The 94,574-nt window shown below is 68.2% G+C and carries 62 protein-coding genes, 4 tRNA genes and 2 pseudogenes (1 of these 68 running past the window's edge); 19 read left to right on the top strand and 49 right to left on the bottom strand.

Annotated features, from left to right (window positions below):
- Nucleotides 1–84 precede the first annotated feature (84 nt).
- Both AC3ERS_RS27495 and AC3ERS_RS27490 read left to right on the top strand, forming a co-directional pair.
- Nucleotides 85–1,464, top strand: coding sequence for an FAD-binding oxidoreductase (locus AC3ERS_RS27495; RefSeq protein WP_431970984.1), 1,380 nt, complete (start codon nt 85–87; stop codon nt 1,462–1,464).
- Nucleotides 1,461–2,639 (top strand): acyl-CoA dehydrogenase family protein, encoded by a 1,179-nt coding sequence (locus AC3ERS_RS27490; protein WP_431970983.1) that lies wholly within the window; start codon nt 1,461–1,463, stop codon nt 2,637–2,639. The genes AC3ERS_RS27495 and AC3ERS_RS27490 overlap by 4 nt, the downstream gene beginning before the upstream one ends.
- A gap of 25 nt (nt 2,640–2,664) precedes the next feature.
- On the opposite strand, the gene AC3ERS_RS27485 is transcribed toward AC3ERS_RS27490, so the two are convergent.
- The 4 genes from AC3ERS_RS27485 to AC3ERS_RS27470 form a co-directional block, all read right to left on the bottom strand.
- The gene (locus AC3ERS_RS27485; protein ID WP_431970982.1) at nt 2,665–3,456 is read right to left on the bottom strand and encodes a class I SAM-dependent methyltransferase; all 792 of its coding nucleotides are present in this window, start codon (nt 3,454–3,456) and stop codon (nt 2,665–2,667) included.
- Between the two features lie 108 nt (nt 3,457–3,564).
- Complete coding sequence (locus AC3ERS_RS27480) at nt 3,565–3,801, bottom strand: excalibur calcium-binding domain-containing protein (RefSeq protein ID WP_488186864.1); 237 nt, start codon at nt 3,799–3,801, stop codon at nt 3,565–3,567.
- Between the two features lie 105 nt (nt 3,802–3,906).
- Nucleotides 3,907–5,526, bottom strand: coding sequence for an ABC-F family ATP-binding cassette domain-containing protein (locus tag AC3ERS_RS27475; protein WP_431970980.1), 1,620 nt, complete (start codon nt 5,524–5,526; stop codon nt 3,907–3,909).
- Nucleotides 5,527–5,727: 201 nt separating this feature from the next.
- Nucleotides 5,728–6,228 carry a winged helix-turn-helix transcriptional regulator gene (locus AC3ERS_RS27470; protein ID WP_431970979.1) on the bottom strand — a complete coding sequence of 167 codons (501 nt, stop codon included), beginning with the start codon at nt 6,226–6,228 and terminating at the stop codon, nt 5,728–5,730.
- Between the two features lie 81 nt (nt 6,229–6,309).
- Here AC3ERS_RS27470 and AC3ERS_RS27465 point away from each other — a divergent pair, with 81 nt between their 5' ends.
- Entirely contained in the window at nt 6,310–6,750 is a 441-nt protein-coding gene (locus tag AC3ERS_RS27465) for a nuclear transport factor 2 family protein (protein ID WP_431970978.1), read from the top strand.
- A 170-nt stretch (nt 6,751–6,920) separates the two neighbouring features.
- On the opposite strand, the gene AC3ERS_RS27460 is transcribed toward AC3ERS_RS27465, so the two are convergent.
- The 7 genes from AC3ERS_RS27460 to AC3ERS_RS27430 all read right to left on the bottom strand — a co-directional run bounded on the left by AC3ERS_RS27460 (nt 6,921) and on the right by AC3ERS_RS27430 (nt 16,614).
- Entirely contained in the window at nt 6,921–8,885 is a 1,965-nt protein-coding gene (locus AC3ERS_RS27460; RefSeq protein WP_431970994.1) for a CocE/NonD family hydrolase, read from the bottom strand.
- Nucleotides 8,886–9,118: 233 nt separating this feature from the next.
- Nucleotides 9,119–9,691 (bottom strand): adenine phosphoribosyltransferase, encoded by a 573-nt coding sequence (locus tag AC3ERS_RS27455; protein WP_431970977.1) that lies wholly within the window; start codon nt 9,689–9,691, stop codon nt 9,119–9,121.
- A 37-nt stretch (nt 9,692–9,728) separates the two neighbouring features.
- Entirely contained in the window at nt 9,729–11,417 is a 1,689-nt protein-coding gene (locus AC3ERS_RS27450) for an ABC transporter substrate-binding protein (protein WP_431970976.1), read from the bottom strand.
- Between the two features lie 59 nt (nt 11,418–11,476).
- Nucleotides 11,477–12,709 (bottom strand): protein translocase subunit SecF, encoded by a 1,233-nt coding sequence (gene secF / locus AC3ERS_RS27445; protein WP_431970975.1) that lies wholly within the window; start codon nt 12,707–12,709, stop codon nt 11,477–11,479.
- Nucleotides 12,706–14,427 carry a protein translocase subunit SecD gene (gene secD / locus AC3ERS_RS27440; protein WP_431970974.1) on the bottom strand — a complete coding sequence of 574 codons (1,722 nt, stop codon included), beginning with the start codon at nt 14,425–14,427 and terminating at the stop codon, nt 12,706–12,708. Before secD ends, secF begins: the two co-directional genes overlap by 4 nt.
- A gap of 103 nt (nt 14,428–14,530) precedes the next feature.
- Nucleotides 14,531–14,881, bottom strand: a complete 351-nt coding sequence (gene yajC / locus AC3ERS_RS27435) for a preprotein translocase subunit YajC (protein WP_431970973.1) — start codon at nt 14,879–14,881, stop codon at nt 14,531–14,533.
- A gap of 242 nt (nt 14,882–15,123) precedes the next feature.
- The gene (locus AC3ERS_RS27430) at nt 15,124–16,614 is read right to left on the bottom strand and encodes a flavin-containing monooxygenase (RefSeq protein WP_431970972.1); all 1,491 of its coding nucleotides are present in this window, start codon (nt 16,612–16,614) and stop codon (nt 15,124–15,126) included.
- A 77-nt stretch (nt 16,615–16,691) separates the two neighbouring features.
- Between AC3ERS_RS27430 and AC3ERS_RS27425 the strand changes: the two genes are divergently transcribed.
- Both AC3ERS_RS27425 and AC3ERS_RS27420 read left to right on the top strand, forming a co-directional pair.
- The gene (locus tag AC3ERS_RS27425) at nt 16,692–17,342 is read left to right on the top strand and encodes a TetR/AcrR family transcriptional regulator (protein WP_431970971.1); all 651 of its coding nucleotides are present in this window, start codon (nt 16,692–16,694) and stop codon (nt 17,340–17,342) included.
- A gap of 169 nt (nt 17,343–17,511) precedes the next feature.
- A complete protein-coding gene (locus AC3ERS_RS27420; RefSeq protein ID WP_431970970.1) occupies nt 17,512–18,078 on the top strand; it encodes a DivIVA domain-containing protein in 567 nt (188 codons plus the stop codon).
- 18 nt (nt 18,079–18,096) lie between these two features.
- On the opposite strand, the gene AC3ERS_RS27415 is transcribed toward AC3ERS_RS27420, so the two are convergent.
- The 5 genes from AC3ERS_RS27415 to AC3ERS_RS27395 form a co-directional block, all read right to left on the bottom strand.
- On the bottom strand, nt 18,097–18,612 hold the full coding sequence (locus AC3ERS_RS27415) for a GtrA family protein (protein ID WP_431970969.1): 516 nt from the start codon (nt 18,610–18,612) through the stop codon (nt 18,097–18,099).
- Between the two features lie 94 nt (nt 18,613–18,706).
- Nucleotides 18,707–19,792, bottom strand: a complete 1,086-nt coding sequence (gene ruvB / locus AC3ERS_RS27410; RefSeq protein ID WP_431970968.1) for a Holliday junction branch migration DNA helicase RuvB — start codon at nt 19,790–19,792, stop codon at nt 18,707–18,709.
- Nucleotides 19,793–19,798: 6 nt separating this feature from the next.
- Complete coding sequence (gene ruvA / locus AC3ERS_RS27405; protein ID WP_431970967.1) at nt 19,799–20,404, bottom strand: Holliday junction branch migration protein RuvA; 606 nt, start codon at nt 20,402–20,404, stop codon at nt 19,799–19,801.
- Nucleotides 20,401–20,970, bottom strand: coding sequence for a crossover junction endodeoxyribonuclease RuvC (gene ruvC, locus AC3ERS_RS27400; protein ID WP_431970993.1), 570 nt, complete (start codon nt 20,968–20,970; stop codon nt 20,401–20,403). The genes ruvA and ruvC overlap by 4 nt, the downstream gene beginning before the upstream one ends.
- A gap of 278 nt (nt 20,971–21,248) precedes the next feature.
- Complete coding sequence (locus tag AC3ERS_RS27395) at nt 21,249–21,755, bottom strand: O-acetyl-ADP-ribose deacetylase (protein WP_431970966.1); 507 nt, start codon at nt 21,753–21,755, stop codon at nt 21,249–21,251.
- A gap of 74 nt (nt 21,756–21,829) precedes the next feature.
- Here AC3ERS_RS27395 and AC3ERS_RS27390 point away from each other — a divergent pair, with 74 nt between their 5' ends.
- A complete protein-coding gene (locus tag AC3ERS_RS27390; protein ID WP_068066866.1) occupies nt 21,830–22,036 on the top strand; it encodes a DUF5988 family protein in 207 nt (68 codons plus the stop codon).
- Nucleotides 22,037–22,260: 224 nt separating this feature from the next.
- Here the strand turns inward: AC3ERS_RS27390 and AC3ERS_RS27385 are convergent, their stop codons facing one another.
- From AC3ERS_RS27385 to AC3ERS_RS27370, 4 genes are all read right to left on the bottom strand, one after another.
- Nucleotides 22,261–23,013, bottom strand: a complete 753-nt coding sequence (locus AC3ERS_RS27385; protein WP_431970965.1) for a YebC/PmpR family DNA-binding transcriptional regulator — start codon at nt 23,011–23,013, stop codon at nt 22,261–22,263.
- A gap of 130 nt (nt 23,014–23,143) precedes the next feature.
- Nucleotides 23,144–23,977 (bottom strand): C1 family peptidase, encoded by an 834-nt coding sequence (locus tag AC3ERS_RS27380; protein WP_431970964.1) that lies wholly within the window; start codon nt 23,975–23,977, stop codon nt 23,144–23,146.
- Between the two features lie 140 nt (nt 23,978–24,117).
- Complete coding sequence (gene pdxT / locus AC3ERS_RS27375) at nt 24,118–24,768, bottom strand: pyridoxal 5'-phosphate synthase glutaminase subunit PdxT (RefSeq protein WP_431970963.1); 651 nt, start codon at nt 24,766–24,768, stop codon at nt 24,118–24,120.
- Nucleotides 24,769–24,827: 59 nt separating this feature from the next.
- Entirely contained in the window at nt 24,828–25,646 is an 819-nt protein-coding gene (locus tag AC3ERS_RS27370) for an acyl-CoA thioesterase (RefSeq protein WP_431970962.1), read from the bottom strand.
- Nucleotides 25,647–25,854: 208 nt separating this feature from the next.
- Here AC3ERS_RS27370 and AC3ERS_RS27365 point away from each other — a divergent pair, with 208 nt between their 5' ends.
- A complete protein-coding gene (locus tag AC3ERS_RS27365) occupies nt 25,855–26,466 on the top strand; it encodes a nucleoside/nucleotide kinase family protein (protein ID WP_431970961.1) in 612 nt (203 codons plus the stop codon).
- A gap of 246 nt (nt 26,467–26,712) precedes the next feature.
- Here the strand turns inward: AC3ERS_RS27365 and AC3ERS_RS27360 are convergent, their stop codons facing one another.
- From AC3ERS_RS27360 to AC3ERS_RS27275, 18 genes are all read right to left on the bottom strand, one after another.
- Nucleotides 26,713–27,210, bottom strand: coding sequence for a WKL family lipoprotein (locus AC3ERS_RS27360; RefSeq protein WP_431970960.1), 498 nt, complete (start codon nt 27,208–27,210; stop codon nt 26,713–26,715).
- Nucleotides 27,211–27,490: 280 nt separating this feature from the next.
- On the bottom strand, nt 27,491–28,411 hold the full coding sequence (pdxS, locus tag AC3ERS_RS27355) for a pyridoxal 5'-phosphate synthase lyase subunit PdxS (RefSeq protein ID WP_431970959.1): 921 nt from the start codon (nt 28,409–28,411) through the stop codon (nt 27,491–27,493).
- 457 nt (nt 28,412–28,868) lie between these two features.
- Entirely contained in the window at nt 28,869–29,912 is a 1,044-nt protein-coding gene (locus AC3ERS_RS27350; protein ID WP_431970992.1) for an NUDIX hydrolase, read from the bottom strand.
- Nucleotides 29,912–31,036: a glycosyltransferase family 4 protein gene (locus AC3ERS_RS27345; RefSeq protein ID WP_431970958.1), complete on the bottom strand. Its 1,125-nt coding sequence runs from the start codon at nt 31,034–31,036 to the stop codon at nt 29,912–29,914. Before AC3ERS_RS27345 ends, AC3ERS_RS27350 begins: the two co-directional genes overlap by 1 nt.
- Nucleotides 31,033–31,992, bottom strand: a complete 960-nt coding sequence (locus AC3ERS_RS27340; protein WP_431970957.1) for a phosphatidylinositol mannoside acyltransferase — start codon at nt 31,990–31,992, stop codon at nt 31,033–31,035. The genes AC3ERS_RS27345 and AC3ERS_RS27340 overlap by 4 nt, the downstream gene beginning before the upstream one ends.
- Nucleotides 31,993–32,062: 70 nt before the next feature.
- Nucleotides 32,063–32,725 (bottom strand): phosphatidylinositol phosphate synthase, encoded by a 663-nt coding sequence (gene pgsA / locus AC3ERS_RS27335; protein ID WP_431970956.1) that lies wholly within the window; start codon nt 32,723–32,725, stop codon nt 32,063–32,065.
- A 53-nt stretch (nt 32,726–32,778) separates the two neighbouring features.
- Nucleotides 32,779–33,360 (bottom strand): ATP adenylyltransferase, encoded by a 582-nt coding sequence (locus AC3ERS_RS27330; RefSeq protein ID WP_431970955.1) that lies wholly within the window; start codon nt 33,358–33,360, stop codon nt 32,779–32,781.
- Nucleotides 33,357–35,417: a threonine--tRNA ligase gene (gene thrS / locus AC3ERS_RS27325; protein WP_431970954.1), complete on the bottom strand. Its 2,061-nt coding sequence runs from the start codon at nt 35,415–35,417 to the stop codon at nt 33,357–33,359. The genes AC3ERS_RS27330 and thrS overlap by 4 nt, the downstream gene beginning before the upstream one ends.
- Before the next feature lie 314 nt (nt 35,418–35,731).
- Nucleotides 35,732–36,346: a (2Fe-2S)-binding protein gene (locus tag AC3ERS_RS27320; protein WP_431970953.1), complete on the bottom strand. Its 615-nt coding sequence runs from the start codon at nt 36,344–36,346 to the stop codon at nt 35,732–35,734.
- On the bottom strand, nt 36,343–36,774 hold the full coding sequence (locus tag AC3ERS_RS27315; protein WP_431970952.1) for a TIGR02611 family protein: 432 nt from the start codon (nt 36,772–36,774) through the stop codon (nt 36,343–36,345). Before AC3ERS_RS27315 ends, AC3ERS_RS27320 begins: the two co-directional genes overlap by 4 nt.
- Before the next feature lie 112 nt (nt 36,775–36,886).
- On the bottom strand, nt 36,887–39,121 hold the full coding sequence (locus AC3ERS_RS27310; protein ID WP_431970951.1) for a SulP family inorganic anion transporter: 2,235 nt from the start codon (nt 39,119–39,121) through the stop codon (nt 36,887–36,889).
- 287 nt (nt 39,122–39,408) lie between these two features.
- On the bottom strand, nt 39,409–41,616 hold the full coding sequence (locus AC3ERS_RS27305) for a SulP family inorganic anion transporter (RefSeq protein ID WP_431970950.1): 2,208 nt from the start codon (nt 41,614–41,616) through the stop codon (nt 39,409–39,411).
- Between the two features lie 490 nt (nt 41,617–42,106).
- Nucleotides 42,107–43,579 (bottom strand): glyceraldehyde-3-phosphate dehydrogenase, encoded by a 1,473-nt coding sequence (locus AC3ERS_RS27300; RefSeq protein ID WP_431970949.1) that lies wholly within the window; start codon nt 43,577–43,579, stop codon nt 42,107–42,109.
- 405 nt (nt 43,580–43,984) lie between these two features.
- Nucleotides 43,985–68,452 (bottom strand): non-ribosomal peptide synthetase, encoded by a 24,468-nt coding sequence (locus AC3ERS_RS27295; RefSeq protein WP_431970948.1) that lies wholly within the window; start codon nt 68,450–68,452, stop codon nt 43,985–43,987.
- 811 nt (nt 68,453–69,263) lie between these two features.
- Nucleotides 69,264–70,001 (bottom strand): IPT/TIG domain-containing protein, encoded by a 738-nt coding sequence (locus AC3ERS_RS27290; protein WP_431970947.1) that lies wholly within the window; start codon nt 69,999–70,001, stop codon nt 69,264–69,266.
- A gap of 630 nt (nt 70,002–70,631) precedes the next feature.
- Entirely contained in the window at nt 70,632–71,393 is a 762-nt protein-coding gene (istB, locus tag AC3ERS_RS27285; RefSeq protein ID WP_431970991.1) for an IS21-like element helper ATPase IstB, read from the bottom strand.
- 358 nt (nt 71,394–71,751) lie between these two features.
- The gene (locus AC3ERS_RS27280; RefSeq protein WP_431970946.1) at nt 71,752–72,105 is read right to left on the bottom strand and encodes a hypothetical protein; all 354 of its coding nucleotides are present in this window, start codon (nt 72,103–72,105) and stop codon (nt 71,752–71,754) included.
- Nucleotides 72,098–73,342 (bottom strand): saccharopine dehydrogenase family protein, encoded by a 1,245-nt coding sequence (locus AC3ERS_RS27275; protein ID WP_431970945.1) that lies wholly within the window; start codon nt 73,340–73,342, stop codon nt 72,098–72,100. Before AC3ERS_RS27275 ends, AC3ERS_RS27280 begins: the two co-directional genes overlap by 8 nt.
- A gap of 52 nt (nt 73,343–73,394) precedes the next feature.
- On the opposite strand from AC3ERS_RS27275, the gene AC3ERS_RS27270 reads away from it, so the two are divergent.
- The gene (locus tag AC3ERS_RS27270; protein ID WP_431970944.1) at nt 73,395–73,940 is read left to right on the top strand and encodes a hypothetical protein; all 546 of its coding nucleotides are present in this window, start codon (nt 73,395–73,397) and stop codon (nt 73,938–73,940) included.
- Here AC3ERS_RS27270 and AC3ERS_RS27265 read toward each other — a convergent pair.
- On the bottom strand, nt 73,885–74,781 hold the full coding sequence (locus AC3ERS_RS27265) for a PaaX family transcriptional regulator C-terminal domain-containing protein (protein ID WP_431970943.1): 897 nt from the start codon (nt 74,779–74,781) through the stop codon (nt 73,885–73,887). The two genes, AC3ERS_RS27270 and AC3ERS_RS27265, sit on opposite strands and share 56 nt — an antisense overlap.
- A gap of 114 nt (nt 74,782–74,895) precedes the next feature.
- Between AC3ERS_RS27265 and AC3ERS_RS27260 the strand changes: the two genes are divergently transcribed.
- On the top strand, nt 74,896–76,011 hold the full coding sequence (locus AC3ERS_RS27260; protein ID WP_431970990.1) for an alpha/beta hydrolase family protein: 1,116 nt from the start codon (nt 74,896–74,898) through the stop codon (nt 76,009–76,011).
- Between the two features lie 693 nt (nt 76,012–76,704).
- Here the strand turns inward: AC3ERS_RS27260 and AC3ERS_RS27255 are convergent.
- Nucleotides 76,705–76,776 (bottom strand) — tRNA-Val (locus AC3ERS_RS27255).
- Between the two features lie 501 nt (nt 76,777–77,277).
- Here AC3ERS_RS27255 and AC3ERS_RS27250 point away from each other — a divergent pair.
- The 4 genes from AC3ERS_RS27250 to AC3ERS_RS27235 all read left to right on the top strand — a co-directional run bounded on the left by AC3ERS_RS27250 (nt 77,278) and on the right by AC3ERS_RS27235 (nt 79,713).
- A tRNA-Gly gene (locus tag AC3ERS_RS27250) sits at nt 77,278–77,350 on the top strand.
- A 45-nt stretch (nt 77,351–77,395) separates the two neighbouring features.
- Nucleotides 77,396–77,466 (top strand) — tRNA-Cys (locus AC3ERS_RS27245).
- 1 nt (nt 77,467) lies between these two features.
- Nucleotides 77,468–77,542, top strand: a tRNA-Val gene (locus AC3ERS_RS27240).
- A 530-nt stretch (nt 77,543–78,072) separates the two neighbouring features.
- Complete coding sequence (locus tag AC3ERS_RS27235; RefSeq protein ID WP_431970942.1) at nt 78,073–79,713, top strand: pentapeptide repeat-containing protein; 1,641 nt, start codon at nt 78,073–78,075, stop codon at nt 79,711–79,713.
- A gap of 108 nt (nt 79,714–79,821) precedes the next feature.
- On the opposite strand, the gene AC3ERS_RS27230 is transcribed toward AC3ERS_RS27235, so the two are convergent.
- The 4 genes from AC3ERS_RS27230 to AC3ERS_RS27215 form a co-directional block, all read right to left on the bottom strand.
- On the bottom strand, nt 79,822–80,148 hold the full coding sequence (locus tag AC3ERS_RS27230; RefSeq protein ID WP_431970941.1) for a TniB family NTP-binding protein: 327 nt from the start codon (nt 80,146–80,148) through the stop codon (nt 79,822–79,824).
- A gap of 137 nt (nt 80,149–80,285) precedes the next feature.
- A complete protein-coding gene (locus tag AC3ERS_RS27225; RefSeq protein ID WP_431970940.1) occupies nt 80,286–80,627 on the bottom strand; it encodes an AAA family ATPase in 342 nt (113 codons plus the stop codon).
- 2 nt (nt 80,628–80,629) lie between these two features.
- On the bottom strand, nt 80,630–82,645 hold the full coding sequence (locus tag AC3ERS_RS27220; RefSeq protein WP_431970939.1) for a recombinase family protein: 2,016 nt from the start codon (nt 82,643–82,645) through the stop codon (nt 80,630–80,632).
- 283 nt (nt 82,646–82,928) lie between these two features.
- Complete coding sequence (locus AC3ERS_RS27215; RefSeq protein WP_431970938.1) at nt 82,929–83,516, bottom strand: TetR/AcrR family transcriptional regulator; 588 nt, start codon at nt 83,514–83,516, stop codon at nt 82,929–82,931.
- Between the two features lie 150 nt (nt 83,517–83,666).
- On the opposite strand from AC3ERS_RS27215, the gene AC3ERS_RS27210 reads away from it, so the two are divergent.
- From AC3ERS_RS27210 to AC3ERS_RS27195, 4 genes and pseudogenes are all read left to right on the top strand, one after another.
- Nucleotides 83,667–84,584, top strand: a complete 918-nt coding sequence (locus AC3ERS_RS27210) for an aldo/keto reductase (RefSeq protein ID WP_431970989.1) — start codon at nt 83,667–83,669, stop codon at nt 84,582–84,584.
- The gene (locus AC3ERS_RS27205; RefSeq protein WP_431970937.1) at nt 84,581–85,594 is read left to right on the top strand and encodes an NADPH:quinone reductase; all 1,014 of its coding nucleotides are present in this window, start codon (nt 84,581–84,583) and stop codon (nt 85,592–85,594) included. The genes AC3ERS_RS27210 and AC3ERS_RS27205 overlap by 4 nt, the downstream gene beginning before the upstream one ends.
- A gap of 162 nt (nt 85,595–85,756) precedes the next feature.
- Nucleotides 85,757–86,419, top strand: a complete 663-nt coding sequence (locus AC3ERS_RS27200; RefSeq protein WP_431970936.1) for a recombinase family protein — start codon at nt 85,757–85,759, stop codon at nt 86,417–86,419.
- A gap of 39 nt (nt 86,420–86,458) precedes the next feature.
- Nucleotides 86,459–86,761, top strand: a pseudogene (locus tag AC3ERS_RS27195) (ArsR/SmtB family transcription factor); the annotation flags it as partial.
- Between the two features lie 148 nt (nt 86,762–86,909).
- Here AC3ERS_RS27195 and AC3ERS_RS27190 read toward each other — a convergent pair.
- The 4 genes and pseudogenes from AC3ERS_RS27190 to AC3ERS_RS27175 form a co-directional block, all read right to left on the bottom strand.
- Entirely contained in the window at nt 86,910–88,346 is a 1,437-nt protein-coding gene (locus AC3ERS_RS27190) for a CYTH and CHAD domain-containing protein (RefSeq protein WP_431970935.1), read from the bottom strand.
- Nucleotides 88,347–88,382: 36 nt separating this feature from the next.
- Nucleotides 88,383–88,553 (bottom strand): hypothetical protein, encoded by a 171-nt coding sequence (locus tag AC3ERS_RS27185; protein ID WP_431970934.1) that lies wholly within the window; start codon nt 88,551–88,553, stop codon nt 88,383–88,385.
- A 1,393-nt stretch (nt 88,554–89,946) separates the two neighbouring features.
- Entirely contained in the window at nt 89,947–91,401 is a 1,455-nt protein-coding gene (locus AC3ERS_RS27180) for an ArnT family glycosyltransferase (protein WP_431970988.1), read from the bottom strand.
- A 198-nt stretch (nt 91,402–91,599) separates the two neighbouring features.
- Nucleotides 91,600–92,014 (bottom strand): annotated as a pseudogene (locus AC3ERS_RS27175) (Tn3 family transposase); the annotation flags it as partial.
- Between the two features lie 568 nt (nt 92,015–92,582).
- Between AC3ERS_RS27175 and AC3ERS_RS27170 the strand changes: the two are divergent.
- Nucleotides 92,583–93,491: a CPBP family intramembrane glutamic endopeptidase gene (locus tag AC3ERS_RS27170; protein WP_431970933.1), complete on the top strand. Its 909-nt coding sequence runs from the start codon at nt 92,583–92,585 to the stop codon at nt 93,489–93,491.
- Between the two features lie 38 nt (nt 93,492–93,529).
- Here the strand turns inward: AC3ERS_RS27170 and AC3ERS_RS27165 are convergent, their stop codons facing one another.
- Nucleotides 93,530–94,102 carry a TetR/AcrR family transcriptional regulator gene (locus AC3ERS_RS27165; protein WP_431970932.1) on the bottom strand — a complete coding sequence of 191 codons (573 nt, stop codon included), beginning with the start codon at nt 94,100–94,102 and terminating at the stop codon, nt 93,530–93,532.
- Between the two features lie 86 nt (nt 94,103–94,188).
- Here AC3ERS_RS27165 and AC3ERS_RS27160 point away from each other — a divergent pair, with 86 nt between their 5' ends.
- Nucleotides 94,189–94,574: the start of an SDR family oxidoreductase gene (locus AC3ERS_RS27160; protein WP_431970931.1), read on the top strand. 496 nt of this gene lie beyond the right edge of the window; only the first 386 of its 882 coding nucleotides appear in the window; it begins with the start codon at nt 94,189–94,191; the stop codon falls past the right edge of the window.

Raw genomic sequence — 94,574 nt, 5'->3', positions numbered from 1 at the left:
CCCGGCCCCGCCCCCCCCCCCCGGTACGGCGGACTTCGTCTCCGGGGACGGCTACGGCCGCACAACCTCGTCGGAGGCGAGCCGATGACCGACTTCACGAGTCTCGACCGCTTGGACGCGGGAACGGTGCGCTACCCCGGCGACGACGGCTTCGCGGCGGCGAGCGTCCCGTTCAACAAGCGGTACGCCGACATTCGGCCGCGCGCGGTGCTGTCGGTGCGCGACGCCGCCGACGTCGCGCGGGCCATCCGGTGGGCGCGCGACGCCGAGGTGCCGCTGGTGGCCCGCGGCGGCGGGCACAGCTACGCCGGGCATTCGGTCGGCACCGGGCTGGTGCTCGACCTGCGCGGCCTCGGCGGTGTGCGGGTCGACGCGGCGAACGGGCTGGTGACCGTCGGCGGCGGCGCCACCAACGGCGCGGTGTACGCCGCGCTACAGGAGCACGATCTAGCTGTGCCGCTGGGCAATTCGAATCAGGTCGGGATCGGCGGGCTGGTGCTCGGCGGCGGCGTGGCCGCGGTGTCGCGCGCGTTCGGGCTCACCGCGGACGCGCTGGTGCAGACCGAGATCGTGCTGGCCGACGGCAGCACGCTGCGCTGCGACGCGCGCGAGAACGCCGACCTGTTCTGGGCCTGCCGCGGTGGCGGCGGCGGAAACCTCGGGGTGAACACGTCGTTCACATTCCAGGCTCGGCCCACCGTGTCCAGCTCGACCTGCCTGCTGCTGTGGGAATGGCGCGACGCGCGGCGCGTGCTGGCGGTCATGCAGGAGATCATGGCGGCCGCGCCCGACGAGTTCGCGGCGCGTATCGGCGCGAGCCGTTCGGGCGACAACCCGGGCGTGGTCTCGGTGATCGGCCAACACCTCGGTCCCGCGTCGGAATTGCGCGAACTGCTGGAACCGGCGCTCGCTGCCGCCACGCCGCGGCGAGTCGACATCGCCGATCGCGACTACTGGCAGGCCAAGGATTTCCTGCACCACGAGACCTCGGGCGACCCCTTCGCGGTGCGCACCCGGTGCACGCCGAAACCGCTGACCGAGGCGGGGATCGACGTCGTGATCGACGCCATCGATCGCTGGCCCGGCAGCGCCAACCCGGACGGCGCGGGCGTCGCGCTGTTCACCTGGGGCGGCGCGATCAACCGAATCCCCGTCGGCGACACCGCCTTCCCGCACCGCGACACGCTGTTCCTGGTCTCCATGGACACCTCGTGGAGCGAGACCGACTCGGCGCAGACGGTGTGGTGCAACCTCGAATGGCTCGACGGGCTCTACGAGGAGATGGGCGGCTACGCCACCGACGCCGCCTACGTGAACTTCACCGACCCCGCCCTCACCGACTTGTCCGCCTACTACGGACCCAACCACCACCGCCTGGCGCGGCTCGAGCACCGGTACGACCCGGACGGCTTCTTCCGTTTCCCCCAGGCGATCACCCCGCTCAGCAAGGAGATCCGCGGATGACACTCGTCGATGAACCCCGCACCACCCCGCTCGGCTCCGGCGCCGAGATCCTGGCCCGCGCCCAGGCGCTGGCGCCGCAGCTGCGCGAGCGCGCCGAGGAGATCGAGGCCGCGCGCAGGCTGCCCGCCGACATCGTCGAGCTGCTGCGCGACGCGGGCGTCTTCCGCATGGCGTTCGCGCGCGGCTGGGGCGGCCCCGAACTGACCTCGATCGAGCAGACCGAGGTGGTCGAGGCGCTGGCCTACGGCGACGCCTCGGTCGGCTGGTGCGCCATGATCGGCTCCGACACCGGCCTGTACGCCCGGTTCCTCGATGAGCCGGTCGCCAAAGAGATGTTCCCGAGCCTGGACATGGTGACCGCGGGCCTGCTGTTCCCGACCGGCCGCGCCGAGCGCGTCCCCGGCGGCTTCCGGCTCAGCGGCCGCTGGCAGTTCGGCAGCGGCATCACCCACGCCGACTGGGTGGTGTCGGGCGCGTTCGTCGTTCGCGACGGCGAGCCCGAACGCGACGCCTCGGGCGCACCGGATTCGCGACTGTTCATGGTGCCGCGCGCGCAGGTGGAGGTCATCGACACCTGGCACACCACGGGCCTGGCGGGCAGCGGCAGCTGCGATTACCGCATCGCCGAGGTGTTCGTCCCGGAGGAGCACACGCTCGAGTTCGCTTCCGTGCGACACGGTTTCGGCCCGCTCGGCCAGCCCGAGGTGCACATGCGCAACATGCCCGCGGTCCCGTTGGGCGTCGCGCGCGCCGCGCTGGACTACGCGCGCGCCGAATCCGCCGCCAAGGCAGACGATTACCGCGTCCAGGTGACCATCGCCGAATGCGAGGCCGACCTGCACGCCGCCCGCTCCGGCGTCTACACGGCGCTGCGGCGCCAGTGGGAAATCCTCGGCGCGGGAGGCACGCTCGACGAGCTGACTCCGACCGAGCGCGCCGCGCTGCCCCTCTCCCGACTGCACGCCTTCCGCACCGCCCGCACCATCGTCGGCCGCCTCTACGACCTGCGCCAGACGGCCGCCATTTACCGGCCCTCGCCGCTGGACCGCTGGCTGCGCGACACCAACACCATGTGCCAGCACATCGTCGCTCAGGACCGCATTCTCCAGTCCGCGGGCGCGTACCTGATGGGCGGCACGCCGTCGTTCAAGCTCTGCCTCGGGCTGGTCGGCTGAACGCCGTCCGCCCCGGGTGCGAGCGTCAGTCCGTCGGGCGTCGCACGAGGATGTCGAGACGAACGAAGGTCTGGTCGTAGGTGCCATCCGGGCGGAGGAGCTCGTCGGTGGCCCCGACAAGCTCCTCGACCAGCCGGTGGGCGTCGGACGGATCGGCCTGCCGGGTGAGCACGGCGGACGCCGTCGTGCGCAGCATGTCGGCGAGCTGGGCGCGGGTGAACGGGCGCAGCTGGGCGACCGTGCGCACGCCGTCGCCGGGGATGTCGAATCCGGTGGCTCGCAGTATGTCGAACACGGTGCCCGCGTCCGGGTACGGCTCGGGCGGGCGCAGTCCGTTGGCGGCGGCGATCCGCTCGAACACCGCCGCCAGACCCGCCAGGTTCCCGGCGCCGCCGGATTCCGAGTGATACCAGCCGCCGGGACGCAGCGTGCGATATACCGCGCCGAACACCGCCGGATAGTCGGCGACCGGGAGCCAGTGCAGCATCGATCGACTGACCACCAGATCGGCCACGCCCGCCTCCAGGCACCGATCGAACTCGGTGGCCGGGGCACGCACGAACTCCAGATTCGGCGCCGAGTACCGGTCCGCGGCCGAGAGCATGGACGGATCCTGATCGACCCCGATCACCCGGCCGCGCGGCGCCAGCTCCGCGAGCGCGGCCGTGAACTCACCGCTGCCGCAGCCGAGGTCGACCACGGTGTCCGCGTCCTCGGGCCGGACCCGCGCCAGGAACCAGTCGTCCACCGCGCGATGGTGCGCGGCGGCCTCCGCGTACTCCAGGCCGGGGAAGCGCGGCCGTCGATCGTCCGCCATCCACCGATCCTACGACCGGAGGCTCGGCGAGACCCCTCCCTCGCGGCCGTTCGCGCGGTCCGCGAGCCCGCGGTGACCTCGAGCTCCCGGCCCGCCGGGGCGCGGAGATCAACGCTGCGGTTCGCAGGCGATGCCGTCGCCGTCGCGGTCCAGGTGCTCGGCGTAACCCGGGTCGCCCTTGTGGAGAGGAGCCTTGCCCGCCGCGCGGACCTCGGTGCAGTTCTTGTAGTACGGCTCCGATTGGGCCGTTCCCGCGGCGGCGGAGCCCAGCGCGACCAGAGCGGCGGCGGCGAAGATCGTGGTGGCGAGGCGTCGGGCGAACTGCACCGGGTCGACCCCCTTCATCCCAGGGCGGACCGCGGAAGCGTCTGCCCGACAGTACTTTTCGTCTCCAATCGGACGACCCGCACATTTTGCCAGCCGAAAGCCGGCGCGCGCAAGACGCCCACGTCAGACCGCCGGGCCGACGTCCGGCGCGTCCTCGTCGGCGATCCGGTCGGCGTCGGCCAACCCGTCCTCGGTGAGTTCGAGCCGCCGGGTCACCCCGATGTCGTCGAGGAAACGCGGGTCGTGGCTCACCACGATCAGCGCGCCCTCGAATCCGGCCAGCGCCTGGGTCAGATGGTGCAGGCTGGGCAGATCGAGGTTGTTGGTCGGCTCGTCGAGGAGCAACAGTCTCGGCGCGGGATCGGCCAGCAGCAGCATGGCGAGCGCGGCGCGCAATCGCTCACCACCCGACAGCGCCCCCGCCGCGACGTCGGCGTCGCCGCCGCGAAACAGGAAGCGCGCCAAGCGGGAACGGACCTGCAACGGCGTCGCGTGCGGCGCGGCGGCGGACACGTTCTCGAACACCGAGCGACTCTCGTCGAACAGGTCGAGCCGTTGCGGCAGCATCCGCCACGTCACCGAAGGCGGTGCCGCCGCGATCCGGCGCAGCAGCGTCGATTTCCCGATCCCGTTGCGTCCGGTCAGCGCGATCCGCTCCGGCCCCGAGATTCGCAGCGTCACCGTCGGCCCGCAGGCCAGCGTCACCTCGTCCAGCGCGAGCACCTCCTGCCCCGGGTAGAGCCGGGTGCCGGGCAGGTCGATGCGGATCTCCTTGTCGTCGCGGACGAGTTCCGCCGCCTGCTGGAGCTGTTCCTTGGCGGTGTCCAACCGTTCGATGTGGGTGTTGCGCAGCTTGCCCGCCGACACCTGCGCCGCGCGCTTGCGCGCTCCGGCCAGGATCTTCGGCATGTTGTCGGCCTGTTTCTTGCCGTAGCGCTGCCTGCGGTCGAGTTTGATCCGCGTCTCGGCCAGTTCCTGTGTCTGCCTTCGCACGTCGTTGCGCGCCTCCCGCACCGCCGACCGCGCCGCCTGTTGTTCGGCCTCGACGATGCGCTCGTACTCGCCGAAGTTCCCGCCGAAAAGCCGCAGCTCGCCCGCGCGCAGCTCCGCGATCGCAGTCATCCGTTCGAGCAGTTCACGATCATGGCTGACCGTGATCACCGTCCCGGAGAACTGCCCGATCACCTCGTAGAGGCGTTCGCGCGCCACGTGATCCAGGTTGTTGGTCGGCTCGTCGAGCAACAGCACGTCGGGTTCGGCGAGCAACTCGGCCACCAGCCCGAGCAGCACGGTCTCGCCGCCGGACAGGGTGTCCAGACGACGGTCGAGCCCCTCGACCGAATCCGCGACGTAGTGCAGACCCAGCCGGCCGAGCAGTGCGACGGCTCGCTCCTCGACATCCCAAGCGGCGCCGACGGTCTCGAAGTCGCGCTCGTCGCCGTCACCGGATTCGATGCGGTGCAGGGCCTTTCGCACTCGGTCGATGCCGAGCACGGCGTCGACCCGCTGACCGTCCGCCAGCCCGAGATCCTGGCGGAGGTAGCCGAGATGTCCGGTCACCGCCACCGATCCGCGGGCGGGCGCGAGCTCCCCCGCGATCAGGCGCAGCAGGGTGGATTTCCCGGCGCCGTTGACGCCGACCACGCCGATGTGCGCGGCCGGGAACACCGCGCCGAGTCCTTCGAACACCGGAGTGCCGTCCGGCCAGGAGAACGTGAGATCGGAAAGAGAAAGAAAGGTCATGCGGAACCCCTGAGGTTGCGACGGAACGCGGCGCGCGTACGCGGGCCGCCCGGAAGCGAAACCTCAAGAAATCAACACATGCTCCGATCGACGGGGACAAGACCGTTCCAGGTTAGACACAGACCGGGCGATCGTGCCAGTGCAATTTCGCTCACACCCGCGACGCCGGGCGCCCCGCGGGCCACCCGCCCGATCGGCGAATCACTCGGCGGCCCCGATGAAATCACCCACCAGCATCGTCCCCTGGCCCCGCCGCGCACCGGGGCCCGGCTGCCAGCTCACCGTCTCGGCCGTGAGCGGTTCGCCGCATTCCTCGCACACCACCACACCCGAGGCATGCTGCCCGCACGGGCGGTGAACAGAGATCACCGGCGGCCCTTCCGGTCCCGCGCTCCACTTGTCCCCCCAGGCGATCAGCGTGGCCAGCACGGGATAGAGATCGCGCCCCTTGTCGGTGAGCAGATACTCCCGCCGCACCGGATTCGTCTGGTAGACCCGCGATTCGACGATGCCGTGCGCCCGCAGCGTCTCCAGGCGGGCGGCGAGCACGTTCGAGGCGATGCCGAGATCGCGCCGGAGGTCCTCGAAGCGCGTCATCCCGACGAACAGGTCGCGCAGGATCAGCGGGGTCCACCGCTCCCCCACCGCGTCGAGCGTGCGGGCGATCGAGCAGACGATCTCGGATAGGTCAGCCTTGGCCACCCCGTCATTCTAGTCCGTTGCAAAAAACAAGTGACTTGATTACGTTGGCTACCGGACAACCGAACGGAAGGGTGCGTGGACATGCCGGATGTGGTGGATCAGTTCTGTGCGGCGACCGAGACCGCCGATATCGACGCGCTGATGGAGACGCTCGCCCCGGACGCCGAGCTGCACTCGCCGATCTCGGGCGCCCTAGTCTTCCGCGGACACGACGACCTGCGCGTCCTGCTCACGGTGGTCTACCGCGGCATATCCGGACTGCGCTGGACCGCGCGGCTCGGCGACGGCGCGCACCGGGTGCTGCTGGCCGAGGCGAAGGTCGGACCGTTCCGGATGACCGAGGCCATGGTCCTCGAACTCGCCGAGGACGGCCGCATCCGCAGGCTCGATCCGCACCTGCGCCCCTGGCTCGCACTGAGCTTCCTGGCAGCGAAGCTCGGCCCCGGCCTGCTTTGCCACCCCGGATTGATGCGCCGGGCGCGGGCCGCCCAGCCGCCCGCCGCGGTCGGCGCGACAGCCTGAGGCGCGCCGCCGGAGCGCGGGCAGGAGGTTCGCCGAACAGGCGCAGCCGGACACAGTCCGTCCTCAGCCCGCGCATAGCCGGAGCGACGGCCGAAGGTACGCACGATCGACACCGCCGGACGGAATCCGTCGACAGACCGCGCATGGCCGGAGCGAAGGCGGAGGTACGCCTAGAGCGGCCGATCGGTGGGCAGGTTGACGAAGCTGGGCGCGTTCGGATCGATGCTCAGATACTGGGGCTTGAGCTCGGTGTTGTTGAGCATCGGCCGGAACGGGAGTCCTTTCGGCGAGTTGCCCGCGAAGACGGCGACCCGCAGCCGGTGGCCCGGCTGCAGGACCGCCTGGGTGGGAATGACGGCGATATCGAGCGCGACCGGTTCACCGGGCACCACCTGGAGCATGCTGTCCAGGGTGATCGGGTTGAACGGCGCGGTGTAGTCGCCGGAGGGCGAGCGGGTGCTCTTGGCCTCGTCGACGGCCCGCATCGAGGCGGTCAACTGGCCGGTGGACAGGACCACCGAGGTACCGTCGGGCGCGACGTCGTTGACGGTGACGCTCCAGTAGCCGTCGGTGGCGTCGTGCACCGTGTTGAGGTGCACGTTGATCGGCCCAGAGATCACGGTCGGCTCGGCGACGGCCGCGCTGGTGAAGGTGAGGGCGTTGCGTTCGGCGATCCTGGCGTCCTTGGTGCACATGTCCAGGAACGACGTGAGGCCCGCCGAGGCCTGGGCGGTGTCGCGAGAGCAGATCGTGGTGAGACCCGGCGCGACGGTGAGCACGTCCGCCCCGGCGGGGCTGGTCGACGTCAGTGAGCCGTCGTGCACCACGTCCTCGGCGGCGCCGCTGGCCTGCGCCGACAGGTAGACGCGGCGATGCACGATACCCGGCTGCGGAAAGCCTCCCAAGGTGATCCAGCCGCCGCCCTGCTCCCACATCACGATCGGGCCGTATCCGTCGATGCCGTTGTCGATGTCCTTGAGCCACCTGTCGAACCACGCGCGCTGCAAGACGTCCAGCCGGGCCGGGGCGCCGGGCACACCGGTTCCCGCGCCGGGATTGGCGTGATAAGTGTTGCCGACGACGAGCTTCTTCTGGTTGTCGGGCAGTGGCATCGCGTTGAACAGGTTGGTGGCGCTGTTGGCGAAGATGTCGTGCCAGCCGCCGTAGACGAAGGCCGGGACGTTCACCCGCTCCGGATGGCCGAGGATGCCCTGCCGGAACGGGCTGTCGGCGTCGAGCGCGTCGGCCAGCGCCGGTGGGACGCGATCCAGCGACGGCGTCAGCAGTGCCTGGGCGAGCAGATCGAAGTTGGTGGTCGGGTCCGACATTCGCTCGTGGAACCACGCCCAGTCGAACGTGCCCTCGAGCATCGAGGACACGTCGGGGATCAGCTTGAGCTGATTGACGTTGCTGAGCCACAGCGGCAGGAAGGTGGTGCCGATGCCGCCGCCCGGCGCGACCACGTCGCGCATCAGATCGCTGCCCGGTTCCACCGGGAAGATCGCCTTCAGCGGCGCAGGCGCGTCCTCGGCGGCCCGCAACTGGTTGATGCCCGCGTAGGACCCGCCGCTCATCGCGACCTTGCCGTCGGACCAGGGTTGGGTGGCGGCCCAGTCGATCACCTCGCGGGTGTCGAGCTGTTCGCGGGCGCCGAGGGTGTCCCAGGCGCCCTGCGAGAAACCGGTGCCGCGGACGTCGACCACGACGAGGTTGTAGCCGCTGCGGATGAGATTGCGATCGATGCCGAGCACGGTCTGCACCGTCCCGCCGTCGAACGCGTGCAGCAGATCGGCGAATCCGGTGATCGGCGTGCCCGAGACGTTGACCCGCCGCGCCAGGTCCACCGTGAGCTGCTGCATGCGAGGCACTGCCAGCGCCGAATCGATCAGGTTCGTCATGAGCTTGGTGTAGGGGGTCAGGTTCACGATCGTCGGCAGTGGCCGCGTCTCCACCGGGCCGCCGGTCTGCGCGGGACGGTAGACGTTGGCCTTGAGGACGACGCCGTCGCTCATCTGAATGGGAACGTCCCACTGGATGTTCACGTCGGAGTACGGCTGCGGGCCGTCGTGTAGTGCGGTCCACTGCTCGGTGAGAGCGGTCAGATCCGGCGGCTGCTCGCGGGACGGGTGGTACATCCCGATGACGGTCACCGCTAGCACGACCGCGACCGCGCCCACCAAAGACCTGATCATCGAACCCGACAGCGCACTCGGCTGCAGTGTCCTGGCCACCCTGCCCTCTCCATCATCACCGGTCACTCGACAACGACCGAGACGATAGCAATTCGCTACCGGAGAATGTGGGACCTACGGGCCGCTCGGCACGTCGAAACATGCCACGTCAACGACCGGAAGCGGCCGCCGGACAATCAGATACGGACGATGGAGGCCAGCGGGTACTCCCCCTGACGGCTCCGGCCTTCCAGGAAGCTCAGCTCGAGCACGACCGCGGCCGAGACGATCTCCGCGCCCGCCGACAGGAAGAGGTCCGCGGCGGCGGCCAGCGTGCCGCCGGTGGCGAGCACGTCGTCGAGCAGCAGCACCCGGCGACCCCTCAGGTCGACGCCGTCGGCCGGGATCTCCAGGGCGGCGGTGCCGTACTCGAGGCTGTACTCGCGCTTCAGCACGGGCGGCGGCAGCTTGCCCGCCTTGCGGACGGCGAGCACGCCGGTGCCGAGGGTGGCGGCGACGCCCGCGCCGAGCAGGAAGCCCCTGGCGTCCACCCCGGCGACCAGGTCGGCGTCCGGCGCGCAGGCGGCGAGGCAGTCGATCACCGCGCGGAAGCCCTCGGGATCGGCGAAGACAGGCGTGAGGTCGGCGAAGCGGACACCGGGGGTCGGGAAATCGTCGCGCCAGCGGGTCAGGCGTTCGACCAGCTCGGCCGCCATGGCCGTCCGCTCGGCGACAATCTCGTCGGACTCGATCGCCGCGTGCTTACTCATCGACACCTCTCCATGATCACTCACCCACATACACCTGTCACCGCCGCAACACCCAGCGGTCCATGTTCCAGCCGGTACCGCCCTGGGTGGGACCGGCCACACCGTTGTGCAGACCGTTGCCGAAGGCGATCGTGCGCGGAGTGGCGAACAATGGAATGCTCGGCATCTCCGACCACAACAGGTTCTCGGCCTCGGTCAGCAGACCCAGCTGCGCGGCCGAGTTGTCGTCGGCCGCAAGCTGATCGGTGATCGCATCGTAGCGGCCGTTTCCGAATCGCCCGAAATCGAGACCGTTGCCGGTGCGCAATGCACTGGTCGCCGCCACTCCGGTCAGCGAACCGGACGGGCCGGGCGCCGCCGCCGTGCTCGCCAGGACGGCGTCGACGCGCCCCTCGCCGAGCTGGGTGGGGCGGAAGTCGGGCGCGCCCGCGTCCACCACGGTGATGCCGGCCGACCGGCACGCCTCGGCGATCATCTGCACGGTCTTCGCGCGCCGCTCGTCGGGCGCGAGGTAACCGATACGGATCGTCGGATTCGCCGCGCGCGCGCCGGCGAGCGTGGCGGTGGCCGCGGGAATGTCGGTGCCGCGATACCGTTCGGCAGCGCCGGTCGTCGCGGCGTAGTACAGCGAATCCTGCTGCGTGATACGGGAGTTCAGCGGCCCGGCGCCGAGGCCGGTGCCCGGCACGTCGGCGGCCTTGCCCAGCGTGTCGAACAGCGCCTGGCGCGGCACGCACAGCGCGAAGGCGCGGCGCGCGTCCACCGAACCGAACACGCCCGCGGTGGCGAGCACCAGTTGCTCGGCGCCGCGGCCTGGCACCGTCTTCGACGAGAAGCCGCCCAGATCGAGGTCTTTCACCGAGTTCGCGCCGACGTCGACCACGCTCACGGCGTTGTCGGAGACCTTGGCCTTGAGATCGGCGGTCTTGTCGAACACCACGATGCGTCCGGTCTCGGCCTTGTTGCCCCACCAGCGTTCGTTGGCGATCAACACCAGACCGTCCTTCTGGCTGAAGGATTCGATCCGGTACGGGCCCGAGGACGGGAACCGCGAGAGGTCGAGGCTGTCGGAACCGATGGTCCAGCCGGTGTTCCAGAAATCGGCCAGCCGCTGCACGGCGCCGGGATCACCGGATTGCAAGGCCGACACCACATTCGGCACGTTGGCCGCCCGCGCGGCGACGTGCGCGGGCATCACCTCGCCCGCGGTGAACAGGTCGCGCCACGAGAGGAACCGCCGGTCCGGACGGAACACCACGGTGGCGTCCTTGGATCCCGGCTGGCAGTCGACCCGCTCGATATCCGAATAGCCCGCGGTGTCGGCGGCGTCGAAGAGCGGAACGACGCCGCCCGGACCGGGTTTGGTGAATCGCCCGCTGTGCGCGGCCCAGGTCAGCACCAGATCGTCGCAGGAGGTGGGCACCCCGTCGGAGTACACGCCGTCGGGGTTCAGCCGGTACTGGATGGTCTGGGACTCGCCCGGCACCTCCTTGGCGGTGCCGAAATCGGTGTCGGCGACCTGCTGCCCGTCGGGTCCGGTGTAGAAGAACCCGGTGAGCACCCGCTGGAACACCGCCGCCGAGCCGCTGCTCGCGCCGAGCGTGCTGCCGCCGTTGTAGCTGGCGATCACGGCATCGACGGCGTAGCCGATGGAGGGCACCTGGTTCTGCCCGGAGCACCCGGCCACCGATCCGGCGGCCAGGGCGCCCACGGCGACCGCTCCCATCAGACGCACCGCAACGCTGCGTGGCTGTCGCATGGAACGAAACCCCCTACCGTCGGTTGTCAGTGCCTCTTCTTGTTCCGCTTTCCGGACGGCCGGGCTCCCGGCCGCGGGGACTGGTCGCTCTCCCGGTAGCGCCGCGCCGGGGCGTCGGCCAGTTCCTGCCGACCGCTCGCGGCGACCGCGCGCTGCTCGGCCGCCGCGCCTGCCCGCGCCGCGGCGATGCCGGAGCGCTTGGACTGCACCTTCTTGGTGTGCGCCGCCACCGGGCCCCAGCGCTCCTTGATCGAGACCAGCAGCGGGGTGGCGAAGAAGATCGACGAGTAGGTGCCGACCAGCAGGCCGACCAGCTGCACCAGCGCCAGGTCCTTCAGCGTGCCGACGCCGAGCATCCACACCGCGATCACCATCAGGCCCACGATGGGCAGGATGCCGATGAGCGCGGTGTTGATCGACCGCATCAGCGTCTGGTTGATCGCGAGGTTGGCCTGTTCGCCGTAGGTGCGGCGGCTCAGATGCAGGATGCCCCTGGTGTTCTCCTCGACCTTGTCGAACACCACGACCGAGTCGTAGAGCGAGAAGCCCAGAATCGTCAGGATGCCGATGACGGTCGCCGGGGTGACCTCGAAACCGATCAGCGAGTACACGCCCGCGGTGACCAGGACGTCGAAGACCAGCGCGGCCAGCGCGGCGATCGCCATGTCGCGTTCGAAGCGGACGGCGATGTAGATCGAGACGATCACCAGGAACACCGCGAGCGCCCGCAGAGCCTTCTCGGTGATCTGGCTGCCCCAGGTCTCGCTGACGTCCGAGGTGCTGATCGCGGCGCGGCTCGGGTTGCCGTCCTTGTCCTTGGGCTTGAACTCGGCGAACAAGGCGGAGTTGAGCGTGTCGATCTGCCGGGCGTCCAGCGCCTCGGAGCGGATCAGCATCGTCGCGCTCGCCCCGGTGCCGACGGTCTGCACGGAGACCGGGTCCGTGCCGATCGCGTCGCGGTACACCTGCTCCACCTGGGAGGTGCTGGCGTCGCCCGCCGGGAACTGGACGCGCGAGCCGCCCTCGAAGTCGATGCCGAAGTTGAACCCGCGGAACAGGATGCTGGCCAGCGCGATCAGCACGATGACGGCGGTGATGCCGTACCACATCCGCCTGCGGCCGATGACGTCGATCGCGCCGGTTCCGGTGTAGAGCCGGTTGAAGAAGCCGTGCTTGGGCACGTTCGGTCCGGGGACGAAAGAGTCGAACGGCCGCTCGGCGTCCTTGCGCAGCGAGGGGCTGGTCTGGCTGTTGGTCATCGCGTCCTCACGCCTTCTGCGACTGCGGCTTCAGCGGCCCGGCGCTCGCGCGCGACCTCTTGGATCGCGCCGAGCCCGTTGACCGACGGTTTCGACCAGAACGCGCTCCGCGAGGCCAGCAGCACCAGCGGCGCGGTGACCAGGAACACGACCACCACGTCGAGGACGGTGGTCAGGCCGAGCGTGAACGCGAAGCCCTTGACCTGTCCGGCCGCGAGCCAGTAGAGCACCGCGGCGGCGATGAAGCTCACCGCGTTACCGGACAGAATCGTGCGGCGGGCCCGCTGCCAGCCGCGCGGCACGGCCGAACGGAAGCTGCGGCCCTCGCGTATCTCGTCCTTGATGCGTTCGAAGAACACGACGAACGAGTCGGCGGTCATGCCGATACCGATGATCAGACCGGCGATGCCCGCCAAGTCGAGGGTGAAGCCGATCCACCGCCCGAGCAGCACCATGATCCCGTACACGGCGAAACCGGACGCGATCAGCGACAGACCCGTCAGGAAGCCGAGCATGCGGTAGTAGGCGAGGCAGTACAGCAGCACCACGACCAGGCCCACCGCGCCCGCGAGCAGGCCCGCGCGCAGCGAGGAGAGGCCGAGGGTCGCCGAGACGGTCTCGGCCTCGGAGGTCTGGAACGACAGCGGCAGCGAACCGTACTTCAGCGTGTTCGCCAGTTCCTTGGCGGACTTGGCGGTGAAGGAGCCGGAGATCTGGGTGGTGCCGCCGAGCTGCGGACCCGCCTGCACCTGCGGCGCGCTGAACACCTTGGAGTCGAGGGTGAATGCGACGCGCTTGTACAGGTACTCGCGGGTCAGGTCGGCCCACGCGTCGCTACCGGTCGACTTGAACTTCAGGTCGACCACCCAGCGCGACTGCTGCTGATCGAGATTGGCGATCGCGTTGTCGATCTCCTGGCCGTCGATGCGGCTCTTGTCCAGCAGGAAGACCTCGGTGCCGTCCTGCGAGCAGGCGACCAGCGGCAGGCTCGGGTCGTCGTTGCCCGCGAGCGGGTCCGGCTTGGTGCAGTCCAGCGCGAGCATCGCGGCCTGCTGAGTGGCCGGGTCGGTGCTCTGCCTGGTCGCCTTGGCCGCCGCGATCTCGCCCTGCGCCTCTTCCTGCGGAGTCTGATTCGGGTCCGCGGGCTGGGTCGGCGCCTGCGCGGGGAAGACCCGCTGCTGCGGCGCGGGCGCCTCTTCGACGGGCGCTTCCAGTGCGGGAGCTGCCGGTGCGGGCGCTTCCGGCACGGGAGCCTCGGCCGGAGCAGGCGCGGGGGCGGGCTGTCCGGCATCCGGCGCGGGCAGCTGCGCGGGCGGCGCCTGCGGCGTGGTCGCGCCCTTGGGCACGGCCTGCAGGACCGGACGGATGTAGAGCTTGGCGGTGGTGGCGAGCGCACGCGCCTGCTGGCCGTCGTCGCCCGGCACCGTGATCACGATGTTGTCGCCCTCGATGGCCACCTCGGAGCCGGAGACGCCGAGACCGTTGACGCGGTTCTCGATGATCTCCTGCGCCTTGTGCAGGCTGTCCTGGCTCGGCTTGCTGCCGTCCGGCGTGCGAGCGGTCAGCGTGACCCGTGTGCCGCCCTGCAGATCGATGCCGAGCTTGGGGGTCGGGGCCTTGTCACCGGTGAAGAACACCAACGCATAGATCACGGCAAGCAGCGCGGCGTATACGCCGAGCAACCTGAGCGGATGCGCCGATCCCTGGGAAGGTGGCACAGTTCGTATCTCCTAGGCGGGAAGTCGAGGGTGGATCAGGCGCGCACACGCGTGTGCTGCCGAACGCACGGGCGTCCGGCGCGCGGGCGTGGCGCAGCCGACGTCAGTCCTTGGTCAGCCGGGTCTCGGTCTGCTCGGGCGATTCCTCGGCGGGTACCGCCGGGGTCTCGTCGGTACCGGTCTCGTCGGCGGTCGCCTCGTCGACGGTACGGACCTCACGAATCGCCTGCCGCAACCAGGTGGTCACGACATCCTCCGCGATCTCGAGGTCGACGGTGTCGTCGTCGAGGTCGACAACGGTGCCCCACAGACCCGACGTGGTGACTACCGCGTCGCCGATCTTCAGGTCCTCCTGCATGGCCGTGACCTTCTCGGCCTCCCGCTTCTGGCGGCGGATACCGAGGAACATCGGCACGAGCAGGGCTACCAGTAGCAGCGGAAACAGAAAATCCATCGTCGAAGTCAGTCCCTGTCTTGTGGGTGGGATGGACAAGTACCACCACAGTCTGCCAGCTGTTGTCGGCACTGCCACACCCGCACACCCTTGACGTGCGCCACTCGCGCCGACTCGTGCGGCGTACGGCACGTCCGCGGGCGTCCCGAACCGCGGTTCGCGCGGCGGGCCGAGGGCGCCATCCGGCCGAAAAAAAGGCCCCGCGACCAGGTTGTTCCCGGTCACGGGGCGGTGGGATCGGATCAGGCGGACGCGCCGTAGACGTAGTCGTCGAGCGGGAAGCTCACCGCCTTGCGATGCGTGCTGACGGTGCTGTTCGGACGCAGCAGCGCGGCCTCGCCGTGCTGATTGAAGTAGTAGCTGCGGGCCGTCGAGCAATCACCGCCGTAGAACACCGAGGCCCCGAGCTTGTCGGTGACGGTGTCGAGGAAGCGGGCGTTGGCCGCCTCGGTCACCTCGAAGGTGGTCTCACCACGGCGGAACAGCTCGCCGAACAGCCTGCCCATGTGCTTCATCTGCGCCTCGATGGTGGTGAAGTAGGACAGACCGCTGTAGGAGTACGGGCTGTTGAGGCTCACGAAGTTCGGGAACTTCGGCACCGTGATGCCCTCGTAGGCCTGGAAACGGTTGTCCCGCCAGAACTTTCCGAGGTTCACCCCGTCACGGCCGATGATCTCCACGGCCGGGAAGTTCACGTCCCACAGGTTGAAGCCGGTGGCGAGGATCAGCGTGTCGATCTCGGTCTTGTGCCCGTCGGCGGTGACGATGCCGTCGGCCTCGACGTGGTCGATCGAGTTCGTCTCGAGCCGCACGTGCGGCTGGTTGAAGGTCTTGAAGTAGTGGTTGGAGAAGGTGGGGCGCTTGCAGCCGAAGTCGTAGTGCGGGGTGAGCTGCTCGCGGGTCCGCTTGTCGCGCACCTGTGCGCGCAGGTGTGCCTTGGCGAGCAGTCCCGCGCCCTTGTTCATCGCCTTGGCCTGCTTGAAGTGCAGCACGCCGACCACCATCAGCGCCTCCAGCATCGAGGTGTTGACCAGGCGCGCGGCCTTCTGGGTAGCGGGCACCCTGGCGAACAGTTTCTGCACCGGCGCCGGGATCGGCGCGTCGATTTTGGGCACGACCCAGATCGGGGTGCGCTGGAAGACGGTGAGCGCGGCGGCCTTCTCGGCCACCTCGGGCACCAGCTGCACGGCGGTGGCGCCCGTTCCGATGATCGCGGCGCGGCGACCGGTCAGATCGAAGTCGTCGTCCCACGCGGTGGTGTGGATGATCTTGCCCGCGAAGGATTCGATGCCGGGGAACGGCGGGGTGTAGGGCTGGGAGAGGAATCCCGTGGCGGTGAGCAGGTAGCGGCTGGTGACGGTTTCGCCGCCCGCGATCGAGACCACCCAGTGCTGCCGCTCCTCGTCCCAGCGCGCGCCGTCCACCACGACGCCGAAGCGCATCCTGCGACGCAGGCCGTACTTGTCGGCGATGTGCTCGGCGTACTTCTTCAGCTCCTTGCCTGGGGCGAACAACCGCGACCAGTAGGGGTTGGGCTCGAAGGAATACGAGTAGGTCACCGAGGCGATGTCGACCGCGAGGCCGGGGTAGCGGTTGACGTGCCAGGTGCCGCCGAGATCGTTCTCGCGTTCCAGGATCACGTAATTGCTCAGGCCGAGCCGGTCGAGCTCGATACTCGCCCCCATGCCACCGAATCCCGCACCGACCACCACGGCGTCGTATTGAGGCGCCACGTCGAACCTCCAAGATGTGAATCAGTTGTCACGGAATGACACATCATTCCGTTTGTGACGACAGTATCATTGCCAGGGTGACGAAGCCATCCACCCGTGCGCCCCGGTCGGCGGCCGGAAACGCGCTGCAGCGACGCAAGGCCGAATTGCGGCAGGAGATCATCGACACGGCGTTCGTCTGCTTCGCCGAGAAGGGCTATCACGCCACCGGCATCGCCGACATCGCCAGCGAGCTCGGTATCGGCCACGGCACCTTCTACCGATACTTCGCCAACAAGCGCGACATCATCGATCACGTCATCGACGACCTGTCCGCCCGCATCATCGACGCGCTGGGCACCCAGAACGCACCGGACGCGGCGGGCTCACTGGACGAGTACCGCGCCCAGCTCGAGCGCATCGGCACGGCGCTGTCGCGCATCCTGCTCGAGGAGCGGCGCATCCCGCAGCTGCTGCTGTTCCACGCCACCGGGATCGACGACGAGCTCACCGCCCGGCTCTACGGCCTGCTCGACACGGCGGACGCGCTCACCGCGGGCTACCTGGAACACGGCGTCGAGCGGGGTTACCTGCGCGCCGACCTGGACACCGCCAACACCGCGCGCGCGGTGACGGGCATGCTGCTCGCCGGCGTCATCCACGGCATGCGCGACCCGGACGAAGCGGCCATCCGCGGCCTGAACCAGGCGGTCCGGCGGCTGCTCATCGACGGCGTGCGCAAGGACTGACGACCGCCCGTGCGAAACGCTCCCGGCGACTACAGTGTGGGTGCACAAGCAGGCAGTGGTTCGCATGGGGGCGTTCGTGTTTGGAAGAGACGGGTTCGGACGAGACCGTACAGTTCGAAATACCGGCATTCGGCCGGATCCGGTCGGTGACCCTGACACAATGTCGCGGATGATGACCCCCGAGGACGTGAGCCGAATCCATTTCGCCATGCCGTCGGTCGGCCATCGCGGCTATCACGCCGACGAGGTCGACGCGTTCATGGAATTGGTCGCCGCCACCCTCGACGGTCAGGGCGCACTCACCGCCGACGACATCCGCCACGTCGTCTTCGGCACGCCCCGTTTCGGCGGGCGCGGCTACCAGGCCGATCAGGTGGACGAATTCCTGGACCGGGTGCGCGCCGAGCTCGAACACCGCCAGAACGGCACGCGGCCGGTGCCCGCGGGCGGCACCGGACCCGGTCCCGCTCCCCTGCTCACTCCCGACGACGTGCACCGCATGCGGTTCACTCAGTCTCCCGTCGGCCGCCGCGGCTACCACGAGGAGGAGGTGGACGCCTTCCTCGACCTGGTGGCGGCCTCCCTCGCGCACGGCGGGCCCGGCTGTCTCACGGTCGGCGACGTGCGCGCGGTCCGCTTCACCGAGGCGCGCCTCGGCAGCCGCGGATACCAGCGCGACGAGGTCGACGCGTTCCTCGATCTGGTGGTCACCGCGCTCGAGAAAGCGCGCCACTGACGGACGCCGACGGTCGAATCAGCCCTGGATGCTGTGCAATTCGGCCTCGCGCAGGTCGTCGGGGAAGACGAAGCGGCGCAGCGCCCAGAAGCGGAAGGCCATGGCGAGCAGCACGCCGAGGATCTGACCGGTGATGAAGTTGGCCACCGCCTGGGTCACCGGTCCCACGTGCGGCACCCGCAGATCCAGCACGTACAGCGAGATCGCCTGCGGGATCATCGTGACGCCGATGCCGAGCGCGCTCACCGCGAAGAACAGCGCGGCCTCGTGGTGGCGCTGACGCCCGCCCCTGGTGCGAAACGACCACTCGCGGTTGAGGATGTAGGACGCGATGGTGGCGATCAGCACGCCGAGCAGGCGGGCGGTGAGCGGCTTCTCGCCGAGCACCGTCAGTTTGGTGGCGTAGACGACGCCCGTGTCGATGAACCACGTGATGGCGCCGACCGTCGCGAACTTGAGCAGTTCCCGGTGCTCGATCGCCTTGCTGCGATACGGCTCGGGGATGTGGTCGAGCACGGATTGAACCACCGTCATGTCCCGACTCTATCGGTGCGGGTCCGAGCCCGCCGATCGCGCGGATCCCGGCATCGGCGAGACAAGGCGTTCACCTGATGTTCGCCCCCGCCGATCAGTCGAAAAGGTCCAGGGTCGGATGCGGTTCTCTGCCACGGACTTCGATCGAGCCGAACACCAGGTCGGGCGGCGGCACCAAGCCCAGGTGCTCCCAGGCCGCGGCCGTCGCCACGCGCCCGCGCGGCGTCCGCGCCACCATGCCCGCGCGCACCAGGAACGGTTCGCAGACCTCCTCGACGGTGGCGGCCTCCTCACCCACCGCGACCGCGAGGGTCGAGACGCCCACCGGGCCGCCGTTGAAGCTGCGGACCAGTGCGCCGAGGACCGCGCGGTCCAGGCGGTCGAGACCGAGGGAGTCCACGTCGTAGACCTCGAGCGCGGCCTGCGCGATGGGACGGGTGACCAGTCCGTCGGCGCGCACTTCGGCGTAGTCGCGGACCCGGCGCAGCAACCGGTTCGCGATGCGCGGCGTGCCGCGCGACCTGCCCGCGATCTCGGCGGCCGCGTCGGTCTCGATGCCGACGCCGAGGATGTGCGCCGAGCGCTGAAGGATCAGCAGCAGCTCGTCGGGCTCGTAGAAGTCCATGTGACCGGTGAAGCCGAAGCGGTCGCGCAGCGGGCCGGTCAGCGCGCCGGAGCGGGTGGTGGCCCCGACCAGGGTGAAGGGGGCGATGTCGAGCGGGATGGAGGTCGCGCCCGGCCCCTTGCCGACCACCACGTCGACGCGGTAGTCCTCCATGGCCAGATAGAGCATCTCCTCCGCGGGGCGGGCGATGCGGTGGATCTCGTCGATGAACAGCACGTCGCCCTCGACCAGGTTGCTGAGCATGGCGGCCAGATCGCCCGCCCGCTCCAGCGCCGGACCGGAGGTGATGCGCAGCGCGGTGCCGAGTTCACCGGCGATGATCATCGCCATGCTGGTCTTGCCGAGCCCCGGTGGGCCCGAAAGCAGCACATGATCGGGGGTACCGCCGCGCTGCTTGGCGCCGCGCAGCACCAGGGCGAGCTGTTCGCGGACCCGGGGCTGGCCGATGAAGTCGTCGAGCGACTTCGGCCGCAGGCTCGCCTCGATCTCACCGTCGGACTTCAGATAGCTTGCGCTGACCGGGGATTCGGCCGCGCCGGTGTCGTCGTGGTCCATCGTGGCCTATCGGTTCTTGCCGAGCAGCGAGAGCGCGGCGCGCAGTGCGGTGGAGGTGCCCGCGGCGGGCTGGTCGGCCAGCACGGTGTCGACCGCCTGTTCGGCCTGTTTGGCCGGGAAACCCAGCCCGGTCAGCGCCTCGACGACCTGCTCGCGCACGGGGGTGAGCACCGGAGCGGGAGCGCTGCCCGGCGGGCCCGCCTGCACCGGGACGAGGTTCACCTTGTCGCGCAGTTCCACCACCATGCGCTCGGCGCCGCGCTTGCCGATGCCGGGCACCCTGGTCAGCGCCGCGACATTGCTCTCGGCCAGCGCCTTGCGCAGCGCCTCCGGCTCGAGCACCGCGAGCACGGCCATGGCCAGGCGCGGCCCGACGCCGGAGACCGTCTGCAGCAGGCCGAACAGGTCGCGCGCCTCGGTGTCGGCGAAGCCGTACAGCGTCATCGAGTCCTCGCGCACGATCATCGCCGTGTAGAGGCGCGTTTCCTCGCCGCGGGTCAGCGCGGCCAGCGTCGAGGGGGTCGCGTTGAGCCGGTAGCCGACGCCCGCCGCCTCGACCACCGTGTGATCGAGTGCGATCTCCAGCACCTCGCCGCGTACCGACGCGATCACCCGCGCACCGCCTTCCGTTGTTCCGCCAGCCGTTCGGTGTAGCGCCGCCGTGCCTCGGCCGCCTTGGCCTCGGCCTCGGCCATCCGCTCCAGCAGCGGCGCCCGCCAACAATGACAGATCGCCAATGCCAGCGCATCAGCCGCGTCCGCCGGTTTGGGCGCCACCCGCAGCCCGAGGATGCGGGTGACCATCGCGGTCACCTGCGCCTTGTCGGCGGTGCCGTTGCCGGTGACCGCGGCCTTCACCTCGCTCGGCGTGTGGAAGGCCACCGGGATTCCGCGCCGCGCCGCGGCCAGCGCGATCACGCCGCCCGCCTGGGCGGTGCCCATGGCGGTGCGCACGTTGTGCTGGGCGAACACCCGCTCGATCGCGACCGCGGCGGGCCGGTGGGTGTCCATCCAGTGCTCGGCAGCGTCGGCGACGCGCATCAGCCGCTGCGCCAGATCCATGTCCGCGGGGGTGCGCACCACATCGACGTCGAGCGCGGTGACTTTGCGGCCGAGCCCACCCTCCACGATGCTGAGGCCGCACCGGGTGAGCCCGGGGTCGACGCCCATCACCCGCACGAATTCCCCTCTCCCAGACACGAACAACTGTTCGAGAGTCTAACGGAGCGCGGCGCTCCCGGTCACCAGCGACACGATTCGTGACCCCGTGGACGACGCTGCGGGCGCCGTCTGCCCAGCAGCCCGGGCACAGCGGGAGCCAGTGCCAGGGACACACCGCGGGCGCTGCCGACCCGTCCGCCGAGAGCCCCGACAGCCGGAGCGAGGCGGCTGACAAGCGCTGCTGGGCGCAGCCCGTCTCCAGCCCGCGCACGGCCGGAGCGAAGGTGGAGAACCGCCTAGGCCTGCGCGGCGAACGCCGTGTAGGCGCGTTCGTCGAAGAGCACGAAGCGCACGGTCCACACCGCGGTCTCGGCCGCGCGCACGGTCTCGACCGCGATGCGTGCGCCGTCCTCGATCGGCCAGCCGTAGATGCCCGTGGAGATGGCGGGGAAGGCGACAGTGCGGGCCCCGAGTTCATCGGCGACGCGCAGGGATTCGCGGTAGCAGGAGGCCAGCAGCTCGGAACGATCCTCACCCGCCGACCAGACCGGGCCGACCGTGTGCACGACCCAGCGGGCGGGCAACCGGCCCGCGGTCGTGGCCACCGCCTTGCCGGTGGGCAGGCCCTTGCCGTAGCGCGACGCGCGCAGGTCGCGACACGCGGCCAGGATCTCGGGACCGCCCTTGCGATGAATGGCGCCGTCGACGCCGCCACCGCCGAGCAACGAGGAGTTGGCCGCGTTCACCACCGCGTCGACCGCCTGCTCGGTGATGTCGCCGCGCACGAACTCGAGGGAGACCATGCGATGATTCTCCCGCGCCGTGCGGTCCCGCGAAAATACCGAGGCCGCGGCGTTCCCGGAACTACCATCGGTTGATGAGCAACGGTGCGAAAGCCATCCTCGAAGGCGGGCCCGCGGACTTGCCGGAGCGGATCGTTCCCATCACCCCGCCGGGGATCGAGCTCAAAATCCCCTTCAAGGGCGGTTACGAACACTTCAAGGTCACCCAGCGGCAGGCCGACACCGAGTCGGGTCCCCTGACCGTCTACGAATGGTGTGACCGCACGAAAGTGGCCGAATAGCCCCGGGGTGCCCCGCGTGGCGATCCCGATCGGTCGCCCGTGGGTACCGCGCGGTCGCATCCGGCGCGCCGATGTGGACGACCCGACGCGCCCGATCGAGTGATGCGCCGACGCCGTCTGCCGAATTCCGTCGATGGCCGAGTACTACCGCGAGCAGGTCGGCCGACCCCGGAAACGGGCGAGCCCCGGCCGCGTTCCCGGCCGGGGCTCGTCGTCGTGACGGATCAGTCGTCCAGCTGCGCGAGGACCTCGTCGGAGATGTCCACGTTGGTGTAGACGTTCTGCACGTCGTCGCTGTCTTCGAGCGCGTCGACCAGCTTGAACACCTTGCGCGCCCCGTCGGCGTCGACCGCGACCGACACCGAGGGCTGGAAGCCGGACTCGGCGGAGTCGTAGTCGATCCCGGCCGCCTGCAGCGCCTTGCGCACGTCGATCAGATCGCTCGGATCGCTGATGACCTCGAACGACTCGCCGAGGTCGTTGACCTCCTCGGCGCCCGCGTCCAGCACGGCCATCAGCACGTCGTCCTCGGACAGGCCGTTCTTCTCCAGGGTGATGACGCCCTTGCGATGGAACAGGTAGGCCACCGAGCCCGGGTCGGCCATGTTGCCGCCGTTGCGGGTCATCGCGACGCGCACCTCGCCCGCGGCGCGGTTGCGGTTGTCGGTGAGGCACTCGACGAGCACCGCGACGCCGTTGGGGCCGTAGCCCTCGTACATGATGGTCTGCCAGTCGGCGCCGCCGGCCTCTTCGCCGCCGCCGCGCTTGCGGGCACGCTCGATGTTGTCGTTGGGGACCGACGACTTCTTGGCCTTCTGAATGGCGTCGTACAGCGTCGGGTTGCCGTCCGGATCACCGCCACCCGTGCGGGCCGCCACCTCGATGTTCTTGATCAGCTTCGCGAAGAGCTTGCCCCGCTTCGCGTCGATCGCGGCCTTCTTGTGCTTGGTGGTGGCCCATTTGGAGTGGCCGCTCATTCCCTACTTCCTTCGGGTCGGTTTACGGACAACTCCACCAGCCTAGTAGACGCCGTCGGCACGGCTTCGGCCCCCATTCCCTCGTGCGACCGGGGCAGGACTCGCCCGTCCCGCCCGGCGCGCCCAGAACTCAGAGCGAGACCACGTACGCCTCGGGGAAGAAGGCGCCCTCGATGTATTTCGGCGACGCGTAGGCGAAGCCCTTGTCGCCCCAGGCGGTGCCCCAGCTGTTGCGGACGATGAAGTGCCCGCTGGGCAGGTAGCCCACAATGGCCACGGCGTGCCCGCCGCGTTCGGTGCCCGGCGCGAATTCCTCCAGGAAGCCGCCGTTGTCGGTGGCGCTGTCCCAGGTGTCGTCGACCATGAACCCGGCGAGGATCGGGCGACCGTCGGCCAGCACAGTCCGCCATTGCTTGAGGTTCTTGCCGACGTTGAAATACGAGGCGATGCGCAGCGTGGCCGCATGCGCCCAGAAGGTGTTCTCCTGGCCGCGGTACATCTTGGTCTGGATGTGGAACGGCAGCCACGACTCCTCGACCGCGCCGTACTTCTTGCAGACCTCGACGGCCGCCTTCAGCTCGGTGCCCGCGCCCTCGATGAAGGTCTCCGGCCGCTGGAAGAAGGCGTCGGTCTCCTTGGAGGCCATCCACACGAACCGCGGCGAGACGCGGCGGTCGCTGCTCAGTTTGGTCGCGGTCACCATGTGGTAGCGCATCAGTCCGTCGCCGGTTGCCCAGCCGACGCAGGACCCGGTGTCCTCCTGATCGCCGATGGTCCACCAGTCGCGGCGCAGGTCCACCGAGGACGGCAGCGCGCCGACGGCGCCCAGCGCGCCGACGGCCACGGCGTCGGCGAACGTCCAATCCCGCTCGGTGTCGCGGGACGGGACCAGATTGCAGATCCGGGCCTCTGCGGGCACCGGTTGTTGCTTGCCCGCACTGGGTGCGGGGATGACTTCGGTCATGTTCGCGCTTCGTTCGTCGGGTGGTGTCGCCACCACGTCCGGGTCGGTCGGGATCGCCCGGATGGAAGCGATGATTCACCGCCCGTCGCGCCGAAACGCGAGTACTCGGTTACCCGTTTCGCCCGCGCTGCCCGCGCGAACTACGCAGCGCGGACCAACTCGACGAACATGCGGTGCACCCGCAGGTCACCGGTCACCTCGGGGTGGAAGGAGGTGGCGAGCACCTTGCCCTGGCGCACCGCGACGATGCGACCGGCAAACGGACCGGAGGGCACCGTCGCCAGCACCTCGACGCCCTCACCCGCCCGCTCGACCCACGGCGCGCGAATGAACACCGCGCGCACCGGGCCGTCGTCCAGGCCCGCGAAGTCCAGGTCGGTCTCGAAGGAGTCGACCTGGCGTCCGAAGGCGTTGCGGCGCACCGTCATATCGATGCCGGACAGATGCTGCGCGTCCGGACGGGTGTCGAGCACCTCCGAGGCGAGCAGGATCATGCCCGCGCAGGAACCGAAGGCGGGCATGCCTTCGCGCAGCCGCGCGCGCAGCGGTTCGAGCAGCTCGAAGGCCTCCAGCAGCTTGCTGATCGCGGTCGACTCGCCGCCGGGCAGCACCAGCCCGTCCACGGCGGCCAGCTCGGAGGCCCGCCGCACCAGCACCGGTTGCGCGCCGCAGTGCTCGAGCGCCGAGACGTGTTCGCGCACATCGCCTTGCAGAGCAAGAACGCCGATGGTGGGCCGAGACGACGTCTGCCGCGCCTCCGTTGCGGGTGCGGCGACCGATGATGCGTTCACGTCGCCGAGCTTACGAGCCCGGCCGCTGTGGGCGCGCTCACGGTCGCCGTCGCCTGCCCTCACGTCCGCGGGGTACGGATCAGTCCCTCCTGGACGACCGCGGCGACCAGTGTGCCCTCGCGGTTGAAGATCCTGCCTCCGGTGAGCGCGCGACCGAAACCGGCCGAGGGCGAGGCCTGGTCGTAGAGCAGCCAGTCGTCGGCGCGGAACGGGCGCAGGAACCACATCGCGTGATCCAGCGACGCGTCCTGGGTCGGCTCGTCGGGGTGGGTGACCTTGGAGGAGCCGAGCAGCGTCATATCGCTCATGTAGGCGAGCGTGCACACGTGGAACAGCGGGTCGTCGGGCAGCGGGTGCCGGTAGCGGAACCACACCTGCTGCTGGGAGACCACGCCGTCGCGGCGCGACACCGACTCCGGCGGCACGGTGCGGATGTCCCAGTGCTCCCATTCGCGCATCGCCCACAGCCGTTCCGGGCTCATCGAGGTCTGCGCGTCGGGCAGGTTCTCCGGCCCCGCCACCTCGGGCATCACGTCCTGGTGCTCCGGGCCCTCGTCGCCGACGTGGAACGAAGCCGACATGGTGAAGATCGCCGCGCCGTCCTGCACGCCGGTGACCCGGCGGGTGCAGAAGGACCGGCCGTCGCGGATCCGCTCCACCAGGTACACGGTGGGTTCCTGCGGATTGCCCGGACGCAGGAAGTACCCGTGCAGCGAATGCACCTGGAACCGCGGCTCCACCGTGCGCACGGCCGATACCAGGGCCTGCCCGGCGACCTGACCGCCGAAGGTGCGAGCCAGCTGGGTCTTCGTGGACGCGCCACGGAAGATGTCCCGCTCCAGGCGTTCGATCTCCAATGCCTCTTCGATTGTCGCCATGCGCTGAGGTTAACCCGGGGCGTCCGATTCCCCCCGTTCGGCCACCGGTCCAGTCGCGCGAGCGGACGCCCGGAATTCGCGGGCGGCGCCGGGGATGTCGCGCCGGTCACACCACCGAGCGCCTTCGCCGCGGCGACCTCCGCGCGGGCGATCGTGGCCGCGCGGAGGGCGCGGAGCATCCCCGCGGCGGGTCTGCTGTGATGGAGCGGTGCCGCAGTTCGTGCCGATCACCCAGGACGGCCTCGCCGACCTGCTCGTCGACCGGGTCGGGGCGCTGCCCGGCCGCCGTCTGATCGCCGTCGACGCGGCCGACGCCGCACAGCCCGTCGCGTTCGCGCGGCGCGCCGCCGAACGACTGCGCGGAACGGGCCGGTCCGCCGAGGTGGTCTCCCTGCACGACTACGTGCGTCCCGCCTCGCTGCGCATGGAGTTCGGACGCGAGGACGAATACTCCTACCGCACAGCGTGGTTCGACTACGACGCGGTCCGCCGCGAGGTCGTCGGCGCGTTGCGCGAGCACGGCCGCTGGCTGCCCGCGCTGTGGGACGAGGCCGCCGACCGGTCGGCCCGCACCGCCGTCCGCGCCGCCCCCGCCGATCTGGTGCTGTTCCTCGCCGGACCCATGCTCCTCGGCCGCGATCTCGCCTTCGACCTGACGGTGCGCCTCGACCTCAGCGAAGCGGCGCTGCGCCGCCGGACGCCGCCGGACGAGCACTGGACCATCCCGGCCCTGCTGCGCTACGACCGCGAGAATCCCGAGATCCCCACGTTTTCGGCGCGCTGGGACCATCCCGACCGCCCCGCACTGAGCCGCACCTGACCTGGGTGGTCCGCAGAACTCGTTGCGCCGCATGGCGAGACGGCTGGATTCCCGCGCCGCGCCGGGACGGAAAGCGAACACCCGGCCGCGAGACGCGACCGGGTGTCGTTGGCGGACTGGGGATTCGGCGATGTTCGACGAGTGGCACACACAGCGGTAGCGGAGCTTCCGCCACCCCCGACCTTGTGTGCCACTCGTCCGCCGAGACGTGTGCGGCACGATCCGCGCTCGGGCGGATCAGCGCTGTCAGGCGCAGGCGGCCGACTGCTGACCGAGGTTGGTCAGCATTCCGCAAGCCCACGCCTTCTGGACCTTCCAGGTGCCGTTCTCGGCGACGAACGGCACGTCCGCGATGTTCTCCTGACCGTTGAGCACGATCTTGGCCTTGGCGTTGATGGTGTCGCCGAAGGCGGTCACCTCGGTCACCACGACACTCGCACCGGTCTGCCCGTAGGCCTCCGCGAGCCGGCCCGGCAGCTCGGGATCGGCCTCGGCGCCCTGAATCATCGCCAGCTTCTCTTGGTTCGGCACCGCCGGATCGAGCGCCCGCTGCAGTTGCGTGTTCAACTGCTCCACGCTCGGCACCGGCGGCACGTTCGCCGCGGCACTGGCCTTGGCGCTGGTGGTGGTGCGGACCGGCTTGGCATCCTCGCTCTTGTCGTCGCTGCCGCACGCCGTCATGCTCAGCGCGGCCGCGACGGCCAGGCCTGCGATCGCGACTCTTCCGGTCTTGCGAAGCTTCAACTCAGGTCCTTTGCGTTCGAATCGGACGACGTCACCGGCGACCCGTGCAGTTCGCCGTGCATCGAAACCTACTCAGCGGCTCTGTGGGAACTCTGAGATCGCGTTGTGGCGGGCCGAAGAGTCCAAAGACGCGCGAACCAAAACGCCCGGTCCCAGGCTGCAGCCTGGGACCGGGCGTGACGAAAAGGCAAGTGCGGCAGGTGCCGCGGCCCCGATCAGCGCTACCGGACGGAGTCCGTCGAATGTCCGCGCACGACCGGAGCGGAGGCGGAGGTACGCCTCACCAGCCGCGTTCGGCGAGCCGGTGCGGCTGCGCGATCTCCTCGACGTTGATGCCGACCATGGCCTCGCCGAGACCACGCGAGACCTTCGCCAGCACGTCGGGGTCGTCGTAGAAGGTGGTGGCCTTGACGATGGCGGCGGCGCGCTGCGCCGGGTTGCCGGACTTGAAGATGCCCGAGCCGACGAACACGCCCTCGGCGCCGAGTTGCATCATCATGGCGGCGTCGGCCGGGGTGGCGATGCCGCCCGCGGTGAACAGCACGACGGGCAGCTTGCCGGTCTCGGCGACCTCGCGGACCAGCTCGTAGGGGGCCTGCAGCTCCTTGGCCGCGACGTAGAGCTCGTCGGCGGGCAGCGCGGCGAGCTTGCGGAGCTCCTGGCGGATCTGGCGCATGTGGGTGGTCGCGTTCGACACGTCGCCGGTGCCCGCCTCGCCCTTCGAGCGGATCATGGCCGCGCCCTCGGTGATGCGGCGCAGCGCCTCGCCCAGGTTGGTGGCGCCACAGACGAACGGAACGGTGAAGTTCCACTTGTCGATGTGGTTGGTGTAGTCGGCGGGGGTGAGCACCTCGGACTCGTCGATGTAGTCGACGCCGAGGCTCTGCAGGATCTGCGCCTCCACGAAGTGGCCGATGCGGGCCTTCGCCATGACCGGGATGGAGACGGCGCTGATGATGCCCTCGATCATGTCGGGGTCGCTCATCCGGGACACGCCGCCCTGGGCGCGGATGTCGGCGGGCACCCGCTCCAGCGCCATGACCGCCACCGCGCCCGCGTCCTCGGCGATCTTGGCCTGCTCGGGGGTGACGACGTCCATGATCACCCCGCCCTTGAGCATCTCGGCCATGCCGCGCTTGACGCGGGCGGTGCCGACGGTGTTGGTGGTCTCGGGCGTGGTCACGGCAAACTCCTGAGTCATGTGCGCCTATCAAGTCGCGCGGAACGAAACGACCTCATTCTAAGTGGGTCGAGAAAGCCACTTGATAGCCAGTCGAGGGCCACTGGACTGGTGCCGAGATCGGCTCGGGGTCCAGCTGGGCGCGACGTGACGTACGCCATGTCCGCCGGGGATCACCCGCCGGATCCCGGCGAACCCTCCGCTGCCGAGCGAGCCGGCGCACTCACGGAATCGCCGGGTCCACCGGACTCAGATCGGGTTCACCACCAGCAGCTGTGCCCAGTACTCGGCGGCCGCCGGACCGACGATCGGCAAAAGGAAATCGAACAGCAGATACGACATGAACTAGCTACCTCCAACACCAGACAGGAAACGCTCCGCACCGTCGAGGAGCACCGAATCCGGATACCCGCCGGGGCGCGATCCAGTCACGAAGCTATCACGATCGTGAAGCAGATCACAGGCGCGTCAAGTGGGCTCAGCGGATGGAACGGACCTCGGGATCGTCGGATCCGGCCGCGATCGTGGCGGCCTCCGGGAGCAGTTCGTCGAGGTGGTAGGGGTAGACGGTCTCGCCGGACCGGTCGATGGCGGCGATGTCGGCGGGTGCGCACCACCGGTGCCCGGTGATGGATCGACGCTCGATCACGGTGGGGCTGCCCGGGTCGGGCGTGAAACCGCGCACCCGCAGCGCGAAGAACAGCTCCTCGGCGCGGATCAGCTGCCCGTCGAACGGGAACACCGCGACGCGCCGCCAGATCGGACCGCGCAGGCTCTCCGTATCGGCGCGGTGCCCGGTCTCCTCCCACAGTTCGCGCACGGCGGCGGCGCGCAGCGTCTCCCCCGGCTCCACCCCGCCGCCGATGGTGAACCAGAACGAGACCTGCGGGGTCTTCGGATCGTTACCGCGCATCAGCAGCACCCGGTTCTGCTCGTCGAGCAGCACGATCCGCGCCGACGTCCGGATGGTGTCCACCGAGAGACCGGTCGACGCGGCGGGAGTCGCGCGCTCGGTGATCTCGAAATACGTGGGCAGCGGCGCGGTGCCGCCCAGGTGCAGCAGGCGCACCGGACGGCGGGTGCGCAGCGCGAGCGTGTCGCGGACCGCGTCGTTGTGGAAGCGCCGGGCGATCAGCACCCTGGCCTCCGCGTCGGCGAGCTCGGCGACCAGCTGCGGGCGCAGTTGCGCGATATCGACGGCCGACAGCGCCGAGGAAAGCTGGTTCTCCACCGTCTCGCGCTCCGCGCGTCCGGCGCGTTCGGCCCGATCGGCCAGGCCGGACAGGCGTTTGGCCTGGTCGGCGAGCGCCGGATCGGAGACCGGGCCCGCGATCGCCATCGCCACCGCGCGGGCGACCACCGCCCGCCGCGCCAGCGCCGAGTCCAGCGCCTGCCAGGACTGGTCGGAGCGCACGTGCAGCCGGTCCAGCCGGTTCGCCGTGGAGTAGGCCCACAGGCCGATCGCGACGACGATGGCCGCGACGAGTGCGAGAACGAGGACCGTTGTGGCCGAGAAGGTGATCATCCGGCGGCACGCACCCGGATGTCGCCGATGGTGACGGTCTCGTACACGCGCAGGATCTGCTCGGCCACCACGGGCCAGTCGTATTCGCCGACCACCTGATTCGCGGTGTGCACCAGCGATTCCCTGCGCACCTCGTCGGTCAGCACGGAGTTCAGCGCGGCCGCAAGCCGAGCCGAATCGCCGACGGGGACGAGCACGCCCGCGGTTCCGTCGCGCAGTACCCGGCGGAACGCGTCGAGTTCGCTGGCCACCACGGCGGTGCCCGCGGCCATGGCTTCGATCAGGATGATGCCGAAGCTCTCGCCGCCGAGGTTCGGCGCCACGTAGACGTCGGCGCTGCGCATGGCCGAGGCCTTCTCCTCGTCGGAGACCTGGCCGAGAAAGCGCAGGTGCCCGGCGTTCGGCCCGGCCTCGCGGCGCAGTCGCTCCTCGTCACCGCGCCCGACGATCAGGATCTCCACGTCGGGGTGGCGGCGCACCAGCTCCGGCAGCGCGCCGAGCAGCACGTCCATGCCTTTGCGCGGTTCGTCGTACCGGCCGAGGAACAGCACCGTACCGCCCGCCCGCGGGTAACCGGGCAGCATCGGCGCACGCGCGAAGGCGGTGACGTCGACGCCGTTGGGAATCTCCACCGCGTCGGAGCCGAGCGCCTCCACCTGCCAGCGCCTGGCCAGCTCCGAGACCGCGATCCGGCCGCTGATCTTCTCGTGGTACGGCCGCAGCACGCCCTGAAAAGTGCTGAGCACCAAGGATTTCGTGGTCGAGGTGTGGAACGTCGCGACGATCGGGCCCTCGGCGATCTTGAGCGCGAGCATGGACAGGCTCGGCGCGTTGGGCTCGTGGATGTGCAGCACGTCGAAATCGTTGCCGTCGATCCAGCGGCGGATCCTGGTGTAGGCCATGGGCCCGAAAGAGAGCCGGGCCACCGAGCCGTTGTAGGGAATCGCCACCGCGCGTCCGGCCGAGACCACGAACTCCGGCAGCGCGGTGCCCTCCGAGGCGGGCGCGAGCACGCTCACCCGGTGCCCGCGCTCGATGAGCACCCTGGCCAGGTCCACCACATGCGCCTGCACACCGCCGGGCACGTCGAACGAGTACGGGCAGACCATGCCGATCTTCACGAGGCCTCGTCTCTGCCGTTCTGTGCCGCCAGCTCGGTCTGCGCTGCGGCGATCCTGGCCCGGCGTTCCTCGGACAGATCGCTCTCCCACAGCGGTTGCAGCATGTGCCAGTCGGCCGGGTGCGCGGCGATGTTGGCGGCGAAACGGTCCGCAAGCAGCTGCGTCGCCGCCGCCACGCCACCCGAGACATCCACCGGCTCTTCGCATTTCAGGCCCCAGGCCTCCACGTCGTCGTCGGCGACGGTGAACCAGGCGTGCACCGGCACGAGCGCGGCGCCGGTCTCGACGGCCAGCTTGGCCGCCCCCGCGGGCAGCCAGGTGCGCTCACCGAAGAAGGTGACCGGCACTCCGCGACCGGTGAGATCGCGCTCGCCCATCAGGCAGACGATCTTGTTGTCGCGCAGGCGATCCGCCAGCACGCCGAACGGCGGCTGCTCGCCCCCGGTCAGCGGGAACACCTCGAAACCGAGGCTCTCCCGGTAGGCGACGAAGCGCTCGAACAGCGACTCCGGCTTCAGGCGCTCGGCGATCGTGGTCAGACCGCCGTAGTTCTGGACACACCACATCCCGGCCATGTCCCAGTTCCCCGAATGCGGCAGCACCAAGATCACGCCGCGCCCCTCGGCCAGCGCCGCGTCCAGGTGCTCCAGTCCGTCCACCGGCAGCCGCGCCGACTTGCCCAGCGCCGCATGATCCATCGTCGGCAGCCGGAACGCCTCGCGCCAGTACCGCGCGTAGGAGCGCATGCTCGCCCGGATCAGGTCGTCGGGCACCTGCTCCGGCGGCACGTCGAGCACGCGGGCCAGATTGCGCCGCAACTGGATCGGGCCGCCGTTGCGCGCCGCGCGTTCGCCGCCCCAGTCGAACAGCCTGCGCGCCGCGCCCTCCGGAAGCGCACGGACCAGTCGCCAGCCCGTCGCGTATCCGGCGTCGCTCAACCGTTCCGCGATACTCACCGCTCCCCCGATCCCACACCACCGACGATACGACCGAAAACCTGGACCAGTGCGCGGACTTCCGGCGCGCTCACCGCGCCTCCTGCGGCGCGGCGGGCGGGATCACCTCGCGCGCGCCGGGCGAATTGCGCACCGCGAGCACCCGCTGGAACACCGTCACGATGCTGAGCACCGCGAGGATCCACATGGCCACGTGCACCGCCCAGGTGAGCCACTCGATTCCCCAGTGACCGCCGAGCCCGGTGAGGCCCGCGCCGACGAGCACGATGATCAGCCGGTCGGGGCGCTCGATGATGCCGCCGTCGGCGGACAGGCCGCTCGCCTCGGCGCGCGCCTTGGCGTAGGAGATCACCTGCGAGGTCACCAGTACCACCAGGGTGGCGAAGAACAGCCACTTGCTGTGCTCGTGGTACACCGCCCACCAGGCCAGGCCGCCGAAGATCGCGCCGTCGGCGACCCGGTCGCAGGTGGCGTCCAGCACCGCACCGTATTTCGTGCCGCCGCCGCGGGCGCGCGCCATGGCGCCGTCGAGCATGTCGAACATGACGAACAACCAGATCACCATCGTTCCCCAGAACAGGTGACCGGTCGGGAAGAGCGTGACCGCGGCGGTGATCGAGGCGGCCGTGCCGATCAGGGTGACGGCGTCCGGCGTCAGGCCGGTGCGCACCAGCGCCTTGCCCAGCGGAGCGGTGGCCTTGGCGAACGTCTCGCGGCCGAAGAAGCTCAGCACCGGCTACACCCGCGCCCGGTCGGTTCGGACGAACGACGCAGCGCGACGGTGGTTCACTCCGTCTCCTTCCACGCGGCGGCGAGCAGGGCTCTGGTCTCGCGCAGCAACTGCGGCATCACCTTGACCCCGCCGACCACGGTGATGAAGTTCGCGTCGCCGCCCCAGCGCGGCACGATGTGCTGGTGCAGGTGGTCGGCCAGCGAGCCGCCCGCGATGCCGCCGAGATTGAGCCCGACGTTGAAGCCGTGCGGGCGCGAGACGCTCTTCATCACCCGGATGGCCCGCTGCGTGAACGCCATCAGCTCGGCGCTCTCGGCCTCGGTGAGGTCCTCCAGGTTGGCCACCCTGCGGTACGGCACCACCATCATGTGCCCGGGGTTGTACGGGTACAGGTTGAGCACCGCGTACACCAGCTCACCGCGGGCGACGATCAGGCCGTCCTCGTCGGACATCTTGGGAATGTCGGTGAACGGGTGTCCGGTGGCGTCCGTCGGACGGGATCCCGCGGCCTCGGTGATGTACGACATCCGGTACGGGGTCCAGATTCGTTGCAGCCGATCGGGGTCGCCCGCGCCGATGTCCACGATGTTCCCCTGCTCCGTGTCGTCCAAGCCGTACAGCCCGTCCGCGGTCATGCCCGGCCCGCCGACACGATCTCGAACCCCTCGGCAGTGGGCGAGGTGTTCTCGCGGCGCGCGATCCACGCCACGACGGTGGCCACCGCGTCGGCGACCGGCACCCCGTTGACCTGGGTGCCGTCCCGGAAGCGGAAGCTCACCGCGCCCGCGTTCACGTCGCGCTCGCCTGCGAGCAGCATGAACGGCACCTTCTGCGCGGTGTTGTTGAAGATCTTCTTCTGCATCCGGTCGTCACTGCGGTCCACCTGGGCGCGGATGCCCTGGTCGTGCAGCAGCTCGATCACCCGATCCAGGTGCGGCGCAAAGGCTTCCGCGACCGGGATGCCGACGACCTGCACCGGCGAGAGCCAGGCGGGGAAGGCGCCCGCGTAGTGCTCGGTGAGCACGCCGAAGAAGCGTTCGATGGAGCCGAACAGCGCGCGGTGGATCATCACCGGCCGCTGCTTGGTGCCGTCGGAGGCGGTGTATTCCAGGTTGAAGCGCTCGGGCAGGTTGAAGTCGAGCTGAATGGTCGACATCTGCCAGGTGCGGCCGAGCGCGTCCTTGGCCTGCACCGAGATCTTCGGACCGTAGAACGCCGCCCCGCCCGGATCGGGCACCAGTTCCAGGCCGGAGGCCGAGGCGACCTTGGAGAGGGTCTCGGTGGCCTCCTCCCAGATCTCGTCGGAGCCGACGGACTTCTCCGGGTCCTTGGTGGACAGTTCCAGGTAGAAGTCGTCCAGGCCGTAGTCCTTGAGCAGATCGAGCACGAAGCGCAGCGTGTCGGTCAGCTCCGCGTGCATCTGCTCCTTGGTGCAGTAGATGTGCGCGTCGTCCTGGGTCATGCCGCGCACCCGGGTCAGGCCGTGCACCACGCCCGACTTCTCGTAGCGGTAGACCGAGCCGAACTCGAACAGCCGCAGCGGCAGCTCCCGATACGACCGGCCGCGGGCGCGGAAGATCAGGTTGTGCATCGGGCAGTTCATCGGCTTGACGTAGTAGTCCTGGCCGGGCTTGCGGACGGTGCCGTCCTCGTTGAGCTCCGCGTCCAGGTGCATGGCCGGGAACATGCCGTCCTTGTACCAGTCCAGGTGGCCGGAGACCTCGAACAAATGACCCTTGGTGATGTGCGGGGTGTTCACGAACTCGTAGCCCGCGGCCACGTGGCGGCGGCGCGAGTACTCCTCGAGCTCCTTGCGGATGATGCCGCCCTTGGGGTGGAACACCGGGAGGCCGGAGCCGAGTTCGTCGGGGAAGCTGAACAGGTCCAGTTCCAGGCCGAGCTTGCGGTGATCGCGGCGCTCGGCCTCGGCGAGCAGGTGCAGGTGCTCGTCCATGGCCTCCGGGGATTCCCAGGCGGTGCCGTAGATGCGCTGCAGGTCCTCGCGGTTCTGGTCGCCGCGCCAGTAGGCGGCCGAGCTGCGGGTCAGCTTGAAGGCCGGGATGAACTTGGTGGTGGGGATGTGCGGGCCGCGGCACAGGTCGCCCCAGATCTTCTCGCCGGTGCGCGGATCCAGGTTGTCGTAGACGGTCAGCTCTTTGCCGCCGACCTCCATGACCTCGGGGTCGTCGATGCCGGACTTGTCGCTGATCAGCTCGAGCTTGAACGGCTCCCCTGCCAGCTCGACGCGGGCCTCGTCGATCTCCACCACGCGACGCGAAAAGCGCTGCGCGCCTTTGACGATCTTCTTCATCCGGGATTCCAGCTTGGCCAGATCCTCGGGAGTGAACGGGCGGTCGACCCGGAAGTCGTAGTAGAAGCCGTCCTTGATGGGCGGGCCGATGCCGAGCTTGGCTTCGGGGAACTCCTGCTGCACGGCCTGGGCGAGCACGTGCGCGGCGGAGTGCCTGATCACGCTACGGCCGTCCTCGGTGTTCGCGGCGACCGCCTCGACCTCGACGTCGGTGTCCGGAATCCAGGACAGGTCCTTGAGCGCGCCCTCGGCGTCGCGCACCACGACGACGGTATCGGGTCCCTTGGTCGGCAGACCCGCCTCGCGCACCGCGGCGCCCGCCGTAGTCCCGGCCTGCACCCGGACGAGGGTGGCTGGGCTTATCGGGGCTGAGGTGGTCACGGCTGCGCTCTCCTTGGCGTTTACGTGGGCGGGCCTGTTCCCGCGCGGCGGCACCGGGCGGCAATCGCTCCGGCGCGACCAATGCTAGCGGTCCCGCCGACGCGCGATTCGCGCCGGTCGCGAGCGCCTCGGGCCTGGCCGCACGAGCCGGTGGCCGTGTTCCCCGCCGGGTTCTGGGCGTATCCGGTGCGGGGTCGGTGTGCTCGCGAAACCTGGTGTCGCCGTGGGGTAGCTCGTTGTCGGCGTGTCGGCACCCATCTTGCAGCACATCCGTGCGCGCGCAACTCGAATATCGCCGCCGCGAGCGGACCGGATCAGGACTCCGCGGCGAGCTTCGCGAGCAGCGCCTCGCGTTCGGCGACGGGGCGTTTGGGGCAGCTCGTGCACATCTCGCAGCCCGGGATCTCGAAGACGAGGCAGCAGGAGATCCGGCGGACGAAGGTGCGGCCGCCGATCGTCACGAAGCGCGGCGCGGGCAGCTTCCCGCCCACCAGCGCGGCCAGCTCGGCTCCCGCTTCGCCGTCGCCCGCGTCCAGGGCGCGGTTGCCCATCGCGTCGGCGACGATCGCCCACAGCGCGGGCACGCCTGCCCCGGACACGGCGGCCACGGCCGGGATCACCACGGCCAGGGTCTCCCGCAGGACAGCCGCGGACCGCGCGGCGTCGGGTGCGTCACAGGCGGCGATCCGGACGCGCTCGACGCCGCCGTCGGGGCGGATCTCGCAGTCGATGCGATCGAGCGCCGGTTCCCGCGGCGGCCCCGTCGCCGCGGCGCGCGCCAGCGGCTCCACCAGCGCGGAGGCGACCATGCACCACCACAGCGTGCCCGCGATACGCGGCGAGGAGGTACCCCAGGACCGGCCCATCTCCGCGATCCGCGCGGTCAGCCAGTCCGGCCGCGTGAGCGTCGTGCCGGGGACCGTGCTCACCACGCCAGGGGACTGCGCAACCATTCCGATTCGACTCCGATCCAGCCGCCGACCAATCCGAACGTGCCGAGAACCCAGAGCGTCGCGACCACCAGCAACACAGTGGCTATTGCCGCGGTCGCCCGCATGGCCACGCCCAGCGAGGCATACCAGGCCATACCCTGCCGGTACCTGTCCCGCAGCCAGGCCAGCGCCCGGCGCGCCCAGGCGAATTCGGTGGCGAGGATGCCGAGTCCGGCGAACACGATCGCCCAGCCGGGACCGGGGTACGGGATCGCCAGGATGCCGAGTGTCAGCACCAGAACGCCGATCACCGCCACACCGATCCGGTAGGCGAGGTTCAGCGTAGGCCGGTTGGCGACTCCGGTGCGGAAGGCGCGCCACCCGGTCGGCTCGTCGGTCGGTCTCTGGTCCAGCTCGGCACTCACATCAGCCAGCGTACGAGAACGCCGGCACCTGGCATCGCGATCGCACGCTGGCAAACACGGAGAAAACCCGCGGGAACCGAGGCGGCTCCCACGGGTCGTCCCTGCGTATCGATCAGACCAGCGCGGGCACGGCCGCGTCATCGATGTGGGCCAGCCCGTCGACCGTCACCTCGATGACCCGCGCGTTGGCGATGTCGAAGAACAGACCCGAGACACGGACGCCGCGCGCGAGCACCGCCCTGTGCACCGCCGGGTGCCGGTGCAGCGTCTCCAGCTGCAGCGCGACATTCACCATGCTCAGCTGGTCCACCTCGCCGTAACCCGCGACGCGGGCGGCCTCGGCCACCGGATGACCGGCACGGAACCTGTCCAGGCTCGGATGCGCGTGCGCCAGCCACGGCCCGATGCCGGGACCGGTGTCCGCGCCCGAGTACAGCGCCTTCATGGCGCCGCAGGACGAGTGACCGCAGACGACCACCGAACGCACGTCGAGCTCCTCGAGCGCGAACACCAGCGCCGCCTCCACCGAGGCGTCACCCGCCTCCGGCACCAGGTTGCCGACGTTGCGGACGGTGAACAGATCACCGGGGCCGCTGTTGGTGATGACATTGGGCACGATGCGGGAGTCGGAGCAGGTCAGGAAGAACGAGTCCGGATCCTGCCGGTCGGCCAGCCCGTCCAGGTGCGGCCGCACCACGTGCGCGTGGCTGCGGTGGAAGGCCGCGACGCCCGCGGCGAGCGGGTTGGGGTGTTCGTCCTCGTGCCGCCACGGCCCGAGAATCTCGTCCCATACCGCGCGACCGAAACCGCGCGCGGGCGGTCCGGACAGCGCGTCGGCCATCCGCACGCTGCCGATCTCCACGAACTCGACGCTGCCGCCGCCGTGTTCCTGGTGACGCACCCACTCCTCGATGGCCTCGAACGCGGCGTGGTCGAGGAAGTCGACGGTCATCTCGACCGTCACATCGGCGCCCGCGGGCACCTTGGCCAGCTCGGCGGACAGCTTCGGCAGCGCGAGGAAGGTGCAGGAACCGTCGATGGTGACCAGCCAGCGCTGCGACTGCGGGATCTGCTTGGCGGTGATCGCCACCCGCACCACTCGCCACAGCAGCAGGCCGAAGGCCAGCGCGAGACCGATCATCACGCCCTCGAGCAGGTTCAGGAAGACCACGCCGAGGATCGTCGCCGCGTAGACCAGCAGGTCGCCGGTGCGGCGGGCCAGCTTGATGTGGGCGAGCTTGACCAGCTGGATGCCGATCACGATCAGCAGGCCCGCCAGCGCGGCCTTCGGAATCTGCTGCACGACAGCGGCCAGCGCCACCGAGAACAGCAGGACCCAGACGCCGTGCATGATCGCCGAGGCACGGCCGCGGGCGCCGGCGTGGACATTGGTGGCGCTGCGCACGATGACACCGGTGACCGGCAGGCCGCCGAGCAGGCCGGACAACACATTGGCCGAACCCTGCCCGATCAGCTCACGGTCGAAGTTGGTGCGACGTCCGGTGTGCATCTTGTCGACGGCGACGGCGGAGAGCAGGCTCTCCACGCTGGCGATCAGCGCGATGGTGAGCACCATGATCGCCACCGCGGACCAGCCGCCGTCCGGGATCTGCGGCAATCCGACGGCGTCGAACAGCGAGCCGTCGAGCACGATGCGCTCGACCTCGGTCGGCAGCACCATCGACAGCAGCGTGCCGAGGAACACCGCCACCAGCGGGCCGGGCACGACCCGGATCTTCTCCGGCGCGAACCGCCAGCCGAGCATCACCGCGATCACCACGGCGCCGACCAGCGCGTCGCCGCCGTGCAGCGAGATCAGCTGACCGGGCAGCTCGACGAGGTTGTTCCAGGCCGAGCTGTGCGACGCCCCGCCGAGCAGCACGTGGATCTGCTGCAGCGCGATGGTGATACCGATGCCCGCGAGCATCGCGTGCACCACGACGGGCGCGACAGCGAGTGCTGCGCGCGCGATGCGGCTGAGCCCGAAGATGATCTGCAGCACACCCGCGGCGACCACGATGAAACAGGTGACCCGCCAGCCGAACTTGTCGATGGACTCGGCGACCACGACGGTCAGGCCCGCGGCCGGACCGCTGACCTGCAGGACCGAGCCGCCGAGGGTACCCGCGACGATGCCGCCGATCACGGCGGCGATGAGGCCGGCGGCGACGGGCGCGCCGGAGGCGAGGGCGATGCCGAGCGACAGCGGCAGCGCGACCAGGAAGACCACGATCGACGCAGGTAGATCGTGGCGCAAGACGGATCTCAGACGATCGGACAGAGCGCCAGGGCCTCGGCCCTGCGCGGGTGGGGACAGCGGTGGAGCGAGATCGCTCTCGACAGCCATGACTTCTCCTTCGCCGACTCGACGCCGAGGCGCCGAGGTCGGTTGACGATCAACATGTCCAGCAGGGCAATAGACCGCGAACCGGCATCTCGCGGTGAAGCAGTTCCCGACACGGCACCGGGCCGAGATGTAAACCTGGTCAAGGGTATTGGTAAAGACTTAGCAAAGCCTGAGAACTGCGATGAAAGTGTCACTTTCTATATCGCGATTTCGGTGTGAAATCGTTCACAACTTCATCCAAATACGCCGTCGCACAGCCCCTTCCGTTCGTAATCCGCTCCGCTGACTCAGACCGGCTCGGCCGCGGGATGGCTGCCCGCATCGTCGAACTCCGCGATTCCGTCCACCCGCACCTCGATGACCCGTGCGGTCGCGATATCGAAGAACAGGCCGGACACCACCACCCCGCGCTGCTCGATCCCGCGGCGCACGGCGGGATAGGCGCGCAGCGTCTCCAACTGCACCGCCACATTCACCATGCCCAGCTGATCGACCTCGCCGAACCCGGCCAGCGCCGCGGCCTCGCCGACCGGATGCCCGAGCCGGAATCGCTCCAGCGTCGGCCTGGCATGCGCCAGCCAGTCCCCCAGCCCCGGCCCGGCCTGCACCTCCCGGTGCAGCGCCTCCATCGCGCCGCAGCCGGAGTGCCCGCACACCACCACCGCGCGCACGTCCAGCTGTTCGAGCGCGTAGACCAGCGCGGCTTCGACCGAGACGTCGGTGCCGCCGACCGGCGCAAGATTGCCCACGTTGCGCACGGTGAACAGGTCGCCGGGGCCGCTGTTGGTGATGACGTTGGGCACGATCCTGGCGTCGGCGCAGGTCAGGAAGAACGAGTCCGCGTCGTGGCGGTTGCGCAGGCCGTCCAGGTGCGGGCGCATGAGGTGCGCGTGGCCGCGGTGATAGGCCACGATGCCGGCGGCGATCCGGTCCACCCGGCTGCCGGTGCGCCGCCACGGACCGATCACCTCCTCGAGCACCTTGCGCGCGTGGCCGCGCTCGGGCGGGCCGTGCACCACCGCCGCCATCCGCGCGGCGCCGATCTCAGCGAAATCGACTGCGGCGCCGTGCTCTTCGCGCTGCCGCGCCCAGTCGGTGATCAGCTCGTAGGAGGCGTGGTCGAGGAAGTCGACCGTCATCTCGACCGTCACCGGGACGCCGGGGGGCACCTTGGCCAGCTCCGCGGTGAGCTTCGGGAGCGCGAGGAAAGTGCAGGTGCCGTCGATGGTGACCACCCAGCGCCGCGCGTGCGCCACCGGCTCGGCCACGATCGTCACCCTGACCACCCGCCACAGCAGCAGCGCGACCGACAGCGCGAGCCCGATCGCCATGCCCTGCAACAGATTCAGGAACACCACCCCGAGCACCGTCGCCAGGTAGACGGCCAGGTCGCCGTTGCGCACGGCCAACCGGATGTGCGCCAGCTTGATCAGTTGCACGCCGATCAGGATGAGCAGACCGGCCAGCGCCGCCTTGGGAATCTGCTGCACGAGCCCGGCCAGCGCCACCGCGAAGACCAGCACCCAGAGTCCGTGCAGAACGGTCGCGGCCCTGGTCTGGGCGCCCGCATGGGCATTGGTGATGCTGCGCACGATCACCGCGGCGATCGGCAGGCCGCCGAGCAGGCCGGAGGTCACGTTCGCCGCGCCCTGCCCGATCAGTTCGCGGTCGAGGTCGGTCCGGTTGCCCAGCCGCACCTTGTCCACCGCCATCGCCGAGAGCAGCGTCTCGACGCTGGCGATGAGCGCGATCGTGATCATCGTGACGGCCACCGCGAACCAGCCGCTCGCGGGGATCGCGGGCAGACCGATGGCGTCGAACATCGAGCCGCTCAACACGATTCGATCCACGTGGCTGTGCAGCAGCAGCGAAAGCACCGTCGCCGCCACCACCGCCACCAGCGGGCCGGGCACCGTGCGCACCCGGCGCGGCAGGAAGCGCCACACGATCAGGATCGCGATCACCACCAGACCCGCGCACAGGTCGCCTTGGTGCACCGACATCAGCTGGTGCGGTAGCTGGATCAGGCTCTGGAACGGCGAACTCAGCGACGCGCCGCCTAGCAGCACGTGCACCTGCTGCAGCGCGATGATCACGCCGATGCCCGCCAGCATCCCGTGCACCACCACCGGGGCGATAGCCAGTGCTCCGCGCGCGATCCGGCTGAGCCCGAACAAGATCTGCAACACACCCGCCCCTACGGTGATGAAACAGGTTGCCGCCCAGCCGAAATGGTGGACGCTCTCGGCGACCACCACGGTGAGGCTCGCGGTCGGCCCGCTGACCTGGACTGCCGAGCCGCCGAGCAGCCCGGCCACCACGCCCCCGACCACCGCCGCGATCAGACCCGCCGCGACGGGCGCGCCGGACGCGACCGCGATGCCTAGCGAAAGAGGAAGGGCGACAAGGAAAACCACGACGGAGGCGGGGACATCGTGGTGTAGAACGCGGGCGAGCTGCGACGTCCGTGGTGCGGGATCGGTGTCGGTCGACATAGTTCTCCTTCGCCGTCTCGGCGGCAGCCGATCCGGTTCATCGGGGCAACATGCACTGGCATCGAAAGCGAGCGGCGGGCGAAGCTTGGTGGAGCGACTCGGTGAAGCGCGGAGCGAGCGGGTTCAGCGACGCTGTGGATCCAGCGGGTGAAGCGGCGACCTCAGGCGCACAGGTCACCCTAAGAGTAAAGACTTCGCAAAGCGCGTGGAAAGTTATACGGTGCAGATGGGGCAACTGCTATCAAAACGTGATGCAAGTCACAGTTGCGGCGGGCGTCGGAACCCGCGAAACGGCACGGGCGGACCGGGGTGACCGCCGGTCTGCGGAATTGGTCCTCGCGCAGCAGGTCCTGCCGGATGGTCCGCACGATTCGCCGCGGACAGAACCCGTGCGGTGATGTTGCGAACTCGATTCGCCAAGGGGCGCAGGCGCGCCGAGCCGCAACGCTCGGCCGACGGACGCGTCGGCCGAGCGTTGCGGCTGGGCGAGTTACCGGGCGTCGGCCGCGGCCAGCGCAGGAGCGTTGTCGACGGCGGCCTGCGGGTAGGTCGGGTACTCGATGCCCGAGATGTACTGCACCGTCCGCACCACCTGGCACGAGTAGCCGAATTCGTTGTCGTACCAGACGTACAGGATCGCGGTGTCGCCCTCGACGATCGTGGCATTGGCGTCGATGATCGCCGCGGCGCGCGATCCGATGAAATCGCTGGAGACCACGTCGGTGGCGGCGGTGTAGTCGAGGTTGCGGCTCAACGGCCCGGAGAGCGAAACCTGACGCAGGTACTCGAGCACGTCGCTCTTCGTCGTCTCCCGCTCGAGCTGCAGGTTCAGAATCGCGACCGACACGTCGGGGGTGGGAACGCGGATCGAGTTGCCGGTGATCTTCGCCTTGAAGTCCGGCATCGCCTTCGCGACCGCGGACGCGGCGCCGGTTTCGGTGAGCACGAGGTTGAACGGCGCGGACCGACCGCGGCGGTCGGCCTTGTGGTAGTTGTCCAGCAGGTTCTGGTCGTTGGTGAACGAGTGGACCGTCTCCACGTGACCGCGGACGATGCCGTACTCGTCGTCCATGGCCTTGAGCGGCGGAACGATCGCGTTGGTCGTGCACGAGGCGCACGAGAAGATCTGCTGCGACAGGTCCTGGTCGCGGTGGTTGACGCCGTGCACGATGTTCGGCACGTCGCCCTTGCCGGGCGCGGTGAGGACGACCTTCGCGATGCCGGGGCGCAGGTGCTGTGACAGGCCGTCGCGATCGCGCCACTTACCGGTGTTGTCGATCAGGATCGCGTCGTCGATACCGTACTCGGTGTAGTCGATCGTCGTCGGATCATCGCTGTAGATGAACTTGATCACGTTCCCGTTCGCGATGATCGTGTTGTTGTCGGCGTCGACCTTGATGGTGCCGTTGAACTGGCCGTGCACCGAATCCCTGCGCAGCAGCGACGCGCGCTTGACCAGGTCGCCCTCGCCTCCCTTGCGCACCACCACGGCGCGCAGGTTCAGCCCGTTGCCGGAACCGACCTTCTCGATGAGCAGGCGAGCGACCAGACGACCGATGCGGCCGAAGCCATAGAGGACGACATCCCTCGGGCCCTGCGACTCCTTGTTGCCGTTTGTCACGTCGACCAGGACCGTTTCGGCGAACTCGCGGATCGACAGTCCGCGATCGTCGGCGCGATACGCCATGACCAGCTGACCGATGTCGATCTTGCACGGCCCCAGATCCAGCTCGCTGAGCACTCGCAGGAAGGGAAGGGTCTCGTCCACCGACAACTCTTCGCCCTCGATCTGCCGCGCGAAGCGGTGCGTCCGCAGGATGCTGATCACCGACTTGTTCACCAGCGAACGGCTGTGCAGCAGGATCGTCACACCCTTCGCCCGATACAACGTGCCGATGATGGGAATCATCGCCTCCGCAGCGGCTTCCTGAGCATTCCAGCGGTCAAGTTGTTCGGTAGTCAACACACGTCCTCGGATTTCTCGGTCTCTTCGCCGCAACGATGCTAATGAGGGCCTGGAAATCACAGAGGGCGGATCCCCACTCGTGAGGTCGCCGGGTGGTTGCGCCGCTCGGTCACACGTCTGGTTCGAGCTCTGCTCGCCGGCGCGTCGCGTGGACAGGGACGCGCCAATCGAGTCCTGCCCAAAGCAATTCCGAGCGGAACGACATCGACGGGCTGGCGGTAGTTCCGTCGGTCACCGCCGCACGTGCGAGTTCGAGCCTTCATCGCGCGGCATGACAGAGTAGCGATTGTCACAGCGATGCGGACCACCAGTGCATTGTCTCGCCCATCGCATCCGGGCCACGGCCCAGCTCGGCGAGACGACCGTCACGCCGACGTCGAGCCGGATCCCGCTGGACAGTGATCAGTATTCGTTCATGAACCTTTCCAGGACCGGGCCGACGACGACCATGGCATGCGGGTGGCTCAGCTCGAGGTGGCGTGCGTCGACGATCGTGTTGTGCATGTTGCCGGTGACGTACGGGCGCCATGTCCGCACGAGAGCGCCGTCGTCCATGCGGTCTTTGCCTGCGGTGAAGAACACCACCTCTCCGTCGAAAACTTCTGGCCGGTGATCGGCCGCGATCTTGCTCGCGGTCTCGAAACTCTCCATCACGCGGTCCGCCTGTTCGGCGGTGAACAGCCCGGTGCCGACCACCTGGTCCCGGATGACCGCCCACGCCTGTTCGTGCGTGTCCGCCTGCACCCCGTCACCGAGGTCGAACAGTTCTCGCCAACCGCCGAGTAGGTCCGCCATCAACTCTCCCGGCGCGGGCTCGTCCCCGGTGGTGATCGTCGCAGCTGCCGTCGGATCCGAGGCGTCGGCGGAGGAATCCAGCAGGGCCAGCGTTCCGACGAGCTCACCATCGCGCTGAAGCTGCACTGCCATCTCGTGCGCGATCTGCCCGCCCAGCGACCAGCCGAGCAAGTGGTACGGCCCGCTCGGCTGTATCCGGCGAATCTCGGCCACATACCGCTCGGCCAATTCGTTCACGGAATCCGCACGTGGTTCGCCCGCCACGACATGCGGATCCTGCAAGCCGTATACCGGTCGATCCTTGTCCACATGTTCGACCACGCCGCCGTAGAACCACGCCAATCCCCCGGCGGGGTGCACAGCGAAGAGGGCGGGCTTCGATCCGCCGGCACGCAGCGGAAGCAGTACCTCCAGACCGGAGCCGCCCTCGGCCTCATCGACCCTGCGCGCCAGCGCCTTCGGTGTCGCATCGTCGAACATCCATGGCAACGCGATCGTCACACCGCGAGCACGCAGTTCGGTCACCACCATCGTGGCCAGCAGCGAATTGCCGCCCAGGTCGAAGAACCCCTCCGAGATCCCGACCCGCGTGACGCCCAAGACCCGCGCGTATACGTCGCTGATCGCTTTCTCGGTATGCGTCCGCGGCGCGACGAACTCGTCCACCGATACCTCGAAATCGGGAGCAGGCAAGGCGTTTCGATCGAGCTTGCCGTTGACGGTCAACGGCAGATCGGGCAACACCATCACTGTCGACGGCACCATGTAGCTAGTCAGCATCTCGGCAGCGGCCTCCCGGACCTGGCCCGGATCGATCTCCCGGCCGTCGACGCCCACGACGTAACCGATCAACTGATCGACGCCGCTGGCGTGCCGGTGCACCGCCGCGGCGGCCCGCGTCACCTGCCGGTGCCGGAGCAGCGCCGACTCCACCTCGCCCAGCTCGATGCGGTAACCACGCAACTGCACCTGCGCGTCAGCCCGGCCGACGTAGTTCAACTCGAGCCCAGTGGCGGTCTTTCGCCACCGGCCCACATCCCCGGACCGATACAACCGGGCACCGTGCGGGTCGAAGGGATTCGCCACGAATCGTCCCGCCGTCACAGCAGGGGCTCCCAGGTAGCCCCGCGACAATTGCCCACCGGCCACATAGATCTCTCCGGCGGCGCCGATCGGCGCCGGGCGCAGCCGGTCGTCGAGCACGTATACGCGCAACCCCGGAAGCGGTGTCCCGATCCCGGCCGCGTCCGTCCGATCGATCTCGGTGAACGTGACATGCACTGTCGTCTCGGTGATCCCGTACATGTTGATCAATCGCGGCGATCCGGGCTCGTGCGCCGCAAACCATCCGGTCAACCGGGACGCATCCAGTGCCTCGCCGCCGAATACGACGTAACGCAGCGTGAGTTCGCCAGCGGTGCAGCCGGATTCGCGATACTCGCGCTCTGCCGCGGCGAACCCGTAGAACGCCGACGGTGTCTGGCTCAACACCGTCACGCGCTCTCGCGCCACGAGATCCACGAACGCCTCCGGCGACCGGGATGTGTGGTAGTCGACGACGACCAGCCTGCCGCCGGACAGCAGCGCGCCCCACATTTCCCACACCGCGAAATCGAAGGCGTAGGAATGGAACATCGTCCACACGTCGTCCGGGCCGAAGTCGAAGCGTTCGGCCGTGTTGGCGAACAACGTGACCGCGTCGCGATGGCTGACCGTCACCCCTTTGGGGCGGCCCGTCGATCCCGAGGTGTAGATCACATAGGCCACGTTGTCCGGCCGCGGGTTCGGCGCCACCGGATCGCAGCCGCCCGCTGCTGTCGCGTCCGAACCATCCTCGACGAGCAACACCGGCGCGGCGTACTCCGGCACCGCCGATGCCAACTCGACCGATGTCAGCACGGCGGCCGGGCGTGCGTCGTCGAGCACGAACCGCAATCGGTCCGGCGGATATGCCACGTCCAGTGGCAGATACCCGGCGCCCGCTCGCATCACCGCGAGCAGGCCAACGACCAATTCGATCGAGCGCGGTAACGCCACTGCCACCAGTGATTCCGGCCCCACGCCCTGCTCGCTCAGCCGCGCGGCGAGATGGGTGGCCTGCCGATCCAGCTCCGCATAGGTCAACTGTGACGCACCGTCGGAGACCGCGACCGCGTTCGGCTGGGCCAGGACTCGGGCAGCGAACAGGTCGACGAGCGTCACGTCCGCGACCACGACGCCGTCTTCGCCCGCCGAGTCGAGCAATTCGCGGCGCTGTATCGGATCGACGATCTCGATATCGCCGACCGCGCCCGCCGGATTCGCGGTCACCTCCTCCAGAATTCGTACGTAAGCGTCCGCGAACCGAGTCATCGTCTCTTCGACGAAGAGATCGGTGGCGAAGGTGAGCCGACCCGCCATGCCATCCGGACGGCCTCGGTCACCGAACCGCTCGACCAATTTCATGCTCAAGTCGGCCTGTGCCTGCTCGAAACCGTCTTCCATCGGCTCGATGCCGATCCCCGGCAGTTCCAACGCGGCCTTGCTCAGGTTCTGGACGTCGAGCGTCACCTGGTACAGCGGAAGATGCGCAGTCGACCGGGGCGGATTCATCGCTTCCACGACTTGCTCGAAGGGAACATCCGCATGCTCGAACGCCGCCAGGTCCGTGTCACGGGTCGCGGCGAGCAATTCGGCGAACGGCTGTCCGGGCCGCACCCGCGACCGCAAGACCAGCGTGTTGACGAACATGCCGATCAGATCATCGAGCTGACGCTCGCCACGGCCGGCCACCGGGGTGCCGATCGCGATGTCGTCGACGCAGGCCGACCTGGACAGCAGGACGGTCAACGCGGCGTGCAGGACCATGAAGACCGTCGCGTTCGCGGCGCGCGCGACAGCGACAATCCGTTCGTGCAGTTCGGCGGGAAGCTCGAAATCGACGGCGCGGCCGCGCATGGACGCGACGAGTGGCCGGGGCAGGTCGGTCGGCAATTCGAGCAGCTCGGGCAATCCGTCGAGGGTGTCTTTCCAGAATCGCAACTGCCGGGACATGACCGAGTCCGGATCGTCCGCCGAGCCGAGCATCTCTCGTTGCCACAGCGCGTAATCCGCGTACTGGACCGGAAGGACCGGCCACATCGGTGCTGTCCCTTGTCTACTCGCCTCGTACGCCAGTGCCACATCCCGCGCGAGCGGCATCATCGACTGGCCGTCGGCGCAGATGTGGTGCACGCAGATGACCAGAACGTGGTCCCGGTCATCGACAGCGAACAATTCGATACGCAACGGGGGCGCCTGTCGCACATCGAAACCCGTCGAGACCACGGCGATCGCTCGTTCCCTCACATGCTTCTCGTCGACCCGGACGGGCGTCGGTACCGAGGCGACCTCGTCGACGCCGACGGCAACCTGACACGGCTGTCCGTCGGCCATCGGGAACTTGGTCCGCAGCGACTCGTGCCGGTCGATGACCAGTGAACACGCGTGCCGCAGCGCGGCTATGTCGAGTTCTCCGCGCAGCCGGATCACCAGCGGGATGTTGTACGCACCGACCGTGGTGTCGAACTGATTGAGGAACCACATCCGCTGCTGCGCCGGTGACAGCGGCACGAGCGGCGGCCGGAGTCGCGGCGTCAGCGGCAGTCGGGAGTCGCGGTCGAAAGTATCCAGGCAGGAGGCGAGTTCGGCGACCACAGGTTTCTCGAACAGGTCTCGGACCCCGATACGCACTCCCAGTGCCGTGCTCGATTGCGCGGCCGCCCGTGTCGCCGACAGCGAGTCGCCTCCGAGGTCGAAGAAGCTGTCCGTCGCCCCTACGCTGTCGATGCCCAGGACGCTTCCGAACACCTCCGCGATGCGCCGCTCGGCGTCGGTGCTCGGAGCGACCCATTCCCGACGGTCCGCGAATTCCGGGGCGGGAAGCGCCAGGCGGTCGAGTTTGCCGGTCGTTGTGAGGGGCAGCTCGGCGAGCATCGTGAACACGTCGGGCACCATGTGCGCGGGCAGTCGCAACCGCGCGGCGGCCCGAACCTCGTTCGGATCCACGTCCTCGTCGGTGACGAGGTAGCCGACGAGTCGATCCAGGCCGCGCTGGTCCTTCCGCAGCATGACGACCGCGTGCTCGATCCCGGGATACTCGGCCAGAACAGCTTCGATCTCACCGAGTTCGATGCGCTGACCGCGGATCTTCACCTGGAAATCGCGCCGTCCGAGGTGTTCCAGGGTGTGCTCCGGTGTCCAGCGGGCGAGGTCGCCGGTGCGGTACATGCGCGAACCCGCCGCACCGAACGGATTCGCCACGAACGAGCCTGCCGTCGCCGATGCCCAGTTCACATATCCTCGCGCCAGCTGCACACCCGCGAGGTACAACTCCCCCACCACCCCGACCGGCACCGGCCGCAACCACGCATCCAGGACGACAGCCTCGACTCCACGGCTCGGCCCGCCGATGGTCACCGCACCATCCGGTCGCAGCGCGGCACTGATACACGCGAGAACCGTCGTTTCGGTCGGGCCGTACCCGTTCAACAAGGTCCGGCCCGGCGCCCACATCGCGACCGTTTCCGGTGTCACCGCCTCCCCACCGGCCATCAGCACCCGCAGCGAATCCATACCGGTCGGCGACATCGTCGCCAGCACACTGGGCGTGACGAACGCATGCGAAATCCGCTGTGCGCGAATCAGTTCTGCCAGCTCGTCGCCGCCGAACACCGCCGGCGGCGGCACCAGGAGCACAGCGCCTGCGGTGTGGGCCAGCAGCACATCGATGAGCATCGCATCGAAGCCGGGAGCGGCGGCCTGCAGCACTCGCGAACCAGTGTCCACACCGAACCGGTCTCGCTGCACGGCCGCGAAACTCGCCAGCCCCTCGTGGGTGACCGCGACCCCCTTCGGCATTCCGGTCGAGCCGGAGGTGTAGATCACGTAGGCCACGTCCCGGACGTCCGGTGTGCGCACGCGCTCGGCGTCGGTCACGGCGGCCGCCGATCGCGAGGCGATCGACGTCGCGGTGTCCGGATCATCGAGGACCATCGGGCGCACCGTGCCGGGCAGCAGATCCCGCAGTGCCTCGACCGTGACCGCAACCCGCACCTCGGCATCCGCCACCATGAGCGCGACGCGCTCGGCCGGATTCCGCGAATCGACGGGCACGAACGCCGCGCCCGCCTTGGTCACCGCCCACAGGCCGACCACGAATTCCGCCGACCGCGGCATCGCCAGCGCGACCTGATCCCCCGGGCCTACGCCCCACGCGATCAACTGCCGCGCCACTCGGTTGGACCAGGCATCCAATTCCGCGTAGGACACGGTACGCCCACCGGAAACAACGGCCGCCGCCTCGGGATCGACCGCAACGCCCGAGGACAGCAGGTCCGCTACGAGGCACGGCGCCATGGCGCTGCCACCTGAGCGGGGCACGAGCGCGCACCGCTCGCCCGCGGACAACAGATCGATCGCACCGAGCCGCCTGCTCGGATCGGTCGTCACCGCACGCAGCACGGTGTCGAAACGGGCCGCGAGACCAGCCGCTGTCACGTCGTCGACGCGGGCCCGCTGGTAGCGGAGCCGGACTTGCAACTCGTCGGTGTGGTGCGCCTGCACGGTGATCGGGTAATGCGCCGCGTCGCGGCCATCCGCCGAGACCACCCGCATACCGTCGACATCGGCCTCGCCGAGGCCACTGCTGTCGACCGGATACGACTCGAAGACGACCAGAGTGTCGAACAGCTGGCTGCTGCCCGCGGCCAGCATGATCTGTGACAGTTCGAGGTAGTGGTGGTCGAGCAGACGGGTGTTGTCCGCCTGCAGTCGACGCAGCGCGTCCTCGATGGTCAGATCCCGCCGGACATCGGCGGCGACCGGAATCGTATTGATGAACAGACCGATCGTCGACTCGACGCCCGGCAGTTCAGCGGGACGGCCGGATACCGTGCTGCCGAAGGTCACCCGTTCGACACCGAGCAGATTGCCCAGCACCACGGACCAGGCGAACTGCACGATCGTCGCCATCGTCACCGCTCGCGCCCGCGCGAACGTCACCAACTCTGCCGTCGCGGCACGATCGAGGACGATCGGCAGATCGATCGGGATGTCCGCGGTCGTCGCCGTCTGTGGATCGGCGACCAGCGAGGGCTCGCTGATATCTCGCAGCGCGTCCCGCCACACCTCGGCGCTGGTAGCGCGATCACGCCGGCCCAGCCATTCCAAGTAGTCGCGGTACGAGGTCGCCGGGGGAAGCAGTTCCGGCTGTGCGGCCACGGCGTACAAACCGATCAACTCACGCCACAGCAGCGGCAACGACCAGCCGTCCAGCAGAAGATGGTGCGCGGTCAACACCAGCCGGAAGTCGTGCGGCCCCACGGCGACGAGCAGGAACCGCAACAGCGGCGGGTCGGCGGGATCGAAGACGACCGCCCGCTCGGCGTCGATCAGCTCATCCAATTCCCTTGTGCTGCCGCAGTGTTCGACGCTGCGCCAGCACACCGTTGTGGCGGCGGGAACAACCTGCACGGGAACGCCGTCGGCCGTTCGCGTGAACGCGGCCCGCAGGTTGGGATGCCGCACGAGCAAGGCTTTCGCGGCACGCTCGAGCCGATTCTCGTCGACCACGCCGGTGAGACCGAGGACCGATTGCGCCGTGTAGACGTCGAGTTCGCCCGCCGCGAATTCGACGTGGAACAGCAGACCCGCCTGCAGCGGCGCCAGCGACCAGACCTCGCCGAGTCGACCGTACCGGTCGGCGAAGGTGTCCAGATCGCGCTGTGTGAGGTCGACCAGTGGAACATCTGCCCGCGACAATCCCCATTCGTCGTCCGCACGAGCCATGGCGGCGATCTCGGTGACGGCGTCGACCCATCCGCCGACGAGTTCGGCCACCTCTTCGTGTTCGAGCAACCGCGAGGCGTAGCCGACATGTGCCGACAGCTCGGGTCCGGCCTCGGTGTCCACGATGTTCACGTCGATCGTGATCACCGCTGCGGCAGGCATATCCGGATCGAAGGCGGCCCGCCGATCGAACTGCTCGTCGGTCGGGACCCACGCGATATCCGACAGCGAGGTGAGGTCGACGCCGGCGCGGCCGAGATTGTTGAAACTGATCTGCGGCTGGGGCGCCGACGCGAGCCGGTCGGCCGTGTCGGTGTTCAGATAGCGCAGCAGGCCGTAACCGATGCCCTTGTCGGGGATCTCGCGCAGCTGGTCTTTGACGGACTTCGCTGCCGCGCGGAGGTCCGTGTCATCGATTCCACTGAGGTCGAGCGCGACCGGGTACGTGCTGGTGAACCAGCCCACGGTGCGCGAGACATCTGCTCCTGCGGCGATCTCCTCTTCGCGGCCGTGTCCTTCCAGGAGGACTTTCGCGCCCGGGTGCGTGATGCCGCGGCGCCTGCGCCAACCGACCAGCGCGACCGCCAGAGCGGCCAGCAGCGCATCGTCGACGCTGCCGCGCACGGCTCGCGGCACCGCGTCCAGCAACGCCGAGGTCACTTCGGCCGGGATGGACACCGTCAGATGCCGCACCGTCGCCTGGGTGTCGACGGCGGGATCCCATTCCGCGCTCCCGAGTTGCGGATCGGCTGCCGCACTCATCCGCTGCCACAGCTCGAACTCGTCACCCCGGCCTGCCGCCGCGGCGATCGACGCGTGTGCCCACCGCCGCATGGATGTGCCCTGGGCAGGCAACTCGACCGCCCGCCCCTGGCTGATCTGCTGCCAGGCGGTGACGAAGTCGGGCAGCAGGATCCGCCACGACACCCCGTCGACAGCCAGGTGATGAATCACGATGAGGGCACGGGCATCGGCCTCGACACCCGATTCCGGAAGCAGGCACGCGACCTGCAGCATCCGGCCCTCGGCGGGATCGAGTCGGTCGGACGCGTCGGTCAGCGCCGCTTCCACCACGGCGGTGAAACCGGCGCTGCCCGGCGCCTCGTGCGCCCCGAAGGTTCGCACGAACACCGAGCCCGCGGCATCGGCAGTGCCGACGGGAAGCACCTCCATGCATCGTTCGCGCAGCCGCGAGCGCAGCATGTCGTGCTGTTCCAGCACCGCACGCACGGTCGCGATCACGTCATCGACTCGTGCGTCCCGCGGCAAGCGCGTCAGCATCGACTGCGCGAACCGATCGGCTGCCCCGAGCCGCTCGACGAACCAGGACACGATCGGCGTGAAGGGGATTTCGCCCACGCCACCGCCCGGCAGCTCCGCGAGCGACACTCGTTCCGCGGCCTCGGCCACCTGTGCGAGTCCCCGAACGGTCTTGCGCTCGAAAATGTCCCGAGCCGTCACGATGACACCCGATGTCTTCAGCCGCGATGCCAACTGGATCGACATGATCGAGTCACCGCCGAGCGCGAAGAACGAGGTCGTCACGCCCACCGACCCGATGCCGAGCACGTCCGCGAAGGCGGCGGCGATGGTGCGTTCCAGGTCGGTCGCCGCGGCGACGGCGTCGTCGCCATCGACCTCGAAGACGGGTTCCGGCAACGCTTTTCGGTCCACCTTGCCAGTCGAGGCGAGGGGCATGTGGTCGAGCACGGTGATCGTCGACGGCACCATGTAGGCAGGCAAGACGGCGGCGACGTGCTCCGACACGGCGCTCGACTCGACGACTTCCGCGGCTTCCGCCACGATGTATGCGGCGAGCATCGGTTGCCCGCCGGGCCCCGTTCTGCTCACGGTGACAGCAGCGGCCACCTTCGGATGGGAGAGCAGCGCGGCGTCGATCTCGCCGAGTTCGATGCGCTGGCCACGAATCTTGACCTGGAAGTCGATGCGGCCGACGTATTCCAGCGCGCCCTGCGCGGTCCAGCGAACGGTATCGCCGGTGCGATACATCCGCGACCCCGGCGCACCGTACGGATCCGCGACGAACGCACCCGCTGTCGCGGCAGGGCGATTCAGGTAGCCGCGCGCCAATGCGGCACCGGAAAGGTACAGCTCCCCGGTCACCCCCACGGGCACAGGACGCAACCGCGCGTCCAGCACCACAGCCTCGACACCACGGATCGGACCGCCGATGGTGATCACATCGGACGGCTGTACCGGATCGCTGATCGTGACCACGATCGTCGTCTCCGTCGGGCCGTAGATGTTGTGCAATTGCCGTCCCGGCGCCCAGGCGGCGATCAGGTCAGCCGACACCATCTCGCCGCCGACCGCCAGCACCCGCACCGAGGCGAAGTCCGCGAGTGACACCGTCGCCAGCACGCTGGGTGTCAGGAACGCGTGGGTCACCCCATGCGCGCCGACCAGTGCGGCCAGATCCGGGCCGCCGAACACCTCCGGCGGCGACACGACCAGGCAAGCGCCTGCCGCACACGCCATCAATGCTTCGAGCAGCACCGCGTCGAAGGCGGGCGCCGCCACTTGCAGTACACGCGACGTGGCGTCCACGCGATAGCGCGCCCGCTGCTCGGCCGCGAATCCGGCCAAGCCCTCGTGCGTCACCACGACACCTTTCGGTGTTCCGGTCGAACCGGACGTGTAGACCAGATACGCCGCGTCCCGAATCTGTAGTGCCCGTGCGCGCTCCGCATCCGTGACAGCGTGGCCCGGCTGTGCGGCGATCTCGGCGGCCGCATCGGGATCGTCGAGCACGACCCATCCGACATCTCCCGGCAGCGACTCTTGTACGGCCGCAATGGTGATCCCCACGGTGACACCGGAATCGTTCACCATGTGCGCGATCCGCTCCACGGGATATCGCAGATCCACGGGGACGAAGGTGGCGCCGGTCTTCGCTATCGCCCACATGGCGACGTGGTAGTCGACCGACCTCGGCACGGCCAGCGCGGTGAACACCCCCGGTCCGACCCCTCGGGCGAGCAGGTGCCCGGCGAGCTGGCTCGACCGGCGATCGAGCTCGGCGTAGGTGAGGGTCTCGGTCTCCCCGATCAGGGCGACCGCCGCCGGATCCGCTGCCACGGCCGCGGCCAGCAGTTCGGGCAGCAGGCACGGCGACGTGGTCTTCCCACCATGTGCCGGGACCAGCCGTTCGGCCTCCCTCGCACTGAGCAGATCGATGTCGCCCACCGCGCGCGCCGGGTCGGCGGCGACCGCTTCGAGGACCCGCACGAACCGCTCGGCGAGCGATTCCGCGGTCGATGCGACGAACAGGTCTGTCGCATAGGTGATCTCGCCATCGATTCCGGCAGGCCGCCGGCCGTCGACGCGTTCGGTCATCAGCACGGTGAGGTCGGTTTTGGCCTGTGCCAGTCCGGGGTCGAGCAGTTCGACATCGATACCGGGCAGCTCGAACCGGGCCGCACGCATGTTCTGCAACCCGAACATCACCTGATACAGCGGCGTATACGCCGTCGATCGGGGGCGGTCGAGGACATCGACCAGCCGTTCGTAGGACACATCGGCGTGCGCGAGGGCCTCGAGGTCCACGTCGCGGACCTCCACCAGAAGTTCCCGGAACGACCGGTTCTCGCGGACACGCGTGCGCAACACCACGGTGTTGACGAACATGCCGACCAGATCGTCCAGCGCCTGGTCGCCTCGACCGGCGACCGGGGTGCCGACCGCGATGTCCTCGCTGTGCGCGGTGCGCGCCAACAGGATCGCCAACGCCGTGTGCAGCACGACGAACACGGTGACGCCCTCACGGTGTGCCAGCCGCACGATGTCGTCGTGCAGCCCCGCCGAGATCGCGAAGGGAACGCTGCCACCGGCCATCGACATGGCGGCAGGCCGTGGCCGATCGGTCGGCAGTTCGAGCAGCTCCGGGGCCTCGTCGAGAACCTCGGTCCAGTAGACGATCTGCCGCGCGATCAGCGACGCCGGATCGTCCTCGGCGCCGAGCATCTCGCGCTGCCACAGCGCGTAGTCGGCGTACTGGACGTCCAGTGGTTCCCATTGCGGCGCTTCGCCGTTCACCCGCGCTTCGTAGGCGGCGAAGACATCGCGGGCCAGCGGCGCCATCGATGAGCCGTCGGCGGCGATGTGATGGACCACGAGCACGATCACATGCTCGTCGGCGCCGGTGCGGTACAGCCGTGTCCGCACGGGCGCCGATTCCGCGACATCGAAACCCGTCCCGACGGCCTGCCGGATCCGGTCGGCCAGCTCCGCCTCGTCGGCGACCGGCTCCGGATCCGGCACCAGGTCCCTGGCCACCGCCGCAACGTCCTGCACGACCTGGCACGGCTCGCCGTCGACAGCGGGATACACCGTGCGCAGCGGCTCGTGCCGGGACACCACATCGAGCAATGCCGCCCGCAACGCGGCTACCTTCAGCCGGCCCGTCAACCGGGCCGCGAGGCAGATGTTGTACGCCGCCGAAGCGGTGTCGAACTGGTTGAGGAACCACATCCGTCGTTGCGCCGCCGCCAACGGGACCGCCGCCGGACGTGGCCGGGCGGCGAGCGGAACCACCGCCGAACCGGTTCGCTCGCCGAGGCATTCGGCCAATCCGGCGATCGTCGGCTCGTCGAAGATGTCGCGGATGCCGACCTCGATACCGAGCGCCGCGGCGGCCCTCGCCGCGATGCGGGCGGCGGTCAGCGAGTTGACCCCGATCTCGAAAACGTTCGCCGTCACGCTCACTCGGTCGATATCCGTGATCTCGGCGACGATTTCGGCAAGGGCCGCTTCGTATTCGGTGCGCGGCGGCACGAATTCCTCGCCGTCGTCGAAGACCGGCTGCGGCAAGGCGGCTCGATCGAGCTTGCCGTTCGGTGTCAGCGGCATCGCATCGAGCACCTGTACGGCGGCCGGAACCAGGTACGACGGCAGTGCACGGGTGAGCTGGTCGCGAATCGCGCGCCCATCGGTCACCGCACCGGGTACGAGCGTCGCGTATCCGACGATGTGTTCCGCCGTGGCGACCGCGACGGCGCGTGCGACATCCGGGAGCGCGGACAGCGCCGCTTCGACATCACCCGGTTCGACCCGCTGACCGCGGACCTTGACCTGGAAATCACTGCGGCCCAGGTACTCCAGCTCGCCGGCTTTCGTCCACCGGACGAGATCACCGGTGCGATAGAGCCGCTCGCCCGCCGCGCCGAACGGGTGCGCCACGAAGACACCGCAGGTGAGATCGGCACGAGCGTGATAACCGCGGGCCAGCTGGACACCCGAGATGTACAGGTCGCCGACCACACCCACCGGCACCGGCCGCAGCCGCGAGTCCAGAACGTAGACCCGCATGCCGGACACCGGTGTGCCGATCGGGACCATCGCGCGGGTCGTCACATCCGGCACACAGCGTGCAGCCGTGACGACTTCCGCCTCGGCCGGGCCGTACCAGTTCACCACCTCGGCCTTCGCGAACACGCGCGCCGCCGCGTCGACGGTGCGCTGCGCCAGCGCCTCACCGGCAACGAGTACTCGCCGGATCGACGACAGCTCCGTGCCGGCGGTGGTTTCGAGGAGAACGTCCAGCATCGAGGGGACGAAGTGCACGGTACTGATCCGGTGTCGCGCGATGACGCCCGCGAGGTACGCCGGGTCGCGGTGCCCGTCGTGTTCGGCGACCACGATCTGCGCACCGGTCTGCAACGGCCAGAACAACTCCCATACCGCGATGTCGAACGTGATCGGAGTCTTGTACAGGACCGTGTCGGACGCGTCGTGTGGCCACTCCCGCTGTGCCCACGCCAATTGGCTCACGGTCGCGGCATGGGTCAGCGCGACGCCTTTGGGAACGCCGGTGGAGCCGGAGGTGAACAGGACGTAGGCCACATTGGTCGGCCGCAGCGGCGCGCGGCGCTCCGAATCGGTGATCGGGGCATCGGCAAGACCTGCCAGGTCCACTCGATCGATCCGCGCGGTCTCGAACCCCTCCGGAAGTTCGTCGCCGTCCGCGGATGTGGTGAGCACCATCAACGGCCGCGCCGCGTTCAGCACGCCGGCAATTCGCGCGCTTGGAGTATCCGGATCTATCGGAAGGAACGCCGCCCCCGCCTTCACCACCGCATACAGCGCCGTGATTTGCTCGACCGATCGCCGAATGCAGACCGCCACAACAGTTTCCGGGCCAGCCCCGCGCGCGATGAGCCATCGGGCGACACGGTTGACGCGGGTGTCGAAATCCCGATAGGTCGACACGGTGCCGTCCGAGACGCGAATCGCCGGAGCATCCGGGGTGCGGGTGACCTGTTCGTCGAAGGCGTCGACCAGTGTCCGGACTGCCGCGGCGGGAACGGCGGCGGCGTTCCATTGCTCCAGCACCAAGTGCCGCTCCGCGGCATCGAGCAACTCCATCCCGCCGACCGCCGCATCGGCGTCGGTCGCGGCAGCGTCGAGTACGCGCACGAATTGTTCGGCGAAACGCCGGACGGAGTCCTGATCGAAAAGGTCCGCGGCATACGTCAGGCGCAGCGTCATGCCGGTCGGCTCGTTGTGGGTGCCGTGCCCCTCCGTCATCATCAGCAGCAGGTCGTAGATCGCGGCACTGTCGCCCGGATCCACGTTCTCGACGGTGAGACCCGGAAGTTCGACACGCGCCTGCGCGATGTTCTGGTAGGCGAGCATGACCTGGAACAACGGCGTATGGGCCGTCGACCGGGCGGGATTCACGGCCTCCACCACCTGCTCGAAGGGGACGGTGGCATGGTCGAAGGCCTCGATGTCCGTGCGCCGCACCTGGTTCAGCAAGCTGGAGAACGATTGATCCACCGTGACCCGGGTGCGCATCACCAAGGTATTGACGAACATCCCGACAAGGTTGTCGAGCGATCGGTGACCGCGGCCCGCATAGGGCACACCGATGGTGATGTCGCCGCTGCCCGAAAGCCTCGACAGCAACACCGCCAGCGCCGTGTGCACGACCATGAACGTCGTCGCGCCCGCTCGCCGCGCCAGCGCCTCGACCCTGCCCTGCAACTCACCGGGGATCGTGACATGTTCGACCGCGCCACGTTGCGTCTGCACGATCGGTCGCGGCCGATCGGTCGGCAATTCGATCACATCGGGGATGCCCGCGAGCTGAGTGCGCCAATAGCCGACGTCGCGGGCCAGGTACGAGTCCGGGTCGTCCGCCGAGCCGAGCACCTCGCGCTGCCAGAGGGCGTAATCGGCGAACTGGACGGCCAGCGGAGCCCAGTCCGGCGGGTTACCGCTGGACCGCGCACGATAGGCCGTCACGATATCGGCGGCCAGCGGCGCCACCGAAAAGCCGTCGCAACTGATGTGATGGACGGCCAACGCGACCACCCACGCCTGGTCCGACAGCTGATACAGCGCAATGCGCAGTGGCACGCCCTTCGACACGTCGAATCCGGCACCCGAGAACTCGGCCAACCGGTCCGACAGCTCGCGCTCGCCGACCGGCTGCGGCGTGAGGTCCCAGGTCGCGACAACGTCGGCCGCGTCGAGCACAACCTGTGTGGGCGTGCCGTCGACCGCCGGATACATGGTGCGCAGGCTCTCGTGCCGCTCGACGACATCGCCGACAGCCGCGGCGAGCGCATCGATGTCGAGCACACCGTCGAGCCGGATCGCCAGCGGTACAACGTATCCGGGTGAATCCGGATCGAACTGGTTGAGGAACCACATCCGCGCCTGTGCCTGCGACAGCGGAACGCGGTCCGGGCGCTGCTTCGGAGCGGGCTCGGGCAGATTCGGTACCGCACGCAGCCGCGAGATACGTTCGGCAAGGTCGGCAACGGTGGGCGCCTCGAATATCACCTGCACCGGTACGGCCACGCCGACGACCTCGCCGATCCGGCTCAGCGCGCGCGTCGCGACGAGCGAATTTCCGCCCAGGTCGAAGAAGTTGTCGTCCGCGCCGATCTCCGGGCGATCGAGCAGTTCGGCGAAGATCCCGGCGACTGTCTGCTCGACGAGTCCCTGCGGCGCGCGGTACTCGGATTCCTGGTTTCCCGGGTCCGGCGCCGGCAACGCTCGGTAGTCGACCTTGCCGTTGGCCGTGACCGGGATCGCGTCGATCCGGATCAGCGAAGACGGCACCATATACGCCGGCAGCCGTTCGAGCAGAAAGCCCCTGACTCCCTTGACATCCAACGCCTCGGTGGCCACCACGTAGGCCACCAAGCGTTGCTCGCCGCGATCGGTGCGCACCTGCACGACGGTCGCGTTCACCTGCTCGTGGGCGACCAACGCGGCTTCGATGTCACCGAGTTCGATCCGCAGACCGCGAATCTTCACCTGGGTGTCGGCGCGGCCGACATAGCGCAGGCTGCCATCCGCGCCCCAGCGGACCAGGTCGCCGGTGCGGTACAGCCGGGAACCGCTCGCACCGGACAAAGGATCGGCGACGAACGTCGCCACCGTCAGACCCGGCCGTCCGTGGTAGCCGCGAGCCAGCTGGACGCCGCCGAGGTACAGCTCACCGGTCACCCCGACGGGAACGGGACGCAGTCGCGAATCCAGAACGCGCACCACCACATTCGCCTCGGGAATGCCAATCGGCACTGCGCCGCCGTCGAGCGCGTCGATGCGGTGCGAGGTGACGCTGACCGCGGCCTCCGTCGGCCCGTACAGATTGTCGATGCGCGCCGCGCCGAGATCCCGGAAGCGACGGACGGTGTCGGCAGGCAGCGCCTCGCCGATGCACAGCACCCGCCGCAGGTCCGGGAATTCGTGTTCGGCAGCCTGCTCGAGGAATGCGGAGAGCAACGACGGCACGAAATCCACGGTCGTGACGCGATATTCGGCCATCAGCCGGGCCACGGCGGCGGGATCGACATGCGCGTCGGAACCCGCGACAACCAACGCCGCGCCGCAGGTCAATGCGGAAAACAGCTCCCAGACGGACAGGTCGAAGGTGAACGGCGTGCGCAACAGCATGACATCGTCGCCGCCGAACCCGTAGTGGTCGCGCAGCCACCGCAGTTGATTCACCACCGCCGCATGCGTTACCGCCACGCCCTTCGGCACACCCGTCGAGCCGGAGGTGTAGATGACATACGCCAGATCGTCCGGGCGCAAAGCCCGGATCCGGTCGGCGTCTGTCACCTCCGACGTATCCGCGTGCTCGGTACCGAGCTGCTCGAACGTCCACACCGGAACGCCATCGGGCACATTCGCCCTGTCGACCGCTCGGGTGAGGACGGCAGTCGGCATCGCGTCGGTGAGGACCGCGCGCACCCGATCGACCGGGTGATCCGGATCCAGCGGCAGATAGGCCGCGCCCGCCGCGTGGATCGCGTACAGCGTGGTCAGCAGGTCAACGGATCGACGCATCGCAACGGCAACAACGGTTCCCGGACCGATCCCCCGTCCGATCAGCACACGCGCCAGCGAATTCACCCTCGCCGCGAATTCTCGGTAACCGATCCGGTCGCCACCCTCGGCATCGATCACGGCGGTGTTCCCCGGGGTCGCCGCTGCCTGCGCGGTGAACAGGTGGGCGATCGTCGCGGACGAAGGACGGGTCGTCTCCCCGGTCGACCGCGCCATCAGCTCGCGCGCCTCGTTCGCGGTCAGTAGATCGATATCACCGACAGCGCGGGCGGGATCAGCGACGATCGCTTGTAGCAGCTGCAAGTAACGGTCGAAGATCGAGGTGATCGTCGCTTCGTCGAACAGATCTGTCGCATAAGCGAATTCGACTTCCATGTCGCCCGGTTCACCGTCCGGCTCCAGCGCGTCGACGAGATTCAGATGCAGGTCGTACTTGGCGACGCTCGAATCAGCCATCCGGGCCGAAACCGTCAGGCCCTCGAACGCCACGGTCGGGATCTCGATGTTCTGGAACGAGAATCCGACTTGCGTCAACGGCGCATGCGCTGTCGTACGTGGCGGATTCAGCACCTCGACGAGCCGCTCGAACGGGATGTCGGCGTTCTCGAAGGCGGCCAGATCGGTGGCCCGGACCTGATCGAGTATCCGGAGGAAGGACGCGGCGGGCTCGATGCGTGTCCGCAATACCAGCGTATTGACGAACATTCCGACCAGGGCATCGAGTCCGGGCTCGCCGCGACCGGCGATCGGTGTGCCGACCGCGATATCACCGCTTCCCGAAAGCCGCGCCAGCAGCGCAGCGTACGCCGCGTGCATCACCATGAAGACCGTCGCATCGTGGCGGCGGGCCAACGCGACCACCTCACGATGGAGTTCCGCGGGCACCTTCGTCGACACCGTCGCACCACGGAACGACTGTTTCGCCGGCCGCGGGCGATCGGTGGGCAGGTCGAGCACCTCGGGCACATCGGCGAGAGCCGCGCGCCAGTAGTCGATTTGGGCGACGGTCTGGCTGTGCGGATCGCTCTCGGTGCCGAGCATTGCGCGTTGCCACAGAGCGTAATCCGCGTATTGCACAGGCAACGGCGCCCACGGCGGTTCCTGTTGCCGGACGCGGGCTTTGTACGCGGTCATCAGGTCTGCGGCGAGCGGCGCGAGCGACGACCCGTCGAAGCTGATGTGATGGACGACGAGGACCAGGGTGTGGTCGTCGGGTGCGCTGCGCAGCAAGGTGATCCGGAACGGAACCTCGGCCGTGACATCGAACCCAGCGGCCACCTCCGCGGCAATGTGTGCCTCGACGTCGCTCGCCGCGACCGGCAACGGCTCCAGCCGGGGCAGTGCCGTCTCCACCGACACGACCACCTGGTGCGGTCCGCTGTCGCTGTCCGGGTAGACGGTTCGCAGGGATTCGTGCCGGTCGAGCACATCCGCGATCGTCGCGCGCATGGCGGCGACGTCGAGTTCTCCCGACATGTGGACGACCATCGGAATGTTGTACAGCGCCGAGCTCGTATCGAACTGATTGAGGAACCACATGCGCGCCTGCGCGGGCGACAGCGGGATTCGGACCGGGCGCTCTTGCGGCGCAAGAGGTTCCCGTCCCGCCGTGTCGCTGGTCCGGAGATTCTCCGCCAAGGCGGCGATGGTCGGCGCATCGAAGACCGCGCGCAACGAGACATCGACACCGAACGCGACGCTCAGTTGCGCCGCCACCCGAGTGGCCGACAACGAGTTGCCGCCCAGATCGAAGAAGCTGTCGAGGACGCCGACGTGCTCGAGCCCCAGCACCGCGGCACAGACGTCGACGACGATCTGCTCGGCAGCGTCTCGCGGTGCGACGAATTCGACGATGCCAGCGGCGAATACCGGTTCGGGCAAGGCCGCACGGTCGATCTTGCCCACCGACGACAGCGGCAGCGTGTCGAGCAGCATCACCGTGTCCGGGACCATGTGCGAGGGCAGGCGTTGCGCGGCGTACCTCAGCAGCTCCGCGGTATCGACGGTCTCGATCGCAGGCACGACGTAGGCGGCCAGTCTCGATCCACCGTCGGTCTCGACGCCCACCGTCACCGCCACCGCCACGGCGGGGTGCGCGGCGAGGACGGCCTCGATTTCGCCGAGTTCGATGCGCTGACCCCGGATCTTGACCTGGAAGTCGGTGCGACCGAGGTATTCGAGCGTTTCCTCCGGTGTCCAGCGGGCCAAGTCGCCGGTCCGGTACATACGGGTACCGGGGGGACCGTACGGATTGGCGACGAACGCGGTGGCCGTGGCGACCGGCCGGTCGAGGTATCCGCGGGCCAGCTGCACTCCGGACACATACAGCTGTCCGGTCACTCCGACCGGCACGGGCTGCAGGCCGGTATCCAGGACCACGGCCTCGACACCACGAATCGGGCCACCGAGGGTGACTCGCTCCCCGACACACAGCGGGTCGCTGATCGCGACCATGATCGTGGTCTCGGTCGGCCCGTACCCATTGAACAGCTGCCGACCGGGTCCCCAGACGGAGACCGTCTCCGCCGACACCGCCTCCCCACCGGCCACCAGCACCCGCAGTGAATCCAAACCGTCCGGCGACATGGTCGCCAGCACGCTCGGCGTCACGAACGCGTGGGACACCCGCTGCGCCCGAACCAATTCCGCCAAGTCGCGCCCTGCGAAGACTTCCGGCGGCGACACCACCAACGCCGCGCCGTTCGCATGAGCCATCAGCAACTCCAGCACCACCGCGTCGAAGCCCGGCGCCGCCAGCTGCAACACCCGCGAGGAACCGTCGACCCGATAGCGCTCCCGCTGCTCGGCCGCGAAATTCGCCAACCCCTGGTGGGTGACTGCGACACCCTTCGGCGTCCCCGTCGACCCCGAGGTGTGCAGCACGTACGCCGTGTCCGAGATACGGCAGGGCCGCACCCGGTCCGCATCCGTCACCGTCGCCGAGGACCGTGACGCGATGCAGACCGTGGTGTCGGGCTCGTCGAGCACCAACCGCCGGACCGAGTCCGGAAGCAGGTGCTGCGAAGCCTCGACGGTGATCCCCACCCGCGCGTCGGCATCGGCCACCATGAGCGCGACCCGATCGGCCGGATTTCGCGGATCCACCGGCACGAACGCCGCGCCCGCCTTGGTCACCGCCCATATCGCCACCACGAACTCCACCGACCGCGCCATCGCCAACGCGACCTGATCACCCGGGCCTACACCCCACCCGATCAATTGCCGGGCAAGACGGTTCGACCAAGCATCCAACTCCGCGTACGACACCGTGCGATCACCCGAGACCACCGCCGCCGCGCCCAGATCCCGTACCGACAACAACTCCGCCAACACCCGCGGCGCCTCGGCACGGCCACCCGACGCGGGCAGCAACCCTGCCCGCTCGACCCCCGACAGCACATTCACACCACCCACCCGGACCTGCGGATCGGACACGACCGCCTCGAGGACCCGATTCAGCCGCGCGGCCAGCTCCTCGACCGTCGCCCGATCGAACAGATCCGTGGCGTAGTCGATCCGCAGTGCGACATCGCCTCCCGCGGCGGTGTTTTCGGCGACGGTGACGATGATGTCCACCTTCGCCGGTTGCGGCCCGGGATCCAGGATCTCGACGGTGAGGTCGGGGAGCTCCAGGCTCGGGCGGTCCATGTTCTCGAAGGCGAGGTACACCTGGCACAGCGGTTCGTACGCGGTCGACCGCTGGGGATCGATTTCCTCCACCACGCGTTCGTAGGGCAGGTCGCTGTTGGCAAAGGCATCGAGATCGACATCTTTCACCCGCGCCAGAAAGGCGGTGAAGGATTCGCCGGAACGCACCTCGGTGCGCAGCGGCACGGTATTCACGAACATGCCGATGAGCGGTTCCAGCGCACGCTCGCCGCGGCCCGCGACCGGCGTCCCGATGGTGATGTCCTTCGAGCCCGACAGCCGGGCCAGCAGAACCGCCAGGGCGGCATGGACGACCATGAAAGTAGTGACGTTGGCCGTGCGAGCCAACCGCTCGATCCCGGCGAAGGTCTCGGCCGGTATCACGGTGTCGGCGACGTCGCCGCGCATGGACTGGTGCGCAGGGCGCGGACGGTCGGCGGGCAGCTCCAGCAACGGCGGCATCCCCGCCAACTGCTTTGCCCAGAAACGCAACTGGCGTGCCGCCACGGACTCCGGATCGTTCTCGTCACCGAGCAAGTTGCGGTGCCAGATGCTGTAGTCGGCATATTGCACCGTCAGGGGCTGCCAGGCCGGCTTCTTTCCTTCCGACCTCGCTTCGTAGGCCGTCACGACATCGGCCGCGAGCGGTCCGAGGGACGATCCGTCGCAGCAGATATGGTGCAAGACGATGACCAGGACATGCCGATGCCGGTCCGCGGACGCGAGCAGCGTGACCCGGATCGGCGGACTCGTACGCACGTCGGATCCGATCGACGCCAGGTCACGGAGCCGCTGCGCGAGGTCGGCGGAGTCGATCGGTTCGGGTGACAGATCGAGACCGGCGACAACGTCCTCGGCAGGCAGAACGACCTGTGTCCCTTCTCCGTTCACGACGGGATAGACGGTCCGCAGGGACTCGTGCCGATCGATCACATCCGTCAGGGCCGTGCGCAGCGCAGCGACGTCGAGACGGCCGGTCAGCTGCACCACCAGTGGAATGTTGTACGCCGCCGAGGCCGGATCGACCTGATTGATCAGCCACATTCGGTTCTGCGCCGGCGACAGCGGGATCGGCTCGACGCGTGGCTGCGCGCGCAACGCGAGGCGGCCGGGGCGGTGCTCGGCGTCGATGAGCGCGGCGAGTTCGACGACGGTCGGCTTGCCGAACAGATCCCGGACCGACAGATCGGATCGGGTCAGCTCGGCGATCCGTACGGCGGCGCTGGTCGCGGTGAGCGAATTACCACCCGCTTCGAAGAAGTTGTCCAGCACGCCTACCCGCTCCAAGCCCAGCACCTCGGCGAAGACGTCCGCGATCGTCTCCTCCATCACCGTGCTCGGCGCGACGTACGCCGCGGCCGAATCGAAGACAGGCTCGGGCAGCGCCCGATGGTCGACCTTGCCGTTGACGGTCAGCGGCAACTCGGGCAACACCACGACGACGGCGGGGACCATGTATTCCGGCAGGATCGTCGCGACATGCGCGCGCAGGGTGTCGGCCCCACCGGCGATTTCGCCGATGGGCACGACATAGGCAACGAGCCGCGCCGCCTCCGTGCCGGGCAGATGCACGACAACGACTGTCGCTGAGACTGCGCTGTGGGTCAGCAGCGCGTTACGTATCTCGTCCAGCTCGATGCGGAACCCGCGCAGCTGCACTTGCTGATCGCCACGGCCACGGTATTCCAGCTCGCCCGTGTGGTTCCAGCGCGCGACATCGCCGCTGCGATAGAGTCGCTCGCCCGGCTTGCCGAAGGGGTTGGCCACGAAACGTCCGGCGGTGAGTGAAGGCCGGTGGAGATAGCCGCGGGCGAGTTGCGTTCCGGCGACATAGATCTCACCCCAGGCGCCCAGTGGCGCCGGACGTAATCGTTCGTCCAGGACATACGCGCGCAGCCCCGGCAGCGCCGGGCCGATCGTGCTCGGCGCGCCCGGCATCGCGATCTGCGGTGTCAGGCCGAGATAGGTGACGAAGACAGTGGTTTCGGTGATGCCGTAGCTGTTGGCCAACACAGGCAGCTTCGGGTTGTGTTCGTACCAGTCCGCCAGCGCCGCCGGGTCGAGACGTTCGCCCGAGAGAACGACCAGTCGCATCGACAGCTCACCGTCGGGCTCACCGGCGTCCGCGTAACGCTGTCGTGCCGCGGCGAATTGGTGGAACGCGGAGGGCGTCTGGTTGAAGACGGTCACCTTCTCCAGTGCCACCAAGCGCACGACATCGTCCGGCGAGCGAGTGGTGAGGCTGTCCACGACGACCACCCGGCCGCCGCTGACCAATGCGCCGAAGATCTCCCACACCGAGTAGTCGAACGCGAACGAATGGAACAACGTCCACACGTCTCCGGTCCGGACGCCGATCTCGGCGCACGCGTTCACCAGGTAGGTCGCGACGGCGCGATGGGTGATCGCCACGCCTTTCGGCCTGCCTGTCGATCCGGAGGTGTAGATGACGTAGGCGACGTTGTCGGGGCACAGTGGGCTCGGCCGATCGGCGTCCGTGATCGGCGCCGCCGATTCGTCGCAGGCCGCGCCGTCGAACAGCACCACACGACCGGGATCGCCCGGCACGTGCTCGCGCATACCGCGGGTCGTCACGACGGCGATCGGATCGGCATCGTTCAGCACATATTCCAGCCGATCGGCCGGATGCGCGACGTCCAAGGGCAAATACCCCGCACCCGACTTCAGGACGGCCAGCGCAACGACGATGAGATCGGCGTCCCGTGGCATCGCGATGGCTATCAGTGATTCCGGACCCGCTCCGAGGGCGATGAGCGTACGGGCGAACCGGTTGGATCGCTCGTCGAGCTCGCGATAGGTCAGGGCGGTCTCACCCGATCCGACGGCCACCGCGGAGGGTGTGGCGGCGGCCTGCCGCGTCAGCAAATCTACGAGCGTCGCTGTGCTCGTTGCGCCGTCACGACCGGCGAGCTGCCCGACGATGCGCGCCTCTTCGGCGGGGTCCACGAGCGGGATCTCGACCAGAGGGGTTTCGATGGGCGAATCCATCAAACGATGCAGGAAGGCGATGAACCGACCTGCGTGCGCATCGAGTTCGTCCTGGCTGTACAAATTCGCATTCCCGTGCAGTTCGATCAGCAGCGGCGCGTCGGCCCCGGAACGGTACAGATTCAGCTGCAGATCATCCAATGCGCCCGACGTCAGTGCGCGGTAACGGCCGACGGCCGACCCGAGGCGGATCTCCGAGTCGAAGAAGAGGATATTGACAATCGGTCCGAACGAGGTCGCGGATGCGTCCAACGCATTCGAATCGCGACGCAGATCCTCGAACCTGTAGAGCTGATGCCGCATCCCGGAGACGAGTTCGGACACCGACGCGCGGATCACTTGCTCCACAGTGGTCGTCGCGTCCACGGTGAACCGAATCGGCACCATATTCGCCAGCATCGCGGCAGAATTGCGCAGGGCTTTCGTCACACGAGCGCTGACCGGCATCGACAACACCACGTCGTCGGTACCGGTCATTCTGGCGAGGAACGCGGCGAAGGCCGCGATGACCACTTGCGCGGGCGATGCGTGCAGGTCGTCGGAGAAACGGTCGAGCATGGTGGACAATTGCGACGGAAGCTGCTGGCCCGCGACATGATCGACCTTGCTCCACCGGGCTGTGCGACCGGACAGGCTCGGCGGCGTCGGAAGATCGGCAACCTTGTCGAGCCAGTACGCCTTGTCGGTCTCGAACCGCGAGCTGACGCGATAGGCGCGCTCCGCCTCGACGATGTCGCGCAATCCGGCCGCCTCCGACGGCACGGGCGGCCTGCCTTCGAGCAAGGCGTTGTAGTGCTCGGCCATCCGGGTGATGACGTTGAACGCGGCGTAGCCATCGACGATGAGGTGATGGGCACGCCCGTACCACAGGTACCGATCTTCGGCGAGCCGGATCAGCCGCGTCGCGGTGAGCCGGTCACGGCTCAAATCGACAGCCTTGGTGTTGTAATCGCGCCGCATCCATTCCATTGCCGCGGCGAACGGGTCGTCCTCGCCGCTGACGTCGAGAATGGACTCGTTGTAGGTGATGCTGCGGTCGACGAATTGATAGGGGACGCCGTTCGACTCGACCACCCGGACGACGAGAGATTCGGTTTCGCGGCTGGCGTCGTTCACCGCCTTGGTGAATACGTCGTGGTCGATCGGCCCCGCGATTTCGATGTAATGTGCGATGTTCACCGTCGGCCCCCCCGACAGGTTGTCCGCGAGCCACATGCCGTACTGCGCCCTCGAGAGCGGAATCAGATCCAGCTGGTCGGCAGTTTCGGCTGACTTTGGGTTCATCTAAACCTCTCGCTCGGACTCGGAGGCATAGAACACGGCGGACCCCGCCCCTGCCCGTGCTCGAAATCGCCTGTATATGCACTTCGTCTACGTCGAAGCAGCGCCCAAATCTCTGGTCTGGAACGCGCCGATCAGCACAGCGTGCGGCTCACCTCGTCCGCACCCGGAATCACTCGGACGCCGACGGTCGTGCGACGAATCCCCAAGCTCCCACTCATTGACGTCTCCCAGCATCTCGAAATCTGAAATCGGACATCTCGAACATCTGGTGAAGCAACGCGGGCTCACATGCAAACAGCAATCTCGCGCAGTCTAGCGACTTCGCAGCACTTACTTCCGATCTTTCGCCGGGCCTTCGGCAGTGCGTGGTCGGGTTCGGATCGGTTTCCGGCGGCTGATCGGCGACCGGCGGGCAACACAGGGTGGCCCGCTCCGCAGGTGTCTGCCGGGTTCCACGGGCGCGGGGGTACGTCCTTTCGCGGGTTGCAGGAGAGTCGTGCGAGTCGGCCCTGCGGCAGGCGGTCGGGTGCGGTGATCAGCAGGCTGGTGCGGGGAGCATGCCGGGACAGGCGCAGGTGGGTGCCGCGGGCGTGCCATGCGAGTTCGGCCGGTGACAAGAATGGTTGCAGGCGTAGGGTTTTGGACTCCCAGCGGCGGGTTGATCGGTCGCGCAGGGCGATCGTCGCAGCCAGGCGTGCAGTGCCAGGGCGAAGCGCTGCCGAACCATCGTCCCGGGCAGGGAACGCGTGCCTGCCCGGGACGATGGTTCGGCGTCAGCCGGTGCGCGGGCGCCGGTCACCCGGACGCCCGATCAGACGTAGGTGTAGGACACCCCATTGCTGGTTCCACCCGAGCCGGTGACGGTGACCTGCACCGTGCCCGTCCCCGGAGGCGCGATCGCGGTGAGTTGCGTGCTGGAATCCACGGTGAAGGTAGTGGCGGTGGAGCCGAACCGCACCGTGAGGGGGCCGGTGAACCCGGTGCCGGTGATCGTGACGCTGTTGCCGCCCGAGGCGGGCCCCGTAGCCGGAGAGAGGGACGTGATGGTGGGCACGACGACATAGGTGTAGGTCACCCCGTTGCTGGTTCCGCCCGGGGCGGTGACCGTGATCTGCACGATGCCGGTTCCGGCGGGCGCGACAGCAGTGATCTGCGTGTCCGAGTCGACCGTGAATGAGGTTGCGGCCGTGCCACCGAAGCTGACTGCGGTGACGCCTGTCAGATTGGTGCCGGTGAGGGTGACCGTGTTCCCGCCGGTGGTCGGCCCCTGTGTGGGACTCACACTGGTCAGGGAAGGAACCGGAAGATAGGTGTAGGACACGCCGTTACTGGTTCCCCCCGAGGATGTGGTGACGGTGACCTGCACCGTACCCGACCCGGGAGGGGCGATAGCCGTGATCTGCGTGGAGGAGTCCACCGTGAAGCTGGCCGCCACCGTACCGAACTTCACGCTGGTGACGATAGGGACGAACCCGGTGCCGGTAATCGTGACACTGGTATTCCCCGACGCAGGCCCGGAGGTCGGAGAGAGGGAAGTGATGGTGGGCATGAGTATCTTTCCTTCGAGAGTCGATCAGAGCCCGGTCCGACCCTGAGGCAGTGGGCCGGGGCAGAGTGTGACGCTGCCGGGAGCCGGTCCCGGGCAGTGGCACGAGAGCCCGACCGCTGCCATAGCGGTACTGCCGATGACGTTGCCAGCGGTCGGTAATGCGGCTCACCGGTACGGTGACGCAGTTGCATTTCGAGCAGGAGGCGTCGCCAGGTTCACGCCGCCACTCTCGCCATTGTTTTGGAATTGGCTACATTTCCCCTCGCAGAAATTCGACTTGGAATAAAACCATCCCCAACATACGCCTGAGAAAATCGGAGCGCAAGAATCCGTCCCGAATGCGAGCCGCGAGTACGAGCAGGTCAGCGATGGTTTCCGGGTAGTTTTCACGATTTCCAACGTCAATTTATCGTGAATTCCAACGGCGTTTTATCACCAATTTCGACAGCACTTCGGCTCGAGTTATCGACAACCTGCGACAACATGGGCGATGCACACCATTTCCGAATCCGGAACGTTTGTTTCTCACATACGGTCCGGGCCCTCCGATGGGTCCGAAGCGGGGCGCCGGCGAGCCATTTGCCGAGCAGCGCAGCGGCAGGTGCGGTGCGAGTCGGGGGGATCGGTCGGTCAGCGGGGGTCGGTGGGTTCGGTTGCCTTGGCACGGGCACCGCGATAGCTGTGAGTGCCGGTCTCGATGATGTTGCCGCCGAAGGTAAGTCGGTCGATGATGGCGGCGCAGAGCCCCGCGTCGGTGAATGTTGCCGACCAGTCGGCGAAGGTGCGGTTGGAGACGATCGCGACCGACTTCCCCTCCTCACGTTCGGTCAATACCTGAAACAGCAATTCGGCGCCGCGTCGGTCCAGCTCTGTGTAGCCGAGTTCGTCGATGCAGAGGAGGTCGACGCCGCTGTAGCGGGCGATGGTGTTGGTGAGCCGTTTGTTGTCGACGGCCTCGATCAGTTTGTTGACCAGCCTGGCAGCCAGGGTGTACCTGACGCGGTATCCGGCCTTCGCCGCCTCGGTGCCCAACGCGATGAGCAGATGGGACTTCCCGGTGCCGGAGTCACCGATCAGGCACAACGGCTGCCCGTCCTTGACCCATTCGCAGGTAGCGAGAGTACGGATCACGGCAGGGTCGACACTCGGGTTGGCACCGAAATCGAAGTCGCGCAACGTTTTGGAGCGAGGGAACCCCGCGGCCTTGACGAGCCATTCGGAGCGGCGGCGGGCTGTCAGCTGTTCCGTCTGTAGCTGTGGTCTCCGTTCGCGGACATAGGCACTGACTCGCTGATACGACACGTCCCTCATGCCGTGCTCCTCGAGCAAACGGTGATAGATCCGGGTCGCCGTGTGTTGTTGCCTACGAGGCACATCCAGATCGGCGCGCAGCACATCGTCGATGAACGGCTTGTAGGGATCCAGCTTCTGCGGTCGCGGCGGATACTCCTTACGCGGCTCAGGCCACACCGACTCCGTCGCGTTGGCCACCGTACGCCACCCGACCCTGTGCTTGCGCTCGATCGCACGCATGGACATTCCGGCGCGAAGATCCTGGCGGATCGCCGCGTACAGTTCAACTTTCGACATGTCAGACACCGGCAGGCTCCCCTCACCCCGCGACCCGTAATTCCACTATAACCGCAGGTTCTGCCGCGAATCCGTGACTCCGCAACGCCCCCGTCGAGATTCGTGAGCAAACGCTGTCACGGTTGATGAACAGGCCGTACTACTGCTCGTGCGCGTGGATTCAGCACCACTTGGCTCTGGCGGGACAGACGGTCCATCCTCTGCCGTCGGGGCGCGGTACTCGATGCCACTTCGACTGCCCGGAGTTGCCGCCGGGTTTCGTGGACGGTTCGGAACGCGGCACCTGCCGACGGACACCAGCGCCCGGCATTGTCGCCCAGGCCGAGTCGTCGACGGCACCATGATGGGCTGCGATGTCGACATAGTCGTCGGTTGTGGCGCTGTGAACTCCGAAACCGATCACGACGGCCACGGCCGCGGCGACCGCGATACCGGCGCCACGAGTGAAGCATTGCGTGTTGTTCGAGCGCATGTGGTGAATCTCCTGGGCGTCGAAGTCGATCGCATCATCCATGGCGAGCTCTTCGGTCAGGCTTGCCGCTGTCCGCGAGGGCGGCGCTGGGCGCCTGTTCGACGCTGACCACATTCGCGGTCGAGCCGATGCGGGCGCCGAGGTCGGCGAAGAAGCGGTTGGGGTCGATGACCGCTTCCGGTGGATGGACTCCGGGCGCTTGTGCGGTGCCGTCGAGGAGCTGGGCGAGGCCCAGTGCCAGGGGGATTCCGGTGAATCGGGCCATATCGGCGGTGAATCGGGCGATTTCGGCGGTATGGGTGAGATGGGCTAGGACCGTGCGGTGTTCGCCTCCCGCGCTACCGGTGACCGCGGCGAAGAACGGCGGCAGGGTGCCGTGCGAGCCGAACGTGGTGGCGCGGGGTATGGCTCGAAGCGTCCGCCGCAAGCTGGGCTCGGCCAGCTCCCTCGCCGCGGATTCGTTGGTGAGTCTGCCTTTGTCGATGTCGGTGCGCAGCACATCCAGGTAGGCCGCGGTGCCCGGCGTGACGACCATGAGGTTTGCGGCGTCCCCGGAGGGCGCGAGGGATCGGTGCAGGGTGACCGGTTCGGGGTGTCCCACGGTGTAGGCGGTGCCGCGGCGCCGGCCGGGTAGGGCCAAGGTGACCGCGCGTAAGGGCGCTTCCTCGGTCAGGAGGCCGCCGCGGACGACGGTGATGGCGCCGCTGATCTGCTGCATCCAGTGCACCGCGGCAGCCGATGGTTCGCCTCCCGCGCCCAGCGTTTCGGCGGTGTTTAGCGCCTCGGGAACGTCGACGGGCCATGCGGTGTAAGCGTTTTCGACGCGATCGAGGTCTCGGGCGGCTCGGGCCGCGAGCAGGTTGCTCACCCCGGGGCTGGCTCCCATGCCGATGATCGCGCACACCCCGGCGCCGCGGGCCGCGGCGTCGAGTTCGAGCATCCGCAACGTCGGCTCCCAGTCGTCGCAGATGTCGAGATAGTGCGTCCGCGTCCGGATCGCCGCCGCCAGTATCGACAAGCCGAAGCGGTAATACGGCCCGACCGTATTGAGCACCACGTCGGCGTCGCCCAGCGCGCCGTGCAGATCGTCGGACTCGGTCACATCCACCCGGCGCGCGCGGACGACAGCACCGTGTCCGGCCAACGCCTGGGCCAGCGCTTGCGCCGCGGCGAGGTCGCGATCGGCCACAACGACTTCGGTCACGGCGGGCAGGGTGATGGCAGCTCGGACGGCCGCCGCTCCCATTGCCCCGGACCCGCCCAGTGCGAGAACTCGCATGGCACCTCCTATCAAAATACAAACGATCGTTTTTGATACGAACGAATGTATCATGATCACATTCGGTATCACACCCCCGGAGGAACACATGGGCGCCCGCCTCTCGGTCGGTCGGTTCGAAGATCACTGCGGCGCACACGATCACGACCCGTCGTGGCCGATCCGCAGGCTTGTCGCACGAGAGGCGTGGTGCGGCATCGTCATCGGTTCGGTGACGCTGCCCTACATGACCCCGGCCGCCGCCGCGGTACCGGACTGGGCGCAGTTGCTCGGGCTGGCCATGCTGGTGCGCGCGCTGATGCTGAGGTTGCACTGCTGGCGTGAGCTGATAGCACAGGGGCTGAGACGGTCGGGAATGCCCGCTTCGGCCCGGCTGCGCGAGCAGGTGCGAGGCGAACGCCGTATTCGCCTGGGCGCTTTCGCGGTCGGGGGTGCGACCGTGGCACTACTGCCGATTCCACCGACCTGGGTGGGATTCTGGTTCGCGCTGGGCGTCGCGACCATTGCCCTGGCAGCGATGACGCTGGTCGCCCAGCAGACGGCTACCGTTGCGCGCCGCCGGCCTCTCGGCCCGCGTCCTCGACCACGTCTCCGATGACCTCGGCATAGAGCCGGAAGAGGCGCAGCCGATCCTGCGATGATTGCCGGCGCAGCAGCTGTGCCCAGCATTCGGCTACCACCGCGCGGGCGTGCACGCCGGGCCACGGTTGCGGCACCAACTCCGGCGGCAGCAGCGGGTCGGGGTCGGTGGCCCTGGTGAACTCGGCGGCGAGTTCGATGGCTACGGTGAGGATCTCCGATGAGGACAGCTCCCGCGGACCGGTGAGTCGATCGAGCCGGGCCCGGGCGACACCGAGCAGCCGGTCATGGCGCGCGGCGATCTCCTCCAGCGGCCACAGCCGGGCGACGATCTCCCGCGGCGAATCGAGCTCGCCCATGCGGAGATTCGTGGTGGTGAGGCGGGTCGTGTAGCCGCCGACACCGAGTTCGTCGACCAATGCCTCGATGTAGGGTTCCCACGGATTCGGCGAGACATAGAGCCCGCCTTGAATGGCCGCGCCGCCGAGGTGGACGATGCCATCGCGCATTGCGTCCCGCGCCTGCCGCTCGACCTCGGGAATGGCGAACGCGACCAGATGCCAGTTCCCATCCCAGGGCGCGGCGCCACGGTCCTGGTCGTACATGAAGCGGATGAACTCGACGTTCGGTTCGACCGCGCCGCGGATCTCCGCATCGACCCGCAGCGACGCGCGACGGCCGCGCCCCTGCTGCACGAGTTGCCCCTCGGCGACGAGTCGCCGAATGTGCAGGCGCACCTGCTGATCGGTCATGCCGAGGGCGTTCGCCACCGCATAGAGCTCGGCCGCGTCGATGGTCGCATCCTCCCGGATCATGCTTTCGACAAGCACCCTGGTCGGTATATCGACCTCGACGTCCACGTTCTCTCCCTCTCGCAGCAGCAACCCCGGCTATTCGTTCAACTCTACAACGATAGTTTCTGATTTGAACGCTACGGTGGGGTGATGCAGTCGCACCGACGGAAGTCCATCCGCATCCTGATGTCGATCCTGGCCGTCGTCGCGGCGTGCGCGACGGCAGGCAGGGGGGTGGTGTATCAGCACACCTACGACCTGCGAGAGGAGCGCGTCACCATCCCGGGTGCGCGGCAACCACTACAAGGCGTACTCGCTCTCCCCGGGCACGGCGAGGGCCCCTTCGGTCTGGTGGTGTTCGTGCACGGCGACGGGCCCAGGGGTGCCACCGGCGAGACGTTCTATCGGCCGATATGGGAGTCGTTCGCCGCCGCCGGATACGCCTCGTTGTCCTGGGGCAAGCCGGGAATCAATGGGGCGCAGGGCAATTGGCTCGACCAGAGCATGGCCGACCGGGCCGCGGAAACGCTCGCGGCCATCGAATGGGCACGCATGCGAACGCGGATCGATCCAGACCGGATCGGACTGTGGGGCGCCAGCCAAGCCGGCTGGGTACTGCCCGAGGTCGCCGCACAGGATTCCCGGTTGCGGTTCATGATCGCGGTCTCCCCCGCGGTCAACTGGCTACAGCAGGGCCGGTACAACACGCTTGCCGAACTCCGCGAGCGTGGCGCCACCCGAGCAGAGGTCGACGACGCACTCACCCGGCGGGAGCACACGCTGACCTTGCTCGAGCGGGCCGCGACTTTCCCGGAAGCCGAAGCCGCGGGCGTAACCGGGCTCACAGCCAACCGCTGGCGGTTCATCCAGAAGAACTACACCGCCGACGCCACCGCCGACCTGGCGCAAGTACGGATCCCGGTACTGCTGATACTGGCCGAGCACGACCTCAACGTCGACATCGCCGACACCGAACGCACCTATCGGGCGCAACTCGCCCGGCCGGACCAGCTTCAGGTGCGACGCTACAGCGACGCACGACACTCGCTGGTACGCAAAAGCATCGAGGACAGTGCGGTGAAGCCCTACCTCATCGCGCTCGCCGCACCACGCAAACTGTTCGCGGAGGGTTTCTGGCCGACCAACGCCGCTTCATCCAAGACACACATGCCTGCGCGTGAACTGGCGAGCATCCATCAATCCCGAGGGCACCCCTCGGTGACATGTCCTCGAATCCGAGGGGCTCGAAGCCAGTGGGCCTCCGTGGAGCTGGGCCAGGCGTACCACGAGTCGTGAAGGCCGCCGTGTCGCGAGGGTCGGCGAACCTCCATCGAGATCCCATGGGGTGCATGGCTACTCGTGGCGTACTGTCGAGCGCGCGAACCAGATCCCTTGCGGCGACGCGGTTTCCGTTTCGGCCAACCGTGCCCGAGGGACCGACGGGAGGCGACTCTGCGCACCGCCGGATGAGGGTGCACCAGCGCAGGCGAAACACATCACCACACACGGGCTTCGCCACACCATCCCCACCTGGGTCGAGCGCAACTTCGGATACGCCGTCGCATACGCCCACGCCGCACGCGGCGGCGGCCCGCTCCCAGCGGGCAAAACACATCTGGCCGATGTCGAGGAATGGGACGCGGCCGGCGAGCGTGATCATCTGTCGGTCCGTCGGTGTGCCGTGCACGGACACGGATGTGGACGCTGTCGTCATAGTCGAGCGCGACCTCGGTTCCCGTGCGTTCGGTCAGCATGGCCGCAAGCTGGAGCGCCTGCCGGGATCGGTTGGCACAACCCGCCCCCAACCCCTGTGTTGTGGTGAAGATCATGTCTCCCCCTTGCCGCCGAGCCGCCGCCATGCGCGATACCAATGGACGAGCGAGTGCCGAACCTCAAAAATGGCGGATGGGATACAGGCTTGGATACAGTGACCGAGATAAAGAAAGGCCCTCTACCAGCAATCACCTGGTAGAGGGCCTTCTTTTCGAGTGGTCCCAGCTGGGATCGAACCAGCGACCTTCCGCGTGTGAGGCGGACGCTCTCCCGCTGAGCTATGAGACCGAACTCTCCGTTCGAGCGGCGACTCGGTGCCGTCCGAACGAGATGGAACATTAGCACGCTCTACCGGTCAGCCACCAAATCGCCACCTGGACAGCACCGATTCGTCGTGTTGCGGATGAGACTCGTGAGACTTGGCGCGGCCCCGTACCGCCCCCGCGGCTCTACGTCGAGGCGACCGACCGAATCCCGAGTGTCCGTCCCGAAGGGAATTCTCGCCGCCCGGTAGAGGCCCGCCGCCCTTCGAACCGACAGCCGCGAGTCGGCAGGCACCTGGAGAGCTCCGGCCCGCCCGATGACACTCGCGATGACCGTCGGTGGGAGCGTTCGGAACGCGGCGCACACACCTCCCCAGTCCCCCACACCCCACCGGCCGCACCCGCCACACTCGCAACTTCGCCGTTTCCAGGCGTTCTACCAGCGGATTTGTACCTTTCACCGGGCGTCGGCTAATGTTCTGTCTCGCACCGAGGAGGCCAGAACGAAAGCCCCCGAGATGCAAATGCGGATGTAGCGCAGCTGGTAGCGCATCACCTTGCCAAGGTGAGGGTCGCGGGTTCGAATCCCGTCATCCGCTCGAGAGGTAGGGCCAGGCAGTGTAAACAGCCTTCCCCCTTTGCGCGGTGGAGTGGCCGAGTGGTGAGGCAACGGCCTGCAAAGCCGTGCACACGGGTTCGATTCCCGTCTCCACCTCGCGCGATTAGCTCAGCGGGAGAGCGCTTCCCTGACACGGAAGAGGTCACTGGTTCAATCCCAGTATCGCGCACCACCGTCTCACGAGGTCAGACCCGGTTTCCACCGGGTCTGATTTTGTTTGTGCCCAGCGAGTACGCCCAAACACCCCCCAGCACGCAAGGCATTGCCCTTCGGCGCCACCGAAACCTATGGCCCACCGCCACCAGCAACACCGCCAGCTGGAGCCTGCTACGGCCATCAGCGACGCGCGCAGCGCGAAGAACCCGGCCGACAAGCTCCACGTTCCTACCAGGGAGCCGGAGGCTGACCCGACACACGCCCAGGGCCAGCAGGTGGTGTCGACCCGCAATGTCGATCACCTACTGGGCCTGGCCCCGTCGGTTCGGTCGGTCGTTTCGCTGAGCGCCGGGTGGGCGAGAGCGATGACCCGTAACAGGCCCCGGACCTCCGGGTTTGCCTCCAAATGAGTAGTTGCCGGTGGCACCGGATGTTGAGAATCGATCGATTTTCAGCCACTGGTGTCCCGGAGAGGCCCGCCTGGAGAGTGCGAACTAGCGGGTGGGATAGCGCGGTTTCGAGCAGAATCGAGCGATGCTCGGGTGGGTGAGCGTCATTGGCGCGCAAGCACGTACGAAGTCGACCGCGCTGCGGGCGCGGATGGACACCAGCAGCAAGGGCGCGGGTCGCTGGGCGGGTCGGATCCGGTTGTTTCCCGCGGTCGGTCTTGCGCTGGCCGCCGGGCTGGTCGTGGCCTTCGCCGCCTACGGGTTCCTGCGCTGGATCACCCCGGTAGACGCGAGCAAGGCCGCAGCCGAGATCGACGTCACCCGGGTCGCGTTGACCGTCGTCGCCGGAGTCGGTGGTGTGGTCGCGTTGGTCATCGCCTACCGGCGCCAGCGTGATCTCGAGCAGAGCCGGTTCGTCGAACGCTTCGGCGCCGCGGCCGCCCAACTCGGTGCCACCGATGTCGCGGTTCGCATCGCCGGGGTGTACGCGATGGCCGGTGTCGCCGACGAATCCGACGGGCTACACCGCCAGCAGTGCATCGACGTTTTGTGCGGCTACTTGCGGCTGCCCTACAGCCCCGAACTCGGCGGCAACCACCAGACCAAACACGTGCAGAAACGCATAGTCGGAGGAGATGCTGGAGAAGACGAGGACCACTTCGAGTACCGGCAGAACGACCATGAGGTGCGCGCAACCATCGTCCGCGTCATCGCAGACCACCTGCGCCCTGATGCCGAATACCGCTGGTCGACAAGCAACTTCGACTTTCGCACCGCCCACCTCGAAGACGTCGACTTCAACCACGCTGTGTTCGTCGGCTCCGTTCGGTTCGAAAAGGCTACGTTCAGCGGCTACGCCTCGTTCGACGAGGCCACGTTCAGCGACCACGCCTGGTTCGGCTACACCACGTTCAGCGGCGGCGCCACGTTCAACCAGGCCACGTTCAGCGGCGGCGCCACGTTCGCCAACGCCACGTTCAGCGGACACGCCTGGCTCGGCTACACCACGTTCAGCGGCGGCGCCACGTTCAACCAGGCCACGTTCAGCGGCGGCGCCACGTTCGACTACACCACGTTCAGCGGCTACGCCTGGTTCAGCCACGCCACGTTCAGCGACGCCTCGTTCCGCAACGCCACATTCAGCGACGCCTCGTTCAGCGACGCCACGTTCCGCAGCGACGCCTCATTCAGCGACGCCTCGTTCGGCAACGCCTCTTTCCGCGGCGCCACGTTCAGCGGCAACGCCGCGTTCGGTGAGGCCATGTTCAAGGGCGACATCTGGTTCGAACATGCCAAGTTCCGCGGCGACGACGCCTCGTTCGGCAACGCCTCGTTTCGCGACGCCTCCTTCCGCGACGCCACGTTCAGCGGCAACGCCTCGTTCGCCAACGCCAGCTTCCGCCGCGACACCTCGTTCGCCAACGCCACGTTCAGCCGCAGCGCATGGTTCATCAACGCCACGTTCAGCGGCAACGCTCGATTCGACGACGCCACGCTCAACGGCGAGACCTCATTCGTCGCGGCCTCGTTCAGCGACGGCACTTCGTTCGAAGGTGTTGTGTTCGCGGGCCAGACAGGTTTCCAGTCCACTGATTTCGGTTCGGGACGAGTTGTCTTCACCACCCCAAGACAGTGGGGTCCGCCGCCTCCCGAGTTCGACTGGGGCGAGAACGGTGATGGTAAGCCCGCGAACATCGAGCCGACGGACTGGCCGCCAGCGCTGGCGACTTCGATGTAGCTCCCGCCGAAGGGGTGTTGAGAATCGTTCGGTTCTTGGACACCCCGGGCACGTGTCGGTTGGCCAAGGTTGTGACTCGCAGCGGAAGATGGCGGTGTTCTCGCATTGTCAGCTGGCGCCGATGACGAGGGTGCTGCGGGCGGTTTCGACGACGTCCGCTGTGACGGTGTGAAGCTCGTTGATCTTCATGACGCGGTGGATCTGAGCGAAGAGTCGTTGCAGGAGGCGGAAATTGCCGCCGGTGATGCGGGCGACCGCGGCGACGGCCTGTGCGTCGGTGAAGTCGTCGGGGTCGAGTTCGAGGCCGAGTTTGTGCCAGTGCCGGGACAGTACGAAGGTGAGTTCTTCACCGGACAGGGGCCGGTAGTGGTGGGCGAATCCGACGCGGCTGTAGAGCTGCGGGTAGCGGGAGAAGGTCTTCTCGATGCCGGTCATGCCGATGAACAGCAGCCCGTGATCCCCGCGGTCGTAGCGGTCACGCAGGTGTTCGATGGCGTTGGCCGAGCGTTCGGACTCGTCGATGACGACCAGCTCGATGTAGTCGACCGTCTCGTGTACGCGCCGGCCGGGGGCTACATGCTGGTCGATGCAGATGTTGACGCGGCTGTAGAGCTGTTGATGTCGTCGCGTAGTTCGCGCAGGGGTCCGGCGACGGTGGGTGTGTAGAACACGGTGCGCGAGCGGGACAGGGCGGCGTAGACGTCTTTGTCGGATTCCTCGCGCGACCCCCAGCTGGTGAGCAGGTGTTCGGCCTTGTCCCAGCGTGCGTAGCGGGTTGCCGAGAGTGTCTTCCCGATTCCTGCTGCGCCGTAGCAGATTCCGATGGTCCGGTCGCGTCTGACGGTGTCGGCGAACTCGACGAAGCGGCGGTGTTCCTTGGTGGCGATGAACGGCCAGTTCCGTGGCGCGGGCATAGTCAGTCCTCGCGGTAGGCGCGCAGCGGCGGTGCTGGAGGAGGTTTCGCCGGTTTCGATGGCACAGGCGGGCAATCGGGTGCGGGCAGGTAGTCGGTGACCACAGCGATGCGTTCGTTGATCTGGTCGCGGATCCGGCGTCGATAGGCGCGGCGGGCGGCCTGAATGTCTTTGAGCCCGATGGTGTCTCCGGTGTGGTCGGGGCTGACGGCCTTACACAGGAACCGGTTTTTGTGGAAGACCCGGATCTCGGTGATGTCGCGCGGGTCGTAGCGGATGGTGACCGATTCGCGGACGTAGGCGGCCAAGGCGGGATGCAGGTAGCGCAGACCCTGGAAGTGGAGGCCGTCGCGGTGCACGACACGCGCTGCGGCGACCCGCACCAGCAGCAGATCGAGCTGCTCGAGGGCCTCGGGCAGGCGCGGCAACCAGCCGTGTCCGACCCAGCAATCCTGTGGAGTGACACCGATTTCGGAGTGGACGCGCCGGTGATAGGTGGTGATGAACGCCCCGATCGCCTCGTCGAGCTGACGCAGCGACAGCGCCGGCGGGGTAACCGGCTTGCCGCCCACGAGGTGGCCGGGCAGCTCGGTCAGCAGTTCGGTGTTGATGCTGCCGAAGAACCGCTCGACCTTCCCGCGTCCCTGGGGTCGCGGCACGGCCGAGTGCACGATCTGGAACTTCAGGTCGGCGGCGACCTGAGCGAGATGATCGCTGACGAAGTCGCCGCCGTGATCGACGTAGAGGATCTCGGGAATCCCGCACATCGGCCACGTGGGATCGGGTTTGGTCCAGATCGCTTGGCGCAGTGCCAGGGATGTGTTCAACGCCGAGGGTGCGCCCAGGGTGACGGTGTAGCCGGGCACTGCCCGCGAGCAGTCGTCGAGGACCGCTGTCAGCCAGGGCCGCTTCGCAGTCCCGCTGTCGTCGATGAGGATGTCGAGCTGGGTGTGGTCGACCTGCCACATCGCGTTCGGGTGGTCGGCGCGGCGGCGGTAGACCAGTTCGCAGGTGTCGCGGAAGGCGGCGGCGCCGTCGTGTGCCAGGGTCGTCATCGCCGGGTCGATCGCGGTGACGATCGATCGGACAGTGTTGTAGGACACCGGTTTCCACCCCTGTGCCGCGGCGACGCGCGCGGCGCGGCGGGTGATCGTCGCCAGCGACGGGCACGGTCGGTGCAGCGCCATGCCCTCGATCAGCCGCACCAACTCCGGGTCGGTGCGCCGGCCGGTCGCCCGTCGTCGGGCCGGGGCAAGCCCGGCCAGGCCGGCAGTTCGGTAGCGCTGCAGCCACCGCTGCGCGGTCCGGGCGGCACGCCCGCCTGTCCCGCCGCGCGGATCAGTGGAACCCCGTCCTCGATATGAGGCCGCAGTACCTCGAAGCGGCTCATCGCCTGCCGACGAGCCGCGTCGGTCAGTTCGGCCAACCCGACCGCAGTCACGCCTCCATTTTCGCTGTGGCAGCGGTGAGATGCCGGTAAATGGTGGGCGGGTGACACCGAACTCGGCCGCGATCTGCTCGACGGTGTAGCGGCGCTTGCCGCGCTCGTCGTACATCTGCCGCGCCAGATCCACCTGTCGGGGTCCGAGTTTGGGTTTCTGTCCGCCGGTGCGGCCGCGGGCGCGGGCGGCGGCCAGGCCGTCACGGGTGCGTTCGGACATCAGGGCGTGCTCGAATTCGGCGATGGCGCCGAGGATCTGGAAGAACATGCGCCCGACAGCGGTGGAGGTGTCGATGCCTTGGTCGAGGACCACCAGATCCACACCGCGGTCCTGCAGGGTCTTCGACAGTTCGATCAGGTGCTCGAGGGAGCGGCCGAGCCGGTCGAGTTTGGTTACCACCAGTTGGTCTTCGGGCCGGTTGGCCACCAGCAGCGCCTTGCTCAGCTCAGGCCGCGAGGCCAGCTTCCCCGACGCCTTGTCGAGGAAGATCTGCTCGCAGCCGGCCGCGGTGAGTGCGTCGTGCTGGGCCTCCGGATGCTGATCGCGGGTCGAGACCCGTCCATAGCCGATTCGCATGCGGCGCAGTGTATTGCGAACCCCCGACATGTTGACATTGCCGCGTACACGGCAACCTTTACAGATTCGGCGGCATCCGACCTGCGGGAATCTTCAGCACCCCAGAGTGTCTCGTGACGTTCGTATCCGGACGCTGATGGCAGTTGTCCGAACCGTCGCACTTTCTCACCCGTTGACGTGAACCTCCATAAGTAGCCGATTGCAGGACGGTCTGCGCGTCAGGCACCTCTAGTTCAGGGCAGCAGCTGCCCCGTCACTGCGGACCAACGTCACTTTGGGGACGTCACCGGGCCCGGAGGCCATCGAGGACAAGTGAGACGACCGCAGCGGATTCGGCTTCGGTCTCGGGAAAGTCCCATTCCGCAGCGTGTTTCGGATCATGGAAGCGGCTCGTCGCGTTCAGGACGGCCCGTGCGATCATCTCCGGTTCGTCCGTAACGAAGTCGCCGGCGGCGACACCGTCGATGATGATGTCCCGCAGTTGGGCGACCAGAAAGCCGACATGGTCGCTGGACACGGCGCTGTGCTCGACCGCCAGCACTCGGAAGGTGGCGAACAGCTCCGGGTCCGCCCCGGCTTTCGCCCACTTCATGGCGAACATGGTGGTGAGCAGTGCTCGCAACCGCTCGGCCGGAGGCAGTTCGGAGTTCTGCGCAATGATGGCGAGTTCGTTCCGCACCTGGTCGAGCCAGCGCCGGATCACGGCCTCGCGGAGCGCGGCCTTGGATGCGAAGTGCCGGTACACGCTGCCGTGGCTCACGCCCAGCTGCCGTGCGACGTCGAGCACCGTCGTCTTGTCCGGACCGTGTCGGCGCAGCAGCTCCTCGGTGGCCGACACAATCGTCTCCGCGTCGAGCGGCTCCCCGCGCATCGGGTCTCCTTGTCTCCTTGTCGGCTGGTCGCGTCACCAGCGTCGCGGACCTATGTCGCGACGAGTCATCGGTCAATATTCTCGCATGACTGACAATTATTGAAATCTGTCATTACAATTCTATAAGGTGGGGTATCGCACTACCACCGACTGAGGAGACTCGTCATCAACACATCCACTGCTTCCATTGCCGGTCGCTCCGTGTTTCGGATCGGCTACGGCGCGGCCCAACTCTCGCGGCTGCATGACCGCCACGACGAGGCCGTCGCCTTGCTCCGGCGTGCCGTCGAGCTGGGCGTCAATCATGTCGACACCGCCGAGTTCTATGGCTTCAGCTTCGCCAACACCGTGATCCGCCAGGCCCTGCGCCCCGAGGACGACGTGCTGGTCGTCACCAAAATCGGCGCCGACCCCAACCCGGTCGGGCCTGTGCCGCTACGGATCGCGCAGCGGCCCGAACAGCTGCGGGCCAGCGTCGAGGACAACCTGCGCAGCCTTGGCCTCGACCAACTCCCGGTGGTCAACCTGCGACGCCTGGATACCGGCCCCGGACTGCGTCCGGAAGGCGACCAGGTAGTCGACCTCGACGACCAGCTGGCGACCATGACCGCCCTGCGTGACGAGGGCAAGATCGGCGCAATCGGCCTGAGTAGCGTCACCCTCGACGGCCTGCGCCGCGCCCTGCCGGCTGGCATCGCCTGCGTGCAGAACGCCTACAGCCTCGTTTCCCGTGACGACGAGGACACGCTGCGACTGTGCATGGCCGAGGGCATCGCGTGGGTGCCGTTCTTCCCGCTCGGCGGAGGATTCCCGAGCTTGCCGAAGGTCGGTGACGAGCCAGCTGTGCACGCCGTGGCCGAATCCCTGGAGGTGACCCCATCCCAGGTCGCTCTCGCTTGGCTGCTGCACCATGCGCCGAATATCCTGCTCATTCCCGGCACCGTCGACCCCGCCCACATGGAGGTCAATATGGCGGTCGGCGAGATCACCTTCGACGCGCACACACTGGCCTTCCTCGACGCCGTCGAGTCCCGCTCCAACAACGTCGCGATCGGCGCGGCGTCGTGAAGGCCGTGGTCTACCGCGACAACGGAGGTCCAGACGTTCTCCACCTGGTCGACCGCGAACCGCCCGTGCCCGGCCCCGGCGAGGTCCGCGTCCGAGTGGCCGTGTCCGGGGTCAACCCCACCGACTGGCAGGCCCGCGCCGGCCAGGCCATGGCGTTCCCGGAGATCACGCCGCACCTCGACGGCGCCGGTGTGATCGACGCCGTCGGCGAAAGGGGCGATACGAGTGTGGTCGGCCAGCGGGTGTGGCTGTTCATGGCCGCAGCGGGCCGGCCCACCGGCACCGCCGCGGAATTCACCGTCGTACCGGCCGGGCAGGCCGTGCCACTGCCGGACGAGGCCAGTTTCGATGTCGGCGCAGCCCTCGGTGTTCCCGCACTGACCGCGCACCGCGCACTCACCGTCGCCGAAGACGGGCCGCGCCGGCTGCGGCCCGGCGCACTGGCGGACAAGGTGGTACTCGCTGCGGGCGGGGCCGGGGCGGTCGGGCACGCGGTGATCCAGCTCGCCCGCTGGGCCGGTGCCACCGTGATCAGCACAGTCAGCAACACCGAGAAGGCCCGGCTGGCCGCCGCCGCCGGGGCCCACCACGTGGTCAACTACCGCGAGGGCGACCCGGCCGCCGAGATTCGCGCGATCGCTGCTGACGGCGTGGACATCGTCGCCGAGGTAGCACTCGGCACGAACCTCCCCCTGGACCTGGCCGTGCTGCGTCCGCGCGGCACGATCTCGATCTACGCCAACGACGGCGGCAAACCGGTCGAACTGAACGTTGCGCAGAACATGGTGCGCAACACCCGCCTGCAGTTCATAGTGCTCTACACCGCCGGTCCTGACGTCCGCGCCGCTGCCGTCGCAGACGTCTCCGCCGCCGTCCGCGACGGCGCCCTGCCGGTCGGCGAGCAACACGGCCTGCCCCTGGTCCGCTTTCCCCTCCACCGCATCGCGGATGCCCATCGGGCAGTCGAAGGCGGCGCGGTCGGCAAGGTCCTGGTCGACGTCACGTCGTGACGGTCCTCGTCATCGGCGCGCCATCCAACGGTGCGAGAACACCGCCACATATCGCTGCGAGTCACACCCAGGTCGCACGAACCGGTCATGTGTCGATAAAACATGTCGAAAAAGATTGGTGTCCAACAATTCTTGTCCGCCCTTTCTCATACACTCCGTGACATGGCCACCGCTGCAGGTGATCTCGACATCCCCGCTCCGCTCACTCTCGACGGCGACGCCCTCGATCCGATCGGTGGAGGCGGCGCCCTGGTCGGCTACGGCCGTGTCTCCACCAAGGATCAGAACCTGGATCGTCAGATCCACGCGCTCACCGCTGCCGGGTGCCAGCGGATCTTCACCGACAAGAAGTCCGGGAAGAACGCCGAGCGCGAAGAGCTGGTGGCGTGCCTGGAGTACCTGCGTCCCGGCGACACCCTCGTCGTGCCGTCGCTGGATCGGCTCGGCCGATCCCTACAGGACCTGATCTCGATCGTGGCTGGACTCCGCAAGCGCGGCATCGGATTCCGTAGCCTGCACGAAGCCCTCGACACCACCACCCCCGGCGGTCGGCTGGTCTTCCACGTCTTCGCCGCCCTGGCCGAGTTCATCCGTGAGCTGATTGTCCAAGGCACCAACGAGGGCCTGGCTGCTGCCCGCGCCCGCGGGCAACGACTCGGCCGGCCGCCAGCTATGAGCGCCGAACAGATCCGACAGGCCCGCGCGATCTTGACTCGGCCGGAGGAGACCGTTTCGTCGGTGGCCCGGCTGCTCGGTGTCTCGCGCTCGACGATCTACAAGCATCTGCCTGAGCTCAGCAGGGGTGACCAGCAGTTGCTTACCTGATGATGTCTGCTTCCGTGACGAGTTGACCTAGATCCTTCTGCGGACTCGGCGGCGACCGTCGCTGCGACGCTGCAAGCGCTGGCGACGCCGAGTCGGCTGCGGATACTGACGCGGCTACGGCACGGGCCGTGCTCGGTCGGCGACCTGGTCGAGGCGGTCGAGATGGAACAATCCGCCATATCGCATCAACTTCGGCTGTTACGGGCCATGGGCCTGGTCACCGGCACACGCAACGGACGCAGCGTGATCTACAGCCTGTACGACAATCACGTCGCGCTACTGCTCGACGAAGCCGTCTACCACATCGAACACCTCGGACTGGACTTGACGGATCCGGAGTGAGCGACGTCGATCTTCTGCGAGAACGCTGATTGCGGCAAAAAGACACCCGACGGGAACCGGACTGCGACAATCTGATTCGCCGCTGCCGAACAATCACGATCAGCGGTGCATCGCGTTGGCGGTCACACCCTCTGCGCGCCCGCGATATCTATCGTGCGGCGGCGATCTCGGCGACCTTCTCCCGTGCGCGTTCGGCCGCATACTTCTCATCGGCGTACAGCAGGCCGAAGGTGAAGCCGTTCTCGCCGACGGTCGTGCCTGCGGATGTCGCAGTGCGCCAGAGGAATTCGGCCGATACAACGCCGTCATTGTAATCGCCGAGCACGCGTTGCAATTTCTTGTAAAACGCGATGTTCGACTTCGCGCGGCCGGACTTTCGCACCGGCTTATGCAATTCGGCGGCGTAGCGGGCCCGTTTGGCGGCTTTGCGTGCGCGGTGCAATGACGCGATTCGCTGATCGTCGAGGGCGGTCGCGAGGCGGCGATCGGCTTTGCGCGCGGCTTTGTGGGCGCGGGTGACCAGTTCGCGTCGACGAATCCGAGGACCGAACGGCGGCTCCGACTGCCACGCCTGCAGGGTTGCGAGCAACTTCAGGTAGCGGGGCGTATTCATGGCCTCGGCGAGCGCGTTGCGGCTCGGCAGCTGCCGCTCCAGCAACGTCGCGTCGATACGCGCCGCCACCGGACCCAAGACGAGTTCGGGCGGCAACTTCTCGAGCCGGTCGGCGAGGCGGCGACGCTGGACGTGGCAGTCACGTACTTCGCCGAGCAGGCCCGCGAACCACCTCAGCTCGTTCTCCGTATCGCCGACGGCGCGGGGATCCAACAGCTTGCCGAACACCCGCAGCGTGCTGCGCAGTCGTCGCGCCGCGACGCGGGTGTCGTGGATCGGATCCCGGCCCCGGCGCAGCTCTACGTCGCCGGTGAAGATCGCGTCGATCTGGGTGCAGAGATATGCGCGTATCGCACCTTCCGCCGCGGAGTCGCCGACGGCGGGCTCGGACCGGTCGGGCATAGCGCGCGAGAGTTTGGACGGATAGTGCGCCGAGTGCGCGCCTGCCTCGGCGAGACTGTCCACCAGCACCGTCGGGACCTTGTTCGTATGCGGGCCCAGTTCGATCTCGACCTCGCGCCAGGCAAGGACGTTCGCGGGCCCGTCGGCCGGTGTCGCTCGCACGGTGTCGTCATCGACCTCGACAATCAGTTCACCATCCGACCCGAGGACACGGTGCCGGCTGCGCTGGGTGTCGATCCGCGTGACCGCTCGCAGCTTCTTTCCCAGGCAGACTCCGGTGACGATCTCGGTGAGATCGTCGGGCAGATCCTTCGACAGCGGGGCGAGTAGTTCGAGGCGACCGCGTGGGTGCGGGATCTTCAGCTGCCATCCCGATTCGTCCTCGCCCTCACGGCGGCGCAGGGTGACGTTGTGCGAGAGCAGATCGTGCTCGGCGGTGTCGAAATAGGTGCTGGTGAGTTCGACCGACGTTTCCTCGACGCGACTATCGGGGACGAAGTCGTCGAGCATCGGAAGAGTGAAGACCTGGTCGACCTCCCATTTGCTTTCACGTTCCAATTCGTCCTTCACCGATACTGCGTTCCCCGCTCAGAGCACATAAAACCGTCAGTGTCGGCGGCCGGACTCGTCGGCGGTGGTCCCAGCAGCCCAGCCCTGGCCACGGCGGGTCTTGATCCACGATTCGATGGTGCGCCACTGCCAGCCGACCCGGTCGCCCAGCTCCATATCCGGCTCCGGCAGCATCCCTTTGTGCCGGTAGGAGCGGACCGTAGCCACGTCCACGCCGATGCGCTCGGCGACATGATCAACCGCGAGGTACAGCGGCGTGTAACCGCGGCCGTCAGCGCGGCGGACAACCTTGTCGATCTCGTCGTCGGACAGGGCGATCTCGAGGTCGTCGACGGGGACATAGCCCCAGTCGACGACACGCTCGTCGGCCGGTCTGGCGGTCCTGAGCGTCGACCCGCAGCAACTGAAGCGCGGGCAGTCCTACCGGGTCGACCACGAACGGAAGACGCTGGTGGCCGTGGAACGGGGACGCTGACACGCCGACCGGCGGCACCGGCCGCCCGAGCACGAGCGCCGGTCTGGGCCGCGGCTGAGCCCTGCCGGACCGAAGCGTCAGCTGACCACGTCGAATGGACCGGTTGGACACGATCACCGTGCCCAACCGCCGCCAAGCTGGCCGCAATCGATCACCCGGTGGCGGTGCACGCCAGAAGCTTTCACACCGAGGTGCGGGCCGACAACGAGCGCAGTCTCGCCGCAATGGCGAAGATCCCCGGAGCCCAGATGATCGGTACATCGGTTGCCCACGGGCACCAGTGGCTGTAGTTCCGATGGCATCGATCTAACGCTTCGTTCGATGCCCCCGGAATCTCCGGTCAGCTGACTGTTCACGCCCGGACTGTCTACGGCGCCGCGGCGCTCCAGTGCGCGTGTCTCACTGACATTTTCGTGCGGCCTGACGGCTGACATTTTCGTGCGGGCTCGCGCCCTGCCGCAGCGCTGCACCGGCCGCCGCCCCGCCCCCTTCCCTCCCCGATTTGGTCCCCCGCTGTCCTTGGTTTCTGTCCCGGCCCGTCCCGCATCGGCCTCGGAAGATCCACGGCTTCCGAAGTCCCGCAGAGGTTTACGCCGCGCACCTCGGCGACGGGCGATCCTCTTCTCGTCATTCCGCAGGAGGGGGTGCGATTCATACCGGCGGGTGACGTCCGCTTCAATCGCCTGAAGATAGCGTCGCTTCATGAGCGAAGCGCGGGGGGCATCGGCAGCGAGGTCACACCTCGACCGGTGGAACAGAGCACATTCTCATCTTTGCGGTGTCAGGAGCAGCCATCGCGCTGATCGGTTGCAGCTCCAGTAGCCCGTCGACTGGCCCGGGCGGCTCGTCGACCATCGAGCGCCCTATCGAATGCGGTGCCCTTGTGACACCACCGCGCAGCTTGGATCCCGTTGAAGCCGCTGAGTATGCCCGCCGCCTGCAGGAGCAACGACGTATATGCGGTTCACCATCCTCGGCACCATAGGAGCACAAGTTCCAACCAACCCGACGAGGCAAGCCGCCTGGGCCGCATCGGTCTACGCTGAGCATCTCAGCAGCGGTGATGCGCTGACCATTTGAGCGCAGCACCGTTACCGAGACACCCTCAACCCGTTGGCCTGATTATCAGAGTCTGCGCATCGTCGGCCACATGACCGACCACGGCTGCTTCGGGCCGGTGCATTCCCAGATCGTGATGTCGCTGGTGATGCCGGGAATCCCGAGCGGATAGTCCATTCGGCGCACTGGGACAACGGAAGTGAACCAGCGGCTCAGATCCGCGTCGGTACTGCCGACGTAGAGAACCGTGTCGGCTGTGTCCGGCGGGGCACCGAAATAGCCGAAGCCGCGATTCGGACTGAAAACCGACGGCAGACCCGCACCCGCCCGACCGTGATCGAGAGCGGCCGCCTGCACGTACCACTCTGTGACGACTGCGGCGGTGCGTTGCTGTTGCGGTGTCAACGTGCGGTAGGCATCTGCCGTCGCATCTACCAGTTCTGACCAACCGAGCTCGCTGTAGGCCGACGGGCTGAGCGCCGCAGCGCGATTGGGCGCGGGGGTGTACTGTGACGCGGCCCGCCACGGCGTCGCATACACCACGGCTGCCAGCACCGACAGCACCACCGTCGGTACCGCGGCGATCGTCAGCCAACGCTTGCGCGCGGCGGTCAGTCCCACGGCGCCGGCCGCCATCACCATCGGGTAGGCACCGGCACCGTAGGCGCTGCGCCCGCCACTGATCGCGAAGACCGCCACCGTCAGCAGGAACGCCACACCCAAGAACCGGTAGGGACGAAGGCGTGGCGACCGAAGCAGCTGCCACACACCGCACGCGATGACCACCGCGCCCAGCAGCCCCCACCATTGCAATGTCAACGGGACGAACCACAAGGTGCCGGTGAAACCACCGGTCTGGCCGCGGACCACCGACCCCATCCCCAGGTGCGGCCAGCCGTGGCGAGCCTGCCAGATCAGGCCCGGCGTCGCCGCCAACACCACGATGCCCGCACTCCACCACAGTGCCGGTCGTCGCAACAACACCCTCGGCCCCAACCAGCCCGCGGCGATGATCACCGCGATCCAGAACACCGGGACAAGCCATTTGACCTGCACTGCCACTGCGGTCACCAGCCCGGCTGTCAGCAGCAGCGCGTCGTGACGAGTCCGCACCCAACGCACCAGCAGCCACGCCAGCACTGCCCACAAGAGGGTGTCGATGCCGTTGGTCGACAACGTCTGCGCCTGGCCCAGGACGAACGCCGACGTCGCGCAAGCCGTCGCTGTCAGCGCCTGCGCTGCGCGCCCGCCACCCAGCTCGCGGGTGATGACCGCGCCCAACACCACCACCGCTACCGACGCCGCGACTGCCGGAATACGCAATGCCGCAAACGATCCGGGAAACAACCAGTCCATCGCGTGCGCCAGCAACGGCACCAGCGGACCTTGGTCGACATATCCGAACGACGGCCGCTTCCCGGCGGCAATGAAATACAGCTCGTCGTAGTAGTAGCCGTACCGCGTCGCGGACAATGCCGCCACGACCCCGGCGACCACCGCCACTGCTGCGACCGTGCCCACCGCGAACGGCGGGCACGGGTCATCGGTCGTAGAAGGAGATTCAGCTGAGACGATATCCACCCCTGTCACGGTGCCCGACGCTACCGGCCCAGCCGCGAAATGGTAAGCAATGGAAACAATCCAGACCTGGCCTGCGCCAATCGCTTCGGGATCGCGGGCCCACAGTTGGCGTCGAGCGTCGATCAGAACAAGGTGTCGTCGGACCCGGAGCGGTCGGTAGCCGGTGGGGCCCAGCCGGCCCAGTTCGGCGTCGATGTCGACCTCGATCGCGCCGAAGAGTTGATGTTCTCGCTGTGCCCAGGCGAAACGTGCGCGAGCACCTCGTCGTCGATGCGCCGCCCTTCCTGGCGCATCTGTTCCACCGCCAGCCCGTAATACTCTGCGGTCCAGGCGATCACGGCGTTGGTGGCCAAGGTCGAACACCATGCCTGTTCGGTCTGGGACTCCAGATGCCGGGCGCGGATCATGCCTTCGTGGGCGTAGAGCAAGTCGCGCCGCCAGGCGTGCAGGGATTCGCGCTTGTTGAGCTGGCGAGAGATCTTGCGCCGATAGTCCGGATCCGACAGGTACTCGCGGCGTAGATCGTTCTGCGCAGTGCCCCGTATTCCTTCGCTCGCCGAGGGCCTCGTGCAATTCGTCGGTGGCGGCCGCCAGCGCGTGGGCCGGATCAGCGGATTTGCGGACCAGGCGGCAGAATTCGACGCGCTGCGGCTCCCATGATCTCCGGGAATTCCCGAAGCCGCTGCAACTCCTCGTCCGCGAATACCCGCGTTGCCACGAACCCAGCCCTCCGGCACCCCGACCAACCTCATCGGCAGCCAAGCCATGCACCAACCACCCCACGCCGCACCCGGAACTGTCGAATCACCCTCTACCAGTGCACATCCCGAACTTCGTTGGATTTTCGTCGACTCCGAGACCCCCGCCGGCCGCTGCGCGACCCGGACACCCCCAGCCAGGACGACTGACATCGGCGGTTCGAAGACAGCGAGCGGTTCTAGTCCGAGTGACTCGACGACACCTTGCGCACCTCTGAAGCTATCCGGCACCGTCGTCGTCCCCCTCCAGAGCTACCGCCATCGCCCCCTCCAGCGTGATGTCACGGCGGGCGCCGGCTGCCTACTGTCGGTTGCGCCGTCCGTGGCCATTGCGAAAACCTCCAGCAGACAGGGATCGGAATCATGAGACCCATAGATCGTGCGGGCAGCGCGCTCCCCCACGCTGAACTGTCCACCGGCCGGCGCCGGTTGCGCAGGTTCCGGTTCCCCGTCCTGGTGCTGGTGTTGCTCGGCGTGATCGCGGCGTACGCCGGGATCGACCGGCTCGTCGCGCCCGTCCCGGCGCTCGCGCTGCCGGTGGGGATCGGTCTGGCCGGCGCCGGGGTGGTCGGCTACCGCTGGCTGTCGCGAACCGTCGAGTCGCGCCCGAGCGTCCCCGAACTCGCGACCGCGGGCACGTGGTCCTGGTTGTGGCGTGGGATGTTGCTGGGGTCCGGCCTGTTCACCGCGGTGATGCTGCTCATCGCGGCGTTCGGTGGCTGGCAGGGCCTGTCCTGGGGCTCGGTCGGCGGGTTCCTCGCGACCGCTGGCGCGATGGCAGCCGTTGCGGTCGCCGAGGAGACCCTGTTCCGCGGGATCGTGTTCCGCATCGTGGAGGAACGTACCGGCACCGTGGTGGCGCTGGTCGTGTCCGCGCTGCTGTTCGGCGCGGCACACCTGGTCAATGTCGACGCCACGCTGCTGGGCACGCTCTCGATCGCCGTGACCGGCGGAACCCTGACCGCCGCCGCCTACGTCGCGACCCGCTCACTGTGGCTGCCGATCGGCCTGCACTTCGGCTGGAACTTCATCCAGGCCGGTGTCTTCGGTGTCACGGTGTCCGGCTCGGGCACCGCGTCCCACGGCCTGCTGCAAACCACACTGTCCGGGCCCTCCCTGCTGACCGGCGGCGCATTCGGGCCGGAGACCAGCCTGTTCGCGCTGCTGGTCTGCCTGGTGCCCACCGCCGTCCTGCTGCGTAAGGCCTGCGCGACTGCGCAGTTGGAACTCCACGGACGTCGAAGCCGCTCCGGTCGGCACTGCGGCCCCTGAGGTGCCGCAGGGGCCCGGGCGCCGCACGTGGGATCCACTCAGGTGAGGGACTGGCTCGCCGCTCGCAGGCCTTCCAGGGCGGCCAGGGTGTACGGCGCCAGCGCGGCGTCATGGTCGGCTTCCAGCCACTGGGCATAGCCCCGTTTGAATGCGAGCACGCCCAGCTCGCCCGCGAGGTGTGCGAGGGGGTCCGGCACACCTCGGGCGACCAGGGCGTCGGTCATGGCTGCCGCGAGACCGACGCTCTTGAGGGCGTCGCGCTCCTGGAGTTCGACGTTGGCGGCGATCGCGGCCTTCAGGCGGGGGCCGAGTTCGCGGTTCATCGGGCCCATCGCGCTCGAGGCGCGCTCGAGCCCGGCCGCGACGGCCTCGAGCGGGGTAGCTCTCTCGGGTGCCGCGGCGATCCCCTCGGCCAGCAGCCGGCTCAGCGCTTCTTGTCCGGCCACCAGCAGGTCGCGCTTGTCGGGAAAGTACCGAAAGAAGGTGCTCTTGGTGACTCCGGCGCGCTCGGCGATCTGCGTCACCGTCGTGGCGTCGTATCCCTGCTCGGTGAACAGATCCACCGCAGCCACGACGAGCCGCTCACGTGCTCCAGGTTCCCATCGCGCCATGGGGTCATCGTAATTGATGGGACTGTTGTCTCATCACTCTGCTACGGTGATGAGACAACAGTCCCATCACTTTCGAGGGAGAGAACGTGCACGTCTTCATCACCGGTGGAACCGGCCTGATCGGCTCCGCTGTCGTTGCCGAACTGCTCGACAACGGTCACACCGTCCTCGCGCTCGCCCGCTCCGACTCCTCCGCGACGGCCCTCGAGACCGCCGGTGCCGAGCCGATTCGTGGCGACCTTGCCGATCTGCCCATACTCCGCGCGGCTGCCGCCCGGTCCGACGGCGTGATCCACCTGGCCTTCACCCACGACTTCAGCACCCACGCCGCAGTCGCGGAGGCGGTCGCCGAGGAGAGCGCCGCTCTGGCGGCTCTGGGCCAGGAACTCGTCGACAGCGACCGTCCGTTCGTCACTGTCTCGGGCACGCCGCTCGTGCCGGGCCGCGTCTCCACCGAGGCTGATCCGCTGTC

This window comes from Nocardia sp. bgisy134, from assembly GCF_057708325.1.
Note: the sequence above shows the minus strand (reverse complement) of the source record. Positions and strands in the feature narration are given on the sequence as shown.

What these genes read in the sequence shown, in the direction of transcription:
- AC3ERS_RS27170 (WP_431970933.1), top strand. Translation starts at nt 92,583, where the DNA reads ATGAGACCCATAGATCGTGCGGGCAGCGCGCTCCCCCACGCTGAACTG.
- AC3ERS_RS27330 (WP_431970955.1), bottom strand. Translation starts at nt 33,360, where the DNA reads ATGACCGCGGACGGGCTGTACGGCTTGGACGACACGGAGCAGGGGAAC.
- AC3ERS_RS27480 (WP_488186864.1), bottom strand. Translation starts at nt 3,801, where the DNA reads ATGAAGGGGGTCGACCCGGTGCAGTTCGCCCGACGCCTCGCCACCACG.
- ruvB (WP_431970968.1), bottom strand. Translation starts at nt 19,792, where the DNA reads ATGGACCACGACGACACCGGCGCGGCCGAATCCCCGGTCAGCGCAAGC.
- AC3ERS_RS27225 (WP_431970940.1), bottom strand. Translation starts at nt 80,627, where the DNA reads ATGCCCGCGCCACGGAACTGGCCGTTCATCGCCACCAAGGAACACCGC.
- AC3ERS_RS27485 (WP_431970982.1), bottom strand. Translation starts at nt 3,456, where the DNA reads ATGGCGGACGATCGACGGCCGCGCTTCCCCGGCCTGGAGTACGCGGAG.
- AC3ERS_RS27415 (WP_431970969.1), bottom strand. Translation starts at nt 18,612, where the DNA reads ATGACGGTGGTTCAATCCGTGCTCGACCACATCCCCGAGCCGTATCGC.
- AC3ERS_RS27495 (WP_431970984.1), top strand. Translation starts at nt 85, where the DNA reads ATGACCGACTTCACGAGTCTCGACCGCTTGGACGCGGGAACGGTGCGC.
- AC3ERS_RS27475 (WP_431970980.1), bottom strand. Translation starts at nt 5,526, where the DNA reads ATGACCTTTCTTTCTCTTTCCGATCTCACGTTCTCCTGGCCGGACGGC.
- AC3ERS_RS27490 (WP_431970983.1), top strand. Translation starts at nt 1,461, where the DNA reads ATGACACTCGTCGATGAACCCCGCACCACCCCGCTCGGCTCCGGCGCC.
- AC3ERS_RS27270 (WP_431970944.1), top strand. Translation starts at nt 73,395, where the DNA reads ATGATCACATTCGGTATCACACCCCCGGAGGAACACATGGGCGCCCGC.
- AC3ERS_RS27230 (WP_431970941.1), bottom strand. Translation starts at nt 80,148, where the DNA reads ATGACCGGCATCGAGAAGACCTTCTCCCGCTACCCGCAGCTCTACAGC.
- AC3ERS_RS27420 (WP_431970970.1), top strand. Translation starts at nt 17,512, where the DNA reads ATGATGACCCCCGAGGACGTGAGCCGAATCCATTTCGCCATGCCGTCG.
- AC3ERS_RS27385 (WP_431970965.1), bottom strand. Translation starts at nt 23,013, where the DNA reads ATGAGCGGCCACTCCAAATGGGCCACCACCAAGCACAAGAAGGCCGCG.
- AC3ERS_RS27290 (WP_431970947.1), bottom strand. Translation starts at nt 70,001, where the DNA reads ATGCCCACCATCACTTCCCTCTCTCCGACCTCCGGGCCTGCGTCGGGG.
- yajC (WP_431970973.1), bottom strand. Translation starts at nt 14,881, where the DNA reads ATGGATTTTCTGTTTCCGCTGCTACTGGTAGCCCTGCTCGTGCCGATG.
- secF (WP_431970975.1), bottom strand. Translation starts at nt 12,709, where the DNA reads ATGACCAACAGCCAGACCAGCCCCTCGCTGCGCAAGGACGCCGAGCGG.
- AC3ERS_RS27220 (WP_431970939.1), bottom strand. Translation starts at nt 82,645, where the DNA reads ATGCGAATCGGCTATGGACGGGTCTCGACCCGCGATCAGCATCCGGAG.
- AC3ERS_RS27460 (WP_431970994.1), bottom strand. Translation starts at nt 8,885, where the DNA reads ATGTACCACCCGTCCCGCGAGCAGCCGCCGGATCTGACCGCTCTCACC.
- AC3ERS_RS27165 (WP_431970932.1), bottom strand. Translation starts at nt 94,102, where the DNA reads ATGGCGCGATGGGAACCTGGAGCACGTGAGCGGCTCGTCGTGGCTGCG.
- AC3ERS_RS27305 (WP_431970950.1), bottom strand. Translation starts at nt 41,616, where the DNA reads ATGTCGACCGACACCGATCCCGCACCACGGACGTCGCAGCTCGCCCGC.
- AC3ERS_RS27310 (WP_431970951.1), bottom strand. Translation starts at nt 39,121, where the DNA reads ATGGCTGTCGAGAGCGATCTCGCTCCACCGCTGTCCCCACCCGCGCAG.
- AC3ERS_RS27215 (WP_431970938.1), bottom strand. Translation starts at nt 83,516, where the DNA reads ATGCGCGGGGAGCCGCTCGACGCGGAGACGATTGTGTCGGCCACCGAG.
- AC3ERS_RS27295 (WP_431970948.1), bottom strand. Translation starts at nt 68,452, where the DNA reads ATGAACCCAAAGTCAGCCGAAACTGCCGACCAGCTGGATCTGATTCCG.
- AC3ERS_RS27280 (WP_431970946.1), bottom strand. Translation starts at nt 72,105, where the DNA reads ATGGATGATGCGATCGACTTCGACGCCCAGGAGATTCACCACATGCGC.
- AC3ERS_RS27200 (WP_431970936.1), top strand. Translation starts at nt 85,757, where the DNA reads ATGGCCACCGCTGCAGGTGATCTCGACATCCCCGCTCCGCTCACTCTC.
- AC3ERS_RS27275 (WP_431970945.1), bottom strand. Translation starts at nt 73,342, where the DNA reads ATGCGAGTTCTCGCACTGGGCGGGTCCGGGGCAATGGGAGCGGCGGCC.
- AC3ERS_RS27465 (WP_431970978.1), top strand. Translation starts at nt 6,310, where the DNA reads ATGCCGGATGTGGTGGATCAGTTCTGTGCGGCGACCGAGACCGCCGAT.
- AC3ERS_RS27455 (WP_431970977.1), bottom strand. Translation starts at nt 9,691, where the DNA reads ATGAGTAAGCACGCGGCGATCGAGTCCGACGAGATTGTCGCCGAGCGG.
- pdxS (WP_431970959.1), bottom strand. Translation starts at nt 28,411, where the DNA reads ATGACTCAGGAGTTTGCCGTGACCACGCCCGAGACCACCAACACCGTC.
- AC3ERS_RS27380 (WP_431970964.1), bottom strand. Translation starts at nt 23,977, where the DNA reads ATGACCGAAGTCATCCCCGCACCCAGTGCGGGCAAGCAACAACCGGTG.
- AC3ERS_RS27390 (WP_068066866.1), top strand. Translation starts at nt 21,830, where the DNA reads ATGAGCAACGGTGCGAAAGCCATCCTCGAAGGCGGGCCCGCGGACTTG.
- AC3ERS_RS27370 (WP_431970962.1), bottom strand. Translation starts at nt 25,646, where the DNA reads ATGGCGACAATCGAAGAGGCATTGGAGATCGAACGCCTGGAGCGGGAC.
- AC3ERS_RS27450 (WP_431970976.1), bottom strand. Translation starts at nt 11,417, where the DNA reads ATGGGAGCGGTCGCCGTGGGCGCCCTGGCCGCCGGATCGGTGGCCGGG.
- AC3ERS_RS27395 (WP_431970966.1), bottom strand. Translation starts at nt 21,755, where the DNA reads ATGGTCTCCCTCGAGTTCGTGCGCGGCGACATCACCGAGCAGGCGGTC.